107 protein-coding genes and 1 tRNA gene (2 of these 108 only partly in view) are annotated in these 115,343 nt (G+C 44.9%); 83 read left to right on the forward strand and 25 right to left on the reverse strand.

Features of this window, described 5'->3' with window-relative positions:
- The 7 genes from JOJ89_RS03310 to JOJ89_RS03340 all read left to right on the forward strand — a co-directional run.
- On the forward strand, positions 1–237 hold the end of the coding sequence (locus JOJ89_RS03310; protein ID WP_203289573.1) for a cupin domain-containing protein. The gene continues 579 nt to the left of window position 1, outside the view; 237 of the gene's 816 nt are visible here — the last part of the coding sequence; its start codon lies beyond the left edge, outside the window; the stop codon is at positions 235–237.
- 298 nt (positions 238–535) lie between these two features.
- Complete coding sequence (locus tag JOJ89_RS03315) at positions 536–1,477, forward strand: carbohydrate ABC transporter permease (RefSeq protein ID WP_242524655.1); 942 nt, start codon at positions 536–538, stop codon at positions 1,475–1,477.
- Positions 1,477–2,304, forward strand: coding sequence for a carbohydrate ABC transporter permease (locus JOJ89_RS03320; RefSeq protein WP_029286338.1), 828 nt, complete (start codon positions 1,477–1,479; stop codon positions 2,302–2,304). Before JOJ89_RS03315 ends, JOJ89_RS03320 begins: the two co-directional genes overlap by 1 nt.
- 82 nt (positions 2,305–2,386) lie before the next feature.
- Positions 2,387–3,667 (forward strand): ABC transporter substrate-binding protein, encoded by a 1,281-nt coding sequence (locus JOJ89_RS03325; protein WP_029286340.1) that lies wholly within the window; start codon positions 2,387–2,389, stop codon positions 3,665–3,667.
- 158 nt (positions 3,668–3,825) lie between these two features.
- Positions 3,826–5,634, forward strand: a complete 1,809-nt coding sequence (locus JOJ89_RS03330; RefSeq protein WP_203289574.1) for a cache domain-containing sensor histidine kinase — start codon at positions 3,826–3,828, stop codon at positions 5,632–5,634.
- Positions 5,615–7,156 (forward strand): response regulator transcription factor, encoded by a 1,542-nt coding sequence (locus tag JOJ89_RS03335; protein WP_203289575.1) that lies wholly within the window; start codon positions 5,615–5,617, stop codon positions 7,154–7,156. The genes JOJ89_RS03330 and JOJ89_RS03335 overlap by 20 nt, the downstream gene beginning before the upstream one ends.
- Positions 7,157–7,276: 120 nt before the next feature.
- Positions 7,277–7,350, forward strand: a tRNA-Gly gene (locus JOJ89_RS03340).
- Positions 7,351–7,439: 89 nt separating this feature from the next.
- On the opposite strand, the gene JOJ89_RS03345 is transcribed toward JOJ89_RS03340, so the two are convergent.
- A complete protein-coding gene (locus JOJ89_RS03345) occupies positions 7,440–8,105 on the reverse strand; it encodes a B3/B4 domain-containing protein (RefSeq protein ID WP_203290242.1) in 666 nt (221 codons plus the stop codon).
- Positions 8,106–8,183: 78 nt separating this feature from the next.
- Here JOJ89_RS03345 and queG point away from each other — a divergent pair, with 78 nt between their 5' ends.
- The 8 genes from queG to JOJ89_RS03385 all read left to right on the forward strand — a co-directional run bounded on the left by queG (position 8,184) and on the right by JOJ89_RS03385 (position 17,325).
- Complete coding sequence (gene queG, locus JOJ89_RS03350; RefSeq protein WP_203289576.1) at positions 8,184–9,317, forward strand: tRNA epoxyqueuosine(34) reductase QueG; 1,134 nt, start codon at positions 8,184–8,186, stop codon at positions 9,315–9,317.
- A 65-nt stretch (positions 9,318–9,382) separates the two neighbouring features.
- Positions 9,383–10,279 (forward strand): amidase domain-containing protein, encoded by an 897-nt coding sequence (locus JOJ89_RS03355; protein ID WP_203289577.1) that lies wholly within the window; start codon positions 9,383–9,385, stop codon positions 10,277–10,279.
- A gap of 46 nt (positions 10,280–10,325) precedes the next feature.
- Positions 10,326–10,808 (forward strand): tRNA (uridine(34)/cytosine(34)/5-carboxymethylaminomethyluridine(34)-2'-O)-methyltransferase TrmL, encoded by a 483-nt coding sequence (gene trmL / locus JOJ89_RS03360; protein WP_029286352.1) that lies wholly within the window; start codon positions 10,326–10,328, stop codon positions 10,806–10,808.
- Positions 10,809–11,492: 684 nt separating this feature from the next.
- Positions 11,493–13,388: a PrkA family serine protein kinase gene (locus tag JOJ89_RS03365; RefSeq protein WP_203289578.1), complete on the forward strand. Its 1,896-nt coding sequence runs from the start codon at positions 11,493–11,495 to the stop codon at positions 13,386–13,388.
- Positions 13,389–13,508: 120 nt separating this feature from the next.
- Positions 13,509–13,670 carry a hypothetical protein gene (locus tag JOJ89_RS03370; RefSeq protein ID WP_158001677.1) on the forward strand — a complete coding sequence of 54 codons (162 nt, stop codon included), beginning with the start codon at positions 13,509–13,511 and terminating at the stop codon, positions 13,668–13,670.
- A gap of 345 nt (positions 13,671–14,015) precedes the next feature.
- Positions 14,016–15,188: a sporulation protein YhbH gene (gene yhbH, locus JOJ89_RS03375; RefSeq protein ID WP_029285444.1), complete on the forward strand. Its 1,173-nt coding sequence runs from the start codon at positions 14,016–14,018 to the stop codon at positions 15,186–15,188.
- Positions 15,189–15,318: 130 nt separating this feature from the next.
- Complete coding sequence (locus JOJ89_RS03380; protein ID WP_203289579.1) at positions 15,319–15,816, forward strand: fasciclin domain-containing protein; 498 nt, start codon at positions 15,319–15,321, stop codon at positions 15,814–15,816.
- Positions 15,817–15,936: 120 nt separating this feature from the next.
- On the forward strand, positions 15,937–17,325 hold the full coding sequence (locus tag JOJ89_RS03385; RefSeq protein ID WP_203289580.1) for a M48 family metallopeptidase: 1,389 nt from the start codon (positions 15,937–15,939) through the stop codon (positions 17,323–17,325).
- A 1,002-nt stretch (positions 17,326–18,327) separates the two neighbouring features.
- On the opposite strand, the gene JOJ89_RS03390 is transcribed toward JOJ89_RS03385, so the two are convergent.
- The 4 genes from JOJ89_RS03390 to JOJ89_RS03405 all read right to left on the reverse strand — a co-directional run bounded on the left by JOJ89_RS03390 (position 18,328) and on the right by JOJ89_RS03405 (position 21,717).
- Positions 18,328–18,891 (reverse strand): DUF4256 domain-containing protein, encoded by a 564-nt coding sequence (locus JOJ89_RS03390; RefSeq protein ID WP_203289581.1) that lies wholly within the window; start codon positions 18,889–18,891, stop codon positions 18,328–18,330.
- 113 nt (positions 18,892–19,004) lie between these two features.
- A complete protein-coding gene (locus JOJ89_RS03395; RefSeq protein ID WP_029567197.1) occupies positions 19,005–20,765 on the reverse strand; it encodes a sensor histidine kinase in 1,761 nt (586 codons plus the stop codon).
- On the reverse strand, positions 20,762–21,478 hold the full coding sequence (locus JOJ89_RS03400; RefSeq protein WP_029285434.1) for a response regulator transcription factor: 717 nt from the start codon (positions 21,476–21,478) through the stop codon (positions 20,762–20,764). Before JOJ89_RS03400 ends, JOJ89_RS03395 begins: the two co-directional genes overlap by 4 nt.
- A gap of 62 nt (positions 21,479–21,540) precedes the next feature.
- Complete coding sequence (locus JOJ89_RS03405) at positions 21,541–21,717, reverse strand: hypothetical protein (RefSeq protein WP_158001679.1); 177 nt, start codon at positions 21,715–21,717, stop codon at positions 21,541–21,543.
- Between the two features lie 158 nt (positions 21,718–21,875).
- Here JOJ89_RS03405 and JOJ89_RS03410 point away from each other — a divergent pair, with 158 nt between their 5' ends.
- The 5 genes from JOJ89_RS03410 (at position 21,876) to JOJ89_RS03430 (ending at position 26,290) form a co-directional block, all read left to right on the forward strand.
- Positions 21,876–23,282 (forward strand): spore germination protein, encoded by a 1,407-nt coding sequence (locus JOJ89_RS03410; protein ID WP_051827408.1) that lies wholly within the window; start codon positions 21,876–21,878, stop codon positions 23,280–23,282.
- Entirely contained in the window at positions 23,279–24,460 is a 1,182-nt protein-coding gene (locus tag JOJ89_RS03415; protein WP_203289582.1) for a Ger(x)C family spore germination protein, read from the forward strand. The genes JOJ89_RS03410 and JOJ89_RS03415 overlap by 4 nt, the downstream gene beginning before the upstream one ends.
- Positions 24,461–24,472: 12 nt before the next feature.
- Positions 24,473–25,594: a GerAB/ArcD/ProY family transporter gene (locus JOJ89_RS03420; protein WP_051865190.1), complete on the forward strand. Its 1,122-nt coding sequence runs from the start codon at positions 24,473–24,475 to the stop codon at positions 25,592–25,594.
- Entirely contained in the window at positions 25,587–25,799 is a 213-nt protein-coding gene (locus JOJ89_RS03425) for a YczF family membrane protein (RefSeq protein ID WP_029285423.1), read from the forward strand. The genes JOJ89_RS03420 and JOJ89_RS03425 overlap by 8 nt, the downstream gene beginning before the upstream one ends.
- A gap of 65 nt (positions 25,800–25,864) precedes the next feature.
- Entirely contained in the window at positions 25,865–26,290 is a 426-nt protein-coding gene (locus tag JOJ89_RS03430; protein WP_203289583.1) for a ferritin-like domain-containing protein, read from the forward strand.
- Positions 26,291–26,353: 63 nt separating this feature from the next.
- Here JOJ89_RS03430 and JOJ89_RS03435 read toward each other — a convergent pair whose 3' ends face one another.
- Positions 26,354–26,803, reverse strand: a complete 450-nt coding sequence (locus JOJ89_RS03435) for a hypothetical protein (protein ID WP_029285408.1) — start codon at positions 26,801–26,803, stop codon at positions 26,354–26,356.
- Positions 26,804–26,962: 159 nt separating this feature from the next.
- On the opposite strand from JOJ89_RS03435, the gene JOJ89_RS03440 reads away from it, so the two are divergent.
- The 10 genes from JOJ89_RS03440 to JOJ89_RS03485 all read left to right on the forward strand — a co-directional run bounded on the left by JOJ89_RS03440 (position 26,963) and on the right by JOJ89_RS03485 (position 35,315).
- Positions 26,963–27,790 (forward strand): alpha/beta fold hydrolase, encoded by an 828-nt coding sequence (locus JOJ89_RS03440; RefSeq protein WP_029567203.1) that lies wholly within the window; start codon positions 26,963–26,965, stop codon positions 27,788–27,790.
- A gap of 121 nt (positions 27,791–27,911) precedes the next feature.
- On the forward strand, positions 27,912–28,922 hold the full coding sequence (locus JOJ89_RS03445; RefSeq protein WP_029567204.1) for a LacI family DNA-binding transcriptional regulator: 1,011 nt from the start codon (positions 27,912–27,914) through the stop codon (positions 28,920–28,922).
- Between the two features lie 103 nt (positions 28,923–29,025).
- The gene (locus JOJ89_RS03450) at positions 29,026–30,258 is read left to right on the forward strand and encodes an ABC transporter substrate-binding protein (protein ID WP_203289584.1); all 1,233 of its coding nucleotides are present in this window, start codon (positions 29,026–29,028) and stop codon (positions 30,256–30,258) included.
- 41 nt (positions 30,259–30,299) lie between these two features.
- Positions 30,300–31,166: a carbohydrate ABC transporter permease gene (locus JOJ89_RS03455; RefSeq protein WP_029567206.1), complete on the forward strand. Its 867-nt coding sequence runs from the start codon at positions 30,300–30,302 to the stop codon at positions 31,164–31,166.
- A complete protein-coding gene (locus tag JOJ89_RS03460; RefSeq protein WP_203289585.1) occupies positions 31,163–31,984 on the forward strand; it encodes a carbohydrate ABC transporter permease in 822 nt (273 codons plus the stop codon). The genes JOJ89_RS03455 and JOJ89_RS03460 overlap by 4 nt, the downstream gene beginning before the upstream one ends.
- 83 nt (positions 31,985–32,067) lie before the next feature.
- Positions 32,068–32,790: a ThuA domain-containing protein gene (locus tag JOJ89_RS03465; RefSeq protein WP_029567207.1), complete on the forward strand. Its 723-nt coding sequence runs from the start codon at positions 32,068–32,070 to the stop codon at positions 32,788–32,790.
- Between the two features lie 648 nt (positions 32,791–33,438).
- Complete coding sequence (locus JOJ89_RS03470; RefSeq protein WP_203289586.1) at positions 33,439–34,023, forward strand: histidine phosphatase family protein; 585 nt, start codon at positions 33,439–33,441, stop codon at positions 34,021–34,023.
- Positions 34,024–34,123: 100 nt separating this feature from the next.
- Entirely contained in the window at positions 34,124–34,324 is a 201-nt protein-coding gene (locus JOJ89_RS03475) for a hypothetical protein (RefSeq protein ID WP_203289587.1), read from the forward strand.
- 191 nt (positions 34,325–34,515) lie between these two features.
- Positions 34,516–34,860: a MerR family DNA-binding transcriptional regulator gene (locus tag JOJ89_RS03480; protein ID WP_203289588.1), complete on the forward strand. Its 345-nt coding sequence runs from the start codon at positions 34,516–34,518 to the stop codon at positions 34,858–34,860.
- On the forward strand, positions 34,857–35,315 hold the full coding sequence (locus JOJ89_RS03485) for an SRPBCC family protein (RefSeq protein WP_029285368.1): 459 nt from the start codon (positions 34,857–34,859) through the stop codon (positions 35,313–35,315). The genes JOJ89_RS03480 and JOJ89_RS03485 overlap by 4 nt, the downstream gene beginning before the upstream one ends.
- Positions 35,316–35,416: 101 nt before the next feature.
- Here JOJ89_RS03485 and JOJ89_RS03490 read toward each other — a convergent pair whose 3' ends face one another.
- Positions 35,417–36,103 carry a response regulator gene (locus tag JOJ89_RS03490; RefSeq protein ID WP_277987851.1) on the reverse strand — a complete coding sequence of 229 codons (687 nt, stop codon included), beginning with the start codon at positions 36,101–36,103 and terminating at the stop codon, positions 35,417–35,419.
- On the reverse strand, positions 36,104–37,681 hold the full coding sequence (locus tag JOJ89_RS03495) for an ATP-binding protein (protein ID WP_203289589.1): 1,578 nt from the start codon (positions 37,679–37,681) through the stop codon (positions 36,104–36,106).
- 102 nt (positions 37,682–37,783) lie between these two features.
- Between JOJ89_RS03495 and JOJ89_RS03500 the strand changes: the two genes are divergently transcribed.
- From JOJ89_RS03500 to JOJ89_RS03515, 4 genes are all read left to right on the forward strand, one after another.
- Positions 37,784–38,815 carry a DctP family TRAP transporter solute-binding subunit gene (locus JOJ89_RS03500; RefSeq protein ID WP_203289590.1) on the forward strand — a complete coding sequence of 344 codons (1,032 nt, stop codon included), beginning with the start codon at positions 37,784–37,786 and terminating at the stop codon, positions 38,813–38,815.
- Positions 38,816–39,739: 924 nt separating this feature from the next.
- Complete coding sequence (locus JOJ89_RS03505) at positions 39,740–41,002, forward strand: dicarboxylate/amino acid:cation symporter (RefSeq protein WP_029285360.1); 1,263 nt, start codon at positions 39,740–39,742, stop codon at positions 41,000–41,002.
- 203 nt (positions 41,003–41,205) lie between these two features.
- Positions 41,206–41,826, forward strand: a complete 621-nt coding sequence (locus JOJ89_RS03510) for a DUF47 domain-containing protein (protein WP_029285358.1) — start codon at positions 41,206–41,208, stop codon at positions 41,824–41,826.
- Between the two features lie 11 nt (positions 41,827–41,837).
- A complete protein-coding gene (locus JOJ89_RS03515) occupies positions 41,838–42,836 on the forward strand; it encodes an inorganic phosphate transporter (protein ID WP_029285356.1) in 999 nt (332 codons plus the stop codon).
- 74 nt (positions 42,837–42,910) lie between these two features.
- On the opposite strand, the gene JOJ89_RS03520 is transcribed toward JOJ89_RS03515, so the two are convergent.
- Together JOJ89_RS03520 and JOJ89_RS03525 are read right to left on the reverse strand one after the other, a co-directional pair.
- Positions 42,911–43,690: an alpha/beta hydrolase gene (locus JOJ89_RS03520; protein ID WP_203289591.1), complete on the reverse strand. Its 780-nt coding sequence runs from the start codon at positions 43,688–43,690 to the stop codon at positions 42,911–42,913.
- The gene (locus tag JOJ89_RS03525) at positions 43,690–44,928 is read right to left on the reverse strand and encodes a M14 family metallopeptidase (RefSeq protein ID WP_203289592.1); all 1,239 of its coding nucleotides are present in this window, start codon (positions 44,926–44,928) and stop codon (positions 43,690–43,692) included. The genes JOJ89_RS03520 and JOJ89_RS03525 overlap by 1 nt, the downstream gene beginning before the upstream one ends.
- Positions 44,929–45,048: 120 nt before the next feature.
- Between JOJ89_RS03525 and JOJ89_RS03530 the strand changes: the two genes are divergently transcribed.
- The 3 genes from JOJ89_RS03530 (at position 45,049) to JOJ89_RS03540 (ending at position 49,476) form a co-directional block, all read left to right on the forward strand.
- Entirely contained in the window at positions 45,049–46,557 is a 1,509-nt protein-coding gene (locus JOJ89_RS03530; RefSeq protein ID WP_203289593.1) for a methyl-accepting chemotaxis protein, read from the forward strand.
- Between the two features lie 59 nt (positions 46,558–46,616).
- The gene (locus tag JOJ89_RS03535) at positions 46,617–47,207 is read left to right on the forward strand and encodes an NAD(P)H-dependent oxidoreductase (protein ID WP_029567222.1); all 591 of its coding nucleotides are present in this window, start codon (positions 46,617–46,619) and stop codon (positions 47,205–47,207) included.
- A gap of 349 nt (positions 47,208–47,556) precedes the next feature.
- On the forward strand, positions 47,557–49,476 hold the full coding sequence (locus JOJ89_RS03540) for a S8 family serine peptidase (RefSeq protein WP_203289594.1): 1,920 nt from the start codon (positions 47,557–47,559) through the stop codon (positions 49,474–49,476).
- Between the two features lie 25 nt (positions 49,477–49,501).
- Here JOJ89_RS03540 and JOJ89_RS03545 read toward each other — a convergent pair whose 3' ends face one another.
- Both JOJ89_RS03545 and JOJ89_RS03550 read right to left on the reverse strand, forming a co-directional pair.
- Positions 49,502–51,280 (reverse strand): glycoside hydrolase family 66 protein, encoded by a 1,779-nt coding sequence (locus JOJ89_RS03545; protein WP_203289595.1) that lies wholly within the window; start codon positions 51,278–51,280, stop codon positions 49,502–49,504.
- 60 nt (positions 51,281–51,340) lie between these two features.
- Positions 51,341–53,878, reverse strand: a complete 2,538-nt coding sequence (locus JOJ89_RS03550; RefSeq protein ID WP_242524656.1) for a glycoside hydrolase family 31 protein — start codon at positions 53,876–53,878, stop codon at positions 51,341–51,343.
- Positions 53,879–54,349: 471 nt separating this feature from the next.
- Here JOJ89_RS03550 and JOJ89_RS03555 point away from each other — a divergent pair, with 471 nt between their 5' ends.
- Positions 54,350–54,748 (forward strand): DoxX family protein, encoded by a 399-nt coding sequence (locus JOJ89_RS03555; protein WP_203289596.1) that lies wholly within the window; start codon positions 54,350–54,352, stop codon positions 54,746–54,748.
- A 20-nt stretch (positions 54,749–54,768) separates the two neighbouring features.
- On the opposite strand, the gene JOJ89_RS03560 is transcribed toward JOJ89_RS03555, so the two are convergent.
- A complete protein-coding gene (locus tag JOJ89_RS03560; protein WP_203289597.1) occupies positions 54,769–55,608 on the reverse strand; it encodes an EcsC family protein in 840 nt (279 codons plus the stop codon).
- 143 nt (positions 55,609–55,751) lie between these two features.
- Here JOJ89_RS03560 and JOJ89_RS03565 point away from each other — a divergent pair, with 143 nt between their 5' ends.
- The 3 genes from JOJ89_RS03565 (at position 55,752) to JOJ89_RS03575 (ending at position 57,947) form a co-directional block, all read left to right on the forward strand.
- Positions 55,752–56,582, forward strand: a complete 831-nt coding sequence (locus JOJ89_RS03565; protein WP_203289598.1) for an aldo/keto reductase — start codon at positions 55,752–55,754, stop codon at positions 56,580–56,582.
- A 337-nt stretch (positions 56,583–56,919) separates the two neighbouring features.
- Positions 56,920–57,507: a class D sortase gene (locus tag JOJ89_RS03570; RefSeq protein ID WP_203289599.1), complete on the forward strand. Its 588-nt coding sequence runs from the start codon at positions 56,920–56,922 to the stop codon at positions 57,505–57,507.
- 17 nt (positions 57,508–57,524) lie between these two features.
- The gene (locus JOJ89_RS03575) at positions 57,525–57,947 is read left to right on the forward strand and encodes a GNAT family N-acetyltransferase (protein WP_242524657.1); all 423 of its coding nucleotides are present in this window, start codon (positions 57,525–57,527) and stop codon (positions 57,945–57,947) included.
- A 43-nt stretch (positions 57,948–57,990) separates the two neighbouring features.
- Here the strand turns inward: JOJ89_RS03575 and JOJ89_RS03580 are convergent, their stop codons facing one another.
- Positions 57,991–58,902, reverse strand: coding sequence for an RluA family pseudouridine synthase (locus JOJ89_RS03580; protein WP_203289601.1), 912 nt, complete (start codon positions 58,900–58,902; stop codon positions 57,991–57,993).
- Between the two features lie 165 nt (positions 58,903–59,067).
- Between JOJ89_RS03580 and JOJ89_RS03585 the strand changes: the two genes are divergently transcribed.
- On the forward strand, positions 59,068–59,460 hold the full coding sequence (locus JOJ89_RS03585) for a DUF5365 family protein (protein WP_242524693.1): 393 nt from the start codon (positions 59,068–59,070) through the stop codon (positions 59,458–59,460).
- Between the two features lie 48 nt (positions 59,461–59,508).
- Here the strand turns inward: JOJ89_RS03585 and JOJ89_RS03590 are convergent, their stop codons facing one another.
- On the reverse strand, positions 59,509–59,973 hold the full coding sequence (locus tag JOJ89_RS03590) for a thioredoxin family protein (protein WP_029285324.1): 465 nt from the start codon (positions 59,971–59,973) through the stop codon (positions 59,509–59,511).
- A 1-nt stretch (position 59,974) separates the two neighbouring features.
- Positions 59,975–60,412 (reverse strand): disulfide oxidoreductase, encoded by a 438-nt coding sequence (locus tag JOJ89_RS03595; RefSeq protein WP_203289603.1) that lies wholly within the window; start codon positions 60,410–60,412, stop codon positions 59,975–59,977.
- 182 nt (positions 60,413–60,594) lie between these two features.
- Here JOJ89_RS03595 and JOJ89_RS03600 point away from each other — a divergent pair, with 182 nt between their 5' ends.
- The 10 genes from JOJ89_RS03600 to JOJ89_RS03645 all read left to right on the forward strand — a co-directional run bounded on the left by JOJ89_RS03600 (position 60,595) and on the right by JOJ89_RS03645 (position 72,872).
- The gene (locus JOJ89_RS03600) at positions 60,595–61,257 is read left to right on the forward strand and encodes an HAD family hydrolase (protein WP_203289604.1); all 663 of its coding nucleotides are present in this window, start codon (positions 60,595–60,597) and stop codon (positions 61,255–61,257) included.
- 101 nt (positions 61,258–61,358) lie between these two features.
- Positions 61,359–62,864, forward strand: a complete 1,506-nt coding sequence (locus tag JOJ89_RS03605) for a GNAT family N-acetyltransferase (protein ID WP_406818037.1) — start codon at positions 61,359–61,361, stop codon at positions 62,862–62,864.
- Between the two features lie 450 nt (positions 62,865–63,314).
- Entirely contained in the window at positions 63,315–63,875 is a 561-nt protein-coding gene (locus tag JOJ89_RS03610; protein WP_029567229.1) for a glycerol-3-phosphate responsive antiterminator, read from the forward strand.
- Positions 63,876–64,037: 162 nt separating this feature from the next.
- Complete coding sequence (locus JOJ89_RS03615) at positions 64,038–64,853, forward strand: MIP/aquaporin family protein (RefSeq protein WP_203289605.1); 816 nt, start codon at positions 64,038–64,040, stop codon at positions 64,851–64,853.
- 24 nt (positions 64,854–64,877) lie between these two features.
- The gene (glpK, locus tag JOJ89_RS03620) at positions 64,878–66,368 is read left to right on the forward strand and encodes a glycerol kinase GlpK (protein ID WP_203289606.1); all 1,491 of its coding nucleotides are present in this window, start codon (positions 64,878–64,880) and stop codon (positions 66,366–66,368) included.
- Between the two features lie 147 nt (positions 66,369–66,515).
- Complete coding sequence (locus JOJ89_RS03625; RefSeq protein WP_203289607.1) at positions 66,516–68,186, forward strand: glycerol-3-phosphate dehydrogenase/oxidase; 1,671 nt, start codon at positions 66,516–66,518, stop codon at positions 68,184–68,186.
- 231 nt (positions 68,187–68,417) lie between these two features.
- Positions 68,418–70,148 (forward strand): phospho-sugar mutase, encoded by a 1,731-nt coding sequence (locus JOJ89_RS03630; protein WP_203289608.1) that lies wholly within the window; start codon positions 68,418–68,420, stop codon positions 70,146–70,148.
- A 405-nt stretch (positions 70,149–70,553) separates the two neighbouring features.
- A complete protein-coding gene (locus JOJ89_RS03635; protein WP_203289609.1) occupies positions 70,554–71,675 on the forward strand; it encodes a GAF domain-containing sensor histidine kinase in 1,122 nt (373 codons plus the stop codon).
- Positions 71,676–71,688: 13 nt separating this feature from the next.
- Complete coding sequence (locus JOJ89_RS03640; RefSeq protein WP_203289610.1) at positions 71,689–72,327, forward strand: response regulator; 639 nt, start codon at positions 71,689–71,691, stop codon at positions 72,325–72,327.
- 17 nt (positions 72,328–72,344) lie between these two features.
- Positions 72,345–72,872: an NADPH-dependent FMN reductase gene (locus JOJ89_RS03645; protein ID WP_203289611.1), complete on the forward strand. Its 528-nt coding sequence runs from the start codon at positions 72,345–72,347 to the stop codon at positions 72,870–72,872.
- 694 nt (positions 72,873–73,566) lie between these two features.
- Here JOJ89_RS03645 and JOJ89_RS03650 read toward each other — a convergent pair.
- Together JOJ89_RS03650 and JOJ89_RS03655 are read right to left on the reverse strand one after the other, a co-directional pair.
- Positions 73,567–73,818, reverse strand: coding sequence for a YhdB family protein (locus JOJ89_RS03650; RefSeq protein WP_029567235.1), 252 nt, complete (start codon positions 73,816–73,818; stop codon positions 73,567–73,569).
- Between the two features lie 214 nt (positions 73,819–74,032).
- Entirely contained in the window at positions 74,033–74,686 is a 654-nt protein-coding gene (locus JOJ89_RS03655) for a M23 family metallopeptidase (RefSeq protein ID WP_203289612.1), read from the reverse strand.
- 203 nt (positions 74,687–74,889) lie between these two features.
- Here JOJ89_RS03655 and JOJ89_RS03660 point away from each other — a divergent pair, with 203 nt between their 5' ends.
- From JOJ89_RS03660 to JOJ89_RS03700, 9 genes are all read left to right on the forward strand, one after another.
- Positions 74,890–76,242, forward strand: coding sequence for an acyclic terpene utilization AtuA family protein (locus tag JOJ89_RS03660; RefSeq protein WP_203289613.1), 1,353 nt, complete (start codon positions 74,890–74,892; stop codon positions 76,240–76,242).
- On the forward strand, positions 76,239–76,550 hold the full coding sequence (locus JOJ89_RS03665; RefSeq protein ID WP_203289614.1) for a DUF4387 domain-containing protein: 312 nt from the start codon (positions 76,239–76,241) through the stop codon (positions 76,548–76,550). The genes JOJ89_RS03660 and JOJ89_RS03665 overlap by 4 nt, the downstream gene beginning before the upstream one ends.
- A gap of 11 nt (positions 76,551–76,561) precedes the next feature.
- On the forward strand, positions 76,562–77,458 hold the full coding sequence (rbsK, locus tag JOJ89_RS03670; protein ID WP_203289615.1) for a ribokinase: 897 nt from the start codon (positions 76,562–76,564) through the stop codon (positions 77,456–77,458).
- Positions 77,451–78,350, forward strand: a complete 900-nt coding sequence (locus JOJ89_RS03675; protein ID WP_029285291.1) for an ABC transporter permease — start codon at positions 77,451–77,453, stop codon at positions 78,348–78,350. Before rbsK ends, JOJ89_RS03675 begins: the two co-directional genes overlap by 8 nt.
- 2 nt (positions 78,351–78,352) lie before the next feature.
- The gene (locus JOJ89_RS03680; protein ID WP_029567239.1) at positions 78,353–79,231 is read left to right on the forward strand and encodes a carbohydrate ABC transporter permease; all 879 of its coding nucleotides are present in this window, start codon (positions 78,353–78,355) and stop codon (positions 79,229–79,231) included.
- A 25-nt stretch (positions 79,232–79,256) separates the two neighbouring features.
- Entirely contained in the window at positions 79,257–80,714 is a 1,458-nt protein-coding gene (locus tag JOJ89_RS03685; protein ID WP_203289616.1) for an extracellular solute-binding protein, read from the forward strand.
- 126 nt (positions 80,715–80,840) lie between these two features.
- Positions 80,841–82,946 carry an ADP-ribosylglycohydrolase family protein gene (locus JOJ89_RS03690; protein ID WP_242524658.1) on the forward strand — a complete coding sequence of 702 codons (2,106 nt, stop codon included), beginning with the start codon at positions 80,841–80,843 and terminating at the stop codon, positions 82,944–82,946.
- 15 nt (positions 82,947–82,961) lie between these two features.
- On the forward strand, positions 82,962–84,098 hold the full coding sequence (locus JOJ89_RS03695) for an ADP-ribosylglycohydrolase family protein (protein WP_203289617.1): 1,137 nt from the start codon (positions 82,962–82,964) through the stop codon (positions 84,096–84,098).
- A 119-nt stretch (positions 84,099–84,217) separates the two neighbouring features.
- Positions 84,218–84,676 (forward strand): arsenate reductase/protein-tyrosine-phosphatase family protein, encoded by a 459-nt coding sequence (locus JOJ89_RS03700; protein WP_051827411.1) that lies wholly within the window; start codon positions 84,218–84,220, stop codon positions 84,674–84,676.
- Positions 84,677–84,851: 175 nt separating this feature from the next.
- Here the strand turns inward: JOJ89_RS03700 and JOJ89_RS03705 are convergent, their stop codons facing one another.
- Positions 84,852–86,753: an alpha/beta hydrolase gene (locus tag JOJ89_RS03705; protein WP_203289618.1), complete on the reverse strand. Its 1,902-nt coding sequence runs from the start codon at positions 86,751–86,753 to the stop codon at positions 84,852–84,854.
- 115 nt (positions 86,754–86,868) lie between these two features.
- Positions 86,869–87,303 (reverse strand): Rrf2 family transcriptional regulator, encoded by a 435-nt coding sequence (locus JOJ89_RS03710; protein WP_029283436.1) that lies wholly within the window; start codon positions 87,301–87,303, stop codon positions 86,869–86,871.
- A 185-nt stretch (positions 87,304–87,488) separates the two neighbouring features.
- Here JOJ89_RS03710 and hmpA point away from each other — a divergent pair, with 185 nt between their 5' ends.
- From hmpA to JOJ89_RS03785, 15 genes are all read left to right on the forward strand, one after another.
- Entirely contained in the window at positions 87,489–88,700 is a 1,212-nt protein-coding gene (hmpA, locus tag JOJ89_RS03715) for an NO-inducible flavohemoprotein (RefSeq protein WP_029283438.1), read from the forward strand.
- A gap of 212 nt (positions 88,701–88,912) precedes the next feature.
- Entirely contained in the window at positions 88,913–90,115 is a 1,203-nt protein-coding gene (locus tag JOJ89_RS03720) for an MFS transporter (protein ID WP_203289619.1), read from the forward strand.
- A 454-nt stretch (positions 90,116–90,569) separates the two neighbouring features.
- Entirely contained in the window at positions 90,570–91,979 is a 1,410-nt protein-coding gene (locus JOJ89_RS03725; RefSeq protein ID WP_029567244.1) for a SpoVR family protein, read from the forward strand.
- Positions 91,980–92,090: 111 nt separating this feature from the next.
- The gene (locus tag JOJ89_RS03730; RefSeq protein WP_203289620.1) at positions 92,091–92,540 is read left to right on the forward strand and encodes a MarR family winged helix-turn-helix transcriptional regulator; all 450 of its coding nucleotides are present in this window, start codon (positions 92,091–92,093) and stop codon (positions 92,538–92,540) included.
- A gap of 62 nt (positions 92,541–92,602) precedes the next feature.
- A complete protein-coding gene (locus tag JOJ89_RS03735; protein WP_203289621.1) occupies positions 92,603–93,940 on the forward strand; it encodes an FAD-dependent oxidoreductase in 1,338 nt (445 codons plus the stop codon).
- Positions 93,941–93,962: 22 nt separating this feature from the next.
- Positions 93,963–94,163 (forward strand): hypothetical protein, encoded by a 201-nt coding sequence (locus JOJ89_RS03740; protein ID WP_029283447.1) that lies wholly within the window; start codon positions 93,963–93,965, stop codon positions 94,161–94,163.
- A 12-nt stretch (positions 94,164–94,175) separates the two neighbouring features.
- A complete protein-coding gene (locus JOJ89_RS03745; RefSeq protein WP_203289622.1) occupies positions 94,176–95,423 on the forward strand; it encodes an MFS transporter in 1,248 nt (415 codons plus the stop codon).
- A 132-nt stretch (positions 95,424–95,555) separates the two neighbouring features.
- Positions 95,556–95,903, forward strand: coding sequence for an ArsR/SmtB family transcription factor (locus JOJ89_RS03750; protein WP_029283451.1), 348 nt, complete (start codon positions 95,556–95,558; stop codon positions 95,901–95,903).
- A 15-nt stretch (positions 95,904–95,918) separates the two neighbouring features.
- Positions 95,919–97,214 (forward strand): arsenic transporter, encoded by a 1,296-nt coding sequence (locus JOJ89_RS03755; protein ID WP_203289623.1) that lies wholly within the window; start codon positions 95,919–95,921, stop codon positions 97,212–97,214.
- Positions 97,215–97,253: 39 nt separating this feature from the next.
- The gene (gene arsC / locus JOJ89_RS03760; protein WP_029283455.1) at positions 97,254–97,673 is read left to right on the forward strand and encodes an arsenate reductase (thioredoxin); all 420 of its coding nucleotides are present in this window, start codon (positions 97,254–97,256) and stop codon (positions 97,671–97,673) included.
- A gap of 91 nt (positions 97,674–97,764) precedes the next feature.
- Positions 97,765–98,124, forward strand: coding sequence for an arsenite efflux transporter metallochaperone ArsD (gene arsD / locus JOJ89_RS03765; RefSeq protein ID WP_029283457.1), 360 nt, complete (start codon positions 97,765–97,767; stop codon positions 98,122–98,124).
- A gap of 22 nt (positions 98,125–98,146) precedes the next feature.
- Positions 98,147–99,925 (forward strand): arsenical pump-driving ATPase, encoded by a 1,779-nt coding sequence (arsA, locus tag JOJ89_RS03770; RefSeq protein WP_277987852.1) that lies wholly within the window; start codon positions 98,147–98,149, stop codon positions 99,923–99,925.
- A 36-nt stretch (positions 99,926–99,961) separates the two neighbouring features.
- On the forward strand, positions 99,962–100,390 hold the full coding sequence (locus JOJ89_RS03775; RefSeq protein WP_029283460.1) for a protein-tyrosine phosphatase family protein: 429 nt from the start codon (positions 99,962–99,964) through the stop codon (positions 100,388–100,390).
- Positions 100,391–100,413: 23 nt separating this feature from the next.
- Positions 100,414–100,695, forward strand: coding sequence for an adhesin (locus tag JOJ89_RS03780; protein ID WP_203289625.1), 282 nt, complete (start codon positions 100,414–100,416; stop codon positions 100,693–100,695).
- Between the two features lie 88 nt (positions 100,696–100,783).
- Positions 100,784–101,272: a GNAT family N-acetyltransferase gene (locus JOJ89_RS03785; protein WP_029283465.1), complete on the forward strand. Its 489-nt coding sequence runs from the start codon at positions 100,784–100,786 to the stop codon at positions 101,270–101,272.
- A gap of 24 nt (positions 101,273–101,296) precedes the next feature.
- On the opposite strand, the gene JOJ89_RS03790 is transcribed toward JOJ89_RS03785, so the two are convergent.
- Genes JOJ89_RS03790 through crcB (JOJ89_RS03800) form a run of 3 tightly spaced genes read right to left on the reverse strand, consistent with a single transcriptional unit; the run spans position 101,297 to position 103,166 of the window.
- Positions 101,297–102,382: a M42 family metallopeptidase gene (locus JOJ89_RS03790; RefSeq protein ID WP_203289626.1), complete on the reverse strand. Its 1,086-nt coding sequence runs from the start codon at positions 102,380–102,382 to the stop codon at positions 101,297–101,299.
- A 38-nt stretch (positions 102,383–102,420) separates the two neighbouring features.
- Positions 102,421–102,774: a fluoride efflux transporter CrcB gene (gene crcB / locus JOJ89_RS03795; RefSeq protein WP_029283468.1), complete on the reverse strand. Its 354-nt coding sequence runs from the start codon at positions 102,772–102,774 to the stop codon at positions 102,421–102,423.
- Positions 102,771–103,166 (reverse strand): fluoride efflux transporter CrcB, encoded by a 396-nt coding sequence (gene crcB, locus JOJ89_RS03800; protein ID WP_029283470.1) that lies wholly within the window; start codon positions 103,164–103,166, stop codon positions 102,771–102,773. Before crcB (JOJ89_RS03800) ends, crcB (JOJ89_RS03795) begins: the two co-directional genes overlap by 4 nt.
- A gap of 521 nt (positions 103,167–103,687) precedes the next feature.
- Here crcB (JOJ89_RS03800) and JOJ89_RS03805 point away from each other — a divergent pair.
- From JOJ89_RS03805 to JOJ89_RS03820, 4 genes are all read left to right on the forward strand, one after another.
- Positions 103,688–104,362, forward strand: coding sequence for a response regulator transcription factor (locus JOJ89_RS03805; protein ID WP_029567251.1), 675 nt, complete (start codon positions 103,688–103,690; stop codon positions 104,360–104,362).
- Positions 104,363–104,365: 3 nt separating this feature from the next.
- Entirely contained in the window at positions 104,366–105,763 is a 1,398-nt protein-coding gene (locus JOJ89_RS03810; protein WP_235728257.1) for a sensor histidine kinase, read from the forward strand.
- Between the two features lie 73 nt (positions 105,764–105,836).
- Positions 105,837–105,992: a lmo0937 family membrane protein gene (locus JOJ89_RS03815; RefSeq protein ID WP_139015520.1), complete on the forward strand. Its 156-nt coding sequence runs from the start codon at positions 105,837–105,839 to the stop codon at positions 105,990–105,992.
- 313 nt (positions 105,993–106,305) lie between these two features.
- Positions 106,306–107,952 carry a ribonuclease J gene (locus tag JOJ89_RS03820; protein ID WP_203289627.1) on the forward strand — a complete coding sequence of 549 codons (1,647 nt, stop codon included), beginning with the start codon at positions 106,306–106,308 and terminating at the stop codon, positions 107,950–107,952.
- Positions 107,953–107,973: 21 nt separating this feature from the next.
- Here the strand turns inward: JOJ89_RS03820 and JOJ89_RS03825 are convergent, their stop codons facing one another.
- Positions 107,974–109,281: an MFS transporter gene (locus JOJ89_RS03825; protein WP_242524659.1), complete on the reverse strand. Its 1,308-nt coding sequence runs from the start codon at positions 109,279–109,281 to the stop codon at positions 107,974–107,976.
- 115 nt (positions 109,282–109,396) lie between these two features.
- Positions 109,397–110,869 (reverse strand): SulP family inorganic anion transporter, encoded by a 1,473-nt coding sequence (locus tag JOJ89_RS03830; protein ID WP_203289628.1) that lies wholly within the window; start codon positions 110,867–110,869, stop codon positions 109,397–109,399.
- A 361-nt stretch (positions 110,870–111,230) separates the two neighbouring features.
- On the opposite strand from JOJ89_RS03830, the gene JOJ89_RS03835 reads away from it, so the two are divergent.
- From JOJ89_RS03835 to putP, 3 genes are all read left to right on the forward strand, one after another.
- On the forward strand, positions 111,231–112,148 hold the full coding sequence (locus JOJ89_RS03835) for a proline dehydrogenase family protein (protein ID WP_203289629.1): 918 nt from the start codon (positions 111,231–111,233) through the stop codon (positions 112,146–112,148).
- 28 nt (positions 112,149–112,176) lie between these two features.
- Positions 112,177–113,718, forward strand: coding sequence for an L-glutamate gamma-semialdehyde dehydrogenase (pruA, locus tag JOJ89_RS03840; protein ID WP_203289630.1), 1,542 nt, complete (start codon positions 112,177–112,179; stop codon positions 113,716–113,718).
- Positions 113,719–113,925: 207 nt separating this feature from the next.
- Positions 113,926–115,343: the 5' portion of a sodium/proline symporter PutP gene (gene putP / locus JOJ89_RS03845; protein ID WP_481825269.1), read on the forward strand. The gene runs 13 nt beyond the window's last position; the window shows 1,418 of its 1,431 coding nt (coding positions 1–1,418); it begins with the start codon at positions 113,926–113,928; its stop codon lies beyond the right edge, outside the window.

A 115,343-nucleotide genomic window follows, 5' to 3' on the forward strand; every position in this document is an offset into this window, starting at 1 on the left:
GGCAAGACTCCGGATGAATGGGTAAAGCACACGGAGTTTTTGGTGAAGGAGGGGCTTGAGGATGTGAAGAGAGGGATCAATGCGGTTCACATTCTTCAGGAGTTTATTTTGATGGGCGTGCTTGTAGGGAAGGGATACACTCCTGAGAAAGCATATGAAACAGTGGAAGAGTGGGAGCGCACGGGAGAGTCCAAGCTTCTGCAGCAGAGCAAAAAATTAGGGGGACAGAGCATATAGAGATGGCTGTACCCCGGAATATTAGTCTCAATTCAGCAATGAGAAAGAATCTGGGTCTCACCAGGTTCTTTTTTTTGTTAAAATATATTTTATTGCACCAGTTGCCCATTATGGCATGTTGTGGGCATTTCTTAAGCATTTTTATGATATTTGCACTGTCATATAGAAAAAGGACAAGCCTTTCTCCCCACATCTAGTCAAAATAGTGCACCTTCTTCGTCAATACAGTATCCCCTTTTTAGTAAGCGCTATCATTATAATAAAAGAAAGCGATTACAAACTAAGGGTGGTGAGACGGTTGGAAACGAAAATTCAAACGGGGCCTGTGAGCACGAAGGCTCAGATGCAGACCGTTCCTAAGAAGAAGTTTAAGGTGAAGAGCCTGCTTGTATATGGCGCCTTTGTTGGTCCGGCGCTGCTGTTCTTCCTTGTGATCCAGATACTGCCGTTCTTAATGGGGCTTTATTACTCGTTTACTTCATGGAATGGAGTCAGTTCGGCTGTTGAGTGGGTAGGTTTGGAGAACTATCTGAAAATCTTTACGAACGATCCGGCCTTTTTTAATTCATTTATTTTTACAACGAAGTTTATGTTTGCGGCTGTCATTATCAGTAATGTGATCGGGTTTGCTTTTGCACTGATGCTGAATGCAGCGCTTAAGACGAAGAATGTTCTGCGGACTGTCTTTTTCCTTCCGAATGTTATCGGTGGATTGTTGCTCGGGTTTATCTGGCAGTTCATTTTTGTAAAAGGTTTTGCATCTCTCGGAAATATGACTGGGCTTGAGTTTTTCAAAATGCCTTGGCTTGGCGATGAGACGACTGCGTTTTGGGGAATCGTCATCGTGTTTGCATGGCAGACGAGCGGCTATATGATGGTCATCTATATTGCAGCTCTTCAGGGAGTGGATACTTCCCTGCTTGAGGCGGCGAAAATGGACGGAGCTTCTGCTTGGACGCTTTTGACGAAGATTATTGTTCCGCTGATTCTTCCGGCATTCACGATTTGTCTGTTCCTTACAATATCAATGGCGTTTAAGATTTTCGATCTGAATATCTCTCTTACAGGCGGCGGGCCGTTCAACTCGACTCAGTCTGTAGCGATCAATATTTATCAGGAAGCCTTCCAGAATAACCGTTACGGTCTTGGTACGGCGAAGTCAATTCTGTTCTTTGTGGTTGTTGCCATCTTTACAACCGTTCAGGTAATGATGACGAAGAAGCGGGAGGTTGAGGCGTAATGGGCAACCGGTATACAGGCAAAACATTTGTCCTTGAAATCATAGCAATCGCGATTGCGCTCATCTTCCTGATTCCGTTTTACTTCGTTCTAGTAAACTCAGTTAAGCCGTTTGCAGCTATCTTAATAGATGCTGCAGCATGGCCGAAGGAATTTATGTTCTCTAACTACGCCAAAGTGTGGGAGGTTATCAACTTCCCGCGGGCTTTCTGGAATTCGCTTATCATCACGGTTTTCAGTAATATTGGGTTAGTGATCATCAGCTCGATGGCTGCGTGGAAAATGGTCCGCACGCCGGGCAGATTCAACAAAATCCTGTTTGTTCTGTTTGTAGCGGCAATGGTCATTCCGTTCCAGACGGTGATGATTCCGCTGATGAAGCTTGGGGGCACCCTTGGTCTGACAAACAGCATTCCGGGTCTGATTATCATGTATTTCGGTTTTGGTGTTCCGCTTTCATTGTTCCTTTATCACGGGTTTGTGAAAACAGTGCCTGTTGAAATTGAAGAGTCAGCGAAGATTGACGGCTGCAGCGAGTTCGGCGTGTTTTGGAGAATTGTTTTCCCTCTTCTTAAGCCGATCACGGTAACAGTTGTGATTCTGAATACGCTTTGGATCTGGAATGATTATCTGCTTCCATTGCTTGTTCTGCAGGATGCGGAGCTGCGCACGATTCCGCTTGCGGCAAGTTCATTCTTTGCCCAGTACACGAAACAGTGGGATATGGGACTCGCAGCGCTGGTGCTTGGCATTACGCCAGTCGTGATTTTCTTCCTGTTCCTGCAAAAACATATTATTAAAGGGATTGCATCAGGTTCGATCAAGTAGATATAAAGTTTCTGCATTTTATAGATTTATAAAATGCAGGAATTTATATAAAATAAAAAGATTCAAGGAGGTCAATCCATTAATGAAACGCTTTCTGTTATTATGTATGTCATTAGTTTTCGTATTCGGCATTATGGCGGGCTGTTCGTCTAAAGAATCATCAGGCGGAGATTCAGGCAAGGATTCAAAATCAGGCGATGAAGTGGTAACGCTTAACTTCTTCCAATTTAAAGTAGAAATTGCTGACCAGCTTCAGGCAATGATCAAAGAATATGAAGCTGAGAATCCAAACATTAAGATTAAACTTGAAACGGTAGGCGGCGGTGCTGACTACGGCGCAGCTCTTAAAGCAAAATTTGCTTCAGGCGAAGAGCCGGATATTTTCAACAACGGCGGTTTTAAAGAGCTTGAGCTCTGGAAAGAAAAGCTTGCTGATCTTTCAGGCGAGCCATGGGTTGAGCATGTTCTTCCAATCGGAAAAGTGCCAATGACAGATGCAGACGGCAAGCTTTACGGCATGCCTGTCAACCTTGAAGGATACGGCTTTGTTTACAACAAAGATCTGTTTGAAAAAGCAGGCATCACTGAGCCTCCTAAAACAATCGATGAGCTGAAAGAAGCTGCGAAAAAGCTCGAAGCTAAAAAGATCACTCCATTCTCTGCTGGATACGGCGAGTGGTGGGTAATCGGGCAGCATTTACTGAACATTCCATTTGCACAGCAGGAAGATCCTGAGAAATTTATCGCAGGTCTTTATGACGGATCAGAAAAATTCACTGACAATGAGCAGTTCAAGCAGTTCAAAGAAGTTCTTGATACAGAGCTTAAATATGCAAACGACAATCCATTAACAACAGACTACAATACACAGGTTACACTTTTCGCTTCTGGCGAAACAGCTATGCTTCAGCAAGGTAACTGGACAGAGAACATGATCACAGAAATCAACCCTGAGATCAACATGGGCTTCCTTCCAATTCCGATCAGCAACGACGAGAATGCAAACAGCCTTCCAGTCGGCGTACCGAACAACTGGGTACTGAACAAAAATTCAGAGCACCTTGAAGAAGCGAAAGCATTCTTAAACTGGATGGTTTCATCTGAAACAGGAAAACGCTTCATCACAGAAGAATTCGCATTTATCCCGGCATTCGATAACATCGAGCCTGCTGGACTTGGCGATCTTGGAACTTCGATTCTTGATTACTCTAAAGAAGAGAAAACAATCCCTTGGACTTGGTTCAAATGGCCGGACGGAGCGAACAAAGAATTCGCTGCTGCCATGCAGGAGTATGCTGCAGGCAAAATCGACTATGATACAATGCTTGAGCGCTTCCAGACTTCATGGGATAATTTGAAGTAATAGACTGATAGAGAAAGCATGCCCTTATGGGTGTGCTTTCTTTTTGCATACTTTTGCAATCCCCCGAGGTATTTGAAGGAAGATTCGAAAAAGTGCTTTCAAGCCTATGAAACTGGCTATATACTAAAGAATAAGCTAGTCCCTGGAGGTCAGACCCCATGCTGAAACGAAGCATCCGCAACAAATTGATTGTTCTTCTGATGATTACGACCATCGTGCCGTTCGGCAGTTCCATTTTAATCACGTACCTATATACAAAAGAATCACTGGAAGACCAGGTTGTGAAAGAAAGCAGCAACCTGCTGTACCAGGGGAAAATAAACCTTGAAAGCTATCTGAATGAGCTGAACGGTCTAACACTCTCCCTCTACAACAATCCGGATTTTATCAACTATCTAAGATCGCCTGATGATAAAAATGACTATCAGAATGTCGGCATTGTGAAAAATATTATGCAGACCATCCTCTACACAGGAGATACGATTAACGAGGTGAAGATTTCGTTCGCCAAAGATGACAGGGTGATTTCTGCCACTAAACGGTCGACTGTTGTCTTTTCAACAAGTATTGAAGATGAAAAAAATGAGGCCTTCAACAGCGCTGAGCGCAGCCCCTACAACCTGTATATCGAGCCGGTGTATGCAAGCCATGAGGACAGCCCAAGAAGGGGAAGGGACATCGTGATGATGCACAGGGCGCTTACGAATGTGCCCGGAAGCGATGTGCTTGGGTACATCACGCTCGGCATTTCTCCTGATACGATCATTGATATGAGCCGGAATCTGTACAACCGGGAATCAGAGGAGTTTTTCCTGCTGTCATCAGAGGGAAAAATGATATACAGTTCAAACGCCGAGATTCCGGACGGTTCCAATCAAAAGTGGATTGAGAGCGTGATGGATGCTGACACGGCATCAGGGACGTTTGAGTGGCAGGAGGATTCTTTTAACGGAGTGATGATGTACGACAGGCTTTCTGATTCGTCCGGAGGGTGGATACTCGTCAAGCGGGTGCCGTTTCATATCCTTTATGACAGCGCATACAGCGTGGCTAAAATCAATATTCTTTTTGGCGTGATCGGTTTGTCGCTTGTGGTGCTTGCTGTTCTGTTCGTTTCCTTTAAAATGACCTCCCCGATTAGAATTCTGCTTCAGAATATTGAACAGGTTGAAAAAGGCAATATGAAGATCGCCTCCCAGTCCTTCGGATCAGATGAAATCGGGATTCTGGGCTCCCGTTTTCAGCAGATGATCGAGCGGATCAATCAGCTGATTACGAGGGAGTACAAGCTTGAGCTTGAAAATAAGACAAACCAACTTAAAGTGCTGCAGTCACAGATTAATCCGCATTTCCTTTATAATGCGCTGCAGTCAATCGGAACAGTTGCCCTTAAAAATAACGTCCCGCAAATCTATTCCCTGATCACCCACCTGTCAAAGATCATGAGATACGGGATGAATATGGAGGAGGACCTTGTTCCTCTCAGGAAAGAAATTACCTACACCAATGCTTTTCTATTCCTGCAAAAAGAGCGGTTTGGCGAGCATTTGCAGGTGCATGTTGAGGTTGATGAGGATGTGCAGGATATTCTTGTGCCGAAAATGATTCTGCAGCCTGTGATCGAAAACTACTTTAAGCATGGCTTTGACATCCGCGACGGTATTGGAAGCATCGAGCTGAAGTGCTTCAGGGACGATGATGAACTGGTCATGATAATCACTGACAACGGCATTGGCGTCACGCCGCAGAGGCTGAATGAAATACATGAACATTTCAGAGCCGATGCGCTGAATAAAAAGGGGCCGGGGACAAATATAGGTCTGAAAAACGTCTATTCGCGGCTGAAGCTTTATTATGATCACAAAGCAAAGCTTTTTCTGGAAAATAAAGAGGATAGCGGCTTCATGGTGACGATGAGGCTTCCGGTCCTGCAGGAGGGTGAGACGGGTGAAAGCGATCATAGTTGATGATGAAAAGCATGTAAGGGAAGGGCTCATGCTGCTCGCTGACTGGGAAAAGCACGGGATCGATCTTATTATGGAAGCGGAAGACGGCGAAGAGGCTGCAGCGCTCATTAAAGAACACAATCCTGAAATCATTTTTACAGATATGAGAATGCCGAGGCGTGACGGGATCAGTCTATTAAAATGGCTTCATGCTGAGAACACGGCAAGCAAAACCATTGTCGTGAGCGGGTATGATGACTTTGAATATATGAGGCATGCAATCACTTATAAGAGCTTCGATTATATTTTAAAGCCGATTGAACCAGATGTGCTAAACGAGACGCTTGAGCGGGCTGTTCTTGAATGGCGGGAGCAGGCTATGTCAAAGTCTGCCCAGGCTGAAGAGAGCCGCGTCATCAATGAAGTCAGGCCACTCTATTGGGATCAGCTCTTTTCAGGGCTTTGTCTGAAAAAAGAAATCTCAAACGATGCTGAAGAAAAAATAGAGAAAGAATACGGCGTGCATTTTTCAAGCGTTCAAAAAACGGCCGCAGTTCTCTCGCTGAAGGCATGTGAGGGAGACCGGGAAGCTGCTGCGGCCTCTATATCAGGCCTCTGCAACGAACATTTGAAGGACGGGGTCTGCTTTAAAAACGTAAATAAAGAGGATGAACTTGTTCTCCTACTATGGAAAGAAAAAAATCCCCTTGGTGCTGCGGAAGAATTCATCAGGCTTGTCAAACAGAAGCTTAAGTTGAACGTGCTTGCTGCAGCGGGCAGCACCGGTATTCAGCTGAATGAAACATACGGTGAGGCGGAGGCCGTTCTCCTTACACATGATCTCCGCCTGAAAAAAGCGCTTGCCGCACCAAGGGATAAAGGAGACAAACCGCTGCTTCACCTGTTTGACTTTTCAAACGAGCTGAAGTGGGCCGTGCAATCAGGCAGCATCCCTCAAACGGAAGCCCAGCTTGTAAAAATCTTTGCAAAGCTTGAACAGCAGCATCATCTTTCCCTTGAGCAGATCACGCTCTGGGAAAAACAGTTTGAGCTCCTGCGAAGCAACTGGATCAAGGAATATGAAGTCAGCCACAAGGAAGGCTTTTATTTGGGGAAAGCTTACTGGGATTCAGACGGGGCTTTTTCCATTGCGAAATTCAAGGAAGAAAAAACAAAGGAATTCACAGAGCTGATCACGATTCTTTCTACCGTAAAGTACCAGAAGGAAAAAAACAACATGCAGCAGATTGAAGAATATCTTCAGCAGCATTATCAGGAGGACATTACGCTCCAGGAGATTGCAGACAAGTTCTATTTAAGCAGGGAATACATCTCCCGAAAATTCAAGCAGGATTACCAGACAACACTGACGGACTATTTGACCGGCATCCGCATGGAAAAGGCAAAATCGCTGCTTGAAAATCCGTATCTCAAAATCTATGAAGTTGCATACGGCGTCGGCTACCAGAACGAGAAATACTTCAGTAAAGTCTTCAAAAAGTACACAGGCCAGACGCCGAATGAATACCGGCAGACGAAATAAGGGGTCAGTCCCGCTCCGCTTTAACGCGGTGCAGGACTGACACCAATTTTCGACAAAATTATTCATTTTGTGTTGAAGAATCGTTAAGAATTTGTTAAGATATTTTTATCGCTTCTTCTTGCGGGTGTAGTTTAATGGTAAAACCTCAGCCTTCCAAGCTGATGTCGTGGGTTCGATTCCCATCACCCGCTCCATACATATACAACGCAGTGTTTCGTTTGTCAGAAAAACGGGGCATTGCGTTTTTTCATGTTCAAAAAAAATCCCTCCGGAAAAGAGGGATTTACTGTATCACTTTATAATCTCCCGTCCCGCCGTGAATTTGCGTGAACATTTTCGTTAAAGATGATAACATCTCGAGTGCCTGCTCCACGTCCATGCCTGGCCTTAAGTAGATCAGATGCAGGGCATTGTGCGTGTTCTCCGTGACAGCCGTCCGCCTGGAGTCGACAAACGGGCTGCCAAACGGTCCGTTCTCATCGGCAGATAATAGCTTGCCGGCCATGTTTACTTCCCGTCCGTTGATGGCAAGATAGGAATCATCTGCAGACCCGACCCTAATTTCAACCGGACCTGACAGTTCATCTGCATCGTAAATGCCAAAAGGGATCTGATGCTGCAGCGAGAAGAAATTATTGAGGTCGACTGCTGAATGAAATGGTTCGAGATACTGCTGCTTTTGGATTCTGCGGTACAGTGCCTCGTTTGAAGGACGGTAGCGCCCCGGATCTGTGCCGAGTTTTTTGAAAATGCCCCGCCACTCTTTAATCGGTTCAAGATCCTGGACTTTTTTATTTTCCATTTCAAAGAAGATTGACTCCTGGAACAGGCGCATTCTGCCTTTCAGCATTTGCGGCGATTCTGATACTTCGATGTTTTCATAGGAGATTACGCCGATTTTAAAACCGGGTATCTCCCGGGTGATTTCAGGACTGATTGAAGTTTCCATCATTTTATCCTCCACATTTTAATGACATTATTTTACCATAGAAGAAGTGACCATTCGAACGGAAAGGAGGGATAGACCATGAATGCAGCCGAGTTGAAACAAGATTTAATTGCATACAGCAAAAGCATCGGCATTGATAAAATCGGATTTGCGCAGGCAACCGTTTTTGAGGAGCTGAAGCAGCGCCTGATTGTGCACGAGCAAAAGGGCTATATGTCAGGCTTTGAGGAGCCGGATATTGAAAAAAGAACGAACCCCGATTTGCTTGTGCCGGGAGCAAAATCGATTATATCGATTGCCCTTGCGTATCCTTCAAAGCTGAAGGATGCTCCAAGAAGCACGAAGGAAGACAGACGGGGGATTTTCTGCCGCGCATCCTGGGGACAGGATTATCATGATGTGCTGAGAGACAGGCTCAAAAAGCTTGAAGCCTATATCCTTGAAAAGCTGCCGGATGCAGAGCTCAAGTCCATGGTTGATACCGGGGAATTGTCTGACCGTGCCGCCGCCGAGAGAGCGGGAATCGGATGGAGCGGGAAAAACTGCGCCATTATTACACCCGAATTCGGCTCGTATGTCTATCTTGGCGAAATCGTCACAAATATCGCGCTCCCTCCTGACACACCGATGGAGGACCGGTGCGGCAGCTGCACAATTTGTGTAGATGCATGCCCGACAGGAGCGCTTGTTCAGGGCGGTCAGCTCGATTCATCCAAGTGCATTGCTTTTTTAACGCAGACAAAAGGGTTTCTTGAAGAAAGATACCGCAAAAAGCTTGGAAACCGTCTGTACGGATGTGATACGTGCCAGACGGTCTGTCCGGAGAATAAAGGCAAGGACTTTCATCTGCATGCCGAAATGGAACCGGACCCGGAAATTGCAAAGCCCAAGCTGAAACCGCTCCTTACGATGAGCAACCGTGAGTTTAAAGAGAAGTTCGGTCATGTGTCAGGCTCCTGGCGCGGGAAAAAACCGATTCAGCGCAATGCGATTATTGCTCTTGCCCATTTTAAAGATACAACGGCTGTTCCTGAATTAACGTTCTTGATGCAAAAGGATCCCCGCCCCGTCATTCGGGGAACGGCAGCCTGGGCGCTGGGTGTAATCGGTGAAAAAACGAGTCTTCCTGATTTGGAGAAAGCTCTTCAGCAAGAACAGGACGCAGAGGCACGCACTGAAATGGAAAAAGGGCTTGCGCTTCTTCAGCAGTAGAGTTCATACTTCCCGGCCGATTTTCATAGAGTCTTACTAAAGACACTTATGGCGGTGAGGCTTATATGAAAAAGGAACTTGCAGCTGCAGTAAAGAGCAAACTGGAGATGCTGGTAAACAGCAGAAGCGCAAGGGATCTTCATCTTATAGAAGACAGTGAAACGCTGCTCAGAAAAAAGCAAATCTTAAAGGACCGGGAAGTGGAGCTTCTTAAAGGAAGAGCGGATGTGCAGGTGCTTCAGGTTGAGAACGTCACGGCCGAAGAAATGCACGTGACGTATAAGTGCCACTATAAATATTTCCATAACGACCGGAAATCGTTCTATATGGAAGAAAAGATGGAAGACCGGATGGCCATTTTTCAAAATGGCATGATTGTCAGCGATGATAAGATTGAAGTGAACCGCGAAGATGAGACAGATGAAAACAGGGAAGACGAGTCAGATGAGCGGGTTCCGTTCCTGTATGACAGGCTCGCTGCGGTGCAGTATGCAGAGAGATGGTGGAATACGCACAATCCGAAGTATAAAAACTTCGATGTGAACTGCACGAACTATGTCTCCCAGTGCCTCCGGGCAGGAGGAGCACCGATGCGCGGCTATCCCGGGCGCTCTGTCGGGTGGTGGATGCAAAACAGCAACTGGAGCTACAGCTGGACCGTTGCGCATTCCCTTACAATGCACCTCGGACATTCGAAAACAGGGCTGCGCGCATCAAGAGTCTATAAACCTGAAGCTCTAATGCCCGGCGATGTGATTTGCTACGACTTTCAGGGCGACGGCAGGTTCGACCATACAACGATTGTTGTGTCAAAAGATAAATCAAACATGCCCCTGGTCAACGCCAATACGTACAACAGCAGAATGCGCTACTGGGATTATGAAGATTCCACAGCCTACACGCCAAACATTGCGTACAGATTTTATCATATAGAAGATGATGCAGGCTCAAAGAAACAATAATGAAGTGGTATAATAAAGGCAACAGATTTAGATGAGGTGAAAATAAGTGGCTTTACATGTCGTACTCTACCAGCCGGAGATCCCGGCTAACACAGGAAACATCGCACGCACCTGCGCGGCAACCAACACCGTTCTGCATTTGATCCGTCCGCTTGGATTTTCAACAGACGACAAAATGCTGAAGCGTGCAGGACTTGATTACTGGGAATTCGTCACCGTCGTGTATCACGATTCTCTCGACGAACTATTTGAAGCCTACCCCCAAGGCGATTTCTACTTTATCTCGAAATTCGGCGAACAGCCCCATACAACCTTCGACTACAGCAGCGTGGAAAAAGACACGTTCTTCGTGTTCGGAAAAGAAACGACCGGCCTGCCGAAGGATCTCATTGCAGCCAACATGGAAAAATGCCTGCGCCTGCCGATGACCGGCAACGTGCGCTCTCTTAACTTATCCAACACCGCTGCCATTTTGATTTACGAGGCATTGAGACAGCAGAATTATCCTGGTTTATTGAGAAAAGTGTAAGCGCCTTGCTCAGATCCGACAGGCAGAAAAGGATTCGGCAGAAAAGTCCGGGTTTGACTTTTTTGCCGAATCCGTTCTGACGGAGGATCTAGGCGCTGGAACTAGACATCAAAGCGCAAAACTAATTACGTCCTATTACTAAAAAAAACGACCTAAGCGGCCGTTTTTTTTTATTATTTTTTCACGCCTGGCTTATCATTGTACCCTGCAGTAAATATCGAAACTAAAAATGTAATGCATACCCCTAGCACTAATGCTGTTTTCATCGCGGCAATTCCTCCCTTTTATGTAAATGATGACCCTTACATAGATAGTCTCATTATAGCTTATCCCTATAGGCATGTGAATATAAATGGGGGGATTTTTGAAATATCTTTTAATAGAAAAGCGGAATCAGCCGTTTAGCTCCGACAGACAGAAAAGAAATCACCGGAAAAGTCCGGGTTTGACTTTTTTGGTGATTTTGTTCTGGCCGAGGAGTTGGCTGATGGAGCTGGACAATAAGTAAAGCGAAGACAACTGTTCAACCCTTTCAGTCAGATAAGAAACACCTAAATCCTTTTCTGAACTTCGGAGCTAAACGAGCGTCTCCGCTTTTCTAATTAATTTTAGAATGTTAAAGGACATCCTCGCATAAAGTGTATTAATCGCGCTCAAGTATCACCAATGATGGAGGAGGTCCTTATGGATATCTTAAAAAAAGTTGAAAAGTACAGAGAAGATGAACAGCGACTGAAGTGGGAAGGAACCTTCGTTGAGTATTTAGAGATGCTGAAAGAACAGCCATGGGTTGCACAATCGGCTCATTCACGAGTTTACAATATGATCAAAGATGCCGGTATAGAGGAAGAAAACGGGTCAAAGCGCTATAAGTTCTTTGATCATAAACTGTTTGGGCTTGAAGATTCTCTTGAACGCCTTGTGGAGGAGTACTTCCATCCGGCTGCCAAACGGCTGGATGTCCGCAAGCGGATCCTGCTGCTGATGGGGCCGGTCAGCGGCGGTAAGTCCACGCTTGTGACGATGCTGAAGAGAGGTCTTGAATCGTATTCCCATACTGACCGCGGTGCTGTTTATGCCATTAAAGGCTGCCCGATGCACGAGGATCCTCTGCATTTAATTCCCCATCATCTGAGAGAAGACTTCTTTGACGAATACGGCATACGGATCGAAGGAAATCTTTCGCCTTTGAACCTGATGAGGCTTGAGCAGGAGTACGGCGGACGGATTGAAGATGTGATGATTGAGCGGATCTTTTTCTCGGAAGATAAACGGACTGGAATTGGAACGTTCAGCCCATCTGATCCTAAATCCCAGGATATAGCTGATTTAACAGGGAGCATTGACTTTTCGACGATTGCGGAGTTCGGGTCAGAGTCTGATCCGCGTGCGTACCGTTTTGACGGGGAGCTGAACAAGGCAAACCGCGGAATGATGGAATTCCAGGAGATGCTGAAGTGTGACGAGAAATTCCTCTGGCATCTGCTTTCATTGACACAGGAAGGCAATTTTAAAGCGGGAAGATTTGCCCTCATTTCTGCAGATGAGCTGATTGTTGCGCACACGAATGAAACAGAGTACCGCTCCTTCATTTCCAACAAGAAGAATGAGGCGCTGCATTCACGGATCATCGTCATGCCTGTGCCGTATAACCTGAGGGTTTCTGAAGAAGAGCGAATCTATGAAAAAATGATTATGGAAAGCGATGTTTCAAATGTTCATATTGCACCGCATACGATGCGGGTTGCGGCAATGTTTACTATATTAACAAGATTAAAAGATCCAAAGCGCGGTGACATTGATCTTGTGAAGAAGATGCGCCTGTACGACGGCGAGAATGTGGAAGGCTACAACACGGTCGATGTGGAAGAGCTGCAGAAGGAGCATGTGGATGAAGGGATGAGCGGAATCGATCCGCGGTATGTCATCAACCGGATTTCCTCTACCATTATCCGTAAGGAAATTCCGTCGATTAATGCGCTCGATGTCCTAAGATCGCTGAAAGAGGGGCTGGATCAGCACGCATCCATCTCTAATGAAGACCGCGAGCGGTACTTGAACTTCATCTCTGTTGCGAGAAAAGAGTACGATGATCTTGCGAAAAAAGAAGTGCAAAAAGCATTCGTCTACTCGTACGAAGAGTCTGCAAAAACATTGATGGATAACTACCTCGACAACGTGGAAGCTTACTGCAATAAAAATAAGATTCGCGATCCGCTGACTGGCGAGGAAATGAATCCGGACGACAAGCTCATGCGCTCAATTGAAGAGCAGATCGGCATTTCCGAAAATGCGAAAAAGGCGTTCCGTGAAGAGATTCTTATCCGGATTTCAGCTTATGCCCGCAAAGGAAAACGATTTGATTACAACTCGCATGAACGCCTCCGTGAAGCGATCCAGAAAAAGCTGTTTGCCGATCTGAAGGATGTAGTGAAGATTACAACATCTTCGAAAACGCCGGATGAGCAGCAGCTGAAGAAAATCAATGAAGTCGTTAAGAGGCTGATTGATGAGCATGGCTACAATTCTACGTCTGCAAATGATCTGCTGCGGTATGTGGGAAGTCTCTTAAACAGATAACGGGAAAAGCCGGGCATGGGAGTCCGGCTTTTCAGCTTTGTAGTAGAGAAAAGAGGATGCAGCCATCATGTTTCAACTTTTCCTCTTGCGGGAAAACTAGAAGCATCGGAGGTGGTTTTCATGACAAAGAAGACTGAGACGGAAACAGAAAACGGCACAATGGTGCGCGACATGAAGGATCTGGTCGAGCACTCCAAAATTATGGAACATATGAAAACGAACAAAGAACTTGAGAAGGAAGGCAAAAGGCCTGATCCGGTTCAACACAAAGAAGACAAATAGAACTCTCTGACACATTTGTGCCAGAGAGTTTTTTTTCTGTCTTTTATCTCGCTCATTCCGATCAGTTTACAAAAATATGCAGGGAGATTTGAGAGGAATACCGGAATACGGCGACCGTTGTGAATAGTGACAAGGTGTATGTAAATAATTATGCATCATGAGACTTGTCTATTTTTAACAGGGTCAAGCCTAATTTTCTAAATTATTTGTCAATTATCTCTTTTTTCAGCATAGGATAGAGTAATCTAAACAACACCGGAAATCGACCCAAAGCTATTGTATGTATATAGGTGCAGTTTGGTGAAGAATCATTCCAAAATAATTTTTGGAGGGGGAGAGTAGAAGATGAGTATAGGAAATGGGCGCAACTTTGTCATTTCGAATGAAGATTGGTCCCTCCACCGCAAAGGCCATGATGATCAGAAACGTCACCAGGAGAAGGTTCAGGAAGCGATTAAGAGCAACTTGCCTGACTTGATTACAGAAGAAAATATCGTGATGTCAAACGGCAAAGATGTAGTGAAAATTCCGATCAGGTCACTGGATGAATATAAAATCAGATACAATTATGATAAAAACAAACATGTCGGCCAGGGGGACGGGGAAAGCAAAGTCGGGGATGTTGTCGCACGCGACGGTTCTCCGCAGAACGCGAACGGTCCGGGCAAAGGCCAGGGCGCAGGAGACCAGGCAGGCGAAGATTACTACGAAGCAGAGGTCAGCATGCTGGAGCTTGAAGAAGCTCTTTTCAGCGAACTTGCGCTGCCTAATTTGAAGAGAAAAGAAATGGATCAGATTATCGTGGAGAACATTGAATTCAACGATATTCGAAGAACTGGTTTGATGGGGAATATCGATAAGAAACGAACTATGCTTTCTGCGTATAAACGGAATGCAATGTCCGGCGCACCGAAGTTTCATCCGATTTACCCGGAGGATCTGAAGTTTAAAACATGGAATGAAGTATCAAAGCCCGAATCCCGTGCCGTTGTCATCGCGATGATGGATACGAGCGGTTCGATGGGAATCTGGGAGAAATATATGGCCAGGAGCTTTTTCTTCTGGATGACAAGATTTCTCCGCTCGAAGTATGAGAAGGTGGACATTGAATTTATCGCCCATCATACAGAAGCTAAGGTTGTTTCAGAGGATGATTTCTTTTCTAAAGGGGAAAGCGGAGGGACCATTTGTTCATCTGCCTACCGGAAAGCACTTGAGATCATTGAAGAGAAGTATCAGCCAAGCCGCTATAATATTTACCCTTTCCACTTTTCAGACGGTGATAACCTGACTTCCGACAACGCCCGCTGCGTAAAGCTTGTGGGTGAGCTGATGAAGGTTTCCAATATGTTCGGCTACGGGGAAGTCAATCAGTACAACCGCCACTCTACTCTCATGTCCGCTTATAAAAATATCTCTGATGAACGTTTCCGCCACTATATCCTCAAGCAAAAAGCCGATGTGTTTCACGCGATGAAAGGCTTCTTCAGAAAAGAAGAAGAACAGATGTATGCCTAAAAAAGAGGACGAATTCCGTCTTCTTTTTTTGTTCCAATTTTTGTATAAATTCCTGCCGTTGAAAAATAATACTCATGGCGGCACTTACATAAGTAAGCTGGCAGATGTATTTATTAAAGGAGGAATGGTTATGAAAAAGAAGTGGCTTGGGGTATTGATGATTCTCACTATGGCTCTGTCGTTTTCGACAGGTGCGTTTGCTGCTGAAACCGGCGGCGGTGGCGGCCAGAAGGATATCGTGGATACAGCGGCAGCGGCAGGAGATTTTAAAATCCTTGCGGCAGCACTGGAGAAAGCGGGCTTGGTCAGCACACTTAAGGAAGCAGGGCCATACACAGTTTTTGCCCCTACGGATCAGGCATTCGAAAAGCTTCTGAAGGATTTGAACATTACCGCGGAGGAGTTATTGAACAGAGAAGATTTAAAAGATATTCTTCTGTACCATGTTCTCTCCGGAAAAGTCCTTTCAAGTGATCTGAAAGACGGCATGAAAGCAAAAACACTCTCAGGCAAAGAAGTGACAATCACTCTGGACCCTGTTAAGGTAAACAATTCCACTGTTGTCAAACCGGATATTGAGGCATCAAATGGAGTTATTCATGTGATTGATACGGTCTTGGTTCCTTAGGTCAGTAAAAGCATTTCTTCTTATAGGAGAAGTGCTTTTTATTTTGACAAAAATCTCTTCCCATATTCTTGAAATCTAGGTAAAATAGGATAGTCCATAACACATATAACGGAGGAGAAAATGTCAGTCTACGTTCATAGAAAAGAAGAAATTTACTTTATATTGCTGCTTTTAGTTACAATCCCAATGTACTTATTGTTTATTTTCACAGGTGTAGGACTTCTCATTCTGCTTCCTTTTATCCTTATTCCCCTGATTGCCCACTGGATCAACACAGGCATTATTCGAGGGAATGGTGTAAAGGTTACGGAAAAGCAGTTTCCTGAAATCCATGCAAGGGTGAAGGAAATTGCTGAAGTTATGCAGGTGAAAAAGCTGCCGGATGTTTTTATTGTGCAGTCAGACGGTATGCTGAATGCATTTGCTACCCGTTTTTTCGGTAAAAACATGGTGACTCTCTACTCTGGAATAGCCGATTTGCATGTAAAGGGCGCACAAAAGGAGCTTGATTTTGTCATTGCGCATGAGCTTGCCCATATTAAAAGAAATCATATTTTGAAAAATTTCCTTGTGTTATTCGGGAATTGGATTCCGTTTCTCGGAAGTGCCTATTCAAGAGCCTGCGAGTATACATGTGATGCGATGGCACATGCCTGTACAGAGGATCTTGAAGCTTCAAAGCGTGCACTCACGATTCTTGCTGCGGGACCTGAGCTGTACAAACATGTGAATGAAGAAGCCTATCTGGAAGACAGCAGCAGAGAAAAGCACTTTTTCGTCTGGTTTGGCGAAAAAATCTCGACGCATCCTGTTCTGCCAAAGAGAATATTCCGTTTGAACCAGGTATTTGGCGGGACGAATCCTGCTGTATCGTTTAAAACGACCGCTCTTTTTAAAGCAGGTCTGGCCGGTGCCGTTGCTCTTGTTCTTCTTCTTGGAGCGGGCGGGGCAGTTCTATTCAGTTTTCTTTCAACGACCAGTCTTTACAGCGACTTCGTTCTTGACAGTGAGGGAACAACTGAGCTGATGGCAGCTGCTTCCGAAAATGACTACGACCGCGCTCGCGAACTGATTGAGCAGGGAGAGGACGTCAATGTTCAGGACGAGTCAGGCATGACGGCACTCATGTATGCCGTTTATGCGAACTACGACCTTGAATTCGAAGAAGAAGCCGAAAGCTATGATGATATGATTGCCCTGCTTCTTGAAAACGGAGCCGATCCGGACCTGAAGTCGGATGAAGGAGATATTGCCACTGTGGACATCATCTCACTTGGGAATCTTGATCTCGCCAACCTGCTGATTGAAAAAGGTGCAGACATCAATCAAGAAGACGGCTACGGACAAACACCGCTGACGACCGCAGTCTACCAGGAAGATGCAGACATGGTTGAGCTTCTGATTAAAGCCGGAGCTGATCCGTTTTATGTCACAAGTGAAGATGAATCCGCCCAGTCCATTGCGGAGGATGCGGAGCTGACTGAAATTACGGCTCTTTTATATCAATAGACTGTCAGTTTCATAGAAGATGATCAGAGCGCAAATCATGAAGGATTTGCGCTCTTTATTATGGGAAATGCGCGGGTAATAATAGGTATACAGAGCAATCATACCCTGCTAAACTGTAAAACGATTTGGGAGGGTATGGAAACGCTTGAATCGTACCCTGCGAAACTGTAAAACGATTTGAGAGGGTAAGCAAATGCCGGAATCGTACCCTGCAAAACTGTAAAACGATCTGGGAGGGTAAGCAAACGCCAGAATCGTACCCAGCAAAACCGTAAAACGATCTGGGAGGGTAAGCAAACGCCGGAATCGTGCCCTGCAAAACCGTAAAACGATCTGGGAGGGTAAGCAAACGCCAGAATCGTACCCAGCAAAACCGTAAAACGATCTGAGAGGGTAAGCAAACGCCGGAATCGTACCCTGCGAAACTGTAAAACGATTTGGGAGGGTAAGCAAACGTTGGAATCGTACCCTGCGAAACTGTAAAACGATCTGGGACGTTATTATGGAACACTTACTCTCACCCCACCACCCTTGAAAGTGCTCCAAAGCCCGGAATAGAACACTTACTCTCACCCCACCACCCTTGAAAGTGCTCCAAAGCCCGGAATAGAACACTTACTCTCACCCCACCACCCTTGAAAGTGCTCCAAAGCCCGGAATAGAACACTTACTCTCACCACTCCACCCTTGAAAGTGCTCCAAAGCTTCGAATAGAACACTTACTCCTCACACGCCACTCCGGAAAGTGCTCCAAAGCCCGGAATAGAACACTTACTCTCACCACTCCACCCTTGAAAGTGCTCCAAAGCTTCGAATAGAACACTTACTCCTCACACTCCACACCGGAAAGTGTTCCAAAACCCCGAATAGAACACTTACATCTCACCTTCCAATCTAAAAACTGCTCCTAAGCTCGTTAACGAATCTTTCCATTATTTAAAGCCCAAACCCAAAAAAAGACCATCTTCACGCAAGATGGCCTTAATCATGTATTCTTTAATCTCAAACCTTCAATAACCCGCGAAATCCTCTAGCAGCATAGTAGGAATCTGCCCCGTTGTGGTACACGAAAACATGACCGTAGCGGTAATCGCAGAATAAGGCGCCTCCGAGATCCCGAATAGCAGCCGGTGTCTGGATCCAGCTTGATGTTTTTCTGTCGAAAGGACCAAATTCCTGCAGGCTCCGGTACTGCTCTTCGTTCAATACTTCTACACCCATGGAAGCTGCAAGGTCCATGATGCTGTTCTCCGGTTTATTTTTTTTGCGTGCATCAAGGGCTTTACGGTCATAGCAAAGACTTCTTCGGCCGGATGGACTTTCAGCTGAGCAGTCACAGAAGAGGTACTCACCATCCTCAAATCCAATCACATCCGGCTCTCCGCCTGTTCGTTCCATTTCATGCAGCGACCACATTTTTTCAGGGCTTGCAGACAGCTTTGCCTGAACGGCTGCCCACTCCACACCGGGATGCCTGTTCATGTTTTGCTCAAAACGTTCAGTCAGAACGTCAAACAGAGTGCTCTCTTCTTCTTGCGACAATTCCTTTTTCACTGTTTCTGTCATATGGTTCCCTCCTTATATGAGTTCCTGTTTTCAGCTTACAGCATATGTCAGGGTGAAGTAAATTTTTTATTAAAAAAACACGCCGTTTAAAAAAAACAGCGTGTTCCAATATATTACCGATCCTGCTCCTCTTTTTTCTTATCAGGAGACAGAGGGAATTCTAGGTGAATCACGGTACCTTTGCCGGTTTCGCTCCGGACGCTGATTGTGCCGTTGTGTGCGTGGACGAGCTGTTTGGCAATGGCTAGACCGAGACCTGTGCCTTTCGTGGATTCTTCTGTATTGGTTCCCCTGAAATAGCGGTCAAACAAATTGTTCCGGGTGGCCTCATCCATCCCGACTCCTGTATCTTTTATCAAGATGGAGAAGGAATCCTCTCCTTTTTTCAGTGAGATTTCCACTTCTGTTGAAGGGGGATTATGTTTAAAGGCATTGGCGGCAAGGTTTTCAATGATGCGGTGAAACCACCGTTTGTCGATTGGGTAAAAAATCTCTTCTTCTGAAGCCCGGTAATCGATTTCGCGGTCCTGATACATCGGATCGTTCAGGAAATGCACGATGGATCTTCTGATCGTCTCATTCATTTCCTGTTCTTCAATTTCAAGCGGCAGGGCATTGTTTTTCAGCCTGTACGTTAGATTGAAATCTTCGATCAGGGACGTCATGTAGCTTGCTTTGTCTTTCATAATGCCGGCAAACTCCCGCACTTCCTCTTTTGACCAGTCGTACTGCTGTGATTCCAGCATATAGGCATACCCGTACAGCGAGCTCAGCGGTGTTTTTAAATCATGGGAAAGGCCCGTGATCCAGTCTTCTCTTTTTTCATCCATCAGCGCTCTGTCCTTGTCTTTTTGAATGAGATTAGAGGTCAGGACGTTAAGCGAAAATATAATATCATGATAGATCTTAAATGATTTCCTCAGCTTTCCGTTTTGCTTGGAGCTTGCCCGGATGCCCTGTTTGGTCAGAGGCTCGGCGTATTTGCCGGTCGCCAGATTTTCAAGCCAGAGTATTATATGGAGCAGCGGTTTGCCGAGTTTATTCGAGTACCAGATGGAAATCAGGATAAACAGAACGGCAGTAAAAAGAATAAAAATGATCATCCACTTTAACAGTGCTGTCATCAGTGAATTGTCATACTGCTCATCCGGGAAGTATTCCTTATTCGGAGAACCGATAATGTATTTGAATCCGGTTGAAGGGTCGGCATACGTTGAATAAGACGTTTTGTGGTTCCACGGTTCTTTTTTGTATGCCATCACTTCAAAATAGCTTGGAAGCTTTTTGCCTTTGTCATTATAGGAATAGATCAGATTGGATGATGAATCATAGACGGCGAGCCATGCTTTTTTGCCTGAAAAAAGGCTGCGGACTTCCTCGGCAAGATCTGGTTTTCCATCTGCAGGGATCCCGCCTTCCACAAGCTTTGTCATCAGGTGTGCATTTGCGGAGTGCTTGCCGTAAAGCACAATATACGATTCCTTCTCCTGGTTAAGCACCCAGTAGGTCTGGTCATAATGGAATGCTTTATCAATATCGTCAAAGAAGTTTTTTAGAGAATACGATGCCGGCACGTTGTCAGGTGTTAAATACGAGTAGACAACCTTGCCTTTTTCATTAATGACCTGCAGCCATCCGTTCTGATTTTTTATGGCGTTTTTGGCAGAGTCGTCAAGAGCGATTTTATCATCTGACATTTCAAAGATATCTCCGATATAGAGGGGGTCCATCCGCTTAACTTCTTTTTCGAGCATGTTGTTAAAATCCTGCGTGATCAAAACGGCAAGCGAAATGCCGACAAGTGTCATAAAGAGGAGAAACCAGACAATCATATGAAAAATAAAAAAACGGGTAAGCTTTCCTTTTAAATTCATTGTCTTCGCCCATCATCAACAAATTTATAGCCAAGTCCCCGGATGGTTTTTATGTAGGAGGGCTGGCTTGGATTTTTTTCGATTTTTTCACGAAGCTTGCGAATATGCACCATGACGGTATTGTCATCGACCATATAATGCTCGTTCCAGACATTTTCATAGAGCTGATGTTTTGTAAAAACCCGGTTGGGGTGCTTGCAGAAAAAGATCAGCAGCTGAAACAGCTGGGCTGAACAGTCGACAGGCTTTTGGTCAACGAATAGCTCGGCTGATGACACATTGACGGTGAAGCGGTCATATTCATAGATTTCCTCAATTGCCGTTTTCTTAGCGGTCTGCGGCATCGTCCGTTTTAAAAGAGCTTTTGCGCGGGCTGCAACCTCAAGAGGATTGAACGGTTTTGTAATGTAATCATCTGCGCCGTAGGCGAAGCCGGAAAGTTTATCAAGGTCACTGCTCTTGGCGCTCAGAAACACGATCGGCGTATTCGTTTTCTGTTTGATCAGCGGACACAGATCAAATCCGCTGATATCAGGCAGCATGATATCAAGGACAATCAGATCATATTCCTTCGTTTCAACGGCCTGCAGAGCAGCTGCGCCTGACAGGCATTCATCTATATGTGTAAATCCTTCTTTTTGCATAACGGTCCGGACGAGCTTTAGTATTGCTTCTTCATCGTCGACCAATAATACTTTGCAGTTCTGAAACAATGAATGTCCCCCTTTCTTTCTCTCATTACCATAATGCATTACCGGGTGTTTGTTAAGAAAAATTATTTGGCAGGCGCTTTTCTTTTTTCAGCAGCCCAGAAGAGGAACTGGCCGAGGAGTGCCGCGATAAAGACAGAGGCGATCCACCAGTAATACTCGTTTACAACTGACAATCCAACATGTCTTGAAAGCAGCAGCAGACACGCTGCAGTCGATACGTACCACAAAAAATTCTTCAAAAGATCCAGCTCCTCATCCATTTTCATACAGTCTATCACTCCAAGCTTTCTCTCCTGTTATGAAAACCTTAAAGTTCTCTTAATTGTTAAAAACAGGGTATCTGTACATAACTTAGCAGGAAAAACACATACTAACGAAAAAAAAATGCGGTGGTTACATGGCCATAAAAGAAGGATCCATCTCGAGCGTTTTAAAAGAAAATATGGATTATATCGAGTCATTTGCCAAAATCAACGCTGACTTGATCATCCATAGAATTCAATCGTTTCAGCATTCCGGCATAAGCGGGGTCATGCTCAGGATTGAAGGCATTTCTGATGACCTTAAAGTGTATGAATTTATGCTGAAGCCGCTGATTGATTCGCTTGCTGCCAAACAAAAGTACGCATCAGCTGAATTTGTGAAAGAACTGAAGGAATCCATTCTTGCCATTGATTCCATTAATATCGAAACAAAGTGGGAGAACATCATGCAGGAGCTTCTTGGCGGAAACACAATCCTGCTGTTTGATCAAATTGCTCTCGGCTTAACTGCAGCGACTGCAGGAGGGGATAAGCGGGAAATCTCCGAACCTACCTCCCAAACGGTTATCCGGGGGCCGAAAGACAGTTTTATAGAAGAAATCCGGGTAAATACGTCCCTGATCAGAAAGCGGCTGAAAAGTGCAGAGCTGTGCCTTGAAAAGCTTGAAGAAGGAAAGTACTCCCATACAAATGTGGAGCTGATGTACATACATGACAAAGTGGATCAAAAAGCGCTGAAGTCCCTAAAAGAAAAACTTGAGGCGAAAGATCCCAATATTATTATCGAGTCTGCTTATATTGAAAAGATGATTCAGAACAAACAGATGACCCCTTTTCCCGTCATCAGCCACACAGAGAGGCCGGATGAAATTGTCACTAATCTTCTGGAAGGAAGAATTGCGATTTTTGTTGACGGGACGCCGTTTGTTTTATACTGTCCAGTCGAATTCAGAAGTTTTTTTCAAACGACTGAAGATTACTTTCAGCAGTTCAATATCGATAAAATCATGCAGGGCCTTCGTTATTTCGCTTTTTTCCTGTCCCTGTTTGCACCATCCATTTATATTGGTCTCGTTACCCATCACCAGGCACTGATCCCAAACAGCCTGCTGCTCAGCCTTTATGCACAGAGAGAGGGCATTCCTTTCCCATCTTTGATTGAAGCGCTATTCATGGAAACCACCTTTGAAATCTTGCGGGAGGCAGGGATCCGGATGCCAAGAGCCATCGGCCAGGCCGTATCAATTGTCGGCGCGCTTGTTATCGGCCAGACAGCTGTTGAAGCGGGTCTTGTGTCGACTGCGGTCGTCATCGTTGTATCCATTACGGCGATTTCAAGCTTTACAACGCCAAATTACAGCCTGGCTACTACTGCAAGGCTGCTGCGTTTTATCTTTATGTTCGTTTCATATTTTCTCGGATTCTACGGCCTGCTTCTTGCCATGATGGTCCTGTTTGGACACTTAATGAGCTTGAAATCACTCGATAAGCCGTATTTTACCTACCAATCATCAAAAAAAGTCGGGAAGAATGTTCTATGAAAAAGGTGTTGATCATGTTCTGCAGTCTCCTGATGCTTACAAGCTGCGGAACGCAGAGAGAATTGAATGAGCTTGCCCTGATTCTTTCTTTGGGAGTGGACGTTTATGAGGACACAGGATATCAGGTGACCATGCAGATTGCTGATCCAAGTGAAATCATTACAATAACCGGTGCTACAAGCGGCACTTCATCCATTCCGATTGTTAACTACACAGGTGTCGGGCCAACCTTTGTAGAAGCACTCGAAAATGCAGCAAGACAAGTGTCCCGGACAGCGTTTTACACGCATATAGCCCTGATTGTTGTCGGGCAGGATCTTGCAGAAAGAGGGATTTTTCCTCTGCTTGATACCCTTGAACGGGAAACGGAAATCCGAGAAAACGTTCCGATTGTAATCGCAAAAAAAGAATCTGCTTTTCATATTCTGAATTCACTCACGATGATTAACAAGCTTCCTGCTTATTCTATTAAAGGGAAGCTTAAAATGAACGAAGAAGGCTTTGGAACGACGATGACGGTCACTATCAAAGATTTTCTCGTGAAAAAAGACAGCGAAGCTACGTTCCCTATCATCAGCGGTGTCATCTCTCCTCACTATACAGAAAAAACATCAACAAAAGAAAATCTGGAGCAGGCAGCTCCTAAATCAAGTCTTGTGTCAGGTCTTGCTGTTTTTGACCAAGGCGGAAAATTACTGTACTGGATGAAGGATGAGCATAAGCGCAGTGTCCTGTTTCTTGAAAACCGGATTAAGCAGGCTTTTGTCATGCTTCCATGTGATGAAGAAAATCAGACAGCCATCAAGATCATGTATGCAAAAACCAAAAAAGAAACTTCAGTTGAAAAAGGCAAGGCAAAACTGAGCATCTCCATAAAAGCTGAGGGAGAGATTGACGGTCTGGGCTGCCCGAACAAAGAGATGACTAAAAAACAAATCATATCGGGCTATGAAAAAGAATTGGAAAAAAAGATAAAGGAAGAAGTCGAGGCTGCGGTAAAAGAGGCTCAGGAGCAGGAGACAGACATATACGGGTTCAACGATGTGCTGTACAGAAACAAACCGGATCAATGGAAGCGTGTTAAGGATTCTTGGGCAGAGCTTTTCTCCGGGGCGGAAGTCCGTGTAAAAGCAGAGGCGGAAATTAAGCGTACAGGCAACATTACAAATTCAAACTAAAGGATCGATATTATGCAAAGGCCTTCGATTACAGCTAATCAGCTGCTCGTCACCATTTTTATATTTGAAATCGGAAGCGCCATCTTGCTTGATGCGGCGAAAGGAGCCAAGCAGGATGCGTGGATTGCCATTCTTCTTGGCTTTACTTTGTCCATACCGGTCATTATCCTTTACCTGGTCCTTATGAAAAAAAATCCCGAATTGACACTGTCAAACCAGCTGAAAAAGGGCTTTGGAAAATATGCGGGCATGGTCATCAGTTTTGCTTATATGCTTTATTTTCTGTACATATCTGCAAGGGTTCTCAGAGATTTCGGTGAGCTCCTGATCATTTCCGCCTACGACGATACATCCATGATCGTCATCAACAGTTTTATGATCCTGTGCGTCATCTACTTCTCCTTAAAATCGTTTCAAGTTGTGGCTAAGCTGAACATCATTCTATTTGTTCTCATTTGGGCGCCGTTTGTTGTGATTATTCTCTTCGAGGTTCTTTCAAACCTGGTGCATCTCGAGTATGTAAAGCCTGTGCTTGGAAACGGATGGATGCCAGTTTGGCATGCAGCGTTTCCGACTGTTTTAACATTTCCTTACGGAGAAATGGTTGTTTTTCTAATGATTTATCCTCTTCTCGACAAAAAACAGAAGGCGGTAAAACTGACATTTGTATCCCTGCTCCTTGTAACATTCGTTTTAACAACGACTGCTTTTCTGCATGTAGCCGTTCTTGGGCCGGCGATGGTTGAAAGATCAATGTTTCCAATTCTTACAACCGTATCGCTTGTCAGCATTTCCGATTTCATTGAGAGACTGGATTCGTTCGTCGTCATCCTGATGATTGTCACAGGATTTATGAAGGTATTTATCTTCTTTTACGGAGCAACGAGAATTGCCGAGGAGACGATGCCGACATTAACGATGAAGCAAATATCGCTGACATTCGGGATTTTCGTCATCCTCCTTTCCGTGCTGATTGCGCCAGATTATATCGAGCATATGGAGGAGGGAATCAAGGTCGTGCCTTATTACCTTCATCTTCCGTTTCAGATTGGACTTCCGGTTTTACTGCTTGCTTCTCTCATGATAAAAGATTTTGTTGCAAAGCGGCAGGCGGCAGGTGGCAAAAGTGGTTAAAAAAATCATGTTTGGCGTGCTCAGCTTCTGCGGATTATTCGGAATGGCCATTGGGCTGGACCTGCTTCAGGGGATAGACCTGGCTGATTTTTTAAAAGAGGCCAAATTTTACTTTGGAACCTTGAAGCTTGATGATTATTTTTCACTCTCCCTATGGGCAGCAATCATCGGCATCTACCTATACAAAGTCCCGAACGATCTTTGACAGGCATAATCCCCCATTTGAAAAATATATTATGAACAGTGACCTTCTAAGGGGGAGAGGGAGTTATGTATTACTACGATTATTACAGGCAGAATCAGGATGAAATCAAGAATATCGCTAAAGCGCTGGAAGGCGAATACAATGCCATCCAGTGTTATGAAAAGCTTGCCATCCAGGCAAAAACACCTGAAGAGAAAAAGACCATTCAGGAAATCAGGCAGGATGAGGCAAAGCACTATCAAACCTTTGCAGGCATCTATCAAAGTCTGACCGGACAGCCATACAGTCCGAAACAGACGGAAGAATGCCCGGCAGATTACATTTCCGGACTGACCGCTGCTATTAAAGATGAGCAGGAAACGGTCGACTTTTACCACACAATTTCAGACAGCGGCAGCACGCCATACATTAAAGAAGCATTTAGAAGGGCTGCTTTTGATGAGCAGAATCATGCTGTCTGGTTTCTGTATTTTCTGACGCAGAACAAATAAACAGAGCATATATTTGCATCAAATAAAAAATCCGGCTGCTTTCTGCCGGATTTCATGAATTTTCTATTTCAGCTCATATTCAACTTTGCTGTAAAGCCTTGTGCCGTTATGAAGGCCAAGTTCTTTTTCCTGTTTTTCATTCAGGCCGCTGATGCTGACGACGATTTCGTCGCCGCGGAGGGAAATGGTCCCTTCGACAGGTTTTTCGAGAGCAGGAACTTCAATCGTAAACGGGCCATCGCCATTGCCGCGGATGGTCGTTTTTGTTTTGTGCTCCTTGAGAATTTTGCGGTCCTTCGATTTTAAACCGAGAGTTAGTTCAGCAAGCTGGCCCCCGTCCTCAGGGAAGTTCACAATCAGAAAATTACCTTCTTCCTTTACTTTCACTCTGTCGACCCATGTTCCATTATAAATGCTCTGCATGCTGTATTCTTCATTATTCATCTGCGGGCGGTTGCAGGCAGACAAAATCATAAAAGCCATAATCAGCAAAGCTGCAGTCCGTTTTTTCATAGCAAATACCTTCCTCTTTCAAATCTTTCTTTTATTATCGCCTAAAACAGGCGAAAGAAGCAAAAGATAGTGGTTAGCGTCAGGATGAACCTTCCAGTTTATGCGCATGCAGCCTGGGGTATATTTTAACCTTACAGCCAGGTCAAGAAAGGACTTTTTATGACTTCTAAAAAAAATATCGCTTTATTCGCAGCAGCCGCCATTCTTTTAACAATCCTGATCATTCAGGTGCTGGGTCCGGACGAGCCTACCCGGGCGAGCGACGAACAGACGCCGACTGTCTTTATACACGGATACAGAGGAACCGTGAATTCGTTCGAGGGCATGCTCGACCGCTTTCAGTCAGACTATGAATGGGGTGAAAAAACGCATATCTGCACATCCAAAAAAGGGACGGCAGCATGTACACCTCTGAACATCACAAAAGCTGAACGCCCTATGATACAGGTGTACTTCGAGGATAACGACGCCGATTTTGAAAATACGAGTGTTGAGCTCGGTAACATCATGAAGCTGCTGAAGGAAGAATACGGCTATGACAAGGTCAACATTGTCGCTCATTCTATGGGGGGCCTCGTTTCAGTCAATTATATTCAGGAAACAAAGCAGGAAAAAGAATTTCCGAAAGTTGAAAAGCTTGTGACCATCGGAACGCCGTTTAAAGGCATTGAGAGGGAAGTGTTTGAAAAACGGTACAACGAAAAAGAACACGATCTGATTGCAGGTTCAAAAGCCCTGCAGGAGCTCTATGCAGAAGAAAATGCTTTCGATCCCCGCACTAAGGTTTACTCACTGGCAGGAAAAATCAGTGAAAAAGAAGATGGCGACGGACTCGTTTCTGTTCAAAGTGCTACAGCCTTTGGCGATTATCTTAAAAAGAGCCAGTACCGGGAGCATGTTGTCGTTTCAAAAAAAGCAACTCATAATGGTCTCCATGAAAACAAACAGGTGGATGCAGAAGTCGGCCGTTTTCTATGGGAAAAATAAGGGTCCTTTCAAAGGGCTCTTTTTCATGTGAAAAAAAGATATTGTAAATGCTTTCATTTGATGGTACGATCATTTTACGAAAACGTTTACTCTTAAGGCAGAGCGGGAGAGAAGGTGGGAAATGGCTTATACCATAAAGGATGTTGCAAAGAAGGCAAATGTCTCAATTGCAACGGTATCCAGAATTCTCAACAATCAGAAGGGCTATTCAGAACAGACGAAGAAAAAAGTCCTCAAAGCCATTGAGGAGCTTGATTATCATCCAAATGCGATTGCAAGAGGGCTGATCAACAAGAAAACCTCGACCATCGGCGTTCTTTTTCCCGCGCTCTCAAGCATGCTTGCTACAGAGCTGCTGGCAGGCATTGAGAAGACGGCACACGAGCTTGGATCGAGTGTGATTGTCTGCCATACAGAATCAAACGGTCTAAAAACGATGAAATATTTGCAGCTGCTGAATGAAAAACGTGTAGACGGCATTATTTTCACAAGTGAAATTTTAAAAGAAGAATACTACGAGTTTATTCAGAAGATGAATATTCCGCTCGTGCTCCTCTCTACAGAATCGCGGGCATATCCCGTGCCTTATGTAAAAGTGGATGACAGGCGCGCGGCCTATGCGGCTGTGCAGTATTTGATTAAACAAGGCCATAAACGGATCGGAATGATCAGCGGCAATGATCAGGACATGATTGCAGGGAAGCCGAGAATTGAAGGCTACCTGGATGCCATGAGCGATTACGGGCTTCCCGCTGATGACAGCTTTATAGCACGAATGAAAGGTTTTAAGTTCTCGGACGGAACAGAAGGGCTGAAACTGCTTAAGAAGCAGCTTCCTGATGTAACAGCTGTTTTTGCAGCAAGCGACGATATCGCTGTTGGTGCGATTTCTTCCGCCTACCGGCTTGGAATACGGGTGCCGGATGATCTTTCCATAATCGGCTATGACAATTTAAAGATTGCAGACATGACGATTCCGCCTCTTACGTCGCTTGCCCAGCCATTTTATGAAATGGGGGAAAAAGCGGCTCAAATGATTTTTGATTTGATGGATGGCGATGAACTGATTGAAAGCCGGATCATGCCGCATTCAATTGCCGAGAGAAACAGCGTTTTGAAACTGGGGAGCTAGCTCTCTTCTCTTTTTTACACCATTACGTAAACGTTTACGTTTCTTTTTTTGGAGGATTGAGTAAACGTTTACTCAAATTAGTTACTACGGGGAGGCGATGGGAATGAGAAAGAAATGGACGATTTTTGCAGCTGGCATTGCGCTCAGCGCATCTATCCTTGCAGGTTGTTCATCGGGTGAAAACGAGGACGGAAAAACGACGCTCACCCTCTTTTCAAATAAGTCAGAGAACATCAATACATATAAGGGTCTGATTGAAGAATTTGAATCAGAAAATCCAGATATCAACGTTAAATTCGATTCTCCTCCTGAGGCAGAAACCGTTCTGCGCACAAAGCTGATCAAAAACGATATACCAGATGTGATGCTGATTGCGGGGAACGCGACTTACGGGGAGCTTGGAAGAGCGGGTGTGCTTGAGGATTTCAGTGATTCTGACCTGATTGATTCTGTTCAGCCTTCCTACCTTGAGATGATCGACAGGCTTGTAGGACCTGAAAAAGACGGTGTATACGGACTTCCATATGCGACCAATGCAAACACGGTCATTTACAACAAACAAAAATTCGAAGAGCTTGGCCTCCAAGTTCCAAAGACATGGGATGAATTTATTTCCGTTCTTGAAAAATCAAAGGATGCAGGAGAGATTCCGATCTACTTTACGCTTAAAGATGCCTGGACCGGCATGATCTCCCTCAATTCACTTGGCGGGGTGCTTGCGGGTGAAGAGTTTGCCCAGCAAAAAAGCTCAGGGAAAACGTCCTTTGTCAAAAGCTATGACGAAGTGGCGGATAAACTGCTGACTCTTACTGAATACGGCCACGATGATAACTTCGGCACAGCTTACGGGGATGGAAACAACGCATTCGCAAATGGCGAGGGCGTCATGTACATCCAGGGCAACTGGGCGATCCCGGAGATTTTAAAAGCAAATCCGGACATGGAGCTTGGCGTATTCCCGATGCCGGTAACGAACGATCCCGAGAAAAACAAGCTGATTTCCGGTGTTGACGTCCTGCTTTCTGTGAGCAAAGACAGTGAGCACAAGAAAGAAGCAGAGAGGTTCCTGCAGTTTATGCTGGAAAAAGAAACAGCGAAGAGATACATCGACGAACAGAAGGCCTTTTCAGCCATTGAAGGTGTCTACCAGGAAGACCCTGTGTTTGAGGGAATCAAAGAAAACTTTGAGCAGGATAAAATCACGAGCTTCCAGGACCATTACTATCCTGCCGGAATGGGAGCAGAAAACATTCTTCAGGAATTTTTAATCAGCAAAAAGAAAGACGCATTCCTGAAAAAGATGGACAGAGAATGGGAGAAGGTTGAGGACCGCTAAAAGCGGGACCCGAATCTTAAAGCATTGGAGATGAAACCAAAATGAGCAACAAAGAAAAAGTGTTTATGATCATGACCATACCGGCCGTTCTCCTGTTCTTCATTTTTCACACGTACCCTGCGCTCCAGGGGATCTTCTACAGCTTCACCGACTGGAGAGGCTACGGAGAATGGAATTTCGTCGGTCTAAAAAACTACTTGAACGTCTTTAAGGATGAACGGGCGCTTCACGCATACGGCTTCACGTTTCAGTTTGCGATCATCTCAACGATTCTTGTCAACTTCTTCAGTCTTTTGATCGCGATGGGGCTGAATGCAAAAATTAAGTTCCGCAAAACGCTGAGAGCCGTGTATTTTATGCCTTACATCCTCAGCATTCTGATCGTCGGATTTATCTTTAATTTTATTTTTACCCACTTCCTGCCTGATATCGCAGGAGGGCTTGGAATTGAAGCACTGTCCAAAAACATTCTTGGTGACCCGAACCTCGCCTGGATTGGAATCGTCATTGTAGCGGTTTGGCAGGCCATTGCATTTAATACGATTCTTTACCTTGCAGGTCTAGTGACAATTACAGAAGACTTGTATGAAGCTGCAAGCATTGACGGTGCTGGAATCTGGACGAAGTTCTGGAAAATTACATTCCCGCTGATTGCGCCGTTTTTCACCATCAACATGATTCTTTCCATGAAAGGATTCCTGATGGTGTTTGACCAGATCATCGCGCTTACGGGCGGAGGTCCGGGTCAGTCTACGGAATCGATTTCACTCCTGATTTACAGAGGCGGATTCCAGGGCGGGGAGTTTGCATATCAGTCGGCAAATGCCGTGATCTACTTTATCGTCATTGTCGTCTTTTCCATCTTCCAGCTTAAAATTCTTGAAAAAAGAGAGGTGGGGAACGGATGATCAGCAAGAAAACCAACTGGCCAGTGACAATCCTATTGATACTCGGTGCCGTGTTTATCCTGTTTCCGCTGTATCTGACGGTTACAATTGCGTTTAAAACACCGCAGGAGCTTGCCGGAAATCTGCTTGCTCTGCCGCAGAACTGGTCGCTTGCCAACTTTGCCCAGGCGATTGAAATGACGAATTTCTTCAATGCATTGAAAAACAGCGTGTTTGTCACTGTGCTTGTAATGATTTTCACGGTTCTCACAAACTCCATGGTCGCCTATGCGATTGCACGCAACATGCATAAGAAGTTTTATAAATTTACATTTTACTATTTTGTCAGTGCGATGTTCATTCCTTTCCCGATTATCATGCTGCCGATTGTAAGGCAGACAGCGCTGTGGAATATGGACAATCTGATTGGACTTGTGATTCTGTACATTGTCTACAATTTATCGTTTAACATCTTTATTTATGTGGGCTATATCAGGTCAATTCCCAAAGAGCTTGAAGAAGCTGCCATTGTGGACGGGGCGTCGACCTGGGGCGTGTTCTGGAAAGTCATTTTCCCGCTCCTTGCCCCGATGAACGCAACGGTTGCGATTCTGACCTGTCTTGGCGCCTGGAATGACTTCCTGCTGCCGCTTGTCGTCCTGAGCGACAGCGACATGGCGACACTGCCGCTTGTGCAGTATATTTTCCAGTCGCAGTTCAGCACAGATTATAATCTCGCATTTGCTTCTTACCTTCTGGCTCTTGTTCCGATGATTATCGTTTATGTATTTGCACAAAAGTGGATCATCAGCGGAGTCATGAAAGGATCAATAAAATAATTTTTCTCTATTAGGTGAAATTATTGTATATTGGAAAAAGAAAGACTTAACAAACTACTCAAAATATAAGGAGATTTCAATCTATGAAAATCACAGTATGGAACGAAAACAGACACGAACAGAAAAACCCGGTTGTAGCAGACATCTATCCGGAAGGCATTCACGGAGCCATCGCCGGATTCCTGAAAGAAAACGGCTACGACGCTTCGACTGCTACTCTTGATGAGGCTGAGCACGGATTGACAGAAGAGGTATTAAACAGCACGGACGTTCTTTTCTGGTGGGGACATCTTGCACACGACGAAGTATCAGACGAAATCGTTGAACGCGTACAAAAGCGTGTTCTTGAAGGAATGGGACTTGTCGTTCTTCACTCAGGCCACTTCTCTAAAATCTTCAAAAAGCTTATGGGCACATCCTGCGACTTGAAATGGCGCGAAGCAGATGACAAAGAGCGCCTATGGGTCGTTGATCCATCTCACCCGATTGCAGAAGGCATCAGCGAGTACATCGAAATCGAAAAAGAAGAAATGTACGGCGAGCACTTCGACATTCCGGCTCCAGACCAACTAGTATTTGTAAGCTGGTTCGAAGGCGGAGAAGTCTTCCGTTCAGGCTGCACTTACCAAAGAGGAAACGGCAAAATCTTCTACTTCCGCCCGGGACATGAAACATACCCGACTTACCACAACAAAGAAGTACAAAAAGTGCTCGTAAACGCAGCGAAATGGGCAGCACCTGTCAAACGTGACTACCCGGTTTACGGAAATGCGAAGCCGCTTGAGAAGATTACTGTAAAAGCGTAAATAGAATAGACTTTCTGCTCCATTATCTTAAATGAGACTGGGGAAAAAGTGAGATAGAACAAGAAAAATCCGGACTGGAATAGGTTCGGATTTTTTTGTGCGGGAGGCAATAATGGCTCCTCGGAGTGCTGCCACTTTTTGCGTGATGGGTTTGCCAATTGTGGTGTCATTGGCCGTAGTGCTGCCACTTTCCGTGTGATGGTTACTCCATTTGTGGCGTCATTCGCTGTAGAGCTGTTGAGTTCTTCTTATTCTTACATGTATTTTAAAGAAATCTAACAAACCAGTTTTTCCTAAAGGGTTCAATTCAGAAGTGAAAACTGAAAATCGTAAAGTAATTCTCACACATCTTAACAATCAAAGTGATGTGATTTCCATTTAACAAACTAAAGCAGAAAAAAAGTATGATTATGCTAAAATGGAAATATTAGTTATTCCATTAAGGGGCAGGATTGTGGAGTAGTAAGTGTTTGCTTAGGTTTAATATATCTAGGATGGATTTTCTATGCCATAGTTGCAGTTGTATTATAACGAGAGTTGTTTAACAAAAGCAGTCACTCTTTCGCCGATGAGCAGTATATTAATTAAACAGTTCATAAAAAATGGTTCGTTTCTTATTGAACGGAGAGAACCATATTGGAGGGGAAAATGAGCACATTTGTTTATATGGTGAGACACGGTGACTCACCAAGGGAAGGCAATGAAAGAACAAGAGGTTTAACTGAAAAAGGGCTTTTGGATGCTCAACGAGTGTATAACAAATTGACAAATGTGAAAATTGATGCAGTTATTTCAAGCCCATACATTCGTTCAATTTTAACTGTCGAAAAATTAGCAAAACAATTAGGGCAAGAAGTTTTAATATTTGAAGATTTAAAAGAGAGGATGTTTTCTTCTGAAGACGAACGAATATCTGATAATGAATTGGTTCCACTGTTGGAGAGGTCTTTTTTAGACTCAAATTTCGCTCTAGTCGGAGGAGAATCAAATGCTGATTGTCAAAAAAGGGCTATAAAGGTTTTAAAAAAGATATTAGATGTTTTTAGAGATAAAAGAGTAGTAATAGGTTCTCACGGGGCTGTGATGACTTTAATGATGGGATATTTCGATAGTAATTATGACTTGAATTTTTTACATAGTACATCAAAACCTGACATTTATAGAATGGAATTCAATGAACACAAATTAGTGAGTGTCCAAAGATTATGGAGTGAAAATATCGGTGTTAGCTAATAAGAGTTACATTTATTATGAAAGGTAATTATTAAAGAATTTTTGCCTTATTTATTAAGCAAAGGTTTCTTATAAATAAAATATTTTTGGGAGTGGTTTAATGGGATTTTATTATCTACTGTTGCTTAGTATTGGTATTGTTTTAATAATAATTGGAACACTTAAAAAGGATGTACCTCGCTCAGTCAAAGTAGTTATTTTTCTATTTGTAATTGGCGTTGTGTTTATTGTAATGTCACTAATATTATTTTTACCTGGTAGCTCTGATGTTATTGCTGAACTTCTGAAATGGAATAAATAAGTTTTAAGTTTGCTTAAAATGTTATTCCACTAAAGGGGGCGATTGCAGCAAAGTGGATCGCCTTTTCTTATTGAAGAATTGGGCAATTTTTTTGATGAAGGATTGGATGTGCCGAAAAAAGAAATAATGAAAAATAATTATTGACCGTGTGGTGTACCACACGGTTTATTATATATCCAAGGAGGATAAGGATGTATAAAATAAGTGAGTTTACCGAGATGACTGGATTAAGTAAAGAAACTTTACGATATTATGCAGAAGTTAAATTACTCGAACCTGCACTTATAGATCCGAATAATAATTATCGTTATTACGATGATGGGAGTTACTTCCTTGCAATACTATTAGTAAAACTGAGAGGATTTGGTTTTACAGTACAGGAGATGCTTTCTGTGATGGAGGATGAGTCATTCGCTCATTTAGAAGATTTATTAATCCAAAAAAGAGAAAAGATAAAGATGCAGATTGAAAATCTTCGTCAACGAATCGAAGAGATTGATGAATTTCTTGTATCTGGAAAGGAGGAAAATGGATGATTCAATGGAAAGAAGAAATGACTATTAAAGCTAATATTGAAAAGGTGTGGGAACTGTTTTCAGATAAAAACATTAAGAAAATTATGCCGAAAGTCGAAGAACATAAATTAGTTGAGAAGATGGAAGGAGAAGTGGGGGCAAAACATCAGCAGAAATATCGTGAAGGAAAACGTGTGGAAACCTATATTGTCGAAACATTAGCCTATGAAGATTATGAGAGCAAGAAATTGAAGAAAATTGCCTTTGTATTAGGAAATGCATTTGAAATTACTCTTACATTTACATTAGTTAAGGTTGATGATATGCACACGAAATTTATTTATGAGGGCCAAAACAAAGGAGTTAATTTTGTTGGCAGAGCTATGTTAAAACTCAGCAGCCAGAAAAATAATAATCAGGTGGTACAAAAATTTATGGAATTGGTTGAGCAAGAAGCAATGAGATCTACTTATTAAATAGTTTTACCGAGATTTTAACTGAAAAAAGAAAGCGGCTCAATATAATAAAAACTTACCAATCTAATTGTTAATAAAGAAGCGGGGAGCCACCTCCCCGCCTACCCGTTTCCAGAAACCACATACTTATTAACAGGCCGTCCGACTCCGCCATACTGAATATCAAGAGAAAGGACACCCTCTTTTTCCAGATGCTCCAGATACCGTCTTGCTGTGACTCTCGCAGTTCCGACATGTGAGGCTACATCCTCTGCAGATACAGGTTCCTTTTGATCAGATAGAAAACCGAGTATTTTTTGAAGAGTGACTTCATGAAGCCCTTTTGGGAGATCCTGCACCGCTTTCGGCTCATCCCGCTGAAAGCGGATGGCATCCAGTTCTTTTTGGGTCAGCTGTACTTTTTCATTGATCATCTTGCGGTACTGCAAATAACGCTCCAGCGCTTCTTTGAGCCGTTCAAATTTAAAAGGCTTCATGAGGTAGTCGGCAGCGCCGTGCTGCAGGACCTGCCGGACTGTCTCCATATCGCTTGCTGCCGTAATGGCGATGATGTCAGCTCTGTGGCCTTCCGCACGAATGGCTTTGATCGTGTCGAGCCCGTTCATCTTAGGCATGTACATATCAATCAGCACAAGGTCAGGGGAAAGCTCCTTGACAAGATCCAGTCCTTCCGCGCCATTTGGGGCCATGCCAACTACTGCAAATCCTTTTATCCGGTTTAAAAATTCACGGTTCACTTCCTGCACCATTAAATCATCTTCAATCAGCAGAACGTTCACTTGATCCACTTACATCTCCTCCATCTGAAAAGTGACAGTAAAGCTTGTTCCCGCACCTTCTTCTGATTCTGCCTGAATGCTGCCGTTTGCCTGGTGAATAAGCTGCCGGACCATATAGAGTCCAATGCCGCGCTCACTTCCTCCTTTTGTAGAAAAACCCTGATCAAAAATAAATGGAAGGACCTGTTCACGTATTCCGCTTCCATTGTCCTCGACAATGATCATCAGTTGCCCGGAATCCTGCTCCAGGCTGATAAAGATGCGCGGCTTGGAACACGCGCCGTGCTGAAAGGAGTCAAACGCATTTTCAATCAAGTTTCCGATAATAAGAACAAGATCGTGATGATCGATTCTGGGAGGAAAACGTTCGAACCTGCTGCTTCGGTCGATTTCTACCGCAATGCCAAGCTCTTTTCCGCGGCGGATCTTGCTCAGCAACAGACCGGCAATGCTTTCATCCTTAATATTACTGCTCAGGAATTGAATCAGTTCGTCCTGTTCTTCGGTCGTTTGAAAAACAAACTGCAGCGCCTTTTCATAATTGCCGAGCTGGATTAAGCCTGCAATCGTATGAAGCTTATTGTTATATTCATGATTCTGAACGCGTAAAGCGTTTACAAATGCCCGTACGCCTGTCAGTTCTTCTGCCATCTTTTTCACTTCTGTCCGGTCCTGAAAAATGGCGACAGCGCCAATGGTTTCTCCGTTCACTTTAATTGGCACGCGGTTGCTCAGAATGTTCAGGTTGTGAACCGTGAGTTCCTTGCTGTAGATGCCATGGTCGAGCTCAAGGATTTCGGGCAGTGCGGTGTCCGGAATGACCTCCCGGATGGATCTGCCTGTAACATCACCTTCAATCCGCATCATGCTCCTTGCTTTCTTGTTGAAGATGGTGATGTTTTCATCTGTATCGATCGCAATGACGCCTTCATGCATCGCATTGAAGGTTTCTGTCCGCTCAACTAGCAGCCTCGCAATCTCATGCGGCTCAAGCTTAAACATCTGCCTTTTGATCTGCCTGGCAAGAATCCAGGCGCCCCAGCCGCCGAACAAAAGCGAAAGCCCTGAGGTAATCGCAATTTCAAACGCCAGATTCTCAAGCACTTCAGCGAACGACGGCACTTTATATCCCGCCAGCACGACCCCAATCTGTTCGTGTCCATCATTCATAACAGGCACAAATGCCCTCATCACGGTTCCGATTTCGCCCTTTGCTTTTGACGTATAGGAATGCTCGGCAAAAGCAGGTCCTTCGTCCGCCCCTTCAGAAGCGGTGCCGATCCTCGCGTGTACGGGATGAGTCAGTCTTACGCGGTCCATATTCATCACGACAATATAGTTGGCGTTGTTGATGACCCTTAAGCGGTCGATCACTTCATTCAAACCGCCGTCACCCTGTTCAAGAGCTTCTTTTACTTCAGGAAGCTCTGCGATTGTCTGAGCCGTAACAAACGAACGGGCCTTCAGTTCCTCTTCCTTTCCGCTGATGTAATTTCCAATCAGTACGATGCCTGCGAGAAAAAGAGAGAATCCAAGGATAAAGAAAATCAGCCCTGTAATTTTCCATAGAATTGATATGCGTTTCATAGCGGCTCCTCATTTTCAGAACAGTAAAATATCTTTTATTTTAACATGAGGAAAAAACTCGTGATACAATGAATCTACTAAATGACTGAAATGGTGAAAAAAATGAAATGGTTTATTAGTGCAAGTGTGCTTACTGTGCTGATCTTGATTGCCGTGTTCTCTCATGACTCCATGGAAGCGCTGCAGGAAGATGATGAACAGAAGGGGCTGAGCGACCAGATTGTGATCAAGTTCAGTCACGTTGTGGCTGAAAATACCCCAAAAGGACTTGCAGCGGAAAAATTTGCAGAACTCATTGCCAAACGGACGGACGGGAAAATCAAGGTAGAGATCTTTCCAAATGAAATCATGTATTCAGACGAACAGGAGCTTGCCGCGCTGAAAAGGGGAGACGTGCAGATGATTGCGCCTTCCTACTCAAAAATGACCGAGGTTATCCCTGAGTGGCAGGTGCTCGACCTTCCTTTTCTTTTCAGGAGCGAAGAGCATGTAGAAGAAGTTTACACAGGAGAAATTGGACAGCGTCTCCTCAGCAGGCTGGAAGAGGAGAACATGAAGGGCCTTGCTCTATGGGGGAACGGCTTCAAACAGATGACAAGCAGCAGCGGGACACTGATTCAGCCGGAGGATTTCGCCGGACAGCGCTTCAGAATTATGCCGAGCGATACGATTGCAAAACAGTTTGAACTTCTCGGCGGAATCCCGAAGGCAGCCTCATTTAATGACGTGTACATCGCGCTTGAAGGAAACGAATTTGACGGACAGGAAAACACAATCTCCAATATCTACTCTAAAGGCTTTTACCGCCTCCAGAAAAATATGACCCTTTCCAATCACGGGTACCTTGGCTATTCCGTTCTCATGAACAAAGAGTTCTGGAACAGCCTCGACCCCGAACTGCAGCTTCAGATTGAAAAAGCCATGAACGACACAACAAAGTGGATGCTCTCAGAATCAAAAGAAATGAATGAAACCCAGCTCCGCAGAATGAGGGAAAACTCAAAGCTCGGCATCCATGAACTCAGCCCGGATGAAAGAAAAGAGTGGGAAAAAGTGTTCGAGCCGCTCTATCAATCTTATATTGAACGGTATGGAGATGAGTGGATAGAGGATATACGGAAGGCTGGAAAATAGAGAAGATGCGGACGTCCTGGTAGGGGGCGTCTTTATTTTGTTTTCGAGGAAGGAATTAATAAACTGGATTAATAGTGCCATTAAAGGGTTAGTGTTGGTAGCTTGATGGTTCTAAACCAGATTAATAGTGCTATCAAAGGGTTAGTGTTGGTAGCTTGATGGTTCTAAACCGGGTTAATAGTGCCATCAAAGGAGTGGGATTGGTAGTTTGGTGGTTCTAAAGCTTCTTAATAGTGCCATCAAAGGGTTGGGGTTGGAGGATTGATGGTTCTAAAGAGAGTTAATAGTGCCATCAAAGGGTTGGGGTTGGTAGTTTGATGGTTCTAAACCGAGTTAATAGTGCCATCAAATGAGTGGGGTTGGTATTTTGGTGGTTCTATAGCAGCTTAATAGTTCCATCAAAGGATGGGGGTTGGGAGTTTGATGGCTCTCAACTACGCTAATAGGGCATCCAAAGTGTGAGATTGTCAGCCTGGTGGTCTCAATCCGGATTATAAGTCAGACCCGGACTTTTCCACGGATTTTTTATCTGACTGCCAGGCCGGAACAGTCGGCTCCGCTTTTCGCATTGTCCAGCTCCAGGGCCCAACTCCTCGGCCAGAACAGATCCGGCGAAAAAAGCAAACCCGGCTTTTTCCGCCGGATCCTTATCTGACTCCCGGAGTTAAACGAGCGATTCCACATTTCTCATTGTCCAGCTCCATCAGCCAGCTCCTCCGCCAGAACAAAATCCCCCAAAAAGTCAAACCCGGACTTTTCGGGTGATTTCTTTTCTGTCTGTCGGAGCTAAACGGCTGATTCCGCTTTTCCTGTGACCACAAAGACCAAAACGAACTTTACGTTCTAAAGCTTTTGTTGTGGAAATGTTCAGTTATTATAAGGGTTATATTGTAAGCGCTAACAAAGATGAAGGGGTGGGTGCAGGTGAAGGTTAATTTCAGGAATTTGACGGTTCAGGTTGTGATCGGGATTATCTTGGGGATTACGGTTGGGTTTTTGTTTCCGGCTTTTGGGATTGAGCTGAAGGTTCTGGCTGATGTGTTTATTAAGATGATCAAGATGGTGATTGCGCCGATTATTTTCTTTACAGTGGTTATCGGAATCGGCAGCATGGGGGATTTGAAGAAGGTAGGACGGATCGGCGGAAAGGCTCTTTTGTACTTTGAAATTGTGACGACCTTTGCGCTTGCGATCGGGATTATCGTCGTCGGGATTGTGAAACCGGGGGAAGGCTTTAATACCGACGCGGTTGAAGGCGGGGATGTTTCCCAGTATACGGAGCAGGCGGAAGAGACGAGTCACGGATTTGTGGATTTTGTGGTTGGCATTATTCCTGAGAACGTAGTAGGCGCCATGGCGGAGGGGGAGCTTCTTCCTATTTTATTCTTCGCTGTTCTGTTCGGGGTATCGATGGCAGCTGTTGGTGAAAAGGCAAAGCCGGTTGTGCAGCTTTTTGAGAGACTGACAGACATTTTCTTCGGAGTCGTCAATATGATCATGAAGGTTTCGCCGTTTGCGGCTTTCGGGGCGATGGCATATACGATCGGACAATTTGGGATTGGCTCGCTTGTTGCTCTCGGCAAGCTGATGGGGTCCGTTTATATCACGATGTTCCTGTTTATCATTCTTGTACTCGGAGCCATTGCAAAATATTACGGCTTCAGCATCTTTAAGTTTATCGCTTTTATTAAGGAAGAAATTCTTCTTGTTCTCGGTACATCTTCATCAGAATCAGCACTTCCGAAAATGATGGAGAAGATGGAAAAGTACGGCTGTTCTAAATCAGTCGTCGGTCTTGTTATCCCTACAGGGTACTCATTCAATCTTGACGGTACATCCATCTACCTCTCAATGGCAGCGATGTTCATTGCCCAGGCATATGGCATCGACTTGAGCATCTGGCAGCAGCTGACTCTTCTGGGAATTTTGATGCTTACATCAAAAGGAGCCGCAGGAGTAACAGGTTCAGGGTTTATCACACTCGCAGCAACTCTCGCAGCCTTCCCGATGATTCCTGTTGAAGGAATGGCACTCCTCCTTGGTGTAGACCGCTTTATGTCTGAAGCGCGTGCGATTACGAACCTGATCGGAAACGGAGTAGCTACAGTAGCTGTTTCAAAAATGGAGAATGAGTTCCATCCTCCAAAAGATCAATCAGGTTCAGCTCCGATTTCTATTGCAAAGTAAAAAAAAGCGGACATGTTCCGCTTTTTTTTTGCATATCAGAAAAACATAACATATGAATACTTTACCAATATTAATCCTTTGTAAAGAAATTGTTAAAATTAACGACAAAGTCTTTTCTGATTCGACATAAAGTTATATACTTTCTAAGTTGCAAATAGAGAGATAGAGAAAACAACCAATTTGGCTCCTTGGAGGAAAAAGAAATGGCTATTAAGAGAAAAAAAGATAAGTTCTCTGAAATGTTAAGTCAAATATCTGAGAACTTAAAAGAAACAGGTCAATACTTTTATGATTACAAAATCAAAAACGGAAACGACCTGAAAGTGTTCTCGGAAACAATCAAAGAATATGAATCAAAAGGTGATTCATATGTTCACACCATTATTATGGAGCTTAACAAAGCTTTCATTACACCGATTGAGCGCGAAGACATTCTTCAGCTTGCGATGATCATGGACGATGTTTTGGATGGCATCGAGCATTCAGCTGCGCTTTTTGAAATGTATTCTGTCACACAGCCTACTGAGTATATGGTTAAGTTTGTTGACACAATCAATGAGTGTACAATTGAAATTGCAAAAGCGATTGATCTGCTTTCAAATAAAAAGCTGATTGATATCCGCACACATGCTATTAAATTGAAAGAACTTGAATCAAACTGTGATAACTACCTGCGCACAGCTGTTAAAAACTTATTTGCAACAGAAAAAGATCCGATTAAAATTATTCAGCATAAAGAGATTTATGAAACGTTAGAAGAGATTGCTGATAGCTGCCAGGGTGTAGCCAATACACTTGAAACTATCATCATGAAAAACGCGTAAGAGGCGATTATATGGATACAATTCTGATTCTTACCATACTTATTGTTATTTTTGCCCTGGCGTTTGACTTTATTAACGGATTCCATGATACGGCGAATGCAATCGCGACTTCGGTTTCAACGAAAGCACTGAAGCCAAGACAGGCGATTATTCTGGCATCAGTTATGAACTTCGTCGGTGCGATGACTTTTACAGGTGTCGCGAAAACAATTACGAAAGACATCGTTGATCCATTTACACTTCAAAACGGTTCAGTTGTTATTCTTGCAGCGTTAATTGCGGCCATCACTTGGAACCTAATCACATGGTATTACGGAATACCAAGCAGTTCGTCTCATGCGATTATCGGTTCAATTGCCGGTGCTGCCATTGCAGCTGCGGGTTTCAGCTCCCTGAACTATACCGGTTTCCTGAAAATTCTTCAGGCCCTGATTCTGTCTCCGATCCTTGCTTTTGTTGTAGGTTATATCGTTTACAGCATTTTTAAAGTCGTTTTTAAAAACAACAACCTGACAAAAACAAACCGCAACTTCCGTGCGATCCAAGTGGCAACAGCAGCGCTGCAGTCCTATACGCACGGAACAAATGATGCTCAGAAGGCAATGGGTATCATTACAATGGCTCTCATTGCGGGAAATCTTCAGAGCACTACGGATATCCAGTGGTGGGTTCAGTTCTCCTGTGCACTTGCCATGGGTCTTGGAACAAGCGTCGGCGGCTGGAAAATTATTAAAACCGTTGGCGGTAAAATTATGAAAATCCGTCCAGTCAACGGAGTTGCAGCTGACGTTACAGGAGCTGCCGTTATCTTTGGCGCATCTCTTATACATTTGCCTGTAAGTACAACACACGTTATCTCATCTTCCATCCTGGGTGTAGGTTCTGCACACAGACTGAAAGGCGTTAAATGGGGAACGGCTAAAACAATGGTGATTACATGGTTTATTACTTTGCCGATTTCAGCCACACTTGCAGCAATTTCTTACTTCATTCTGAATTTATTCTTTTAATAGATGATGCCCTCCAGCGTGCTGGAGGGCTTTTTATGTATAGTCAGAAATGAAAAAAACATGAATCCGCAGATTCACGCTTTTTTATCAGAGTATAGGTAATCCAATATCTCCGGCACCCGTTTTCTCCACGCCGCTTCATTATGCTCAGCGTCCTGTACGATGTCGTACCGGCAATTTTCAATCCGTTCTTTCAGCAGGGCGTAAACGCTGTTGCTTGAATCTATGTAATCCTGCCAGCGGACAGAAGCTGTGCCCTCTTTCGTGCCCACGTCCATATAAAAACGTTCAATAGAAGAGAGGTCACTTTCTTTAATCAGCTCTTCAAGCTCGGTCTGGTTAAACCAATAGGCAGAAGAGACCGAGGCGATTCTTTTGAAAATGCGAGGATATTTGCAGGCGGCATATGTTGAAATGAGACCGCCCATTGAGCTTCCAGCCATCGCTGTTTCATCCGGCCGTGTCCGGTATTTCCCGTCTATGAGAGGCTTCAGCTCATTTACGATGAAATCAATATAGGCTTCTCCTTTTCCTCCAAGCTCACCCGGTTCCCCGATGAGATCCTTTGCAAGGGTATGATTCACCCATGGTCCGTACTCATCAAAACGTCCATATCCTTCATGATTGCAGTCAATGCCCACAACAATCAGGTTCATGCCACTCTCTTCAAGGTGCTCTTTCAAGCCCCAGCTTACCCCAAAGCTTGCTTTGCTGTCTTCAAACAGGTTCTGTCCGTCGTGCATGTAGAGGACTGGGTAGGAATCGCTGCCTTGACGATAGGATTCAGGCAGAAAAACAGTGACTTGTCTCTCTAAATCAAAGTCGGAAATGGATACTTTAAATGTCTCGATCATTATTCTATCTCCTCTTCACGCAAAATTTTCTTATAAGCTAAAACGCCATTAACAGCATCTTTAAAATCGGCAGCTGCTTTTTTCCTCCACTTTTCTTCAGACGGATAAAACAGTTCCAGGTAACGATTATGTATAATATCTTCTGACTTTTTGCTGCCGGATTGATTAAAATAAAGCTGATTTTCTTCAATTGTCCGTTTAAGAGACTGAATGGAAGCAACGGTCCCATCTCCAAGTGTACCAAATTCAAAAGTAGTGGAGTAGAGCTCTTTTTCTGGGGAAAGGTCTTCTTTTAATCTGTAAAAATATTCCGTCATATCACCGTTTGTCACATAGTAATCTTTCGAATCCGGGGTGAAAACGAGTGGATAATTGAATGCTTTCTCCGCTTCTTTTTCTGTCATTGTTTCTTTTGATGAGCTGAAAATGCTCATTTGATAGCGGGGACCGTAACCTGTATGAAGATCAATGTGAACAATTTTTTTATAGCCGCTTTCCAAAATATCTTTAAATAAACCTTTCATATAGGCTGTAGAAGGTTCGTCTTTCGTTCCGCCGTAATAGACACCTTTAGGATATGCATACTGGCCTGTAAGAAGGGCCTGTTCAATCGCAGATGTTCCGCTCGTCACAGCCCGCGCTGCAACCCTGGAATAAAACCCTGCATCATGAAGCAGCATGTGCCCAACCCTTTTTTCACGTTCAAAAAACTCATTCAGCTCCTCATAGTTTCTATTCTGGCTGAGGTCAAAGCTGTTCCAGTCATAGACAAAATTTCTGTTCAAATCAACGTTGTGTTCATTATAGCGGCGTTCATTTTTCATTCCCCATGGGTTTACGGCATGGACGATATGCAGGCCGGTTGTCTTTTCATTCAGCTGTCCTGCAAGCTCTCTGACAAAAATGGATTGCATCGCGCTCCCGGCATACCCTTCGATTCCGTGCACGCCTCCTGTGAGCACAATAAGGTTTTCTTTTTCTTCTGTTGCATCCGCCCTGATTGAATCTATCGTTTCTTTTTCATTCAAGTTGAAGGAATCGTGCCGGACATTCGTCCATTTTGGCCTCAGGACGTTCTCGTATGATAAAAAAGTTTGCCTCGATTCATCATACGACTTTGGAAAAACGTCTTCCATAGAGTGGGTGTCCCGCTGATTAAGTGATTGAATCGCGTACGGATAAATGAAAACGAGTAAAACGGCTGCTCCTGTTAGAATCATTATTCCTTTTTTTATCATAGTACCTATTCCTCTTCTTTTTTTCTGACTCTATCATTATATTGGAAAATTTTCTGAAAGAGTAGAAGTTTGGAAAAATATGACGAAATATAAGGGAGAGAGGTCAGAAGGAGGAAAAAGATGAAGAATTCATCCTTAAAGAAGAGCAATGAAGAAAATGTAAATGCAACTCTGATGAAGGTGTTTGTGGCTGCGGCCATTGTACTTGCACTGAACAATGTTTTGCAGATTGTTATGTACGGATTGCCGGATCTGACGGTTATTAATATAGCTTACCAGCTGTTCTTTTCCTTATTTTTAATACCTGTCATTTATTACAGAGTTTCTGAAAAGAAAGAACGATTCAAAAACCTGTCAATAGGCAGTATGATCATATTTGCCTTTGTCCTGCATACTGATTCGTGGGTAAACGTGCCGTTTGTCTGGCTCATACCGCTTGGAGTTGCCGGTCTGTATGCGGATTTTCAGCTTATGAAAAGAACATTTATCGTTCTGATTCCGCTTTTGCTTAGTGCCCAGTTTTCTCATCTTTGGCTGGCTGACAAACTTGTCATTGAAACCAGTTTAAACCGGTCTGTGCTGACAGCTGTTTACTATGGCATTCAATTTATCCTTATCGGGATATTATTTTTAAATAGTACAAAAAGGTTTTCAGAGATGCTGGATGAAAGTGAAGCTTTAAAGGGTCAGCTTAATGGACTGCTTGATTCCGTTCAGGAGTCTGCAAGGCAGCTTTCAGAGCATGTTTCCCACTTGAATCACATCGTTTCAGATTCCAACAGCGGTGTCATCGAAGTCAACCAGTCCATCCAATCCATTCATCAGGATTCACAGCATTTGTATAAAACAATGGATGGTGCGGTGACTGAAGTCAGCAGCATGTATAAGCAGCTTGAAAATTCGCTGACGTTTACACAGCAGCTTGACAGCAATGTAGACCTTGCGATGGAAATGATTGAATCCAATAAAGTTAACTTGAATAAAACGGTGGAATCAATTGATAAAATCAAAGATTCATCTGCTTCATCGATGGATAATGTCCAGCTCCTTGCCCGGAAGACAAACGAAGTAGAATCTGTGATGGAACACATTCAGGCAATCGCGGATCAGACAAATCTGCTTGCATTGAACGCAGCGATAGAAGCTGCGCGCGCGGGCGATCATGGCAAGGGATTTGCAGTAGTGGCAAATGAGGTCCGCAAGCTTGCCGAACAGTCATCTGAATCCTCCGTCATGATTCAAAGCATTCTTCAGGAAATCCTTGCTGCAAAAGATAAAGTAATTGGAGGGCTTCATCATACAGATTCTATCGTTAAAAGCAGTGTAATTTCTATTTCAAATGCAGCAAATGACTTTGACCGGCTGATTTTAATTCAGGAAGGAAACAATCAGCATCTCCATGAACTGGTAAGAATTATTGAGGAGCTTCAGCATAATGGCAACAGTGTGAGAATTGGCATAAATCAGCTCAGGTCACAGTACAGTGGAAATGAGGACAGAATTTCTGAAGTGGCATCTGTCATGGAACAAATGAGTGCATCTCTTCAGGAAATCGCCTCATTTGCTGAAGGAGTTGATGAAAAAGCGGCAATGCTGCATGCCGCAGCAGAAGAAAAAACCGCAGGTTAAAATTCATACTTTTTTATTCTCTAGTAAATACTAGTAAAAAAGCTATTCAGGAGAAAAAAATGAATGTATTGATTATTCTTGCGCATCCAAATCCGGAAAGCTACAATGCGGCTATTTGCGACGCTGCCGAACAGGAGTTCAAAGACAAGCAGTATAATGTGCGCAAACGCGATTTGTACCGGATGAATTTTAATCCTGTTTTAACTGAAAACAGCTACTCGCACTTTTACCAGGATAAAATACCTGCCGATATACAGGCTGAACAGAAAGACATTACCTGGGCTGATTTTCTTGTTTTTGTTTATCCTACATGGTGGTCTGGAATGCCAGCGATCATGAAAGGCTATTTTGACAGAGTGTTTACGAACGGATTTGCATTCAGATATTCAGATGAAGGGCCGGTCGGACTGCTTAAGGGCAAACAGGCCCTCATTTTTCAGACAACCGGACTGCCTGAAAAAGTGCTTAAGCCGCCTCAAATTACCATGGCCATGCAGGCGGCTTTTGATATCGGTATTATGGACTTCTGCGGTATCGAGGTCCTGGCCCATAAGTTTCTGTATAGTGTCGAATACATTGATGAAGAAACGAGAAAAGTCATGCTGAATGAAGTGAAGGAAGTTGTTGAAATGGTGGGACAGCAGCAGTAGGGAAGGCCTCTTATACGAGAGGTCTTTTTGGTTTGCTTAGAAAAAAATTCTTCCCCACTTACGGTTTTCCTACTTAAAACACAAAAATAGTCATGAACATAAACCTTTCGTCCAGTTTAACAGAGTAAAGAGAAGCACTTTTCCTGTCCAAAGTCTCAGTCCTGTCTTCCGCAACAGGTTCTGCAGTAGGATTTTTATGTTGTGAAAACCTTTGCAATATACTTCTATTATTTTTAAATATAGAGGTCTATTTCCCAATAAACAGTTCTGCTTTCATGTGATAGATTAGTAGAGAATAGAAGAGCAAGAAAATTCTTCTAGAATAGGATTGTTGAGGAGCTGAGCGAGTTTGGGGAAGAATGTTAAAATGACGGCTTTGGCAGCATCGGTTTGTTTGGCGGGAAGTCTTGTATTTTTGCCTGACGGAAATGCGTCTGCTGCACAAATGAACGGGCAGCTGCAGGAATTAAAAGCAAGTCAGGTATCATCGTACAGCAGTGAGTACAGGACAGGCGGCAAAGCGATGTTCAAGATGGACAGCTATGCAGACAAGCTTCCAAAGAGCGTTTTAAAGAAGCTTGAGGCAAGTGCAAAAAATTCGCTGTATGTGGTTCAGCTTAATGGACCTGTGACAGAGGCAGACCGTGCGGCTATTACGGATGCGGGCGCCGAAATCATGGAGTATGTGCCGGATTTTGCATTTGTTGTGAAAGCAGAGAAGAGCGCAGTAAAAGCTTTAAAGAAAAAGCAGGAGATTTCATCGATTACAGCCTATCTCCCATTATATAAATTGGATCCCGCTCTCGTTGAAGAGGGATTTGGAAAGCTCCTTGATGTTGAGCTGAAGGATACAGCTAAAAATAAGAAGAAGTTTGCAAAAAGAACGCTGAATGAGATTATTGAACTGGCAAGCCGCGAGGATACCCTGTTTGTCGGCAAGTCAAATACATTTCAGCTGCACAATGATGTCGCCGCAGGCATTATGAAAACAACAACTGCAAGCAGCACATACGGTTTGTCAGGTGCAGGCCAGACGGTTGCGGTTGCAGATACGGGTCTTGATACAGGACGAAATGATTCCTCGATGCACGAAGCATTCCAAGGCGGGAAAATCAAAGCTCTGTATGCCCTCGGCAGAACGAACAATTCAAGTGATCCGGACGGCCACGGAACGCACGTTGCAGGATCTGTTCTTGGAGATGCACAGTTTAAAGGGATGGCACCAAAAGCAAGTCTTGTCTTCCAGTCTATTATGGATGCAAGCGGCGGGCTCGGAGGACTTCCGAGCAACCTGAACACGCTGTTTTCACAAGCCTACAGTGCAGGTGCGCGCATTCATACAAATTCATGGGGAGCTCCTGTAAACGGCGCGTATACGCTTGAATCAAAGCAGGTGGATGAATATGTCTACAATAATGACGATATGACTGTGCTTTTTGCAGCGGGCAATGAAGGTCCCAATGCGAAAACGCTAAGTACACCGGGAACAGCTAAAAATGCGATTACGGTCGGTGCTTCTGAAAATAACCGTCCTTCGTTCGGAACGTATGCGGACAACATTAACCACATTGCCGCGTTCTCATCAAGAGGATTAACTTCCGACGGACGTGTAAAGCCTGACATCGTGGCCCCTGGAACGTTTATTCTTTCAACACGTTCTTCACTTGCGCCGGATGCAAACTTCTGGGCGACGTATAACAGCAAGTATGCCTATATGGGAGGAACGTCAATGGCGACACCGCTCGTTGCGGGAAATGCAGCTCTTCTCCGCGAGCATTTTATTAAAAATAAAGGCATCACCCCGAAGCCGTCCTTAATTAAGGCTGCCTTTATTGCAGGTGCACAGGACACAGGTCTAGGTTATCCAAACGGAAATCAGGGATGGGGCCGGGTAACAATGGACAAGTCTGCACAAGTTGCCTTTGTAAATGAAACAAAAGCACTGAGAACTAGCGAGAAAGCCGCATACAGCTTTAATGCAGTCAGCGGAAAACCGCTTAGAATCGCCCTTGCGTGGACGGATTACCCAGGTAACCCATCTGCCTCGGTTTCCCTTGTGAACGATTTGGATCTTGTCATCAAATCTCCGAGCGGAAAAACCTATACAGGAAACGACTTTACGTCTCCTTATAATAGTGAGTGGGATGGAAGAAACAACGTGGAAACAGTCATCCTTCCAAGTGCTGAAGCCGGAACGTATACCATTGAAGTACAGGCATACAACGTGCCGACGGGAACACAGGATTTCTCTTTTGCTGTTGTTCAGTGATAGATAGACAAAAAAACGGGCGTCTTCATTGAAGACGCTCGTTTTCTTTTTTATATTCAATAACAGCCATGCTCCAATATTTCAGAGAAGGCAAAGTCATGATGACATTGTTGCCTTTTTGAGTAAAAGAAACAGTCTGGGGAATTCCTTCTTTCGCGTCAGGACTTGCCATCCAGATGTTTTTGATCTTCCTGGGTTCAGACAAACGGATGGACACGTTTTTGCGAAGCGCAGGCTCCGGCTGCGTGCCTGATGTATCCCGCCATTCCATGGAGTCCGCTTCCGTAAAATTAATAAAATGGAGCATCTTCTGATGGCGGTTTTGTTTGGCAAACGACCAGACCGCTCCTTTTTCTGGAACAGAGGTAATCTTTACATCTGAACGGCTCTCAATCTCATTTTCCGTTTCTTTTAAATCCCGGCTGCGGAGAAGAGTCTGATAGGCTGTCAGAAAATCATAATAACGAATTAAGCCTTCTGAGAGCTCATGATCACTTTTCAGCTGATGATGGGGGAAATATTCTTTTGACAGCATATGCTCGCCAAGCTCCAGATGGGCTCCGCCGCTTGCGAAAATGACGCTGTTTGTTAAAAAGATGCCTGGCGGGTTGAATGTGCCTTTTTTATCTGAAAGGTCATAGTTCATGTAGGCAGCAAGGACGGTGTTCATTCTGCTGTCTGACATGGTTCTGTTGTCGTCAATGATTTTCTTCAGATCACCATAGTTTTTGAAAGGATCCCAGACTTCTGTGTACAAAAAGTCCGCCGGAGCTGACGATATATTCTCCTGGCCGTACTGATTGACGGCGTTCATCACAATTCGTTTTTCAGGTGATTGTGATTTAGCGTAGTGGATAAATTCATCAAAGCCGTCTGCGAGATTAACAGATTTCCCTTGAGAATCATACACTGCTCCGCGGTCCCCGAGCTGGTCGATGTGCCAGCCATCAAAATCAAGAGCCTGATAGACTTGCTTCTGCCTGCCGATCAGATAATCCTGCCAGCTGCGGTCATTGGAGTTTGCAAGGATGACATCACTTTTCCAGTCATCAGGGAGAGGGTGAAAGTCAGGTTCCTTTTGGTGCGGATCCTTAAACAGCATCCATTCCTTTTTGACCCCGTCTTTTTCTGCTCCGCTGAACGCTCCGTACAGAAGGTTGTAGGCCATGGCATTCATTCCGTATTCATGAGAAATCTCAATGTAATGTTTAACCGTCTCGAGTTGAACGTTTCTGCCTGCAATGTCCTGCCATTCAGGGGAAGGTCCGTTTTCTGTCATCTTCAGCGGCTGATGATGTTCGTAATGCCAGTCGTAAAACTGGATGCCGTTTATATGGTGACGATTCAGCTTTTTCAGCACAGAAGCGGCTTCTTTTCCACTGACATCGCCAAATTCGGATAGAAATCCGTAGCGGGGGAAAACAGACCAGCTGCTTGAAACGTCGACTGCGATGGTTTTAGCTTCTTTTTCGGACTGCACCTTTACGAGGTAGCCTTTAAAATCATCCTCGGGAGGCTTCCAGGACCAGACGGCTTTTCCGTTTTCGGCAGGTACGGTCTGGGTTTTGATTTTCTTATTCAGTTTCATATAAGTAATAGTAAGGCTGCTGGCGGAGCGTTCTGCAAGTGATGCCTCAAACCTGACAGGCTCTCCGGGTTCGTATCTTGCTTTGTCTGTGTGGATGTCAGTGATGTCCGATCTTTCCTTCTTTTCCGGAACGGGAGTGCTCTGGTTATTCTTATAGAGGAAAATAGCCAAAAGACAGCACAGGAGAGACAGCAGCAAAAGAAGTTTTTTTCTCATGTTTTCACCCTTGATAGAAAAGGGGACCGGCTAATGAACAGCCAGTCCCCCTTTTTTAATTTATTGCTTGATTCTTACATCCCTTTTTTCTTCAACCGGGATATTTACATAGAGCTTTTTGGCTTTTGCATCATAGAAGTATGAGCGGGATGTTTTTGTCATTTCATCCATGCTTGCAGCTGCTTTGTATTTTGCAGAGCCTGCTTTTACTTCTTTAGGTTTAGCCGTGTTATTCAGCTTCAATGTGTATTTCTCAAGCTTGGAATCATAGTTTTCAACAAGTTTCTTCTGTTTGAAGACGATGTCTTTTCCGCGTTTTTCCACTTTCAGGCTTGTTTCGTTATACTCGCCGTTTTCATGGTCAAGTGTTTTGCCGTCATCCTCATAGAAGCTGTACTCTGCTTTATCAGTCAGGTACGTATCAAGAATCAGGTCCGTAAGCGGCTTTTCGTCTGTGTACTGCTGTACATCGCGGTTTGGAACGATCGAGTTTTTCTTCACAAAGATCGGAAGGTGCTCAAGCGGAGCAGAAACGCTGATCGTTTGGCCGCCTGTGTATTCTTTTCCTGTCCAGTAGTCAACCCAAGTTTCATTTTCCGGAAGGTAAACGTCACGGCTTATCTGACCTTGTTTGACAACAGGTGCAAGCATCAGGGAATTTCCGAACATGAACTGGTCGCTGATGTCATATGTGTTTTCATCTTCCTGGAACTGATAAACAAGAGGCTGCTGAACAGGTGATCCTGATTCTGCAGAATCCTGGAATGCGTTGTACAGGTAAGGAAGAAGCTTGTAGCGCATTTCAATGTATTTCTTGCTGATGCCTTCAACTTCAGGTCCGAAAGCCCAAGGTTCCTGACCTTGCTTCACTTCTGCTTTTGCATCACTATCGTAATGAATGCGTGAGAATGGAAGGAACGCTCCAACCTCAATCCAGCGTGCGAACAGCTCTGCATCAGGACGCTGCGCGAATCCGCCGATGTCATTTCCTACAAAAGAAATACCGGACATGCCGATGTTCATGTTCATAGGAAGAGACATTTCAAGGTGTTCCCAGTTACTTACGTTATCGCCAGTCCAAAGTGCGGCATAGCGCTGCGATCCTGCGAACATATCACGTGTTAAAACGAAAGGACGAGTGTTTGGCTTGTGTTTTTCCCAAGCGCGGTACGTAGCGTCTGCTTCGTCGTGTCCATACAGGTTATGGTATTCGGTATGGATGATTTTGTTGTCTTCATAGCCAAAGTACGAATCAAGAGGCATTGTATGATTGTGTTTTTCATCATCAAGGAATACAGCAGGTTCGTTCATGTCATTCCAGATGCCGTCAATTCCCTGGTCAAACAGAATGTTGTGCTTGCCTGCCCACCATTCACGAACTTCTTCTTTAGAGAAATCAGGGAAAGCTGAGTCTCCAGGCCAGACAGGTCCGATGAACGGAGTGCCGTCAGCATTCTTTGCCCAGAAATCATTTTTTGTGCCTTCCTGGTACATTTGATAGTTTTCGTCTTGTTTCACCGCCGGGTCGTTGATGGCGATTGCTTTGAATCCAGGCATTGTTTTAAGTGTTTTAAGAGCGTTTTTGTACTCTTCACTCCAAGTGAAGACACGGTATCCGTCCATATAGTCGATGTCAAAGTGCATCGTATCAAGCGGAATTTCTTTCTCGCGGTATGTTTTTGCCACATTCAGAATTTCGTCAGCTGTGTAGCCCCATTTACTTTGGTGAAGGCCAAGAGACCATTCTGCAGGAACGTCCATTTTTCCAGTCAGTTCTGTGTAGCGGTCAAGAACGTCTGAAATTTCCGGGCCGTTCATGAAGTAATAGCTCAAGTCTCCGCCATTAGCGTAGAAGTAGTAGTAGTCATCAGATTCAGAGGCCATTTCAAAATAAGAACGGTGGGAGTTGTCAAAAAGAATTCCGTAGGCACGTTCATTTTTCAAGCCGATAAAGAATGGAATCGTTGTGTATAAGTATTTTGTATCTTTGTTATAGGCGTAGGCATCTGTGTTCCACATTCCGATGCTTTTGCCGCGTTTGTTGACTTCAAGGCCCGACTGCTCGCCGAATCCGTAGAAGTTCTCGTCAGGATTTGTTTTCTTCATGACATACGGCTTTCCGCTTTCATAGCCGGCCGAACCGTTGTTCATGTAGTCTTCATTGATGACATTACCTTTTTCATCCATGAATTTGACGCCGAATTGAGATTTTTTAATATGAATAATAAGTTCTTTTGTACGAAGTTCGTAGTGATCTTTTTTATCTTTTACAGAGAATCTTGGGGTTTTCCAGTCTTTTTTGGAGATGGCCGGTGTTTCCTTTTCTTTTTCGCCTTTTTCAAGGACGGTTACCTTAGCAAGATCTTCATCAAGGATACGTATGTATGCATCGTTTGTTCCTAGATCAAGTTTGACGCCGTTGTTCAGGCGCTTCATGCCTTTAACTGCAAGCTTCTGAAGGTTCTCTTTGTTCAGCGGCGTATCAGCTTCCGGCTGAGTTACGGCTGATGCGCTTGGTGCAAAGCCTGAAAAAGCCATGACTACTGCAAGTGCGGAAGCAAATACAGTACGCTTCATATTTTTCGATTGTTGCATCATGTCACCTCTTTGAAATTTTTGTGTGTATGGCACATGAAAACTATAGAGAAAAGTTGTATATACAGGCAACCCCCATAAAACTTGAAACATGAGAGAGTCCATGTGCCCAGGCACGCTGCTATTACTGGAATGTAAGCGATCATGAAACTTTGTGAAAAGGGTAACAGAAAAAAATGAAAATGAATCAATCTGTCCAGGTGTTTTTCATATATGACAGAAAACAGGCCATAACACACATGACATGTAACAAATGTCACATAGAGCGTTTACAAGCGGGTTTTTCATAAAAATAATCCTCAGGAAATTTACAAAACGGATTGACAGTATTACAAATTGGTCATATAATTACTTTGAATTCAAGATATTTTAATTAAAAGTATTATTCATCTCTTTGCCGCATATATGGTAAAGAGGGCAAATTTTTTTAGTCATATATCTCGAATTAAAAATAATTTGTGAAGGATGATTAGCATGCTTGATTTAGGACTTTTACTGATTCGTCTTGTTGTCGGATTATCATTTATGGCTCACGGGGCACAAAAACTGTTCGGCTCTTTCGGGGGACACGGACTGAAAGGGACTGGGGGATTTTTTGAATCGATCGGCATTAAGCCGGGCGTTGCCATGGCGCTGATTGCGGGACTTGCAGAATTTGCAGGAGGAGCGCTCTTTGCAGCCGGCTTGTTTACACCGCTTGCAGGTGCTGCGCTGGCAGGAACGATGCTTGTTGCGATATTCAAAGTTCATGCACCGAATGGCTTCTGGGCTTCAAACAACGGCTACGAGTTGAACCTGACACTTCTTGCGGTGGCTGTCGGCGTTGCCCTTACAGGTGCAGGTGCTTATTCACTGGATGCACTTTTCTTTTAATGCGGCATGAAAAAAGGAACTCACATTTGAGTTCCTTTTTCAATTTCTATAACGAATGGAGATTCTGTTTCCAGTCTTTCAAGAATTCTTCTTTTCTGATAGAGCATAATGCCTGCTTCAGCAATGTCTTTGATCATTGAACGGTTTGTATAGGCGCCGAAAAGCATGCCGGCTACAGGGACCATCTGCAGAAGTTTTTTCAGGCCGAAATGGTCACGGTATGTGTAGACAACCTCCCGCCAACCCTGCAGTTTTGAAAGCATGTCCGCAGGCTTTGCGCTGCGTCCATAATAGCTTGAAAGTTCGTTTAGAATCGCTTCTTTTCCAACTACGTCGGCAGAGGCAAACTGCAGGCATTTCACGATGAAAATGCGCTCCTCTTTTACATCAGGATCATAGCCGTAGATGACCGCGATTTCCTGCAGGGTTTTCAGTGAAAGACCAAGGATGACAGGGATGTCCACGGCAAGAGTGAAAACTCCGCCAAACCCGGTCGTTGCTCCCTGAACGGTCGCGACATTTCCCCTGTTTGTTTTCAGGTCGCCGCTTACAATGTTCATGACATTCAAGGGGACGGTTTTCAGGTCATCAATTGTTTCAATTGTTTTATCAGGCACGAGCTGCTGCATCTTTTTCAGCATACCGTTCTTCTGAGTTAAGTATTTTCCGCCGCCCTGGATGAAGCTTCCGAGCTCATCAAGAAGGACGCCGATTTTCTTTTGAATAAATGCCGGCGTCAGTTTATCAAGAATCTTAAAAGGAATCCGGCCGATTTTCTCCCAGAAAAACAGGCCTTTCTGATCGTCTTCCCATTCCTCAATTTCTTTTAAACGTGCAAGAAGCTGTTCCTTTGTTTCCACCGTTCACCGCGCCCTTTCCCTGGCTTTTTCTTCATTTTAGCAAAAGGGAGCAGGAAAAAGAAAAAATGAAGCATATTTTTTGGATTTTGCCGAAGTTTATCAGATAATAGGGTTATTCTGAGTTTCAGAAAGGAGATACAACAATGGCAAAAAATCTGCAGGATACAACAGCTTTACATAATGGAGTGAAAATGCCCTGGTTTGGCCTTGGCGTCTTTAAAGTGGAAGACGGAAATGAGGTTGTAAACTCTGTTAAATGGGCAATCGAAGCAGGCTATAAAAGCATCGATACCGCTGCAATTTACGGAAATGAAGAGGGCGTGGGACAAGCCATCAAAGAAAGCGGCATCGCGCGCGAAGAGCTTTTCATTACGACTAAAGTATGGAATGCTGATCAGGGCTATGATTCTACCCTTAAAGCATTTGACGAAAGCATGAAAAAGCTTGGTCTTGAGTATCTTGATCTTTACCTTGTTCACTGGCCGGTCAAAGGCAAGTACAAGGAAACATGGAAAGCTCTTGAAACACTTTACAAAGAAGGAAAAGTAAAAGCAATCGGCGTAAGCAACTTCCAGGTTCACCATCTGAAAGATGTCATGGAAGACGCTGAAATCGTTCCTATGGTAAACCAGGTGGAATACCATCCGCGCCTGACTCAAAAAGAGCTTCATGCTTTCTGCAAAGAAAACAGCATTCAGCTTGAAGCATGGTCACCGCTTATGCAGGGCAAACTGCTAGACGACGCGACACTGACAGAAATTGCAGAAAAACACGGCAAGTCTGTCGCTCAGGTCATCTTGCGCTGGGATCTTCAAAATGGCGTAGTCACCATTCCAAAATCAGTGAAAGAGCACCGCATTTACGACAATGCAGCCATCTTTGATTTCGAATTGACACAAGAAGACATGGAACGCATCGACGGCTTAAACCGCGACGAGCGTGTAGGTCCGGATCCGGATAACTTTGATTTTTAATTGTATGCTGAATGAGGCTGTTCTTGATGAACAGTCTTTTTTTATGCTTTTTTTTCGTAATAAGGTTTCGTGTAAACTCGGTAAACTCCAGTGGATTGCAGCGGAAGGCACTTGACTCCTGCGGGATGAAGAGGGCACTGAAGATCCCGCAAGCGCAGCGAGGAAGCTTCAGGCACTCCCCGCGGAAAGCAAGTGACTGGAGCGGAAAGGAACGGGTAGTGCAGTAACGCATGCTTATGGCGCTATCTTATAAAAATTGAGAAAAATCCATGTCCGAATTTTTCAAATTTGATATAATCAAAATGGATGAAACAGTAAAAGGAGACGTGCCGGCTAAATGAAGAAATTATCATTTTTTCCGATACTATTAATTGCTGCCGGACTTTGTTTGACAGGCTACGGGGGCTTTCAGATTGCAGAAACCCACCTTAAAACGAATCAGTCTCTTGCGGATGCAGAAGCCATCATCAAAGCCTCTGCAAGCTCCAAAACGGAAATGCCGACTCAGGAAAACCGGTACGAGGCTGAAACAGGCGATGCTGTCGGCATTCTGAAAATTGATCGGCTTGACGCCGAGCTGCCAATCGTCGAAGGGACAGACCCGGATGACCTGGCCAAGGGAGTCGGACACTACAAAGGCAGCTATTACCCGAATGAAAACGGGCAGATTGTTCTTTCCGGACACAGAGACACGGTCTTCAGAAAAGCCGGGGAGCTGAAAATAGGCGACTCGCTTGTTGTCGCCCTGCCTTACGGAGAATTTGAATACCGCATCAAATCGACAAAAATCGTCGATGCCGATGACCTCAGCGTGATTACTCTTCAAAATGAAAAAGAAGAACTGATCCTGACAACGTGCTATCCATTCAGTTTCGTCGGAAGCGCACCGGAGAGGTATATTATTTATGCTGAAAAAGCGGAATGAGATTGGAGAGAGGCAGCTTGATCATTAGAGAATTAAAAACAGATGCAGAATTTAAAGAAGCCTACCCTGTCATGTCCCAGCTGCGGGTGAATCTGAGCGAAGAGGATTACCTGGGGCTGCTTGAGCCTATGCAGAAACAGGGCTACAGGCTGCTTGCCCTGTATGATGAAAACAAGATAAAAGGACTGGCAGGCATCATCGAACTGACGAACTTCTATAATGAAAAGCACATTTACGTCTATGACCTTGTGACGGACGGAGCTTCAAGATCCAAGGGGTACGGGGAAAAACTTCTTCACCATATAGAAGAGCTTGCGAAAGAATCCGGCTGCGGCATGATTTCACTGAGTTCAGGCAATCAGCGGAAGGACGCACACCGGTTTTATGAAGAAAAGATGGGCTTTGACAGAGTAAGTCACGTTTTTAATAAAAAGCTGTAAAAAAAATGCTCCGGACAAGGTATCCGGAGCATTTTTTTTTTTGTTAAAGAAACTCCAGCCGCACAAGCAGGTCTCTCATATCCTCAGGAAACGGAGCAGAGACATCAATTTCTTCACCTGTGAATGGATGCATGACGGATATTTCCGATGCATGAAGCGCCTGTCTGCGAATAAGATTCTGATTGCCGCCGTACAGGACATCTCCCGCAATCGGAAAGCCGATGTGGCTGACATGGACACGGATTTGGTGTGTTCTGCCTGTATCAAGCTGCAGCTTCAATAGAGATACATCAAATTTACGGGTATATCCTTCGCGCTTAAAATGCGTAAGAGCTGGTTGTCCTCCCGGTGAAACTCTCCTTCGGGACGGGTGGTGCCGGTCTTTTCCAATTGGATGATCGATGCTGCCTTTTTTCTGCTTCACTTCGCCTTGGACTACGGCCGTATAGGTTCTCTTTACTTTTCGTTCTTCAAGCAGCCGGTCAAGCACCGCATGCGACAAGGCATGTTTCGCAAAAACGACGGCACCTGATGTATCCCGGTCGAGTCTGTGAATATGCCTGATTTTCCGTGATAAGCCGTTCATCTGAAAATGGAAAGCGATCCCGTTTGCAAGAGTCCCCGTTTGAGACGGCTCATTCGGATGAGTGTCCATCCCTGCCGGCTTGTTCACAATAAGGAAATGATCATCCTCGTATAAAAAATCAAGCTCCATATATTCAGCAGCGGTGCCGCAATCCTCTTCTTGAAATACCCGTATCATAACGGAATCCGATTCTTTCAGCGGCTGCGTCCAGTCCGTGTCTTTCTCATTCACTTTGACATCTTTGTTGATTCTGAAACTATGGGCAAGTCCTTTCGGAACATGAAGTTTTTCTTTTACCATTTGCTGAAGTGACACTCCCGCCCACTCTTTCTTGACAGGTAATATCAGCCATTCGCCTTTGCGTTTCATTCTTTGTCCCCCAACTGTGAGTAGTTCTTCAAGTATACTAAACCATCTATTTGGATGTCCAAGCTATAAACGGAAACACTTACCTCTGCTTAGCGGTTTGGAGCTATGTTAAAGTTGTAGTAAGACAAAGAGTGAGCAGCAAAGAGGTGAATAGATTTGAGGATTGTGTTTGCATCAACCGAGGAACAGGAGCATTACATTGAAGAGCTGATTCAAACGATGTACGAAGACATTTTTCCGCGGTATTTCTCTGATGAAACGATTGATCAGCTTGATGAACTTTCAGTACTGAAACCCCATTCAGAAGACCTCCACTATAACGGAACTCTGAAAGAAGCCTTTCAGATCATGTCGAGTCTTCAGGCGCTGACGGCGCTTCTGGATCATTTAGATGATCAGCAGGGGGACGAACAGCGGAATTTGTATAACCGCAATATCAGCATTTTAAAAAAGTACGGCTACAAACTTCCGCTGACATTTGATCATTTTTTGGCTTCAAGGGAAAAAGCTGAGGAAGTGAGCAAGTACGGAAAGCCGGCGAATAAGTGGATTGTGTAAGGAATGAAAAAAGGGGACACGGCTGTGTCCCCTTTTTGCGTTGATCGTTTATTTCCATTCGCTGAACAGGTCTTTAAAGAAAGCCCCGTCGTTATATCCGACTACACGGTCAACTTCTTTTCCGTTTTCGTATTTAACGAGAGTAGGCGTTGATTCGATGCCGTATTTTTGCCAGCCGTCTTCGAACTCAAGAAGGTTGAACTGTCCGATTTCAACACCTGCATCATCAGCTGCAGGCATAAGTTCAGGAGTTGTCCGTTTGCAGTGTGAGCATGTCGGGCTGAAATAATAAACGATGAAATCTTCTTTTTTGTCCATTTTTTCATCTACTTCTTCAGGAAGAATGATGCTTTGATAGTTTGGATCGTCAAGCTGATCAACCGTTGCGGAGTTCAGCTCATCCTTGCCGTATGGATTGCCTTCTGATTTTTCCGATTGCTGATAGGTTGTGACAAAGGCCAAGCCTCCGAAAATGACTAAGAAAATACCTGCAAATATCAAGATCTTTTTCATATTATCGACCTGCTTTCCATTTTCTGTGTATCGTAAAGCTTGCTGCAAAAATAATTGAAAATCCGATTAATGCGAGAAACGGGATCGTAATAAATCCAAGCCAGTTAATATACTCCCCCGTACATGGGACAATACCGCAAGCGGCTGAATTATCCCCGATAAAATCAATCTTCTGGACGGCGTAGTGGTAAATGGAGATTGCTCCGCCTATGCCTGATAAAATCATCGTGTAAAAGGCAATCTGATAATCTTTTTTAATGACGGCAATCCCAAGGATCACGACCAGCGGGTACATGAGGATCCGCTGATACCAGCAGAGATTACATGGAACAAAATCGAGAATCTCTGAAAAATATAAGCTGCCGAGCATCGAAATGAAGGACGCTCCCCAGGCGGTAAACAAAGCATTTTCTATGTATTTTTTCTCTCGTTCAGACACACTATCGCCTCTCCATCAATAAGGTTACACGACATATTATAGTTGCCGGGCCCATTCTTGTAAAATGAAAGCGCCTTTTGATAGGGGTGCGCCCCGGATATCACTCCCCAAACACTCCCCATTTTCTTTCTTTTTAAAATCCGTTATATAATGAACATACTACTTGATAGGAGGGGCACACAGTGATCAAAGCAATCGTTTTCGATTTTGACGGACTGATATTGGATACAGAAACGCACGAGTATGAAGTGCTCCAGGAAATTTTTCAGGAGCATGGGAGCGAGCTTCCGATGCAGGTGTGGGGAAAAGTCATTGGTACATCCTCAAATTTTAACCCGTATCAGTATTTAGAAGAGCAGATTGGGAAAACGCTGGTGCATGAAGACTTGGCGGCTCTGCGAAAAGAAAAATTCGCCAAAAGAATGGAAACAGAAGGTCCGCGACCAGGCGTTGAAGCCTACTTGCTGGCTGCACAGGACCTTGGACTGAAAATCGGTCTGGCCTCAAGTTCCAGTTATCAGTGGGTTTCCACCTATCTCAAATCACTGAACTTATTTGATTATTTCGAGTGCATCCGCACCTCTGATGATGTGGAAAAAGTAAAGCCAGACCCGGCCCTTTACATAAAAGCGGCAGAATGCCTTGGCCTGAAGCCTGAAGAATGCCTGGCTTTTGAAGACTCAGCAAACGGGGCACTTGCAGCAAAGCGTGCGGGAATGTTCTGCACCATTGTTCCAAACAGTGTGACGGCCCATATGGAATTTGCAGAGATTGACCACAGGCTTGAATCAATGGCAGAGATGGAGCTTGCAGAAGTGATCAGAAAAATTCAATCAAATCGTTAACATGTTTTAAACCGGTTTCTAGCGGGAATAAATTGCTGGTAAGAAATAAAGGAGCGATTTTTGTGACAGATACAATTGACTTATCGAAATTTGAGAAAAAGATGATTATCAGAAATATTGAAGACAAAGACATAGATGAAATTCTGGCTATGCAGGCGCTTTGTTTCCCCGGTATGGTTCCGTGGAAAAGGGAGCATCTTGAAAGCCATCTTGAACATTTTCCCGAAGGGCAGTTCTGTGCTGAATTTGAAGGCAAAATCATCGGTTCTTGTTCGAGTCTGATCATCAACTTTGATGAATATGACGACAGGCACACATGGGATGATATTACAGACAACGGCTACATCACCAACCACAATCCGGACGGATACAATATGTACGGCATCGAGGTCATGGTGCATCCGGATTACCGCAGGATGAAAATAGGCCACAGACTTTACGAAGCAAGGAAGGACCTAGCAAGAAGGCTGAACCTTAAGAGTATAATCATCGGAGGAAGAATCCCGAACTATCATAAATTTGAAAAAGAGCTTTCGCCAAGGCAGTATGTGCAGGAAGTGAAGCAGCATAAAATTTATGATCCTGTTCTGTCTTTTCAGCTGCTGAATGGCTTTACGCTGATGAGGATCAATCCGAACTATCTCCCTGATGACAGGGCTTCGGGCAAATATGCCACGCTGATGGAATGGAACAACGTTGATTACCTTCCAACCTCAAAGCGCTATTACAAAACGGCTTTTCCGGTGCGCATTTGCGTAGTTCAATATCAGATGAAGCAAATCAATTCGTTTGAGGAATTTGCAACACAGGTTGAGTACTACACAGACGTTGCTTCAGATGCTTCCGCTGATTTTGCGGTATTCCCGGAGCTGCTTACGACCCAGTTAATGTCGTTCCTGGATGAAAAATCACCGAGCAGGGCCATCCGGAGGGTAACGGAATATACAGAGGAATACATCAGCCTGTTTACAGAGCTTGCTGTAAAGTATAACGTGAATATTATCGGCGGTTCTCATTTCGTTGAAGAAGACAACGGGAAAATTTTCAACGTGGCCTATCTTTTCAGAAGAGACGGCACCATTGAAAAGCAATACAAAATCCACATTACGCCGAATGAGCGCAAATGGTGGGGCATCAGCAGGGGCGACGACATTAAAGTATTCGATACCGACTGCGGGAAAATCGCCATACAGATCTGCTATGATATCGAGTTTCCAGAGCTTGCGCGGATTGCTGCAGACAAAGGGGCAAAAATTATCTTTACGCCTTTCTGTACAGAAGATCGTCAGGGATATCTCCGTGTCCGCTACTGTTCACAGGCGCGAGCAGTTGAGAATCAGATCTATACGGTTATTTCGGGAACGGTCGGAAACCTTCCGCAAACGGAAAACATGGATATCCAGTATGCGCAGTCAGCCATTTTCGCACCGTCTGACTTCGAGTTTGCAAGAGACGGGATCGTCGGGGAGTGCAATCCGAATATTGAAATGGTCGTCATCGGAGATGTTGACCTCGAGATCCTCCGCAGACAGCGCCAGTCCGGCACAGTCAGACAGCTCAAAGACCGCAGACATGACGTGTACGGGATTCGTTATAAGAAGAACTGATTTGGATTTATTGGAGACAGAGATTTTCTTTGTCTCTTTTTTATGGAAGACTTTAAGAACACTTTCCAGATGCCAGAGCTGAGACAAAGTGTTCTAATCGGGTCTTAAGAACACTTTCCAGATGCCAAAGCAAAGACAAAGTGTTCTAATTGGATCTTAAGAGCATTATCCAGATGCCAAAGCATAGACAAAGTGTTCTAATTGGATCTTAAGAACATTATCCAGATGCCAAAGCAAAGGCAAAGTGTTCTAATCGAACTTTAAGAACACTTTCCAGATGCCCAAACACAGACGAAATGTCCTAAACAAAACGGTAAGACCACTTTCAAACAAAAGTGAAAAGAAATCATGTCCCACTCACTGCCCCCTTGAGTTGTCATCCCGTATATAGTACATTCCTTATATGTCATTATTCATAAAAACAACTAAAAAATGGAAGGAGGACGATTTATGAGTTTTGAAGGCCAGCAAATTCTGCCTGCAATCCGCAATATGAAGCAGTTTGAACGGTTTCTCGACAGTCCTTATACATACGGCGTGCTTCTTGATACACACCTTGGACAGGTGAGGAATATTGTCCGTCTAGCCAATTCTTCGAACAAGAAAATGCTGATACACGTGGATTTGATTCAGGGGCTGAAGCATGATGAGTATGCTGCGGAGTTCATCTGCCAGGAGGTTAAGCCTGCGGGGTTGATCTCGACAAGGTCCAATGTGATTGCGAAAGCAAAGCAGCGCGGGATTTATGCGATTCAGCGGCTGTTTTTGCTCGATTCGAGTGCCCTTGAAAAAAGCCTTGAGCTGATTGCGAGGACAAAGCCGGATTATATTGAGGTTCTTCCGGGGCTTGTTCCTGGCTTGATTGCAGAGATTAAGGAGAAAACGGGCATTCCGATTTTTGCAGGAGGCTTTGTGAAAACGTCAGACGAGGTGCATCAGGCGCTGCAGGCAGGGGCTACGGCAGTTACTTCATCTGAAATGGATTTATGGAAAAACTATCAAAAACTATAAGAAATTTCTGTTGACACCGCTTTCATTAGCATGTACCATAAGGGCAAGTTAATAAATGTGACGGAGAAACGGAGATCCACAGCAGTACTTTACATTTTTGTAGAGGTATTTGCTGTGGATTTTTTTCTTTCCCGTGCATTTAAAGAATTGGAGGAATTATAAATGACTGCTTTTTGGGGAGAAGTTATCGGTACAATGATTTTAATCGTGTTTGGAGGCGGTGTCTGCGCCGGTGTCAGTCTTAAAAAATCATTCGCCCACCAGTCAGGATGGATCGTCATCACGATGGGCTGGGGATTTGGTGTAGCAATGGCTGTATATGCCGTTGGCGGTATAAGCGGCGCGCATTTAAATCCGGCAGTGACATTTGCACTTGCTTTTTCGGGATCATTTGAATGGAGCCAGGTGCCATCATACATCGTTGCACAGTTGCTTGGAGCATTCCTTGGGGCAGTGCTTGTGTACTTGCAATACTTGCCGCACTGGAAGGAAACAGAAGATCCAGGGGCGAAGCTCAGTGTCTTTTCAACAAGCCCTGCAATTCCGAATTATTTTGCGAACTTTATCAGTGAAGCCCTTGGAACATTTATTTTTGTCCTTACATTGCTTGCCATCGGAGCGAATACTTTTACAGAAGGCTTAAATCCTCTAATTGTAGGATTTTTGGTTGTTGCCATAGGGCTGTCGCTTGGAGGGACAACAGGCTATGCCATCAATCCTGCGCGTGACCTTGGACCAAGACTTGCACATTTTGTGCTTCCGATAGCAGGAAAAGGGAGCTCGAACTGGAAATATGCATGGATACCGGTTGTTGCGCCGCTTGCAGGAGGTTCATTTGCCGCAGTCTTTTACAATTACGTTTTTAAGGGTACTATGAGTACTGCATTCTGGTATGTAGCTGCAGCACTAGTTTTCATGCTTTGCGTTGTTTATGCGATGACGAAAAAACAATCCGCGCAGCGTTCAGCCGTTTATTAAAACTTTTGAGGGGGAAAATGTATCATGGAAAAATACATCTTATCTTTAGATCAGGGAACAACAAGTTCAAGAGCTATTTTATTTAACAAGCAAGGCGAAATCGTTCACATTGCTCAAAAGGAATTTAAGCAGTATTTTCCTAAGCCGGGCTGGGTTGAGCACAATGCCAATGAAATCTGGGGATCAATTCTTGCAGTTATTGCAACATGCCTCAGCGAAACAAATGTAAAGCCTGAGCAGATTGCAGGGATCGGAATTACCAACCAGCGTGAAACAGCAGTTGTATGGGATAAAAACACATCACAGCCTGTCTATAACGCAATTGTATGGCAATCACGCCAGACTGCAGGCATCTGTGAGGAACTGAAAGAAAAAGGCTACAATGATACATTCAGAGAGAAAACAGGATTATTAATTGATGCTTACTTCTCTGGAACAAAAGTGAAATGGATCCTTGACAACGTGGAAGGAGCAAGAGAAAAAGCTGAAAACGGCGATCTTTTGTTCGGTACCATTGATACGTGGCTAATTTGGAAGCTTTCGGGCGGAAAAGCGCATGTTACGGATTATTCAAATGCTTCCCGCACACTTATGTACAACATCCATGAGCTGAATTGGGACGACGAGCTGCTTGAATACCTGACTGTGCCGAAATCCATGCTGCCTGAAGTGAAACCGTCTTCAGAAGTATATGCCAATACGATTGAATATCATTTCTTCGGCCATTCTGTACCAATCGCAGGTGCAGCGGGAGATCAGCAGTCTGCCTTATTCGGACAAGCATGTTTTGAAGAAGGAATGGCTAAAAATACGTACGGAACAGGCTGCTTTATGCTTATGAACACAGGGGAAAAAGCCATTCGCTCTGAAAATGGCCTGCTGACGACAATTGCATGGGGCGTTGACGGAAAAGTGGAGTATGCCCTTGAAGGAAGCATTTTCGTTGCAGGATCAGCTATTCAGTGGCTGCGTGACGGTCTACGCATGTTTAAAGATGCAAAGGACAGCGAGGCATACGCAGAACGTGTTGAGTCTACTGACGGCGTATATGTCGTTCCTGCATTTGTCGGACTTGGAACTCCTTATTGGGACAGTGACGTGAGAGGTGCAGTCTTCGGTTTAACGCGCGGCACGTCTAAAGAGCACTTTGTCCGTGCTACACTGGAATCTCTTGCTTATCAGACAAAAGACGTTCTGACTGCGATGGAAGCTGATTCAGGCATTTCCCTGAAAACACTCCGTGTAGACGGCGGTGCGGTGAAAAATAACTTCCTTATGGATTTCCAGAGCAATATGCTTGGAGTGCCGGTAGAGCGTCCTGAAGTAAATGAAACGACAGCTCTTGGCGCTGCCTATCTTGCAGGACTTGCAGTCGGCTTCTGGGAAGACAAGTCGAATATTGAAAAGCAATGGAAGCTTGATAAGCAATTCGAGCCTGATATGGAAGATGAAAAGCGTGATGAGCTTTACAGCGGCTGGAAAAAAGCAGTAAATGCAGCTCAGGCTTTTAAATAAACAAAAGCTGTGATATACTAATATCAAGTTAATAGAACGGTTGGAGATTTGGAGAGGCCACAACACTGGCGCATGCATGTCATGCTGCACCAGCTTGTTGTGGTCTCTTTTTTATCCCCTTCTGGAAAATAATAGGAGGTACTAAATATGACTTTTTCAAGCGATAAACGACACGATGTCTTAAATAAAATGACACAGGAAACATATGATGTATTTGTAATCGGCGGCGGTATAACAGGTTCGGGAATTGCACTGGACGCAGCTTCCAGAGGAATGAAAATTGCACTGGCAGAAATGCAGGACTTTGCAGCAGGAACATCAAGCAGATCCACGAAGCTCGTTCATGGAGGACTGCGCTATTTAAAACAGTTCGAAGTGAAAATGGTTGCCGAAGTCGGAAAAGAAAGAGCCATCGTATACGAAAATGGACCGCACGTCACAACGCCTGAGTGGATGCTTCTGCCTATGCATAAAGGGGGAACTTTTGGACCGTTCTCAACATCCATCGGTTTGCGCGTTTACGATTTCCTTGCTGCTGTCAAACGCGGCGAAAGAAGAAAAATGCTGAGTGCTAAAGATACTCTGGCTAAAGAGCCATTAGTTAAAAAAGACGGTCTTAAAGGCGGAGGATACTACGTTGAATACCGCACAGATGACGCAAGACTGACAATTGAAGTAATCAAAGAAGCGGCGCGTTTTGGCGCAGATGCCGTCAACTATGCAAAAGTGGAAGGCTTCATTTACGATAAAGGAAAAGTAGTAGGCGTTCATTTAGTTGATACGATTTCAGGGAAACAATATGATGTCTACGCAAAAAGAGTCATCAATGCTGCAGGCCCGTGGGTTGATACATTAAGAGAGATGGACAAATCAAAAACAGGCAAATCCCTGCAGATGACAAAAGGAATTCATCTTGTGTTCGACCAGAGCAAATTCCCGCTGAAACAGGCCATCTATTTTGATACGCCGGATAAGCGCATGGTTTTCGCCATTCCGCGTGACGGCAAAACGTATGTCGGCACAACAGATACGGTTTATAAAGAAGATCCAAAAAACCCGCGCATGACAGTGAAGGACAGGGATTATGTCATTGAATCGATCAACTATATGTTCCCTGATCTGAACATTAAAGCTGAAGATGCCGAATCAAGCTGGGCCGGTATCCGCCCTCTTATCCATGAAGATGGAAAAGATCCGTCTGAGATCTCCAGAAAAGATGAAATCTGGACGTCTGAAACAGGTCTCATGACGATTGCAGGCGGTAAGCTGACAGGCTACAGAAAAATGGCAGAGCACATCATCGACATGATTGTGAAAGATTTCAAAACAGCGGGAATGAAAGACTTCGGTCCGTGCAAAACGCGTAATATGCCTATCTCCGGAGGGCACGTTGGAGGTTCTGGAAGCCTTGAGACCTTTGTTAAAACTAAAACGCAGCAGGGAATGTCCCTTGGCCTGACTGAAATGCAGGCAAAGCATCTTTCAAGAAGATATGGGTCAAATGCAGATGCTCTATTTGAAAGAGTGGAAGCATTAAAATCTGAGGCTGATCAATACGGACTGCCGGTTTACATCCTTGCTGAAATTGATTACAGCATGTCAGAGGAAATGACGGCGACTCCTTCAGATTTCTTTGTGAGACGAACAGGTGCTGTTTATTTCGACATTAACTGGGCGAAGCAATACAAAGATGGGGTCATCAACTACATGGCTGATAAACTGAAGTGGACTCCTGAACAAAAACAAAATCATACAAGCATCCTTGAAAAGCAAATTCATGATGCAGTCGTACCTGATGAAGTAAGAAAAGCGAATTAACAGTTGGAGCTGCAGCCCGGTACGGCTGCAGTTTTTCTATGTTCTTTACTAAAATTTAACTATATTGAAATTGAAATTTTTTTACAAAAATAAAAAGTCAGACAGGCTCGAGATGTGTTAAAATAAGCGAAGAAATCGACGTATTTCTATTTTTTACATACGAAATCAGGCAGGATTTGTCTGAAACATGAAGAAAGTGTTACATACAAATAAAATTACTGGAGGTACGTTATGAGTTTTGAAAAAAGCTATCAGCGCTGGAACAGCAAAACAGATTTAGATTCAGAATTAAGACTGCTTTTATCCGGTTTGGAGAATGACGACAAAGCGCGCGAGGATTGCTTTTATAAAAACTTGGAGTTTGGGACGGGCGGAATGCGCGGAGAAATCGGCGCAGGCACAAACCGCATGAATGCTTATACGGTCCGCAAAGCTTCAGAAGGACTTGCTCTTTATATCGAATCTTTCGGTGAAGAAGCCAAAAAGCGCGGAGTGGCGATTGCCTACGATTCACGCCACAAATCACCCGAGTTTGCCATGGAAGCAGCAAAAACTCTTGCAAGCCACGGCATTCAGACGTATGTTTTTGAAGAACTGCGCCCGACACCTGAACTTTCATTTGCTGTCCGCCATTTGAATGCGTTTTCCGGCATCGTGGTTACAGCAAGCCATAATCCTCCTGAATATAACGGCTATAAAGTATACGGCGAAGACGGCGGACAGCTGCCGCCTGCTGCCGCAGATGAAGTCATTGCGAAGGTCAACTCGATTGAAGATGAACTGAGCATCGAAGTAAAGGACGAAGCTGAACTGAAAGCTGCCGGCCTCATCAAAATGATCGGGGAAGAAATCGATGCTGCATACACAGATAAGCTCGTGACCATTTCGGTAAACCCTGATCTGTCAAAAGAAACAGACTTAAAAATCGTTTTCACTCCGCTTCACGGAACAGCAAACAAGCCTGTTCGCCGCGGACTTAAAGCGCTGGGCTATGAGAATGTAACAGTCGTTGCCGAACAGGAACAGCCAGATCCAAACTTCAGCACGGTCAAATCGCCAAATCCGGAAGAGCATGCTGCATTTGAATATGCCATTCAGTATGGCCAGAAAAACGACGCTGACCTATTAATAGCAACGGATCCTGATGCAGACCGCCTCGGCCTTGCCGTTAAGAATCTCGAAGGAGAATATGTCGTTCTGACAGGAAACCAGACAGGCGCCATCCTGCTTCACTACCTGCTTTCCCAGAAAAAAGAAAAAGGCAAGCTTCCTGAAAATGGCGTTGTGCTGAAGACAATCGTAACCTCTGAAATTGGCCGTGCCGTTGCTGAGTCATTCGGTTTAGACACGATCGACACGCTTACAGGCTTTAAGTTCATTGGAGAAAAAATCAATGAATATGAGCGCACAGGTCAATACTCATTCCAGTTTGGTTATGAAGAGAGCTACGGCTATCTGATCGGCGATTTTGCCCGCGATAAAGATGCCGTTCAGGCTGCCATCCTCGGAGTAGAAGTTGCTGCCTACTATAAAAAACAGGGCAAAACGCTGTACGAAGGCCTGCTTGACCTTTTTGAACAGTACGGCTACTACCGCGAAGGCCTTGAGTCATTAACCCTCAAGGGAAAAGACGGAGCAGAGCAGATTCAGAGAATTCTCGCTTCCTTCCGCAGCACGCCGCCTGAAACGCTTGCAGGCTTGAAGGTAACAGTTGTTGAAGATTACAAAGCGGGAACCCGTTTAAACATTTCATCTTCTGAAACAGAAGAAATCACACTCCCATCTTCAAACGTCCTGAAATACTACCTTGAAGACGGCTCATGGTTCTGTCTCCGCCCATCAGGCACAGAACCTAAAGCGAAGTTCTATTTCGGTGTAAAAGGAAAAACCCTGTCAGAAAGTGATAAAAAGCTTGAAGAAATATCTTCAGATCTGATGAAAAAAGTACATGCATTGATCTAAGCAGAAAGCTGAAAAGGAATTTCCTTTTCGGCTTTTTTATTTGCGGTTTCTTGGGTGTTTATCTGTCATATAAGTGCCCTCAATTTTTGATTTTCAAGTTTTGGGGGTACGAACCACGAATCCGGTTGAGGTATTTTCCTGACCTCCTGAGCTAAACGGCCGATTCCGCTTTTCGCGTTGTCCAGCTCCGCCTCCCAAGTCCTCAGTCGGAACAAAATCCCCGAAAAAGTCAAACCCGGACTTTTCCGGTGATTTCTTATCCGCCGATCGGACCTAAACGGTCGGCTCCGCTTTTCTAGTGTCTACATCAAAAGTCGTACTCAAAATCAGTCACATTTACAAGAGATCAGATAGGAAAAGATTGATATACTGGTTCTATAGACAACGCAGGTGAGGATGAGGAAAATGGCTATAGATGAAAGACGGATTTTTGAGCTGCAGGCTTTGAAGACCATTGCTGAAACACTTAATCAATCGAACGACCTTATCCAGATGCTGGATGATGTGCTCGGCAAGCTTTTAGATGTGACAGGTCTTTCGACTGGCTGGATTTTTCTGATCGACAGCGACAAGCAATACAGGCTTGCGTCGTATCATTGTCTTCCGCAGGCTCTTGAAGCTTCCGGCAAAAAGGCGATGTGCGAAGGCGACTGCTGGTGTATCGATAAATTTCATGACGGAAGGCTGAATAAAGCAGCAAATATTATTAACTGCAAACGCCTCGAGGATGCGGAGGAATTTAAGTGGGGAGATACGAACGGCATTACCCATCATGCAACTGTTCCTCTTCGCACAGGCGATGAAAAAATCGGATTATTGAATGTGGCTTCTCCTAACAAGACGCATTTTTCTTCAGAGGAGCTTGCTCTGCTTGAGGCTGTTGCTCTTCAAATCGGCACAGCCATGAAGCGCATGAAGCTTGTTGAGAATGAGCAGCGTCTGGCATTAATTGCTGAGCGCAACAGACTTGCACAGGATCTGCACGATTCTGTTAACCAGCTGCTTTTTTCTATCATGCTTACGGCAAGAGGCGCAAAAGAAATGACCCAAGAAGAACAGATGCAGGAGATGCTTACATATGTCGGCGACCTTTCGCAGGAAGCTCTGTCAGAAATGAGAGCGCTGATCTGGCAGCTCAGGCCGCAGGGACTTGAAAACGGCATTGCATCCGCTCTTATGAATTATGCGAAAGTGCTCGGTCTAAAGCTCCAAGCAGACATACAAGGGGTCCAGACTCTGCCTTGCTGCACAGAAGAAGAGCTGTGGCGTATTGGGCAGGAAGCCTTAAACAACTGTAAAAAACATTCGGGAGTTAAAGAGGCGTCCATTTCCATATTCAGATGCAAAAATGAGGTAACCATGACAATTAAGGATCAAGGCGCAGGGTTTTCTTACAACGAAAAACTCCCGCTGCCTTCCCTCGGTCTTCAGGGGATGAAGGACAGGGCGCACAAGCTGAAAGGGAGTTTTGCGGTGCGGACGGAAATCGGCAAAGGAACCGAAATAGAAATCAGACTACCAATTTAGGGGGATACGGGCAATGGGAATTCGCCTGCTGATTGCAGATGACCACAAAGTCGTCCGCAGAGGATTGCATTTTTTTCTGAAAACACAAAAAGACATTGATATTGTGGGAGAAGCCGAAAACGGGCAGGAAGCAGTAGAGCTTGTCCGTTCCTTAAATCCGGATGTCATTTTAATGGATCTCTCCATGCCGGTTATGGACGGCGTTGAGGCAACGAAGGAAATTCGCATGTTCAACCAGAAGATTAAAGTCATTATCTTAACGAGCTATGCCGATCAGGACCATGTCATTCCTGCCATTCAGGCCGGTGCTTCAGGTTATCAGCTGAAGGATGTGGAACCTGATGAACTAGTCCATACGATCAGGGAAGTGCTAAACGGGGAGAGCAAGCTTCATCCTAAAGTCACATCCCACGTCATGTCTCACTTGATGCAAACGAATCAAAAAGAGCAAAAGCCATTGACACCGCTTACCAATCGGGAAAATGATGTATTAAAGGAGATTGCAAAAGGCAGGAGCAACAAAGAAATTGCAGCAGCACTCTACATTACTGAAAAAACGGTTAAAACACACGTATCCAACATCCTTTCAAAGCTTGAGCTTGCAGACCGGACACAGGCTGCACTCTACGCGGTGAAAAACGGATTGGACTAATGAAAGGAAGATGAAACATGAAATTGCTTGTCATTAACGGAAGCCCAAGAAAAAGCGGTAGAACGCGTCTTGCGGCTGCAGCGATTGCAGAAAAATCAGGAGCTGACCTGATTGACTTAAGCGTGCTGAATCTCCCTCTTTTTAACGGGGAAGAAGAGCAGGAAACCATTGAAGCAGTACAGGAATTGAAAGCGAAAGTCAAAGAAGCTGACGGAATTGTCCTGCTTTCTCCTGAATACCACAGCGGGATGAGCGGGGCTTTAAAAAATGCGCTTGATTTTCTTGGCAGTTCCCATTTTGCACGCAAACCTGTCGGACTCATTGCAGTAGCAGGCGGCGGAAAAGGCGGAATCAACGCTCTAAACAACATGAGAACCGTCATGAGAGGGGTTTATGCAAATGCCATTCCAAAGCAGCTTGCCCTTGATCCGATTTGCTTTGACTACGAAAACAGGAAGCTGCTTGAAGACTCAGAAGTACTTGTCAATCAGCTGATGGAAGAACTGAAAATGTATGTAGAGTTTTATGTTCAGAAACAAAAATAACCAGGAGGGGATTTGATCCCGCTCCTGGTTTTATTTTGGCTCCAGAGCCCGAATCTGGCGTTGGACTGTTACACGCCTGATTCGGATTATTAGACAGGTTATTTGGCTTGTTAGATGTGCGATTTGGATTGTTAGGCATTGAGATTGGATTGTTAGCTCGATTCAAGGCCTAAAATGAGCTCTTTTTTAAGGGTGAGCTCCAATCTTGATCACAAGGTTTTTAGAAAAAAGGCATTTTTGTTTTTTTGCTACGGCTGATTACTGATTAGAAAGAAAAATTGCGCTGATTTTACCGCTGTTTCCTTATCTAAGGTCGGCTCCGCTTTTTGCATTGTCCAGCCCCATCAGCCAACTCCTCTGCCAGAACAAAATCACCGAAAAAGTCAAACCCGGACTTTTCCGGTGATTTCTTATCTGGCTCCCGGAGCTAAACGGCTGATTCCGCTTTTCTCATTGTCCAGCTCCATCAGCCAACTCCTCTGCCAGAACAAAATCACCGAAAAAGTCAAACCCGGACTTTTCCGGTGATTTCTTATCTGGCTCCCGGAGCTAAACGGCTGATTCCGCTTTTCTACATTGTCCAGCTCCGCCTCCTAGTCCTTCTGTCAGAACAAAATCAATGAAAAAGTCAAACCCGGACTTTTCCATTGATTTCTTATCTGACTGCCAGGCCTGAACAGTCGGCTCCGCTTTTCTATGTCAAATAAGCATACTCAGCTTCTTCATGCTCATGGCCGGTTTCGACGGCGTGGTCTATATAGCGCAGGAGCGAGTAGAGTTTCTTTTCGACTTCTGCGTAGTTGTTTTCAAAGTTGTAGGCGTGCAGGAACTGCTCGATTCGTTTTGAGAGCAGGTCATCTTTTGTGCGCACCATCAGGATCAGCAGGTTGTCCCACTGCGAGCGGTGCGTGTAGTATAAGGCTTTGTCGTAATCGACTGTCTCCACATTCATTCCTCCTTTGAAGGAGATATGAATAGTGTATGTGGTTAGGGTGGCTTTTTTCTGTGTAAAAGTTGGAGGGGGCGAAGGCAGTGGGTGGGAGTGTTTTCCCGGGATAAAGATCCGGTGAGTTAAATGGTTCTGTTCAGGAAAAGATAAGTGCATAAGAACTTGCAGCCGGAATGGCCGCAAGTTCCAATTAAGAAAATGAAAGCCACAGTCAGTTGATAAATGGCAGGTCATCTTCAGACGATGACTGGTAGCCGTCACCGACAATCCAAATACTTTGGTTATCAGGGTCAGATACTTTTGTGTACAGGACACTCCGCGGTGAGAGGACAGTTCCGGCGGTGCCTGCTTTTATGATATTTGAACTGGAGGCAAGGGTTGGAGAGTACTGATAGTAAACCGTGTCTGTGTCGATTTCAAAATGCAGGTGAGCCCCGGTAGAATACTTTCCGGTGTTCCCGTAGTTGCCCAATCTGGAATCTTTCGTTACACGTGTTCCTTTAGAGACAGCGATTGAATCCAGGTGATTATATCTGAAAACCAAATCTCTGGTTTTCCCTGTAGAATGAATATAAGCATCTGGATATTTTACGATAACAGTATTGCCGAGTACGTTGTCATAGCCTGTTGCAAGGACTGTTCCGCTGCCGCTTGCCCATACAGCCCGGCTGCCTGATGAAGAAGTCAGGTCCCATCCATAGTGTTTGAATCCAAACCGCTGTTCATACTTCGCATTTAAATATCCTGCAGTGATATAGGCGTTGTTGACAGGCTGAATTAATTTTTGAGCCGCCGAGGCAAAAGAAGGGACCGAGAGCACGAGCAAGAAGACGAGGGCTGCGACACAGAATACAATTTTTTTCATTTTTTTCCTCCTTTGTATGATGGTTCCTAATATAAAGAATATTCCGCCTGAAGTACACCGGAATTTTACAATCTGTAAAAAAAGGGAGTATTTTCCTGAGTCATAAGGGCTGTGCATTCCTTCCGCCAAAAGCAGGTATCACTCATACAATGAAGAAGTCTACATATATTGAAAGTACCTAATAGATGGACAAGGGGGATGAAATGGAAAGGGAGATACGAATTCTGTCGCCATGCGGCATGCTCGGGTACGGTTTTCCGCATGAGAGTTTTTTGAATGGACTGAATTTAAAACCGCACGTGATTGCAGTGGATGCAGGTTCAACAGATGCCGGTCCGCATAAGCTTGGCGAGGGAGTTGGCATTGTTTCAAGGCGTGCTGCGAAAAGAGATCTTCAGCTGCTGATTGCTGCAGCGGTTGATCATAAGATTCCGCTGATCATCGGTTCTGCAGGCGGTGCAGGTGCAAAACCCCACGTAGAGTGGACAATTGACATTGTACATGAGATTTTGAACGAGATCACGGCTGAGCCAAAAATCGCCGTCATATGGGCTGATATTCAGCACCAATCTGTCATCAAGGCATTGGAAACGGATAGTCTTGAGAAAATGAGCCCCAATGTTCCTGATATAACTGAGCAAACTCTCAATGAAACCCACTCGATTGTTGCTCAAATGGGGCATGAACCCATTTTACAAGCGCTTGAGCAGGGGTGTGACATAATTGTTTGCGGAAGAGCATTTGATCCTTCTATATACGCAGCAGCCGGCATCTTTTTTGGAAAAGATCCCGGCCTTTCGTATCACCTTGGAAAAATCCTTGAATGCGGGGCACTGTGTGCAGAACCGGGAACTACGAAAGACTGCATTTTAGGCACGATAAAAAAAGATTCTTTCACGGTTCAGGCGCTGAATCCGTCCAGAACATGCACAGCAGCAAGCGTGGCAGCTCATACCTTTTATGAAAAAGACCACCCATACCTCCTGCACGGTCCCGGTTTTATGCTGGATTTATCCGGGTGCACATTTCATGATGGGGGAAGCGGCATTGTAGAAGTATCAGGAAGCAGGTACATCCCTTCAAATGAATACTGGATAAAATTAGAAGGCGCTCGGAAGACGGCATACAGAACGTTTGTGATTGCCGGTGTCCGCGATCCGCTGCTGATTGAAAAAATCGATGAAGTAGAAGAGGCTGTAAAACAGGATGTCTTAAGCCACTACAAGGAAATACCTGCTGACTCCTATCAGATCCAGTTTTACAACTACGGCAAAAATGCTGTACTGGGTGAAAATGAACGGGCTGTTTTTTCAGGACATGAGCTTGGCATTCTATTTGAAGTGACCGCTGTTACCCAGGAGATGGCGAGCAGCATTTGCGCGTCACTTCGCTCTACATTTTTGCATTTTGGCTATGAGGGAAGGAAGTCAACTGCAGGAAACCTGGCTTTTCCTTTTGCCCCGAGTGATATTGATTTTGGACCTGTTTATGAATTTTCCGTCTATCATCTTATGAAACTTGAAAATGAGCTGCCTTTTCGGCTGGAGGTTTTATGACATCACTTGGAGAATATGCAAAAATCCTCAGAAGCAAAAACTCAGGGCCATTTGAGATTACGCTTGATGTTTTATTCAGCGACAGAGTGACCTACGATCATGTGAAGAAGACCGGGAAAATCAATAAGGAAACAATTTGCGGACTTTACCTCCTGAAAAAGGAGCAGCTGAAGAGCATTGTTTTTTATGATCAGGCACTTGGGTTTAAAGTGACGTTTTACAGAAACACTTCATCGGGGGCGGTTTGTGACCGCGATGTATACGGCGCCCAGCAGCATGCGCCGCTTATGAACTTAGAAATAGATTAGGAGATTGAAAGATGAAGAAAATTGCTGTTATCGGAAGTTTGAATATGGATTTGGTCGCCGTTACGGAAGTGTCGCCAAAGATGGGAGAAACCGTATTCGGCAAGGACTTCAGCATGTTTCCCGGAGGCAAGGGAGCGAACCAGGCAACGGCAGCAGGCAGACTTGGAGCGCAGGTCATGATGTTTGGCACTGTTGGAGACGACGATCACGGGAGGTCCCTGCTTGCAGAGCTTGATAAAAATCATGTTGATGCCGGCCACGCGGCTAAACGAAAGGATGCGCCTACAGGCTGTGCATTGATTGAAAGCTGCCGGGGCCAAAACAGGATTATTGTGATACCCGGTGCAAACAGCAAAACAGACAGGAGCTATCTTGAGGAGAAAATGGAGGTCATCCTTGAAGCGGATGTGATCCTTCTTTCAATGGAAATTCCGCTGGAGTCGATAGAGTATGCGGCTGAAATACTCAGCGGATATGGAAAGACGGTCATCCTGAATCCCGCTCCGGCTGTTCCCATTCCGGAATCATTGATTGATAACACATCCTACATTCTGCCGAACGAGCATGAAGCCGCCATTCTTTTCAACATGCCGGAGGAAGAAGCGTTAAGGAAATATCCCAACAAGCTGCTGATTACAAAAGGAGAGCATGGCGTCGTCTATCATGACGGCGAAAAGCCGGTTCATATACCTGCCGCAGAAGTAAATCCGGTTGATTCCACAGGGGCAGGAGATACATTTGCCGGAGCGTTTGCAGCGGCGTCAGCGAAAGGGATGGTTCTAAAGGAAGCTGTTCAGTTTGCTGCAGCTGCAGCTGGCCTGAGCGTGGAAAAACACGGCGCACAAAGCGGCATGCCGACGGATAAAGAACTGGAGGCATTCAGAAGCAGGGGCAAAAGCAATGAGTAGAGAAAAGCTTGCCTTTATCAAGCGGGACTGGATTTTGTACGTGATGTTTCTGCCTGCGCTGATCTATTTCAGCCTGTTTCATATTGTGCCGCTGATCGGGATGAAGCTCGCCTTTCAGGATTACCGCATTATTGGTGACAATGTGTGGGTTGGATTGAAGCATTTTCGTGTTTTGTTCGATTCGCCCGCGTTTTTCACTGTGCTGAAAAATACGATTATCATCAGCACGATGAAAATCATTTTTGTTTTTCCGATTCCCATTATTCTGTCGCTTCTTATTAATGAAATCAGACACGCCTCTTACCGGAAGTATGTTCAGTCTGTTGTCTACCTTCCCCACTTTCTTTCATGGGTTGTCATTGCAGGCATCTGGATCAGCCTGCTGAATCCGGTTGACGGGGGAGTGAATATCATACGGAATGTTTTTCAGCTGCCTTCGCTTGATTATATGACAAGCAAAGACCAGATCCGCTGGGTCCTTGTGTTTTCGGAAATGTGGAGAAGCGCGGGATGGGATTCCATTATTTATCTGGCGGCTATCATGAAAATCAGCCCTTCTCTTTATGAAGCGGCAAAAATGGACGGGGCCTCGGGACTTCAGCAGATGAGGTATATTACACTGCCTGAGATGAAAAGCACGGTCATTACCGTATTCATTTTAAATCTTGGATTCTTTATGAATGCAGGCTTTGATCAGGTTTTTAACTTCATGAATGATTCAGTCATCAGTGTTGTAGATATTCTGGATACATATGTATACCGAATCGGAATTCTGAACGGTCAGTATGCATATGCGACCGCCGCAAGCCTCTTCAAAGGAGCAATTGGCGTTGTGCTGATCTTTGGAACACACTTTCTCGCCAAACGCCTGACCGGGAAGGGAGTGTGGTGAGGATGAAAACGATGAAATGGCCGGTCGTGATTCTATATACAGGTTTGTTTCTTGTGACGTTGACGATGATTGTGCCGATCCTGAACCTGCTGGCACTATCGCTGACAGCACCTGAAAACGCCCATAAAATGACCGGATTGTCGTTGTTTCCGAAAGGTTTTTCTCTCGTAAACTATGAGATTCTTCTTTCCAATCCGCTGATTGTGAAGAGCTTGTTCAACTCCCTTTTTATCACTGCTGCAGGAACGCTGCTGAACCTTCTTTTGACAGCGCTTTCAGCTTATGTTCTGACAAGGAAGCGGCTGGTTGGAAGAAGACTGTTTATGGTGCTGCTCATTGTCATCATGGTGTTTGAACCCGGTCTAATTCCAGAGTACCTGGTGGTTAAAGACCTGGGACTGCTGGATTCTTACCTTTCTTTAATCCTTTATAAGGCAATTAATGTTTATTATTTGTTTATTATGATGCGGTTTTTCGAAGATGTGCCTGAAAGTATTCTGGAGGCTGCCAGGATGGACGGGGCCGGGCATTTAAATATCTTCTTCAGAATTATGCTTCCGCTCTCTAAGCCGGCACTGGCGACACTCGGTCTGTTTTACGCCGTTTTTCACTGGAATGAATTTTTCCGGGCTTCGATTTATTTGACGGATCCGGGGAAGTGGCCGCTGCAGCTCGTACTCAGGCAATTTGTCGTGGAACGGGACAATGCTTCGCTTGTCGGGGTGCAGACCCTTCTCGAGTACAAAAGTGTAGCAAGCCTTGATTTTGCGTCACTTCAGGCAGGCACCATCATCATTGCCATTGTGCCACTTTTGATCATGTATCCCTTCATCCTCAAATTTTATGCAAAAGGTGCGCTTGAGGGCGGAGTGAAAGATTAACTTAAAAAAGAAAAGGGGAATAAACGTGAGAAAATGTCTTCAACTGCTTCTTGCTGTCTTTCTTATCACGGCTGCCGGATGCTCTGAAAAAACGGAAACCTCTGAGAAAAATGAAGACGGATCAACAACCATCCGAATTGTCATGAAGGATGAAAACCCGTCAAATCCCGCTTCTGTCAAGTATTTTAAGGCGCTGGAAAAAGGGCTGAAAGAGGACGAGAAGCTAAATGTGAAATTTGAGCTTGTTGAGATGCCGCAGGGCAATTACGCGGAAAAATTAAATCTGCTCCTTATGAGCGGGGATATACCGGATATGATTTATTTTCAGGGCGGTGACCAGCAGATAGCCGATCAGGATCTGCTTGAAGATCTTACGCCTCATATTGAAAAATCGAAGTATATTAAAGACAAACTCGAGCCATGGAATGAGAAACGTCTGGAAAACTATCCGTACCTGCTCTGGATCAAGCCGCTGTCCCAAAAAACGCCGGTGACCAGGGGTGACTGGTTTGACAAGATGGCTTCATCAAAAGCACTCATGGACGATCCGACGATCGACAATTACTATGCGTTTTTCAAAGAACTGAAAACAAATCCTCCGGGAGGCGAGGGAAAGCCTTCGTACGCCTTTACAGCAGCAGGTGATATTGAAGAGCTGAATGCCATTTTCAATATGTCCTTCGGGCTCACTTCCTCCTGGCTGAAAAAAGACGGAGGCTTTGTGTATCACAAAGTATCAGCCGAGGAAAAAGAGAAACTTGCTTTTTATCAAAAGCTTTACAAAGAAGGTTTATTGGACCCTGAATATTTAACAAAGGAATGGGATACGAAAGAAAAGGCATTTTATGATGGTGAAGCAGGGGTTATTACCGGTACGGCAGGTAAAGTAATCGATATTTACAACGGGAAAATGATGCAGACGAACGGAAACGAAGCGGCAGTGAAAGTTCTTCCGCCGGCTAAAGGAAAAGGCCAGGGGTTCGGGGCTGCAGATGTGACAAAAGAAGCCCGCGGAGTTGCGATTTCCTCGCAATCAGAGAAAAAAGAACTGGCCTTTAAAATTCTTGATTACCTTGCAAGCCCGGAAGGACAGATGATTGACCGCCTCGGTTTTGAAGGGGAGCATTACACCACTGACAGCGGAGAAATTGACTTAACAGACACTTACTACGAGCAGTGGTTTGCAAGATTTTGGGAGCCGTCAGAATTCACGCCTGACATGCCGCTTAAAAAGCCGCTCCTAAGCAAAGAAGCAGAAACTTCACTGAAGCTTGTCAACGATTTCTATCAGGAGGATAACCTGTTCATTTTACCTGAAGGGTACATTGCAAACTGGGATGCCATGGAAAATCTCTATAAGGAATACTCCACAGACATCATTACAGGCAAACGCCCACTCGACGACTTCGATGCGTTCGTTAAAGAGTGGGAGGCTGCCGGTGGGAAAGAAATTACGGAATATGCGAATGAACAATTAAACTAATGTACCTCTTAATGAGAGATTCTATTTATAGAGTCTCTCATTTTTTAAGAAAAGCAGAATGATTGCCTCTCCCCAAACGTATGGTAGAAAGAATAGCTTGTACAGAAAACAGGGGAAGGGGAATGCATGTTGATTCCTGAAGATTATCTGGAGCGGGTATATGCAGGGTTTCTCGGCATGAATGCGGGAATAAGACTCGGGGCGCCGGTTGAGCCGCTTGAGTGGACATATGAAAGGATACATGATGTGTACGGTGAGATAAACGGCTATTTAAAAGACTATAACGTCTTTTCGGCAGATGATGATGCGAACGGACCGGCTTTTTTTATAAGAGCCCTTTATGATGACGCGAAGGATCGGGAACTGACGGCTGAAGATGTTGGCCGTGCATGGCTGAATTATACCCGCAGCGGCATCGGAATGTTCTGGTGGGGCGGTGAAGGGATCAGCACGGAGCATACGGCGTATCTGAATCTTGAAAAAGGCATTCAGCCTCCGTATTCCGGTTCGGCAGAAAAAAATGGCCTCACGCTGGCCGAACAGATCGGCGGGCAGATTTTCGTGGATACCTGGGGACTGCTTTTCCCCGGAAATCCGGAAAAAGCGGCCGATTATGCAGCAAAAGCAGCGAGTGTATCACATGATAAAAACGGTATTTACGGGGCCAGGTTCATCGCGGCCTGCATTGCGGCGGCCTTCGATGCTTCGGACATTCACGAAGTGATCGCCAGAGGTTTAAAAACAATTCCAAAAGATAGCACGTACGCCAAAATCGCAGGCGAAGTTCTGGATTTTCATTGGGAACATCCGGGTGATTTCCGTGCATGCAGAGATTTTCTTGAGGTGAACTGGGGCTATGACAAATACCCCGGAGTGTGCCATATTATCCCCAATGCAGGAGCGTGCATCCTTGCCATGCTCTACGGAGAGGGTTCCTTTGCAAGAACCATTGAGATCGCGACGATGTGCGGGTGGGATACTGACTGCAATGCCGGGAAAATCGGAACCGTTGCAGGCGTGCTTTATGGAATCGGCAGCATTCCTGATCATTACCGGAAACCAATCAACGACTCTATCGTCCTGTCCAGTGTCTCGGGCTATTTGAACATCATGGACATTCCTTCTTTTGCAAAAGAGCTTGCGCTGCTTGGCTGCAGACTGGCTGGGGAAGAAGCGCCGGACATGCTCGTGAAAAGCTATAAAAAAGAAAATCTCTATTTCGATTTTGTCCTTCCGGGATCGACTCACGGTTTTCAAACGGATTTTCCCTTTAAGCTTTTTCTCAGGCACTGCCCTGATATCGGCTGTATGACAAAGGGTTCACTTGAGATCTTCATTGACCGGATGATTGAAGGAGAGGCAGGAAAAGTATTTTACAAGCCGTTCCACCGCAGAAAAGAGTTCAATGACGAAAAATATAAGCCTGCTTTTTCTCCTAAAATCTGCAGCGGCCAGACTATCAGTATGAAGGTGTTTTCAGATAAATGGCAGGGGGAAGATGTGGTTTTGACGCCTTATGTCAGAAATACGTTTACGGAAGAGAATCTGAAGCTGCAGCCGGTCAAACTCGTCAATGGGGCCTGGAATGAGATTTCATTTATCGTTCCTGATACACACGGTGCGGTTATTGATGAAGCCGGATTTATGATAGAAAGCCCTTCTCATCTGCTTGAAAGGGCGTTTGGAAAACTCTATCTTGATGAATTTGAAGTCAGCGGAAAGGCTGATTACACAATTGATTTCAGAAAACAGGCAATGGAGTTTCAGTCCGTTATGCCTTTTGCCCATCATAAAGGCAAAGCAGTCCTTGAGAACGGCAAAATGAAATGCTCGTCTGATGAAGAATGTTCCTCGTTTACGGGGAACTATTATGCTCGGGATTATACGGTTTCAGCAGACGTGGAGCCGGTCAGCGGCGGCTGTCACATGATGATTGCCAGAGCGGAAGGTGTATACCGCCATTACAGGGCGGGGTTTGACGGCCATAACAAGGTGTCCCTGCATCTAATTGATTTTGGAGTGAAGAAATTGGTGGAAGTTCCTTATGAATGGAGTCATACCGAAACATACAGATTCGAGGTCACATGCACAGGCAGTCAGATTTGCTTTTCCATTAATGATGAAAAGATTTTTTCTGCAGAAGACAGCCGCTTTGCATCCGGCATGTTCGGTTTTTCTGTGCTTGGAAAAGGCGAGGCGCTGCTTTCGAATGTTGCGTGTAAAGAGCTGTAGAAGGAGGGAAAGGATATGAAGGCAAAGCTGCTTGATAAAATCGAAGGCGCCATTTACGGCGGGGCTGTCGGAGATGCGATGGGATCACCTACTGAAGGGCTTGTCCCGGCGGTGATCAGAGAGAAATTCGGAGTTGTGACAACCTTCCGGGAACCTGCAAGCAATGCCTGGAAGGAGCCTGGAAACATGCGGCCTCTTGAAAAGGGCAATGGCCATATTACGGATGATACGCTGATGGTAGAAGCGCTTCTCAGGGTATATGAAAAAAAGCAGAGACATCTGACAGCCTATGACATTGCTGAATGTCTTGTAGAAGAAATTGCAGAGCACAAGGTCTACATTCCTGAGCTGAAAAAAGAGGCACCTGTCATTACCCGTCTTTATTACCCGGAGCAGTATTTATTCCTGAGACACAGGCTTGCAAACGTAGATCCGCGTGAAGCTGGACAAGGCAACATGGTGAACTGCGGGGCGGCGATGTACATGAGTCCGGTAGGCATCATGAATGCGGGTGATCCGGAGCGTGCCTACCGGGAAGCGATTGACCTTGCAGGTGCCCATCAGACAAGCTACGGCAGGGAAGCTGCGGGAGTCATGGCAGCGGCCATTGCAGAAGCGATGAGCATGGATGCAAGCGTGCAGAGCATTCTCGCTGCAGCTAGAGATCTTGCCAAAGATGGAACAAAGCTTGCGATAGAAGCTGTTCTTGACGCGGCAGCGGGACACCTTGATGTTTTATCGGCACGTGAAGATATACGGACAGCGATGGAACCTTTTGATACCGTAAAATCCTTTTCAGACCGGAAAAAGCAGGGAAAAGGAAATGCGAACATTCCAAGCCGGATCCATGCCATTGAAGAGCTGCCAGTTGCTCTCGCTCTTCTTTCCATTGCAGGCGGCGACACAATGAAGACCATCATTGGCGGTGTGAATTACGGGCATGACGCTGATTCCATCGCAAGCATGGGAGGAGCCATTGCAGGAGCACTCTGCGGAGCGGCATCTATACCGGAAGAGCTCAAGGAGGAACTTGATGCCGTCAATAAGCGTTCCTTTAAACAGCTTGCCCAAACGGCCTTTAAGACGCTGACACCCATTTTGGAAAGTGACCTGGCTAGCCATCAAAAGCGATTTTCCCGAATTGGCAGGTAGGACAGCAGTGGTATTTTCCAAAATTCCTTAAGATTAACAGTAAATGGTTGTAAATAAACGTGTAATTCTTGTTAAGAGCGGGTAAAGAATAATACAAACTCATAGAAAGAGGTACAGCGATGAGACAACCTACCATTTACTTTCTGTCCTATTTCAACTCATGCAGGAGCTTAATAGCAGAAGCCTGGGCAAAGAAATTGTTCTCCAGTAAATGGCAAATTAAAAGTGCCGGCCTTGCCAAAACTCAAGTCGATCCTGTCTGTGTGAAAGCAATGAAAGAAGTGAACATGTCCATGGAAGACTCTGACTCTGAGAAAATTGACCTTGGCCTGTTAAATAAAGCGGATATCGTTGTTCAAATGTACGATTACAAACAGGAGAAAACGCCCCCTGTAGACGGGGAAACAGAGAACGTGCTTTCATGGAACCTTCCAAACCTTTCCCTTTACGCATTTGACAGCGAGGAGGAGGAGTTTGCCCACTACCAGGAGCTTTGCGATGATATCGCAATGAGGGTAAAGCGCTTGTATGAATCGATGGAAGGAAAACAAGCTGATCATACGGTTTCTGCTGTGTAAAAGTAAAAAAGCTTGGCGGATGCCAAGCGTACATAACCATTTTCCCGCTGCCTCTTTCATGGATATCTTCATTATCTCTCACAATCTCCACTCTTTTCTCTGGCTCGTTCCATTAATCTATATACCAAACAAGAACTGCGTCGGATGGACGCAGTTCTTGTTATTTTTTGCATTTTCAGTTTCCAGCACCCTGTTCAGCCGAAGACAAACCATTTTCAAACATATACATCAGTCCCTGTTCAAAGCCTGCTGCCCAGACGGACATGCCGTGCCCTCCGTTAACAATTCTAAGCTCCGCCGGGCTACCTGGTACAGGGCTCCATTTTTCAAAAGGCCTGTTAAATACATTGGATCTGTGAATCCGCTCATAGGACGTGACGGCCTGGACTTCCATGTTGTATCTCCAAGCGTCAGGTGGAAGGTCTTCTTTTTCGCTTAAATGGTTCCAGTCATCATCTCCCGCGATGATAAAAAGAGGTACTTCATGCGGCTGGTTTCCGTAAGTTTCGAGCGCCCGCGGATAATTCAGCTGTTCCCAGCGTTCCCGGTTAAAGGGCTCTCCGAATGAGCCGCGCTCAACTGCCCCTGACGTGCTTGGCGCTTCATCTGACTGAATGGCCGGACTCAGCAGGGAAGCAGCTCCAAACAGATCGGGGTACACAAGTGAATAGCGCAGGGCTCCGTATCCTCCCATTGAATAGCCGACAAGCCCGCGTCCGCTCCGGTCAGCAATGGTCCGAAACTGTGCATCAATTTCCTCCAGCAGGTCCTGTGTGACGGCTGTTTCCACATCACCGTATTTCTCTGAGTTCACCCAATAGCTGTTTCCCGTTACCGGCGCTGCCGCAATAACAGGTTCGATTTTTTCCTCTTCAATCATTTTGTTTAAAATCGGCCAGAATGAATCCCAGCTTTTTTCATTTCCATATGACCCGTGAAGCAGATAGAGAACGGGATAGCGTTTAGTCGGGTCTTTTCCGTATTCTTCCGGGGTGTACACAACATAGGACAGATCTTTTGATAAGCTGTCAGAGTGAAACGTGCGGCTCTGAACGGCTCCATTTTTTGAACTTATATAATCATCCGGACGGTAGACAGGCGAGAATTCAGTGCCTTCCGGCTTGCCGAACATGTACTTGATACCTTCTTCAAACCCTTTCAGCCATACATCCAGCCCATGCCCGCCGTTTACAATTCTGAGCTCGGCCGGGCTTGATGGAACATCCTCCCACTTTGGAAAATCAAGACCGAACAGGTTTTTTCTGTGAAGCTCCTGATAAAGCTGCACAGCCTGAACCTCCACATTGTATTTATGCGCATCAGGAGGCAGGTCCTCTTTTTCACTCAGATGATTCCAGTCGTCATCTCCTGAAACGATGTACATCGGAACCCGGTGCGGCTGGCTGATGTAGTGGCGGATGGCTGCAGGATAATTGAGTGCATGCCATTCAGAGAGATCAAACGGTTCACCAAAACTGCCCCTTGTCACAGCCCCTGATGTAACCGGAGGTTCTCCATTTTGAATAGCGGGGCTCAGAAGAGTGGCTCCTGAAAATAAATCTGGATACATGAGTGAGTACCGTAGAGCACCGTATCCGCCCATGGAATAGCCTGAAATAAACCTTCCGCTGCGGCTTCTTTCTGTATTGTACTTTTTATCAATATGGGGAATGAGATCTTTAATGATAGCGCTCTCATAATCTCCGTACTTTTTTGAATTTACCCAGTAGGAATTTCCGGAAGAAGGGACGACGGCGATGACAGGTTCAATTTCTTTTTCCGCAATCATTCTGTCAAGCGTTCCAAAAAAATCATCCCAGCTGTGTTCATTTCCTCCGCTGCCGTGCAATAGGTAGACGACGGGATAGCCGGCTTTCCGTTTTTTATCGTATCCTTCAGGCAAATAAAGTTTGTAGGTGAGTTTGTGGTGATGCGGGCGGTCATCCTTTTTTAGTGCTTTAGAGGCAATGGTTTCAACAACGGTCTTACTTCCGGTTTTGGATGCTTCGGGTGCAGACGGAAAGGCAATCATAATGACAGCAAACAAGATCAGCAGCAAAATTTGTTTGGTTTTCAAAAGCATTCCTCCTCTGAAATAAAGCAGATAATACCAGTATATTTGCATTTCAATTATTATGTAACAAAATGGGAACTATTTTTGGACAAAAGAAAAAACCGCCCATAGGCAGTTTTCATTGCTTCAGCAATTCTGAAAGCATCGATTTATTTTGAACGAGGTCAGCAAGTGTATAGCCGTCAAGGACTTCAAGGTATGCTCTTAAAGCTTTATGCAGGACACCCTTCAGCTTGCATGCGGGTGAAATGGCGCACATATTGCGCTCCGGATCAAAGCATTCCACAAGATTAAAGTCATCCTCTGTCTGTCTGACAATTGCGCCAATGTTTATCTCTTCTGGACTTAATGCCAGACGGATGCCGCCGCCGCGCCCTCTGACTGTCTCAATCACCTTCATTTTTCCAAGCTCGTATGTGACCTTCATCAGATGATTTTTCGAAATGCGATATGCTTCAGCTATTTCTTTTATATTGGACAGTTCTCCCTTTTCTTTAGAGGCAAGATAAATCAGCACCCTCAGAGAGTAATCTGTGTAGTTGGTCAGCCTCATGTCTCATCGCCCCACTGCAAGAAGTACGTTTATCTTACCACAACAGTCTGTCCTTTAATAAAAGAAAGGCTCATTTGTGACAGATCCGTTAAAGATGTATTTTAGATATTGCTTTAAATGGGAAGAGGGAGTACGATAAAGATGTATTTGAAATACCACTTTAATTGAAAAGGGGAGCATCTCTTATGCTTACTCAAAAAACCATTGAAATTATTCAATCTACTGTGCCTGTTTTAAAAGAAAAAGGGGTAGACATTACAACACGTTTTTACAGCAATTTATTCAAGGATTATCCGGAACTATTGAATATCTTTAACCATGCGAATCAAAAAAAGGGCCGGCAGCAGACGGCGCTTGCAAACACCGTCTATGCAGCGGCTCTGCATATTCACCAGCTGCACATGATTTTGCCGGCAGTTGAACAAATTGCCCACAAGCACCGCAGTCTTGGGGTAAAAGAAGAACATTATCCAATCGTTGGAGAATATTTGCTCGGAGCGATAAAAGAAGTTTTGGGAGATGCAGCCACACCTGAAATTCTTGAAGCATGGGGCGAAGCGTACGGCGTGATTGCCGGCGTCTTTATCAATGCAGAAAAAAATCTCTACAGCAAAGCTATATGGGAAGGCTTCCAGCCGTTTACCGTTACACGGATCGAAAAAGAAAGCGATGCAGTTACATCTTTCTACCTTGAAAATAAGGCGATAAAACCACAATTTAAACCGGGTCAATATTGTACCGTAAGACTACAAATACCTGGAGAAACGTATACGATGAACAGGCAGTACAGCCTTTCAGGAGGACCTGAAATGCCTTATCTCAGAATTTCGGTCAAGCGCGAAGAAAAAGGACTGGAATCAGGAAAAGTATCAAACTACCTTCACAGTCACATTCAAGCTGGAGATACGCTTGAAATCAGCGCTCCGGCAGGCGAGTTTATACTTAACGAAGAGGCTGAAACTCCTGTAACCCTTATCAGCGGTGGAGTCGGCGTAACACCTTTCATGAGCATGCTTGCGTCACTTGCTGCAAAACAGCGTGACCGTGAAATGACCTTTATTCATGCCACGCAGAACAGCGGAACACATGCCTTTAAATCTACAGTGGCGGCTCTCTGCTCAAACATGCCAAACAGCAGTGTCTACACCATTTACAGCAATCCGCTGAACGAAGACTGCACAGAACGGAACTTCTTTAGAGAAGGACAGATCGAGAAGAAGGATCTGGAGAAAATGCTTCAAACGAAAAATGGAGATTTTTATGTTTGCGGTCCGGTCGGATTTATGAAGTGCGTCATCGACATGCTTGCTGAGCTCGGCATCAAAGAAGAGCAGATCCATTCTGAGTTTTTTGGGCCTGCTGTTGATATGAAGAGTCTTCCTGAAACAGTCTCCTAAATTCGTCAATTGTTTAAAATGACATCAAAATGTTGATAGTAAACCGGGAGAAAGTCAACCAGATTTTCTCCCGGTTTTTTCTGTGATGCAAAACAGTACGAGGCGGGGGTGCTTTCCATTGACAATGGGGCAGCAAACAATTTAACATAGTTAAGTATTTGCTGAAATAATGCTTACAACATTCGTTAACTATAGAAAGCGGGGCTGTCATTTTGTCTGCAGAACAAAAAAAGAAAATGTTTATTTTGATGGTCAACATGTTTATTGCCATCGGCAGCTTTGGGATTATTATTCCGATCCTGCCTGCGTATCTTGAATCAATCAATCAGGGCGGCACTGCCGCAGGTTTGATGATTGCTATCTTTGCCGGCGCTCAGCTCATTTTTTCCCCGATAGCAGGGAAATGGGCAGATCAGTACGGAAGAAGAAAAATGATTATTTACGGGCTGGCAGGATTGACCCTATCCATGTTCGTTTTTTACGCCGTTGATTCGATCTGGTGGCTTTATGCTTCCCGTGTGATCGGCGGTATTGGTGCGGCTCTGCTTGTTCCTGCCATTTTTGCCTATGTGGCGGACATCACGACGATGGACCAGCGTGCAAAAGGGAACAGCTTTGTTTCTGCTGCAATGTCTCTCGGGATTGTCATCGGACCCGGCATCGGAGGATTTCTTGCGGATTTCGGGCTGAAAATGCCGTTTCTGATTTCTGCGATTGTTTCGTTGGGAGCCGTTATCTTCTCGATTGTGCTGCTTGAAGACAGTGAATCAAAAATGACGACAGCTGCCATGATGCCTCAGGACAATGAATCCATGGCGCGTAAAATGGTGCGCTCGGTGAAAATGCCTTACTTTGTGCCTCTTATCATTACGCTTGTCATGAGCTTTGGCCTCATGGCGTATGAATCTGTGCTTGGCCTGTTTGTTGACAATCAGTTTGGCGCGACGCCGCAGGAGATTGCGCTGATGATTACATCAACCGGGATTATCAGTGTCATTGTCCAGCTGTTTGTTGTAGACCGTGTTGTCAGACGCTTCGGTGAAGGAATTGTGCTCAATATTTTCCTTGCGGTTGCAGCTGCAGGATTCCTGCTTTCACTGTTTGCAACGAGCTATGTCTTGTTCTTCGGAATTACGCTGCTTATCTTCCTTGCAACTTCGATCCTGCGCCCCGTGCTCAACACCCTGATTTCTAAAATGGCCGGAAACGAACAGGGCTTTGCAATGGGGATGAACAATGCCTATATGAGTATTGGAAACGTGCTTGGGCCGACGATTGCAGGCATGCTGTATGATGTCCAGATTCTGTATCCCTTTGTTCTCGGACTCGTCTTCCTCGTTGTCACACTGGTGATGACAATGATCTGGCAGAAGCGGTCATTGAAGCGGGAAATGGTTGTTAAAACTGAACATTAATGAGAAAACATGAATCCTTTGGGGTTCATGTTTTTTTGTGGGCTCTTTTTTAGATTCCCGGAGTTCTTCTTACCCTGCCAGAACGAAAAACGGTTCTCGAGGGGAAGGAAAGGAGCGAATCATACCCAGCTAGACCGAAAAAACGGTTGGGGTGGGTAAGCAAAGGTGTGAATCGTACCCAGGTAGACCGAAAAAACGATTGGGGTGGGTAAGCAAAGGTGTGAATCGTACCCAGGTAGACCGAAAAAACGATTGGGGTGGGTAAGCAAAGGAGGGAATCGTACCCAGGTAGAGCGAAAAAACGGTTGGGGAGGGTAAGGAAAGGAGCGAATCATTACCTTTTCAACAAAAAACATCGATTCGCCCTAAGAAAAAGGACCGGAACGCAATGTCTGTTCATGTTTTTCCCTTCCCGCTCATACATTGTCTTAAAGACGAGATAGGGGGAAAACGTGTGAACGAAGCCTACCGGAAATCACTGGAATATGCGATTGCGGAGATTACGGAAATTGCGGATGGATTTGGGCTCGATTATTATCCGATGCGGTACGAAATTTGTCCTGCTGATATTATTTATACATTTGGCGCTTATGGAATGCCGACCCGTTTTTCACATTGGAGCTTTGGGAAACAATTTTTCAAGATGAAACTTCACTATGATCTGGGGCTGAGCAAGATTTACGAGCTTGTCATCAACTCGGATCCCTGCTATGCGTTTTTGCTGGATACGAATTCGCTCATCCAAAATAAACTGATCGTGGCGCACGTTCTGGCCCACTGCGATTTTTTCAAAAACAACAGCCGTTTTCAGAATACAAAGCGTGATATGGTTGAGAGCATGGCTGCTACGGCCGACAGAATCAAGCAGTATGAAATTGAGCATGGCAGAGCCGAGGTTGAAACATTTCTTGATGCGGTGCTTGCGATTCAGGAGCACATTGATCCTTCGCTTATGCGTCCAAAGCTGTCTTGGACGATGGAGGATATAGAGGAAGAGGATGTGAAAAAAGCATCACCTTATGATGATCTTTGGGGGCTGGATCAAAAGGACAAACCTAAGTCTGAGCGGGCAAAGAAAAAGAAAAAATTCCCTCCAGCGCCTGAAAAGGATATCCTTCTCTTTATTGAGGAGTACAGCCGTGACCTCGAAGACTGGCAGCGTGATATTCTGACGATGATGCGCGAAGAGATGCTTTATTTTTGGCCGCAGCTTGAAACGAAAATCATGAACGAAGGCTGGGCATCCTTCTGGCATCAGCGGATTTTGAGAGAACTTGATCTTTCCACAGAAGAATCCATTGAGTATGCCAAGCTCAACGCTGGCGTTGTCCAGCCGTCCAAGACCGGAATCAACCCTTATTACCTCGGTCTCAAAATCTTTGAAGACATTGAGGAACGGTACAATAACCCGACAAAGGAAATGATCAGACGTGGAGCAGAACCGAACTCCGGCCGGGAGAAAATGTTTGAGGTGCGCGAGGTCGAATCAGATCTTTCCTTTATCCGGAACTATTTAACGAAGGACCTCGTCACCCGTGAAGATATGTATCTTTTCCAGAAGCAGGGGAGAGATTACAAGGTTGTCGACAAAGAATGGGAGCATGTCCGCGATCAGCTGATCAATATGAGAGTAAACGGAGGATTCCCGTATATTACGGTGAATGACGGCGATTACCTCAAAAACAATGAGCTGTATTTGAAGCACTGGTTTGAGGACATTGAACTTGATCTGAAATACCTGGAAAAAGTGCTGCCGTACATTCACCAGCTGTGGGGCCGCGCGGTTCATATGGAGTCCGTGCTCGAAGGCAAGCCGGTACTGTTCACGTATGACGGGAAGGCGATTCACAGGAAGTATTTATAAGTGCAGGGACTGGCTGAAAAGACTAAACGTCTGGCAGGCCAGTTTGTTTTTTGAAAAACACTTGCATTTTACAAGTAATAAGCGTATAAATAAAGTATGAGGTGAGAAAAAATGGAAAACCCGCGTGAGTTGTTTCAAATCATGACCCGCCGTTTCGGACTGTTGAACAAGAACTGCTGTACAGCAGGAGGAATTGATATTTCTTTAATACAAAGCCATATCCTTTATGAAGTGGAAAAGATGACCTGCCCGTCTATGCAGGAAGCGGCAGAAGTGCTTGGCACGGATATCACAACTTTCAGTAGACAGGTCCAGTCATTGGTAAAGCTGAATTTGCTGAAAAAAACCCCTCACCCTGATGACCGCAGAGTTCATATCCTGTCACTGACAACAGAGGGAAAGTATGTGGCAACAACGATTGATCATCAGATGAATGCCTATTTGAACGAGGTTTTTTCGCACATGAATGAGTTTGAAAAAGAAACGGTTATCCGCTCGATTAAGCTGTTAAATGAAGCAATGGCGAAGTCCAGTGTATGCTGCACCACTCCTTTGGGGTGATTTCTTCAGTTTAATACTTGCAATATGCAAGTATTAATAAAAATAGTTATGGAGGGTTTTAAATGAAACTTGATGTAAAAGTGAACACATGCTGCAATGCCACGGAAAAAGCGCCCAAGGAAAAGAAATTGCCGGTTGCCATCATAGGAGGAGGGCCAGTCGGCCTTGCAGCTGCTGCACATTTGGCTGAACGGGGAGAAGCCTTTTTCCTGCTGGAAGCAGGGGAGGCGGGGGCAAACGTATTGTCCTGGGGTCATGTGAGATTATTTTCACCGTGGCGTTATAACATTGATAAAGCTGCGGCCGCACTGCTTAAGAAGCATAACTGGCAGGAGCCTGAACTGGATGCACTGCCTTATGGAAAAGAGCTTGTTGATCACTATCTGGCGCCTCTGTCGAATCTTCCTGAAATAAATCCTTTTATCCACACGAAAACAAAGGTTCTATCAGTCGGGAAAAAAGAGATCGATAAGATGAAATCCGCGGGAAGGGAAAAAGTTCCGTTTGTCATCTATGCAGAAAAAGAAGGAGACCTTCAAATTTTCGAAGCAAAGGCAGTCATTGATGCCGCTGGAACATGGGGAAATCCAAATCCTGCTGCTTCAAGCGGCATCTGGCTCAGCGGAGAAAAAGCATTGAGCGGTCAAATCTATTACGGAATCCCTGATATTGCCGGAAAAGAAAAGGAGCGTTATGCAAAGAAGCGGACAGCTGTGATCGGCGGAGGGCATTCTGCAGTCAATGCGCTGCTTGAACTGGCAGAACTTAAGGAATTACACCCTGAAACGGACATTGTCTGGGTGATGCGCAAGCAGAACGCGGTAGATGCATACGGCGGAGAAGAGAAGGACGCGCTTGCTGCAAGGGGGGCTTTGGGAAGCAGGGTTCATCAGCTTGTCGATGCCGGGGTGATAGAAGTCCAAACACCGTTTTTCATCCAATCTATGAAAAAGTCGGATAATGGAATCGAACTGATCGGTTCTCAATCTGGAGAAACAAAGCAGCTTTCAGGCTTTGACGAAATCATAGTTAATGCGGGAAGCAGACCGGACTTCAGCATCATCAGCGAGCTGCGGATATCCATTGATTCTGCAACAGAAAGCGTATCCGCTTTATCCCCGTTAATCGATCCCAACGTGCACAGCTGCGGTACCGTCCGGCCGCACGGTGAAAAGGAATTGCGCCAGCCGGAGAAGAATTTTTATATGGTCGGTGCAAAAAGCTATGGGCGTGCTCCAACCTTTTTAATGGCAACAGGGTATGAGCAGGTCCGTTCAGTAGTTGCACACCTGTGCGGAGACTTTGCTGCGGCAGAAAAAGTGGATCTTGACCTTCCTGAAACAGGGGTGTGCAGCGTGAGTTTTTCAAAAAGCAGCAAGACAGAATCCTGCTGTTCTTAAACTGAAAGGCGGAGTGATGGGAATGGTCATCAATCATGCAGGAGCACTGCGGAAAGAGTATTTTATTGCTTATATGAATTTGATGATAAATGCATTTGGATGCACGGATGAAGAGGCTTTTGACAAGACCTTTCAACGTCTGTTTCAGTCGCAGGAAACGTATTTGGGAAAAGAAAGCTATCAGCAGTTTCTGCTCGCTTTTGATCAGCTGAAAAAGAAGTAAAGAGGTGGCAGCATGGCGAAAAAACCCCGCACGACCAAAAATCACAACATCATCACACTTACAGCTGTCATTACAGCGCTAAGCCTGCTGGGAGATTCCATGCTGTATATTGCTCTTCCGATTTTCTGGAAAGAAGCGGGACTGGACTCCATCTGGCAGGTTGGCATTCTGCTTTCTATTAACCGGTTCATTCGTCTGCCTGTCGGACCTGCTGTGGGCTGGCTGTACAAACGAATACCGCTGAAAACCGGCTTGCTTATCGCTGTGTGTATTGGCGGACTTACTACGCTTGGGTATGGGCTCTTTAAAGGATTCATTGCCTGGATTATCCTCAGAAGCTTGTGGGGAATTGCCTGGTCGTTCTTCAGGATCGGTGGACTGTCCGCTGTTGCGCTGTATTCGGATGAAAGCCGCAGGGGAGAAGCTATGGGCTCATACAACGGCATTTACCGTCTGGGCAGTCTGGCTGGAATGCTTATCGGCGGCCTGCTCGTTCCATACTTCGGCTTAACAGCGGTTTCTATTGTTTTCGGATTCATCACATTAATTGGTATCCCCCTCATTTTGCTCGGTTTTTCTGAGAAAAAACAGGCGGAAAAAGAAAAAAAGATTCAGCATATCTCTTCTTTTTCCTTTGAATATAGGCAAAAGCTTTTGATCATCGTCAGCGGTTTTTTCATCACGCTTCTCATTCAGGGAGTTCTTACAGCCACCTTGAGCTCTCTTATCAATCATCATTTTGGAAAAGAAATTTCTCTGGCGGGACTAATCATCAGCGTCACTTTTTTATCCGGATTGCTCCAGTCTGCAAGATGGATGTGGGAGCCGTTGCTGGCGAAGAAAATCGGCAGGTGGTCTGATCAGAAATCAGTCAGGAATCCTTTGTTCATAGGGTCTTTGTTCTTTAGCTCGCTGTCGTTTTCCCTTATATCATATAACCTGCCTGCTGAAGTCTGGATTGTTGCTGCCGTTGCAGTTCTTCTGTGTGCGACAGCTGTTACAACTTTATCCGATACTCTTGCGATAGACGCAGCCAAACACACCGGAGCCCTGACGTTCCTTACTTTTTACTCAGTTGTACAGGATGCAGGAGCCGCGCTTGGGCCTTTTCTTGGCTATATGATTATCGGCCTTAAGAATGGATTTTCTTATCTGTTTTGGGGAGGCGCTGTCATCTTTTCTCTATTGGGCCTGCTTTGGATTCTTCTCCATGCTGAAAAGAAATCAGTATTGGCCGGCAAGTCTGAATGGGCCCTTTGACTTGGCTTGGAAACTATCCAGGCCTATTTTTATTGGAGTGGAATTTTTCATTTACAAACTTTTTACACATAAGCTCTTTATTATATAAGTCTTTTATTATATAATGATTTTCGACATGGAGGTGTCGGCAAAATGGAAGTCTCTTCTACGATAGAAATCGAACGGGTTTCTCAAGTGCTTAAGCTTCTCGGAGACAGAACGCGTCTTACCATGATGAAGCTGCTTGAGACGAATGAATGCTGCGTCTGTGAATTTACGGCTATTTTTAAAACTAGCCAGCCCGCAATCAGCCAGCATTTGAGAAAGCTCCGCGATGCCGGTCTAGTGAAGGAAAACCGAAAGGGACAATGGATTTTTTATTCTATAAATAAAGAAAATGACGTTTATCCTTTTCTGAAAGGTTTACTGCAACACCTGCCGGAGCAAAATAACTTATTGGCAGATTTAGAAACACAGGGTCTTCGTATATCATGTGAATAGAGAGGGGAAGAAAGATTGACTTCAGTACTTTTAGCATCCAGTATTTTTCTTTTAACTCTCATCTTGGTGATCTGGCAGCCGAAAAATCTTTCCATAGGGTGGTCAGCCTGCGGAGGAGCTTTAGCTGCCTTGTTGGTTGGAGTAGTTGATTTTGGTGACGTTATTGACGTTACATCGATTGTCTGGAATGCAACTTTGGCATTTATTGCAATTATCATCATTTCTCTGATTTTAGATGAGATTGGATTTTTTGAATGGTCTGCCCTTCATATGGCCAGAGCAGCGCGGGGGAACGGCCTCCGGATGTTTGTTTATGTATCGATTTTGGGAGCACTTGTGGCGGCGTTCTTTGCAAACGACGGCGCAGCGCTCATCCTGACGCCTATTGTCCTTGCAATGGTGCGGAACTTGAATTTCAGTGAAAAAATGGTGTTTCCGTTCATCATGGCGAGCGGATTTATTGCAGATACGACATCGCTGCCGCTGATTGTAAGCAACCTGGTGAACATTGTGTCTGCAGATTACTTTGATATCGGATTTATCGAATATGCTTCAAGAATGATTGTTCCGAACTTCTTTGCTTTAGGAGCTAGTATTCTTGTCCTGTACTTGTACTTCCGCAAAAGCATACCGGCAAATTATGATTTGGCCGATTTGAAAACACCTAAAGCTGCCATTAAAGACGAGAAAATGTTCCGTCTTTCCTGGTTCGTACTCGGAGTACTGCTGATTGGATATTTTATCAGTGAATTCCTTCATATTCCTGTATCCTTTGTTGCCGGTGTTGTCGCTGTTTTCTTCCTGATAATGGCCAGAAGAAGCCCGGCTGTGCATACGAAAAAGGTATTAAAGGGAGCTCCGTGGGCGATTGTATTCTTCTCAATTGGGATGTATGTCGTTGTGTACGGCCTTCGGAATGCAGGATTGACAGCCGTTCTTGCTGATGTCATTCAGGCAGCGGCAGATCAGGGCCTGTTTGCCGCAACGATCTCAATGGGCTTTATTGCAGCCATCTTGTCTTCTGTCATGAACAATATGCCGACGGTCATGATTGATGCTTTGGCTATTGCTGACACAAATACGACAGGAACACTTAGAGAAGCATTGATTTATGCAAATGTAATAGGTTCTGATTTAGGACCTAAAATCACTCCAATTGGATCTCTTGCAACGCTTTTATGGCTCCATGTATTGAGCTTAAAGGGCGTCAAAATATCCTGGGGCACCTATTTTAAAACAGGGATCATTTTAACCATTCCAACATTGTTTATCACGCTTGTCGGACTTTATCTGTGGCTGCTCATTATTTAACATACAATCTAAATATTTACTTAAAAGGAGACTGCACCTATGTCTAAAAAAACAATTTACTTCTTATGTACTGGAAATTCATGCAGAAGCCAAATGGCTGAAGGCTGGGCAAAGAAACATCTTGGTGAGGACTGGATCGTAAAAAGCGCAGGACTTGAAGCGCACGGACTTAACCCTAACGCTGTAAAAGCGATGAAAGAAGCAGGAGTCGATATTTCTAATCAAACTTCAGATGTCATTGATCCTGAAATCCTTAACAATGCTGATCTGATTGTCACTCTATGCGGGCATGCAGCAGACAATTGCCCTGTAACGCCTCCTCACATTAAACGCGTTCACTGGGGATTTGACGACCCTGCTAAAGCAGAAGGAACAGATGAAGAGAAATGGGCATTCTTCCAGCGTGTTCGTGATGAAATCGGCGAGCGCATCGAGCGTTTTGCTAAGACTGGTGAATAAAACAAATGAAAAGCCGTGAGGAAATCTCCCGGCTTTCCTTTTATTTATGACATAAGTAAATGATTATATTTTAATAAAGGAGGCTGTAAGTATGAATGTTCAAATTTTTGACCCGGCCATGTGCTGTTCGACAGGGGTTTGCGGACCAAGTGTGGATCCTGAATTAACTCGTGTGGCTTCAGCTGTTTATTCGTTAAGCCAGAAGGGATACAAAGTTACAAGGTACAACCTTGCAAATGATCCGGGAGCATTCACGGCTAGCCAGGCCGTTAATCAGCTGCTACATGAAAAAGGCCCTGATGTTCTGCCGGTTACTCTTGTCGATGGTGAAGTAGCAAAAGAGAGGGAATATCCTTCGAATGAAGAACTGGCGGAATGGTTCAGCGTCAGTCAGAATGAGCTAACACAAAAACCTAAAACAAGACTGTCCATTAATCTCAATCAACTGTAAGAGGAAAGACAGGTGAATGCAAGTGTATCAGCCATATAATCCGAAAAACGGCATTAAGACCCCATATTTATTCTTTACCGGGAAAGGCGGAGTCGGCAAGACCTCCACTGCATGTGCGACCGCCGTTTCGCTTGCTGATCAGGGGAAAAAGGTATTATTGGTCAGCACAGACCCTGCATCCAATCTGCAGGATGTCCTTGATATGGAGTTGACCAATCAGATTGCCCCCGTCTCTTCTGTCGAAGGTCTGTATGCATGCAACCTCGACCCGGAAGAAGCAGCTTCAGCTTACCGTGAACAGGTTGTAGGGCCATATCGTGGACAGCTCCCTGACAGCGTGATTGCTTCTATGGAAGAGCAACTATCTGGAGCATGCACCGTTGAAATTGCTGCATTTGACGAATTCACCAAACTGCTTGGCAATGCAGCGGCTGCTGATTCTTACGATCACATCATTTTTGATACGGCACCAACAGGACATACATTAAGGCTGCTGCAGCTCCCATCTGCATGGAGCGGTTTCCTGGAAGAAAGCACTCACGGGGCATCGTGTCTTGGACCTCTTTCCGGTCTTGGGGATAAAAAAGAGGTGTACTCAAAAACGGTTAAGGAATTATCCGATTCCAGCCGGACAACACTAATACTTGTTTCCCGCCCGGATGCTTCGTCACTGCATGAAGCGGGCCGTGCTTCACTTGAGCTAAAAGAAATCGGCATTCAAAATCAAATGCTCCTCATTAACGGACTGCTCCAAACGTATTTGCCGGACGATGAGGTATCCGCCGCATTTTATCTAAGACAGCGCCGTGCTCTGCAGGAGATGCCTGATGTTTTAAGACAGGCCGTTACATACTCCCTGCCTTATGTTTCCTATTCTTTGACAGGAGTTCAAAACCTCCGGTGGTTATTTAATCAGTATACGCTTCCTGTTTCAGAGGCGAAGGATCATGGACTAGACTCCTTGTCTTTACCGGGCTTGAATGAGGTCGTTGAAGATTTTTCACAAAAAGGAACAAGGGTCATCTTTGCAATGGGCAAAGGGGGAGTAGGCAAAACGACAGTGGCTTCTGCTATCGCTGTAGGGCTGGCTGATAAGGGTCACAGAGTGCATTTGACAACAACTGATCCAGCGGCACATTTAGAGTATATGTTTAAGCAAAGCAAGGGCACTGAAAACCTGTCAATCAGCAGGATCCACCCCGGAGAAGAAGTCGAAAAGTACAAACGTGAGGTACTTTTGAAAACAGGAAGTGAGCTGGATGAAGAGGGAATTGCCTACCTGAAGGAGGATCTTGACTCTCCCTGTACGGAAGAAATCGCCGTGTTCAGAGCATTTGCAGAGCTTGTCCACCGGTCAGAACAGGAGATTATCGTTATTGACACTGCTCCGACAGGGCACACTCTGCTTCTGCTTGATTCTGCCGAGGCTTACCATAGAGAAATGAGCCGTTCATCGGGAGATATACCTGAAAGTGTTAAAAAACTGCTCCCAAGACTTAAAAATCCAAGTGAAACCGGCGTTGTCATTGTCACTCTTGCAGAAGCAACGCCTGTCATTGAAGCAGGCAGGCTTCAGGCAGATTTGAAACGGGCAAAAATCACGCCGCAATGGTGGGTCATTAATCAAAGTTTATATGCAGCACATACAAAAGATCCTGTCTTAAACGGAAGAGCTCAATCAGAAAAAGAGTGGATAAAAAGAGTGACTGCAGATTTTTCTTCTCATACAGCCATTATCCCTTGGATGAAAGAAGAGAAATTCGGCTATGAAAAACTAAAAGATTTTCTGACTCTCAAGTGAAACAATACAACTAATATGATAAAGGCGGAATGCACAATGACACAAAAAAACTATCATGAACTAATTAAGAACCGTATTTTTATTGGAGGCGCAGATGATGCAAAGCATGCTGCCGAGAATGAAAAAGCAGACGTTATTTTCGACTTAAGGGCAGAAGCGCCTGATGATGCTCCTGAATACAATCGCATTCACAGCCCGATTGTTGATGATGCTGATAAGCAGGATGAGTCTGTAAAATCATCCATTGATCATGTTGTAAAAGCCTATAATGAAGGGGAGAAAGTGTATTTTCATTGTGCCGGCGGCAGCAACCGAACAGGTACCGTTGCAATTGGCACGCTCCTTGCTCTTGGTCAGGCAAAAACAATAGAAGAAGCAGAAGCAATGGCGAAGGAAGCGCGCCCGAAAATCAACGTAAAGCCTGAGATGAAAGAAACGTTAAAACGCTTGTTTCCGAACGCATAAAGACTGAGGGGGAGACGGAGAAGATGAAGATTACAGACAGTGCTAAACAATTGCTCGAGACTATTTTTACAGAAAGAAATGCGGAAAATATCAGAGTCTATGATGCAGGATCGGGCTGCTGCGGGCCGCAGATTGGCTTATCTTTGGATGCGCCTGCAGATACAGACCTTATCCAGGAAGTGAACGGCATAAAGGTTGCCATCGACCATAAAGTGTCCGCTGCGGTGGACGGTGTGTCTCTTGATAAGGAAGAAGCAGAAAATGGAGCCGGTTTTGTCTTAATTGGAGGCAGCGACTGCTGCTGAATGGAAAGAAGTCTCAGAAATGAGGCTTTTTTTCTTTCAGCATTAATGGTATGTGGTAAAGTTGATAGAAAACAAGAGGTGCATTTAAGTGGACTTTCAAATCAGCCATTTAACCGAACGCGACTGGAATCAGGTAAAAGAAATTTATCTCGAAGGCATCTCGACCGGCAACGCCACTTTTGAAACGGAAGCACCTGAATGGGAAAAATGGGACGGCAGCCATTCTAAAGAATGCCGGCTTGTTGCTGAACATGGCGGAACAGTCTATGGTTGGGCGGCATTGAGTCCGGTATCAGGAAGATGTGTTTATGCAGGGGTGGCAGATGTGAGCATCTACATAGCCAGTGCCTATAAAGGAAAGGGAATCGGAACAGCTCTGCTGCGTGCGATCATTGAACTAAGTGAGCAGCAAGGCTTTTGGACTCTGCAGGCTGGAATCTTCCCTGAAAATACATCAAGCTTAAAGCTGCATGAAAAGGCCGGATTCAGACGAATCGGTGTCAGGGAGAAAATCGGAAAGATGAATGGCGTATGGAGAGATGTGGTGTTTTTGGAAAGACGGAGCGGGAAATTGTAAAAAGAGAGCCGCGGCTCTCTTTTTTTAATGCAGATTTCCATCAATTTCAGTCAGCTGTCTGACTGTTTTTTCATCCAGCTGTTTAATCACCTGATAAAGCAGCTCGGCGGCATGGTCGAGGTCATCTCTGTGAACAACGGATACATGACTGTGGATATATCTCGCGGGAACACTTACAACCAGAGTAGGAACACCTTCATATCCGAGATGGAATTTCCCGCCGTCGGTTCCGCCTCCCGGCATAATATCGACTTGATAAGGGATGCCGTGTTTACCTGCAATGTCTGTCACAAAGTTTCTTAGCTTCAGATGGGGGATCATACTTGCATCAAAAAAGCCGATCAGCGGTCCTTTTCCTAGCTCTGTATGCCCTTCATCTTTCATCCCCGGTGTGTCTCCTGCAACACCGACATCAAGAGCGAAAGAGATATCAGGCTTTACTGTATTGACGAGTGTTTGAGCGCCTCTGAGCCCTACTTCTTCCTGTACGGTGGCCCCGGCATATAAAATATTTGGATGCTTTTTGTCCGCAGCCGCTTTTTCAAGGGTTTTCAGCGCCACATAACACCCTGCGCGGTTATCCCAGTTGCGGGCAAGCAGGAGCTTTTGGTTTGGAAACACTTCAAACGGGCAGATTGTCGCAATGGGATCGCCGACCTGAACGCCGAAGCTTTCCGCTTCTTCCTTGCTTGATGCGCCAATATCAATAAACATATTTTGGGTCTCAAGAACGTTTTTCCGCTCTTCAATCGACAGAACATGCGGCGCTTTTGAACCGATGACCCCTGTCAGATCTCCTTTTTTTGTCATGACTTTCACTCGCTGTGCAAGCATGACATGGCCCCACCAGCCCCCGAGTGTCTGAAACTTCAGGAACCCGTCCTTGGTTATGGCTTTCACCATAAGCCCGACTTCATCCATATGTCCGGCAATCAGAATCTTAGGTCCTTTTTTGCCGGAAACCCCAGTGATGCTTCCAAGTTTGTCTTTGACTAAATCAGGGGTGAATACCTTGATTTTTTCTTCAAGGACCTTGTGAATTCTCGCTTCAAATCCCGAAGGACCTTCCGGATCCGTCACGTCTTTTAATAGCTGCAGATCTTTATCCATTATACATCCCTCCAGTAGGTAGGATGCCTTTCTTGCCTTTAGCTCATACCAATCATAATGCCGGCAAAGGCTGATAAAATTCCTCCTGTATAGCTGATGAAAAGGTAGGTGATGAGTACACGGTGATTTTCTTTTTCTCTGAGCTGAATGTTCTCGAGCTTGAACGTGGAAAATGTCGTGAATGCTCCCATAAATCCGATGCCAAAAAGAGAATAGAGTCCTTCCGACAGCCCGTATCCTGTCATCAGGCCGAGGAGAAAGGAGCCGGCAAGATTGACAGTCAATGTGCCGATTGGAAAGCCTGTTTTGCTTTTATTGTTCATCCAGGAGCTTAAAAGAAAGCGGGCTATAGCACCGAGAAATCCGCCTGCAGCAATCAGCAGCATGTTCATAGCGCGGACTCTCCCTTCCTTTTAAAAGAGCGTCCCAGTGAGTATCCGTACCACGCGAGGAAAAGACCCCCGAAAAGGCTGAGCAGCACATATAAAATGGCCAGTGCAAACATGCCGTCTTTCATCAGCAGCACCGTTTCAACGCTGAAGGTGGAAAAGGTAGTAAAAGAGCCCACAAGTCCGGTGCCAAGACCCGCGAGAATATGGGGATGAAAGACTTTCAGTTTGACGATGCTGTTTGTAAACCATCCGAGGACAAAACAGCCAATCAGATTGGCAAGAAGCGTGCCTAGCGGGAAGCCCCCGGTGTACCAGGTGTGAGTAAGCAGTCCGAGCCCGTATCTGAGGAGGCTGCCGGCGACTCCTCCTGCGCCTATAAGCAGATAATTCATTGTAGTAGTCCCCTTACTTTCTTTATAAACTTTCGCGGGCAGTAAAGAAGTATCAGCCGATGTTATAACCCTTATTTTAAAATCCGACTGTATTCTTTACAAGCTGTTCATTGATTACGTGAAGAAAATGGTGCCCTATAAAATTGCACTCCAGGAATATAGGGTATCGAAAAGCGAAAATGGTACCCTGTAAACCGGTACTCCGGAAATATAGGGCATCAAAAAGCGAAAATGGTACCCTGTAAACCGATACTCCGGAAATATAGGGCATCAAAAAGCGAAAATAGTACCCTATAAATCGTGACTCCGAGAATACATGGTATCAAAAAGCGAAAATGGTGCCCTATAAACCGACGCTCCGGAAATATAGGGCACCAAAATTCCAAAATGGTACCCTATAAACCTGCCCTGCGCGAATATAAGACACCAAAACCCCAAATAGCAAAAACCTCATAAAAATTTCACATCCTTCAGGTAAAATAGGAGGTACTATATAGACAGGCAAAAGCGAGGTAATTCTTATGAGCACAACAACGGTGATGGTACTTGATGATGAAGAAGCAATGCGGTCTCTGATCAGAAAGTTCCTGGTTCAGGAAGGCTACATGGTGATTGAAGCGGCAAATGGTTCCGAGGCTCTTGATCTTTTAAAAAGAGAGGTTCCGGATCTGATTATTGCAGATGTTATGATGCCGTATATGGACGGGTTTTCTTTTGCAGCGGAATTAAAAAAGGTGTATGAGATTCCGCTAATTTTCCTGTCGGCAAAAGGGGAAGAGTGGGATAAGATTCAGGGCCTGAAACTTGGCGGGGATGATTATATTGTGAAGCCGTTCCACCCGGGAGAATTGCTTGCGAGAGTGGAGTCTGTTCTCAGAAGAGCAAGGCAGAGCACGTCTGCAGGCAGCAGGGCAGCAGTGGGGCCGCTTGTTCTGGATGCTCTCTCTTATAAGGCGATGATTGGAAGCGAGACGCTTTCGCTGACGCTTAAGGAGTTTGAGCTTTTGTCGATTCTCGCCAGAAATAAAGGAACGGTCTTTACCAGGGAGCAACTCCTTGAATCGGTATGGGGCTCTAATTATATTGGTACTGGCAGAACGGTGGATACTCATATCAAAACATTAAGGCTTAAATTAAAAGACCATGCGCATCTTATACAGACCGCATGGGGCGTGGGCTATAAATTTGAGGTGTAGGGATTGATTAAGCGATTAAATTTAAGTCAGAAAGTGCTGATGCTGATTGGTGCCTGCATTCTTTTCAGCATTGTTTTTTCTTTTTTCTTTCTGCATTTTTTGTATAAGGAGCTTTATTTCAACAGTGTGAAAGAGTCTGTGATTTTTCAGGGAGAGAGAACGGCAGCACACTATCACTCCGGGACGCTGAGTGAAGACCTTGCAGAGAAAATCCACTGGTACAATATGGTTTCTGAATATGAAGTGATTGTCCTTGATGAAATTGAAGATCTGTCTTCTTATTTTCCTTATGAAATTAATCATCAGGCTCTCATTACCCGTTCAGACAGAAAGAGGCTTGAGAATGAAGAGTTTATTGTAAAAGACGGGTATGTAGAAGAGTTCGGCAGGGAAATCATTGGAGCCGTTTTCCCTGTTGCCGGAAAAAGCGGCACAGAAAGCTATATTTATATTTATGTGCCTCTCGCTGATCTTCAGGAAGTGTTTGAGGGAAGCATTCCGATTCTTTTGCTTGCAGGCTCCATGTTTTTTATGATTTTGTTTCTTGCCGTCAATCAGATTCGGCGTTCCCTGTTTCAGCCGCTTCAGGAAATCAGGCTTTTTTCAAAGGAAGTGTCCAGAGGGAATTACTCCAACAGGCTCCAGATTTCAAAGCGGGATGAAATTGGAGAACTGGCAAGAGCGTTTAATTCGATGAGTGAATCTCTTGAGAAGCAGGAGGCGCGCAAAAAAGAATTCCTTGCAAATATTGTTCACGAGCTGAGAACGCCTCTGACTTATATTGGAGGGTACAGCCAGGCGCTGTCCCATCAGATGTATGAATCTCCTGAGGAAGCAGAGCACTATTTAAAGACGATTGAACGGGAAACGAACCGGGTCAACAAGATGATTCATGACCTGATTGACCTCGACGTCCTTCAGGAGAGTATGTATACCCTGAAGACAGAGCCGATCGCCATTTCGCAGCTGTTTTTGGACACGTTTGCTTTGTTTGAAATTAGGCTGCATGAAAAAAATCTGCAGACGAAGCTTCATTTACATGAAGATCTTGTGATCATGGGCGATCCGAAACGGATTCAGCAGGTGTTCTACAATTTGATTGACAATGCGATAAAGTACGCAGAAGAAGGAAGCGTGATCCGAATTTCCTTCTCAGAAGAGAAGCACCGGTTTCATTTCCGCATTCATAACATTGGAAGCGAGCTGTCGGAACAGGATCTTGCTCATATCGGAGAGCGCTTCTTCCGGACGGATAAAGCACGCAGCCGCCTGACAGGAGGAACCGGGCTTGGGCTTTCGATTGTCAAAGAAATTGTCAGGCTCCATGAAGGTGAACTCAGGATTGAAAGTGACGCTTCAACAGGGACTGCAGTAACCGTTATGCTGCCGGCACTTCTTTAAAAAAAGGATCTGTTTATTTCTGCAGAATTAAGGGAAACTACTACGTAACTAAACGAGAAAGTAGGGACCCGCTATGTTATGGACGATTATTGGACTTTTAATCTTATTTTGGATTCTAGGGCTTGTTTTCAAGGTTGCTGGAGGAATTATTCATATTCTTCTTGTCCTTGCTTTGATTGTGTTCCTGTATAATTTCTTCATGAAAAGAAAAGGCAGGGCACGGGGATAAGTGCGGAAGACCAGCGGAAGCGTATGCTGACTGCTGGTCTTTTTTTATGCCCTATAAATTCGAAAAGAATTTTTTAGGCTAGTGATGATGTTATAAAGATATCTTCGGCAAGCGGAAGGGCCTAGATCCTCTGTCAGAACAAATCCGTCAAAAAAGGCGGGACCCGGACTTTTCGGCCGGATTCTTATCTGCCTATCGGATCTGAGCAAGGCGCTTGCGCTTTTGTGCGCCATCTTATGTTACAATGAAACAATAGTTCACTTTGTGAAGAAACGATACTAAGATAAGCAATCAGCTTGCTGGGAGACTAAACATGACTAAAGAGAAAAACGTAAAAATCATACCGCTTGGCGGGATGGGCGAAATCGGAAAGAACATGTATGTGGTTGAGTATGGCGGAGAAATCGTCATTGTTGATGCAGGCGTCAAGTTTCCGGATGAAGAATTAAGGGGCGTTGACTACATCATTCCTGATTACTCATACCTTGTGAAGAATGCAGGGAGAGTAAAAGGCCTGTTCATCACTCACGGACATGAAGATCATATCGGCGGAGTGCCGTTTTTATTGAAACAATTAAATGTGCCGGTTTATGCCGGAGGACTGGCTATGGGCTTTATCCGGAACAAGCTTGAGGAGCATGGGCTGCTGAGAGAAGCAGAACTGCACGACATTACGGAAGACAGCTTGATTGAACTTGGTGAATTGCAAGTGTCCTTTTTCCGGACAACGCACAGTATCCCTGATTCATTCGGAGTTGTGATCCACACGCCGCAGGGGAACGTGGTTCACACAGGTGACTTCAAATTTGATTTAACTCCGGCAGGTCCTGAACAGGACTTGTCGAAGATTGCAAAAGTCGGGCAGGACGGAGTTCTCTGTCTTTTATCTGACAGCACCAACAGCGAAATTCCCGGGTTCTCTGTTTCTGAGAAGAAAATCGGCCAAAATATTTTGAACGTAGTCAGAAAGCAGTCCGGCCGAATTATCGTCGCTCTGTTTGCATCAAACGTGTTCCGTCTGCAGCAGGTGATTCAGGCATCTGTCGCATGCGGAAGAAAGGTTGCCTACACAGGTAGAAGCATGGAGAGAGCGATCGGCATCGGCCTTGAGCTCGGATACATTGATGCTCCAAAGGGCACGTTTATCGATCCTAATGAAATCAGTGCCTATAAAAACAGCGAGCTGACTATTCTGTGCACGGGAAGTCAGGGAGAGCCCTTTGCTGCTCTTTCCCGAATTGCAGAAGGAAAGCATCGCCATATTCATATTGAAGAAGGCGACACGATCATCTTCTCATCTTCTCCAATTCCGGGGAATGTTCTCAGCGTGAACCGCATCGTCAACAAACTGATGAAAGCGGGAGCGGATGTTATTGATAACAAGCTTTATGACATTCATACATCAGGACACGGCGGCCAGGAAGAGCTGAAGCTGATGCTTAAGCTTCTAAAACCGAAATTCCTTGTGCCGATCCACGGGGAGTACCGCATGCAGAAGATGCATCAGACACTTGCCCTGGACTGCTTTGTTCCGGAAGATAACATCTTTATTCTCGACAATGGACAGGTGCTCAATGTGTCAAAAGAAAAAGCTTACCAGGCAGGAAGAGTGCCTGCACGGTCTGTCTATGTAGACGGCCACGGTATCGGCGATGTCGGAACGTCTCTGCTTGGTGAACGGAAACAGCTCGCAGACAGCGGAATCCTATCGATTCTTCTTTTCAAAGAAGGGGAAGAAATTATCCGCAAGCCGCAGATCATCTCAAGAGGATTTGTCTATTTGAGAGAATCAAGCAGCTTTATGGGAGAAATCGAAACGAGGGCAGCAGCTCTTGTTGATCAGCATCCAGCAGATGATATTGAACGGAAATTAAGTTCGGCTATTTCTGATTTCATCTATAAAAAATTGAAGAGGTCTCCAATTGTTGTGACGAAAGTCATTGATGTGACAAGGGGATAATGAAAAAAGCTCTGAATTGTTTCAGAGCTTTTTGCTTTTTACAGAAATCTGTTCAATATCACCGAGCACGACGGTGTAAAAAATCAAGCCAATGACGAGTACGGCCGCCGCAATGATGAAAGCAAGATTAAATGAACCTGTTGCGTCCACTATATATCCGGTCAAGAAGGTAGCAATGATCCCTCCGAAAAGGTTGTTCGCAAAATTGACCATTGAACTCAGGATCGCTGTTGTGCCGGGCGGTGCAAGCTTTGCTGCAATCGTCCAGCCGATTGGGGCTGTTGCGGATATTCCGGCAAGGCCAACGGAAATGAAAATCATCGACAGGACCGGGCTTGATGTAAAGATCGACCCGATAAAGATAAGGCCGATAAGAAGTCCAGCCGCAATGATGTTTTTATATACTCTGTCAGGGGCGTATCCTTTCTTGATCAGGCTGTCGACAAGCCACCCGCCAGCGAGAATCCCTGAGAGAGAGGCAATCAGCCAAGGGATGGCCGTATAAAGAGCGGAGGAAAGCAAATCCAGCTGAAACTGCTCCTTAAAGAACGTAGGAAGCCAAAGAAGCAGCAGGTTAAAAGTATATCCGTATCCGGTAAAACCGATCATCAGCCCCCAAGCCTTTCTGTTTGTAAAAAACGATTTCAGCACAAGTGCCGCTTTATAAGAAGGAAGGTCTGAAGAATCTTCGTACATATGAATGTAGTTGATTTCTTCTTTTGATATGCTCTTGTGAGTGTCCGGCTCGTCGTAATATTTCCAGAAGACAAAGGTAAACAGCACGTTAATCGCCCCGATTGCCAAAAAAGCGGTTTTCCAGTCATAAAGGGTGATCAATATCGCTACAAGAGGCCCGCCGATTACATTTGAAAGTTTGGCAGAGGAATCAAACAGGGCATTGGCAAGTCCTCTCTCATGAAAAGGAAACCAGCTGGCTGTAGCTTTTGCTGCGGCAGGAAAAGCAGACGCGCTGGTGATGCCTGTGAAAAAACGGATGATGTATAAAAGAAGAGTGCCTTGAATAAAGACGAGGCTGATCGTCAAAAACGTCCAGATGACCATGCCGGTCCTTGTCACCCAGCTGACTCCCCACCTGTCGAGCATACTGCCGATCGGAAGCTGCATAAGGGTATAGGCATAGTTATACACCGTAAAAACAAGCCCCATTTCAAAAGCGCTCAGCGAAAAGGCTTTCTGAAGTTCAGGAGCAGCGGCAGCAAGGGCAACCCTGTCAAAGTAATTCAAGATAATGAACGTGCTTAGAAGAGCAGATATTGTCCACCTTGTATTTTTTCCCGCGGGCCGGGCTATTTCTGTTTCATTACTCAACTATCACACCTGCCTATCGAAAAGAAATCTATGCTTTAGGTTTCCTCAATTAGGCAGCATCATGCTAATAGAAAAACAAAAAAGAGAGATGCACGACGGCATCTCTCTTTGTTTTTTAGTGATTTACTGCTTTGGCATCCGGTTTATCGTAGAGAGCAAGCTTTTCTAAAAGACTGCTGCTGTCGTCGTTTAGACCGGTTATGATAACTTCCTTGCCATGCTGTCTGTATTTCATGATAATTTTATCAATCGCTCCTGCAGCCGAATCATCCCACAGGTGCGCGCTGCTTAAATCGAGATAAATGGTGCGGGCTTCTTCTTTAAAATCAAAAGCAGCTACAAGGTTCTGGACGGAAGCAAAGAAAACTTGCCCGTGCACTTTGTATGTTTTCGCCATTGTCCGCTTATCTGTAAACGATTCGACGTGCACCTTCGATATTTTAGCCGCAAAGAACAGAGCGCTTAAAACAACTCCGGCCAGCACACCTTTGGATAGGTCATGTGTAGCGACGACGGTAACGACTGTGACAACCATGACTGCCGCATCTGACTTCGGCATGACATGAAGCTTTGTGAGCGAGGACCAGTCGAATGTGCCGATTGACACCATAATCATAACCCCGACAAGGGCTGCCATTGGAATTTGAACGAGCAGATCGTTCAGTAAAACAATAAGAACCATCAGGAAGACACCTGCGACAAACGTTGAAAGCCTGCCTCTTCCTCCGGACTTCACATTAATGACGGACTGGCCGATCATGGCACAGCCTGCCATTCCGCCAAAAAATCCATTCACAATGTTAGCGATGCCCTGTCCTTTGGCTTCTTTATTTTTATCACTTTCCGTATCTGTCATATCATCGACAATTTGAGCTGTCAGCAGGGATTCCAATAATCCTACAAGAGCAAGCGCAAAGGAATAAGGAAGGATGATCTGCAGTGTTTCGAATGTTAATGGTATTTGGGGGATTAAAAACATTGGCAGCTCCTGCGCCAATTCACCCATATCACCGACTGTGCGCACACCGGCACCCGTCATAACCGCAATGACCGAGATGACAACAATGGCAACGAGCGGAGACGGCACGGCAGTTGTGAATCTAGGCAGAATATAAATAATGGCCAGTGCTCCTGCTACCATCGCATACATGATCCAGGATTCTCCCGCAAAATGTGGAAGCTGCGCCATAAAAATGAGAATAGCCAAAGAATTAACAAAGCCGACCATTACAGATCTCGGAATAAACCGCATCGCCCTTCCGAGTTTAAGTGCACCCATGACATACTGAATGATGCCTGTGAGAACAGTAGCGGCAAGAAGATACTGAAGACCATGTTCAGCAACGAGCGTCACCATCAAAAGTGCCATCGCCCCGGTTGCAGCCGAAATCATGCCGGGCCTTCCCCCGACAAATGAAATAACCACCGCAATACAAAATGAAGCGTAGAGTCCGACCATTGGATCTACTCCTGCGATAATGGAAAAGGCAATGGCCTCCGGAATAAGCGCCAGAGCAACAACAATGCCGGACAGAATATCTCCGCGTATGTTGCCGAACCACTCCTGTTTAATTGTTTGTACGTTCAAATCTAAAAACACCTCTTTTTAATTATTTATGGCTTTCAACTCTCATGAAAGCCGGGTCCGTTAGTAACCTGAAAATTATATCATCGTACCCATAAAAGAGGTAATGTCATGTAAACGCCAACAAGAGGTATTTGCTTTAAATTGCTTCCTTTTTCAACAGTTTGGTCTAGGATGGCAAAAATGGTGAACCGTTTGTTGAAATGGTTTCATCTATATCCAGAAAATACCTGATTTTGGCTTGTAATTGTCTAAAACCAACAAATAAAGCGCTTGAATATTGTTTTTTTAGAACGTTGTGAAAATTGTCGACAGGACGTAAGATGAGGGAGTAGAACAACTTTTATGAGGGGGTGCATGTAAAGTGGAAGCGATTACAAGAGACTTTTTCCTCTTCTTATCAAAGAACCATTTACTTAACAATATAGCTAAAAAGCGCGGAGGCAGTTTTGCAGCCGGCAAAATTATCGGCGGAACTGATTTTAAAAGTTCCATAAAGTTCATCAGACAGCTGAATGACAGCGGATTATCTGTAACAGTCGATCATCTTGGCGAATTTGTAGATTCAGAGGCCGTTACACGCGAGCGGACGGCAGAATGCATCGAAACCATTGAAATGATCAGCAGAGAGAAGCTTGATTCTCAGGTGTCACTGAAAATGACATCGCTCGGTCTTGATATCGACCGGAAGCTTGTGATTGAAAACATGACAAAGATTCTGGATACGGCAGAAAGACACGGCGTCATGGTCACCATTGACATGGAGGATGAAGTGCGCTGCCAGGCAACTCTTGATATCTTCAAAGAGTTTAAAGCAAAATACAGCTACATCAGCACGGTGCTGCAGGCATACTTGTACCGCACAGAAAGAGATTTAAGCGACCTGGCTGACTATCAGCCGTTTCTCCGTCTTGTAAAAGGCGCATATAAAGAATCACCGGAAGTAGCGTTTCCTGAAAAGAAAGATGTAGATGAAAACTACAAAAAGCTGATTGAACAAAGCCTGCTTAACGGCAACTATACAGCTATAGCATCCCATGACGATCAGATCATCGAATATACGAAAATGCTTGCCAAAAAGCATCATATTCCTAATTCGCAATTTGAGTTTCAAATGCTCTACGGCATGAGAAGCAAAACGCAGCTTGACCTTGTGAAGCAGGGCTACAAGATGCGCGTTTATGTTCCATACGGTCTTGACTGGTATGGCTACTTCATGAGAAGACTTGCCGAAAGACCTTCAAATATCGCATTTGCATTTAAAGGTATGGTCAAAAGCTAACCAATTTTATTAAAGGGAGAGGATCTGCATGATTCCATACAAACACGAACCATTTACTGATTTTTCAAACGAGGAAAACAAGAAAGCATACCTTGAGGCGCTTGAGCAGGTAGAAGGCTACCTTGGCCAGGATTATCCGCTTTATATTGGGGCAGAAAAGGTAACGACTGAAGACAAGATCACGTCTTACAACCCGACAGACAAAGTTCAGGTAGTCGGACGCGTTTCAAAAGCAAACCGCGAGCTTGCTGAAAAGGCTATGCAGGAAGCATCTGCAGCATTTGAAAGCTGGAAAAAAGTAAAACCTGAAATCCGCGCTGACGTTCTTTTCAAAGCAGCAGCCATCATCCGCCGCCGCAAGCATGAGTTTTCGGCTCTTTTAACAAAAGAAGCGGGCAAACCTTGGAATGAAGCAGATGCGGACACAGCTGAAGCAATAGATTTCCTTGAGTTTTACGCTCGTCAAATGCTGAAGCTAAAAGACGGAGTGCCTGTTGAAAGCCGTCCAGGAGAATACAACCGCTATGACTACATTCCGCTTGGAGTTGGCATCATCATCTCTCCATGGAACTTCCCATTTGCGATCATGGCAGGAACGGCTGTTGCTGCAATCGTAACAGGAAATACGATTCTATTAAAACCGGCTTCAACAACTCCGGTCGTTGCAGCTAAATTCGTTGAGGTTATGCTTGAAGCGGGTCTTCCTGCAGGCGTTCTGAACTTTGTTCCTGGAAGCGGAGCAGAGGTTGGCGACTATCTGGTTGACCATCCGAAAACGCGCTTCATCTCATTCACCGGCTCACGCGATGTAGGCCTTCGCATCTTCAACCGTGCTTCACAGCTGAATGACGGCCAGATTTGGCTTAAGCGTGTAATCGCTGAAATGGGCGGTAAAGATACAATTGTAGTAGACAAAGAGGCAGACCTTGAGCTTGCTGCTCAATCTATCGTGAAATCAGCATTTGGCTTCTCGGGACAAAAGTGTTCTGCATGCTCGCGTGCGGTTATCGTTGAAGATGTATACGACCAAGTATTGAACCGTGCGGTTGAACTGACGAAAGAGCTGACAGTAGGCAATCCGACTGAAAACCACTTCATGGGTCCTGTGATTGATCAGGCTGCTTTTGACAAAATTATGAGCTACGTTGAAATCGGCAAAGAAGAGGGCCGCATTCTTGCAGGAGGCGAAGGCGACAGCTCAAAAGGCTTCTTCGTTCAGCCGACAATCGTTGCTGACGTAGATCCTAAAGCGCGCTTAATGCAGGAAGAAATCTTCGGACCGGTTGTGGCATTTGCTAAAGCAAAAGACTTTGATGAGGCGATTGAAATTGCCAACAACACAGAGTACGGCCTGACTGGTGCTGTTATCACGAAAAACCGTGAAAACATGGAAAAAGCACGCGAAGATTTCCATGTAGGAAACCTTTACTTCAACCGCGGCTGCACAGGCGCCATTGTCGGCTACCAGCCATTCGGCGGATTTAATATGTCCGGCACTGACTCTAAAGCGGGCGGACCAGACTACCTTCAGCTTCACATGCAGGCAAAAACAACGTCTGAAACGTTCTGATTTCAGACCCAGGGTAAACAAAAGGGATAAAAAGAAGGAGGAAGTGACCAACCATGTTGCTTCCTCTTTTTAAAGGCTGATTTCGCATGAAGATGCAGGGAACTGCATTAAAAATAGGAATCAGCCTCAATCAAACAGAGAGATTTTTGGCGGAAGAGGGGTACTTTTATGATAGACTATGCACTGCTTACATCGATAGGCATTTACATGGCAGGTATGCTGCTGATCGGGTATTTTGCCTATAAACGTACTTCGAATTTAAATGATTACATGCTTGGCGACCGCGGTCTCGGACCTGCTGTTACGGCTCTCAGCGCTGGAGCTGCCGATATGAGCGGATGGCTTTTGATGGGTCTTCCAGGGGCAATGTATGCGACGGGCTTAAGTTCCATATGGATTGTCATCGGGCTGACGCTAGGAGCTTATGCAAACTGGCTGTATGTTGCACCGCGCTTAAGAACGTATACAGAAATTGCGAATAATTCCATCACCATTCCGTCCTTCCTTGAGAACAGGTTTGCAGACGGATCCCGGATTTTACGATTAATTTCGGCTTTAGTTATCTTAATATTCTTTACCTTTTACGTATCTTCAGGGATGGTTTCCGGTGGAGTGCTGTTTGAAAGCACGTTTGGGCTTGATTATCACACAGGCCTTTGGGTTTTAACGGGCGTTGTCGTCGCCTATACGCTGTTTGGAGGTTTCCTTGCAGTAAGCTGGACTGATTTTGTACAGGGAATTATTATGTTTATTGCACTTATCCTGGTTCCGATTGTCACGGTGATTCATGTGGGAGGGTTCGGACCTGCTTTTGAAACGCCGGGAACAATCAATCCGGCTTTGCTTGATATCTTTAAAGGCACAAGCTTCCTTGGCATCGTTTCACTCTTTGCGTGGGGACTCGGCTATTTCGGTCAGCCTCATATTATCGTCCGCTTTATGGCGATCAGCTCTGTGAAAGAAATTAAAAAGGCGCGCGCTATTGGAATGGGATGGATGATTTTTTCCAGTATCGGCGCGATGCTTACCGGATTTTTCGGCATCACATATTTTGCGGGAGAGGGCACAAAGCTTGAGGATCCCGAGACCGTTTTTATTGTCCTTGGAGAAGTTTTGTTTCATCCTTTTATCACCGGATTTTTAATCTCGGCTATTCTCGCTGCCATCATGAGCACGATTTCTTCGCAGCTGCTTGTAACAGCAAGCTCGCTTACGGAGGATATGTATAAAACCTTCTTCAGGCGTTCGGCATCAGATAAAGAGCTTGTCTTTTTAGGAAGAATGTCCGTCCTTCTCATCTCTGTCATTGCCCTGTTTCTTTCATGGGAGCAAAATGATACGATTCTTGGACTTGTCGGGTATGCGTGGGCAGGCTTTGGTTCCTCATTTGGACCGCTGATCCTCCTGAGCCTTTTCTGGAAGCGCATGACGAAGTGGGGTGCCCTCGCCGGGATGGTTGTCGGCGCAGCAACTGTCATCATCTGGTCAATGGCCGGATTGTCAGACATGCTTTATGAAATGATTCCGGGATTTGCCGCGAGTTTGATTGCCATTGTGGCAGTCAGTCTAATCACACCTCAGCCCCCGAAAGAAGCGGGAGAGCAATTTGATGAATTTGAACGAGT

The sequence above is a fragment of the Metabacillus sp. cB07 genome (assembly GCF_016839225.1).
Classification (GTDB): Bacteria; Bacillota; Bacilli; order Bacillales; family Bacillaceae; genus Bacillus_P; species Bacillus_P indicus.

Excerpts from the sequence above, each read along its gene's own strand:
- JOJ89_RS03385 (WP_203289580.1), top strand. The coding sequence starts at position 15,937 with ATGTCAGTCTACGTTCATAGAAAAGAAGAAATTTACTTTATATTGCTG.
- JOJ89_RS03510 (WP_029285358.1), top strand. The coding sequence starts at position 41,206 with ATGGCTATTAAGAGAAAAAAAGATAAGTTCTCTGAAATGTTAAGTCAA.
- queG (WP_203289576.1), top strand. The coding sequence starts at position 8,184 with ATGAATGCAGCCGAGTTGAAACAAGATTTAATTGCATACAGCAAAAGC.
- JOJ89_RS03495 (WP_203289589.1), bottom strand. The coding sequence starts at position 37,681 with ATGAAACGCATATCAATTCTATGGAAAATTACAGGGCTGATTTTCTTT.
- JOJ89_RS03475 (WP_203289587.1), top strand. The coding sequence starts at position 34,124 with ATGGGATTTTATTATCTACTGTTGCTTAGTATTGGTATTGTTTTAATA.
- JOJ89_RS03470 (WP_203289586.1), top strand. The coding sequence starts at position 33,439 with ATGAGCACATTTGTTTATATGGTGAGACACGGTGACTCACCAAGGGAA.
- JOJ89_RS03695 (WP_203289617.1), top strand. The coding sequence starts at position 82,962 with ATGAAGGCAAAGCTGCTTGATAAAATCGAAGGCGCCATTTACGGCGGG.
- rbsK (WP_203289615.1), top strand. The coding sequence starts at position 76,562 with ATGAAGAAAATTGCTGTTATCGGAAGTTTGAATATGGATTTGGTCGCC.
- JOJ89_RS03655 (WP_203289612.1), bottom strand. The coding sequence starts at position 74,686 with ATGAAAAAAATTGTATTCTGTGTCGCAGCCCTCGTCTTCTTGCTCGTG.
- JOJ89_RS03355 (WP_203289577.1), top strand. The coding sequence starts at position 9,383 with ATGAAAAAGGAACTTGCAGCTGCAGTAAAGAGCAAACTGGAGATGCTG.
- JOJ89_RS03370 (WP_158001677.1), top strand. The coding sequence starts at position 13,509 with ATGACAAAGAAGACTGAGACGGAAACAGAAAACGGCACAATGGTGCGC.
- JOJ89_RS03415 (WP_203289582.1), top strand. The coding sequence starts at position 23,279 with ATGAAAAAGGTGTTGATCATGTTCTGCAGTCTCCTGATGCTTACAAGC.
- JOJ89_RS03565 (WP_203289598.1), top strand. The coding sequence starts at position 55,752 with ATGGCAAAAAATCTGCAGGATACAACAGCTTTACATAATGGAGTGAAA.
- JOJ89_RS03330 (WP_203289574.1), top strand. The coding sequence starts at position 3,826 with ATGCTGAAACGAAGCATCCGCAACAAATTGATTGTTCTTCTGATGATT.
- JOJ89_RS03675 (WP_029285291.1), top strand. The coding sequence starts at position 77,451 with ATGAGTAGAGAAAAGCTTGCCTTTATCAAGCGGGACTGGATTTTGTAC.
- JOJ89_RS03365 (WP_203289578.1), top strand. The coding sequence starts at position 11,493 with ATGGATATCTTAAAAAAAGTTGAAAAGTACAGAGAAGATGAACAGCGA.
- JOJ89_RS03455 (WP_029567206.1), top strand. The coding sequence starts at position 30,300 with ATGAGCAACAAAGAAAAAGTGTTTATGATCATGACCATACCGGCCGTT.
- JOJ89_RS03390 (WP_203289581.1), bottom strand. The coding sequence starts at position 18,891 with ATGACAGAAACAGTGAAAAAGGAATTGTCGCAAGAAGAAGAGAGCACT.
- JOJ89_RS03680 (WP_029567239.1), top strand. The coding sequence starts at position 78,353 with ATGAAAACGATGAAATGGCCGGTCGTGATTCTATATACAGGTTTGTTT.
- JOJ89_RS03485 (WP_029285368.1), top strand. The coding sequence starts at position 34,857 with ATGATTCAATGGAAAGAAGAAATGACTATTAAAGCTAATATTGAAAAG.
- JOJ89_RS03790 (WP_203289626.1), bottom strand. The coding sequence starts at position 102,382 with ATGGATAAAGATCTGCAGCTATTAAAAGACGTGACGGATCCGGAAGGT.
- JOJ89_RS03780 (WP_203289625.1), top strand. The coding sequence starts at position 100,414 with ATGAAGATTACAGACAGTGCTAAACAATTGCTCGAGACTATTTTTACA.
- JOJ89_RS03430 (WP_203289583.1), top strand. The coding sequence starts at position 25,865 with ATGTATTACTACGATTATTACAGGCAGAATCAGGATGAAATCAAGAAT.
- JOJ89_RS03690 (WP_242524658.1), top strand. The coding sequence starts at position 80,841 with ATGTTGATTCCTGAAGATTATCTGGAGCGGGTATATGCAGGGTTTCTC.
- JOJ89_RS03580 (WP_203289601.1), bottom strand. The coding sequence starts at position 58,902 with ATGAAACGCAAAGGCGAATGGCTGATATTACCTGTCAAGAAAGAGTGG.
- JOJ89_RS03735 (WP_203289621.1), top strand. The coding sequence starts at position 92,603 with ATGAAACTTGATGTAAAAGTGAACACATGCTGCAATGCCACGGAAAAA.
- JOJ89_RS03805 (WP_029567251.1), top strand. The coding sequence starts at position 103,688 with ATGAGCACAACAACGGTGATGGTACTTGATGATGAAGAAGCAATGCGG.
- JOJ89_RS03745 (WP_203289622.1), top strand. The coding sequence starts at position 94,176 with ATGGCGAAAAAACCCCGCACGACCAAAAATCACAACATCATCACACTT.
- JOJ89_RS03345 (WP_203290242.1), bottom strand. The coding sequence starts at position 8,105 with ATGGAAACTTCAATCAGTCCTGAAATCACCCGGGAGATACCCGGTTTT.
- JOJ89_RS03515 (WP_029285356.1), top strand. The coding sequence starts at position 41,838 with ATGGATACAATTCTGATTCTTACCATACTTATTGTTATTTTTGCCCTG.
- pruA (WP_203289630.1), top strand. The coding sequence starts at position 112,177 with ATGATTCCATACAAACACGAACCATTTACTGATTTTTCAAACGAGGAA.
- JOJ89_RS03590 (WP_029285324.1), bottom strand. The coding sequence starts at position 59,973 with ATGAAAAAGATCTTGATATTTGCAGGTATTTTCTTAGTCATTTTCGGA.
- JOJ89_RS03380 (WP_203289579.1), top strand. The coding sequence starts at position 15,319 with ATGAAAAAGAAGTGGCTTGGGGTATTGATGATTCTCACTATGGCTCTG.
- JOJ89_RS03535 (WP_029567222.1), top strand. The coding sequence starts at position 46,617 with ATGAATGTATTGATTATTCTTGCGCATCCAAATCCGGAAAGCTACAAT.
- JOJ89_RS03665 (WP_203289614.1), top strand. The coding sequence starts at position 76,239 with ATGACATCACTTGGAGAATATGCAAAAATCCTCAGAAGCAAAAACTCA.
- JOJ89_RS03610 (WP_029567229.1), top strand. The coding sequence starts at position 63,315 with ATGAGTTTTGAAGGCCAGCAAATTCTGCCTGCAATCCGCAATATGAAG.
- JOJ89_RS03525 (WP_203289592.1), bottom strand. The coding sequence starts at position 44,928 with ATGATAAAAAAAGGAATAATGATTCTAACAGGAGCAGCCGTTTTACTC.
- JOJ89_RS03820 (WP_203289627.1), top strand. The coding sequence starts at position 106,306 with ATGACTAAAGAGAAAAACGTAAAAATCATACCGCTTGGCGGGATGGGC.
- JOJ89_RS03635 (WP_203289609.1), top strand. The coding sequence starts at position 70,554 with ATGGCTATAGATGAAAGACGGATTTTTGAGCTGCAGGCTTTGAAGACC.
- JOJ89_RS03750 (WP_029283451.1), top strand. The coding sequence starts at position 95,556 with ATGGAAGTCTCTTCTACGATAGAAATCGAACGGGTTTCTCAAGTGCTT.
- JOJ89_RS03740 (WP_029283447.1), top strand. The coding sequence starts at position 93,963 with ATGGTCATCAATCATGCAGGAGCACTGCGGAAAGAGTATTTTATTGCT.
- JOJ89_RS03775 (WP_029283460.1), top strand. The coding sequence starts at position 99,962 with ATGACACAAAAAAACTATCATGAACTAATTAAGAACCGTATTTTTATT.
- JOJ89_RS03710 (WP_029283436.1), bottom strand. The coding sequence starts at position 87,303 with ATGAGGCTGACCAACTACACAGATTACTCTCTGAGGGTGCTGATTTAT.
- JOJ89_RS03660 (WP_203289613.1), top strand. The coding sequence starts at position 74,890 with ATGGAAAGGGAGATACGAATTCTGTCGCCATGCGGCATGCTCGGGTAC.
- JOJ89_RS03500 (WP_203289590.1), top strand. The coding sequence starts at position 37,784 with ATGAAATGGTTTATTAGTGCAAGTGTGCTTACTGTGCTGATCTTGATT.
- JOJ89_RS03570 (WP_203289599.1), top strand. The coding sequence starts at position 56,920 with ATGAAGAAATTATCATTTTTTCCGATACTATTAATTGCTGCCGGACTT.
- JOJ89_RS03530 (WP_203289593.1), top strand. The coding sequence starts at position 45,049 with ATGAAGAATTCATCCTTAAAGAAGAGCAATGAAGAAAATGTAAATGCA.
- JOJ89_RS03550 (WP_242524656.1), bottom strand. The coding sequence starts at position 53,878 with ATGATGCAACAATCGAAAAATATGAAGCGTACTGTATTTGCTTCCGCA.
- JOJ89_RS03605 (WP_406818037.1), top strand. The coding sequence starts at position 61,359 with ATGATTATCAGAAATATTGAAGACAAAGACATAGATGAAATTCTGGCT.
- JOJ89_RS03435 (WP_029285408.1), bottom strand. The coding sequence starts at position 26,803 with ATGAAAAAACGGACTGCAGCTTTGCTGATTATGGCTTTTATGATTTTG.
- arsD (WP_029283457.1), top strand. The coding sequence starts at position 97,765 with ATGAATGTTCAAATTTTTGACCCGGCCATGTGCTGTTCGACAGGGGTT.
- glpK (WP_203289606.1), top strand. The coding sequence starts at position 64,878 with ATGGAAAAATACATCTTATCTTTAGATCAGGGAACAACAAGTTCAAGA.
- JOJ89_RS03420 (WP_051865190.1), top strand. The coding sequence starts at position 24,473 with ATGCAAAGGCCTTCGATTACAGCTAATCAGCTGCTCGTCACCATTTTT.
- JOJ89_RS03520 (WP_203289591.1), bottom strand. The coding sequence starts at position 43,690 with ATGATCGAGACATTTAAAGTATCCATTTCCGACTTTGATTTAGAGAGA.
- JOJ89_RS03460 (WP_203289585.1), top strand. The coding sequence starts at position 31,163 with ATGATCAGCAAGAAAACCAACTGGCCAGTGACAATCCTATTGATACTC.
- JOJ89_RS03445 (WP_029567204.1), top strand. The coding sequence starts at position 27,912 with ATGGCTTATACCATAAAGGATGTTGCAAAGAAGGCAAATGTCTCAATT.
- JOJ89_RS03730 (WP_203289620.1), top strand. The coding sequence starts at position 92,091 with ATGGAAAACCCGCGTGAGTTGTTTCAAATCATGACCCGCCGTTTCGGA.
- hmpA (WP_029283438.1), top strand. The coding sequence starts at position 87,489 with ATGCTTACTCAAAAAACCATTGAAATTATTCAATCTACTGTGCCTGTT.
- JOJ89_RS03410 (WP_051827408.1), top strand. The coding sequence starts at position 21,876 with ATGGCCATAAAAGAAGGATCCATCTCGAGCGTTTTAAAAGAAAATATG.
- JOJ89_RS03325 (WP_029286340.1), top strand. The coding sequence starts at position 2,387 with ATGAAACGCTTTCTGTTATTATGTATGTCATTAGTTTTCGTATTCGGC.
- JOJ89_RS03545 (WP_203289595.1), bottom strand. The coding sequence starts at position 51,280 with ATGAGAAAAAAACTTCTTTTGCTGCTGTCTCTCCTGTGCTGTCTTTTG.
- JOJ89_RS03645 (WP_203289611.1), top strand. The coding sequence starts at position 72,345 with ATGAAATTGCTTGTCATTAACGGAAGCCCAAGAAAAAGCGGTAGAACG.
- JOJ89_RS03615 (WP_203289605.1), top strand. The coding sequence starts at position 64,038 with ATGACTGCTTTTTGGGGAGAAGTTATCGGTACAATGATTTTAATCGTG.
- JOJ89_RS03395 (WP_029567197.1), bottom strand. The coding sequence starts at position 20,765 with ATGAATTTAAAAGGAAAGCTTACCCGTTTTTTTATTTTTCATATGATT.
- crcB (WP_029283468.1), bottom strand. The coding sequence starts at position 102,774 with ATGAACATGCTGCTGATTGCTGCAGGCGGATTTCTCGGTGCTATAGCC.
- JOJ89_RS03700 (WP_051827411.1), top strand. The coding sequence starts at position 84,218 with ATGAGACAACCTACCATTTACTTTCTGTCCTATTTCAACTCATGCAGG.
- JOJ89_RS03625 (WP_203289607.1), top strand. The coding sequence starts at position 66,516 with ATGACTTTTTCAAGCGATAAACGACACGATGTCTTAAATAAAATGACA.
- JOJ89_RS03450 (WP_203289584.1), top strand. The coding sequence starts at position 29,026 with ATGAGAAAGAAATGGACGATTTTTGCAGCTGGCATTGCGCTCAGCGCA.
- JOJ89_RS03555 (WP_203289596.1), top strand. The coding sequence starts at position 54,350 with ATGCTTGATTTAGGACTTTTACTGATTCGTCTTGTTGTCGGATTATCA.
- JOJ89_RS03630 (WP_203289608.1), top strand. The coding sequence starts at position 68,418 with ATGAGTTTTGAAAAAAGCTATCAGCGCTGGAACAGCAAAACAGATTTA.
- yhbH (WP_029285444.1), top strand. The coding sequence starts at position 14,016 with ATGAGTATAGGAAATGGGCGCAACTTTGTCATTTCGAATGAAGATTGG.
- arsC (WP_029283455.1), top strand. The coding sequence starts at position 97,254 with ATGTCTAAAAAAACAATTTACTTCTTATGTACTGGAAATTCATGCAGA.
- crcB (WP_029283470.1), bottom strand. The coding sequence starts at position 103,166 with ATGAATTATCTGCTTATAGGCGCAGGAGGAGTCGCCGGCAGCCTCCTC.
- JOJ89_RS03480 (WP_203289588.1), top strand. The coding sequence starts at position 34,516 with ATGTATAAAATAAGTGAGTTTACCGAGATGACTGGATTAAGTAAAGAA.
- JOJ89_RS03440 (WP_029567203.1), top strand. The coding sequence starts at position 26,963 with ATGACTTCTAAAAAAAATATCGCTTTATTCGCAGCAGCCGCCATTCTT.
- JOJ89_RS03320 (WP_029286338.1), top strand. The coding sequence starts at position 1,477 with ATGGGCAACCGGTATACAGGCAAAACATTTGTCCTTGAAATCATAGCA.
- JOJ89_RS03640 (WP_203289610.1), top strand. The coding sequence starts at position 71,689 with ATGGGAATTCGCCTGCTGATTGCAGATGACCACAAAGTCGTCCGCAGA.
- JOJ89_RS03465 (WP_029567207.1), top strand. The coding sequence starts at position 32,068 with ATGAAAATCACAGTATGGAACGAAAACAGACACGAACAGAAAAACCCG.
- JOJ89_RS03815 (WP_139015520.1), top strand. The coding sequence starts at position 105,837 with ATGTTATGGACGATTATTGGACTTTTAATCTTATTTTGGATTCTAGGG.